Below are 115,343 nucleotides of genomic sequence, written 5' to 3' on the forward strand. Positions count from 1 at the left end.
TACAAGCAATTAGCGGCAGCTGCCCTGGTGCTCAATACGATCAATATTCCATTCGTAATCGGAATAGGCATGACCATATCAGTATCACAAATGGTATCCCTTGCCCACGGGCGACACGATGGCAAGCAGGTCTCCCATTATTTTTATAACGGATTCGTCCTGTGCCTGTTAACTGCATTAATCATCTCTGGCATCATCATTTACGGAGAAAATATTCTGCATCATTTGGGGCAAGATCCGGAAGTAGTAGCCTTAGCCATACCTTTCATGCGCATTATGGCCTATTCTATCATTCCGATGCTGCTTTTTATGACGCTTAAGCAGTTTAGTGACGGACTGGAGTATACCAAAACGGCGATGATTTTGTCGGTGGCGAGTATGCCACTAAACATTTTCCTCAACTGGCTGATGATATTTGGAAACTGGGGGCTGCCACGAATGGAGCTGGAAGGAGCCGGCTGGGCCACACTAATTACTCGTAGCATCATATTTGTCGCACTTGGCCTTATCATCCTTAACCACAAAACTTTTAACCGATATATCGCCGTCCGGGGGCAGCAATGGAAGTTAAACCTACAAACCTGGAGAGAATTGCTACATATAGGAATCCCCAGCAGTATGCAGATTGGTATGGAAGCTGGAGCCTTTGCCGTTTCAGGAATCATCATCGGAACACTTGGTGCGGTAGCCCAGGCCTCGCATCAGATCGCCCTGAGTTGCGCCTCCTTTACCTTTATGGTATCGATGGGCTTGGCACAGGCCGGATCCATACGGGTTTCCAATGCATTTGGCCGTCAGAATTGGCCTAAAATAGAACTGATTGGCAAGAGTACATTATGGACTGCCCTGGTGTATGGAACATTATGTGCTATTACTTTTGCAGCCCTTCGCATGCAACTCCCCAAGGCTTTTAACAAGAATGAAGAGGTACTTGAATTGGCATCTTATCTGCTTTTATTTGCGGCAATATTTCAGATTTCCGATAGCACGCAAGCCATTGGCGCTGGTTTATTAAGGGGGATAAAAGATGTTACGGCACCCACCATTTTTATAGGCATCTCCTATTGGATTTTAGGTATTCCTATTGGCTATCTTTTGGCTTTTCAGTTCGGTTTTGGTGCTTCCGGAATGTGGTTAGGGCTCATCATCGGACTTACCTTTGCATCCATTTTTCTAATCACCAGGTTTTTACGTAAAACCAGATTGAAGAACGTCTCCTAAAGTACTGTTCCTGAAATAAAGCTTCCGGGCTTAGTAATAATTACAAAAAGCCTTATTCAATCTTTTATAAGGCCATCCCGGCATTTAGAAAGGTCCTATCTCACCTCCTTTCTAACTCAGGTAGAAGGCCCGTACAGGATAATTTGGAAACTATTCCGTGAAAACCTGTTAAAATAGGTTTTCACATAGTAATTTTGCCCTCCTTTGATTCAGCTATTAAAGGGAAGATGTCCTTTGAATTGTAACAACATACATGAAGAAAATTCGTAATTTTTGTATCATTGCCCATATTGACCATGGGAAAAGTACGCTGGCCGATCGCCTGTTGGAATTTACCAAAACGGTTACTAACCGGGAAATGCAGGCCCAGTTACTCGACAACATGGATCTGGAAAGGGAACGTGGTATCACGATCAAGAGCCATGCCATCCAGATGAACTATATTCATCAGGGTGAGGAATATATTTTGAACCTGATCGATACTCCAGGTCATGTCGACTTTTCCTATGAAGTTTCCCGGTCCATTGCGGCTTGCGAAGGAGCTCTTCTACTGGTCGATGCCTCTCAGGGCACTGAGGCGCAAACCATTTCCAATCTTTATCTGGCCATCAATCATGACCTGGTCATTATCCCGGTTCTCAATAAAGTAGATCTTCCTGGAGCCATGCCCGAGGAGATTAAAGACGAGATGGTGGAGCTTCTGGATTGTAAACGGGACGAAATTATTCATGCCAGCGGAAAAGAAGGTATCGGTATTGAAGATATCCTGACAGCCATTGTGGAACGTGTCCCCCCGCCACAGGGTGATCCCAAAGCTCCGCTTCAGGCGCTTATTTTCGACTCCACTTTTAACAGTTATAGAGGAATCGAAGTTATTTTCCGGGTTAAAAATGGCCAGATACGCAAGGGAGACCGAGTGAAATTTATGGCTACCGGAAAAGAATATCACGCTGATGAAATCGGAACTCTGGGCCTAAACCAAATCCCCAAGCAACTGGTGGAGTGTGGAGACGTAGGTTATCTTATCTCCGGAATTAAAGTAGCTAAGGAAGTAAAAGTTGGAGATACGGTCACGCATACCGATCGGCCTGCCAAAGAAGCAATCCAAGGCTTTTCTGAAGTAAAACCTATGGTCTTTGCGGGAATTTACCCGGTTGACACCAGCGAATTTGAAGAACTCCGGGAAGCATTGGAAAAATTGCAACTTAATGATGCGGCCTTGGTATGGGAACCCGAAACGTCGGCAGCTTTGGGTTACGGTTTCCGCTGCGGCTTCTTAGGTATGCTGCATATGGAAATTGTTCAGGAGCGCTTGGAGCGGGAATTTGACATGACGGTCATTACCACGGTACCCTCTGTACAATTCAATGTGGTCGATTCCAAAGATGTGATGGTGAAGGTAAGCGCACCTTCTGAAATGCCGGAACCAAATTATATTAAATGGATAGAAGAACCCTTTATCAATGCCCAGATCATTACCAAGTCCGACTATATCGGCCCAATATTGAATCTGTGTATGGACAAAAGGGGTATCCTTAAGAACCAAGTCTACCTTACCGCCGAAAGAGTGGAACTCCAATTCTCCATGCCCTTAGCTGAAGTAGTTTTTGATTTCTTCGACAAGCTTAAAACAATTTCCAGAGGGTATGCATCCCTGGATTATGAATTGGCAGGGTACGAAGAATCGGACATGGTCAAGCTCGACGTAATGTTGAATGGCGAACGAATCGATGCCCTTTCCGCCATTGTTCACCGTTCCAAAGCATATGACTGGGGTAAAAAACTCTGTGAAAAACTACGGGAATTGATCCCCAAACAGATGTTTGAAATCGCTATTCAAGCCGCTATTGGTCAGAAAATCATAGCAAGGGAAACCGTAAAAGCCATGCGTAAGGATGTATTGGCGAAATGCTATGGAGGCGATATTTCCAGAAAGCGCAAGCTCCTGGAGAAACAGAAAAAAGGAAAGAAACGCATGCGTCAGGTAGGAAATGTAGAAATTCCACAGGAGGCGTTTATGGCAGTTCTTAAAATAAATTAACCGTAGCTTATCAAAATACCAGATTTAAACATTTCTTAAATCTGGTATTTTGATAACTAGCCCCTGTATAACTTCCGTTGTCCCAGTGTTGAACAGGAAAAAACTTATAAGTTGGCCTTGGCAAGGCGATTACTCATGAATTTTAGAGGGGAGGATAGCACAATTTATCGTCACTATAGTACCCTCATAATCAAGGGTGAATTAAGTCAATAAATACAAAAAAATGAAAGGCAGCCTGGACAAAGGGCAATTTTTGCTGCCGGTAAACCTTACCTATTCAGCTTTTATTGTAATTTTGACAGAATGATATTTTTTGAAAGAAACTAAAATACCTTTATAAGCGATATGGCAGAAGTAATCCGTATGCCCAAGATGAGCGACACCATGGAAGAAGGTGTTATCGCAGCGTGGCACAAAAAAGTTGGTGATAAGATCGAAACTGGTGAAATCATAGCGGAGGTGGAAACCGATAAGGCCACAATGGATCTTGAATCTTATTATGATGGTACACTGCTATATATCGGTGTAGAAAAAGGTGATGCCGTCCCCATTAACGGTATTATGGCCATAGTAGGCGAAGAAGGAGAAGACTACAAGTCCCTGCTTGAAGGTGATGGTGAGTCGGCCCCTGCTCCCGAAAAATCGGCAGAGAAGGAACCTGCTATTGAAACAGCCACTCCCTCCCCTGCCCCCGATGCTACTCCTAAAGCAGCACCGAGCTCAACCGAAAAGATCAATGCGGTTGTAGTTCGTATGCCCAAAATGAGTGATACCATGGAAGAAGGTACCCTTGTTTCGTGGCTCAAAAAAGTAGGAGATACAGTAAAATCAGGCGACATTCTGGCAGAGGTGGAGACCGACAAAGCCACTATGGAGCTGGAAGCCTATGAAGATGGCACCCTGCTACACCTGGGTATCGGTGAAGGAGAAGCCGTACCGGTAGATGGTATCATAGCGGTAATAGGAGAAGAAGGCGCAAATGTAGAAGCCCTTTTGGCCCGCGAAAATGGAGAAGCCAATAGTGAAGAAGCTACCCCTGCAGCACCTGTAGAAGCGGAAAAAGTGGATGCCGGTAAGCCATCCACAGCCCAGGATTCCAGTGAGCGAATCAAAGCATCTCCCCTTGCAAAAAGAATGGCGGATGAAAAAGGCATCGATCTTGCCCAGGTAGAAGGTAGTGGAGACAATGGACGAATCGTGAAGCGCGACGTAGACGAGTTTAAGGCTGCACCAAAATCGGCTCCGTCAGAGGCACCTAAAGCGGCCGCTCCCGCACCAGCGCCTGCTCCGGCACCGACTCCTGCAGGTGATTATACCGACCTGCCCATTTCTCAGATGCGCAAAACTATTGCCCGCCGCCTAAGCGACAGCTTGTTTACGGCTCCGCATTTCTATGTAACCATGGAAATCGTCATGGATAAGGCTATGGCCCTTCGCCCTACTTTGAACGAAGTGAGCCCTTCTAAAATATCCTTCAACGATATGGTGATCAAGGCCTGCGCCCTGGCTCTTAAAAAGCACCCGGAAGTGAACTCAGCTTGGTTAGGTGATAAGATTCGTCGTTACGACTACGTTAATATTGGCGTAGCAGTAGCCGTGGAAGAGGGCCTTCTGGTACCCGTCATCCGCGATGCCGACAAGAAAAATATGTCGACCATCTCCAGTGAAGTAAAAGACCTGGCCGGAAAAGCGAAGGACAAAAAACTTCAACCTAAAGATTGGGAAGGCAATACTTTCTCTGTATCCAACTTAGGCATGTTCGGAGTAGATGAATTTACAGCCATCATCAACCCGCCAGATTCCTGTATTCTGGCCATTGGTGGAATCAAAAAAGTGGCTGCCTTTAGAGAGGATGACAGCATCTATCCTACCAATATTATGAAGGTGACGCTTTCGGCCGACCACCGCGTCGTGGACGGTGCCCTGGCAGCTTCTTTCCTTCAGACTGTCAAAAAACTATTGGAAGAACCTATGAGTATGCTCGTATAAGGGCGATTCAGTCGTATAATAGTACAAAGTGTCAGGTCGTATGATCTGGCACTTTTCTTTTATAGCACATAGCAATCTTGAGCCGAACACAATTATTGCCCCCTATGATCAAACTAATTCCCTTCGAGAGTCAGTATCAGGAATCTCTGGTCACGATGATACTCGATATCCAACAAAAAGAATTTAATGTACCCATTACAAGAGAAGAGCAACCTGACCTATATCAGATTGATAGCTTTTACCGGGGAGGAGGTGGAGAGTTCTGGCTAGCGACCCAGTCAGGAGAGGTCATAGGCAGCATAGCGCTGATTCATATTGGCAATCAGCAGGGGGTAATTAGAAAAATGTTTGTCAAAAAGGATTTTAGAGGGAAGGAATTTGGCATCGCCAAAAGGCTGCTCGATGAATTGGTGGCCCGTGCCAGGCAAATGGGCCTGACCGATATTTATCTGGGAACCGTTCACCAACTTCAGGCCGCCATACGTTTCTATGAAAAGAATGGTTTTGAGCGTATTGAAAAAACGTCACTCCCACCCAAGTTTCCCCTGATCCCCATTGACGACGTGTTCTGCCATTTAAAAATTTCAAATTATTAAGCAATTAGAAACAAGACTTTATGATGGAGAAAATTCATGCTACTACCGTCCTAGGCGTTGTACATAATGGCCTGGTATCCCTGGGTGCCGACGGGCAGGCTACCATGGGAAATACGGTTGCCAAAAGTAATGTTAGAAAAATCCGTTCCCTCTCTGAGGGTAAAATCCTGGTAGGTTTTGCCGGATCCACTGCCGATGCTTTTACACTTTTGGAACGTTTCGAGGAAAAATTGAATGCCTATGGAGGCAATATGAAGAGAGCAGCCATCGAGCTTGCCAAAGACTGGCGCACCGATCGCTACCTCAAAAAACTGGAAGCCATGATGATTACAGCGAGTGCAGAGGAGATTTTGGTGATCTCTGGTACCGGTGACGTGTTAGAACCAGAAAATGGAATTGCGGCCATAGGGTCGGGTGGAAACTTTGCCCAATCGGCAGCCGTAGCGCTCAAGCGGCATGCCCAAGATCTGAGCGCCGAAGATATCGTAAGAGAAGGGCTAACGGTGGCAGCCGATCTCTGCATCTACACCAACCATAACTTTGTAATTCAAACGGTGAAGCAATAAGCGGATCATGTATTACATAAAAAATGGGGTAGCCAAAATTTTTGGCTACCCCATTTTTTATCAATCTGTTTCCAGCTTAATGTACCGCCGAAGGTACTTGCTTAGGCTTACGACTCTTCATCCAGAAGAATAAAATTCCAAAAGCAATAATCAGAATTCCAGGGAAAATCAACATGGTCTGAAGCGTTGCCTGTCCGGCAGCGAGCTCCATCTCATCGCCCACCTTACCGAGAGCCATTTGTTCGGCGGTAGCGTTATCGATCCAGCTACCAATAAATGGCTGGAAAATCGCAGTAGAGAACATCCCTATGCCACCTATTACCGACATACCCAAGGCGCCGCTCAATGGTACATGTGTGGCAATAAAACCGACCATATTGGGCCAGAATAGGGCTACACCCATGGCAAAGAAAATGGCAGCCAGATACGCTGCTGGCCCGGTTACCGTACTGAACATATAAATACCGATAAAGGCAAAGAAAGAAGAGCCCCAAAGCACACCGGTTTGCCCAAGTGCTTGCACGATGGGTCCCGCAAAGAAACGTGCTATGGCCATCAGTCCCGTTACCAGGGCCAGAATCAACATAGGACTAGCTCCACTTTTGCTCATGATTACACCCGTCCACTGCTGCGGACCAAACTCTGTAATGGCCGTAAGTGCCATACAGGCAAACATAAACAGGAACAAAGGAGACATCATGGCCTTGAAATTCTCTGCAATCGACTGCACGCCTTCCACCTTTGGCTTAGGGAATGTCTGACCATAAAATAAGAACGCATAAATTAAAGTAGGAACCATAATCAACCAAATTTGTGCCTGCCATCCTAAGTTAGCATCAGTCATAAACTTGGACATTAAACTACCTATCACAATACCCCCTGGGAACCACATATGGAAACGGTTCAACATTTTGTTCATCTTAGCACCGGAGTAAGCGTCGGCAATCATAGGGTTACAGGCAGCTTCGGTACATCCGTTCCCAATTCCTATAAAAAAGGTGGAAATAAGAAGACCCGTATAGCCTCCTGAATAGATGGTCATAATAATACCGATAGAATGACAGACGAAAGCGATCTGCATGATCGTTTTGGGGCCTACCGAGTGGTAAACGAGTCCGCCGATGATCATCGCCAAGGGGAAGCCCAAAAACCACATCGAGTTGATAAAACCGAGTTGCTCAGCCGAGAGGCTAAATTCCTGGCCCAGTTGGGAGAGAATTCCCGCCCGGATGCTGAATGAAAACGCCGTGGTGATTAGCGCAAAACAGCTGGCATTAAAAAGCCTGTTGCTATTGACAGATTGGGTCATGGATTGTATTGTTTTTATTTATTTGAGTTATAAAAATTGTTTATTCGATCGATTTTTAGTCCAAGATTACATCAAAAAAAACAAATAGTCGACAAATCTACTCTAGTTTTATCGCTGTAGCTATAATTTTATTCATAGAAAATTATCTTTGTAGAAAGTAAGAGTATTCAATACTACTCTTTTATATTCAAAATCTTTTCAAAACGCTAAACCAAAAATAATGTCAAGAAAATTAAGAATGGGGATGGTGGGTGGCTCCCTGGACGCCTTCATAGGCGGGGTTCACCGACGTGCGGCGATTATGGATGGAGAAATTGAATTGGTATGCGGCGCATTTAGCTCGAATCCTGAAAAGTCGAAGGAATCGGGAAAATCGCTTTACCTACCCGAAAATCGCGTATATGACAATTACGAACAGATGATCCTGGCAGAAAAGCAACTTCCTGAGGGTGAGAGAATGGATTTTGTTGTGATTGTTACACCCAATCATGTCCACTACGGCCCCACAAAGATGGCTCTGGAGAATGGCTTCCATGTGGTTTGCGATAAACCTATCACGCTCAATACTGCTGAAGCTGAGGAAATTGTTGCCTTGGTGGAGAAAACGGGGCTTATATTCTGCCTGACACATAATTATACGGGTTACCCCATGGTAAAGGAAGCCAAGCATATGATCGCCTCCGGAGCCATTGGAAAGGTTCGGAAGGTAATTGTAGAATACCCTCAGGGCTGGCTCGCTACCCTGGTAGAGGCTACTGGAAATAAGCAGGCAAGCTGGCGTACCGACCCCAACAAGTCCGGAGCTGCCGGTGGTTTGGGAGATATCGGCATCCATGCCGAGAACCTTGCCGAATATATTACCGGTCTTAAAATCACCGAACTTTGCGCCGACTTAACCATATTTGTGGAAGGCCGACTTCTGGATGACGACGCTAATATCTTGCTCCGGTTCAATAACGGTGCAAAAGGAATTTTACAAAATAGCCAGATTGCCAATGGAGAGGAAAATGACCTTAATATTCGCATCTATGGAGAAACGGGTGGATTGAAATGGAGACAAATGGAACCTAATACCCTGCTCCATACCACCAACCATGGCACCAGAATGATCCGTACTGGAGTGGGAACTCTGTCTCAGGCCGCTCAAGTCCACACGCGCATTCCAGCAGGACATCCAGAGGGATATTTTGAGGCATTTGCCAATCTATACCGTAATTTTGCCCTGCATCTAAGGGCAAGAATGGAAGGTGGGCATGTAGACCCTATCTTTGATTTCCCAACGGCTGCCGATGGATTACGGGGAATGAAATTTATTGATACCGTAATCGCCTCCAATGAGTCGGAGCAGAAATGGACAAGTTTTACCGGATAAAGCCATATGGCCAGATCGACCTACCCGCTACTACCAGCCTTAGACTTGCAGGGCCGGAAAGAGCGAGATAGGACTATTCATGTTTAAATTATTTTTCCCTAATACAGATTAACCTTTATGAAAAAAATTAAAGTAGGCGTTGTCGGAACTGGCTTTATAGGCCCAGCTCATATTGAAGCCCTTAGAAGATTGCCCAACGTCGAAGTGGCGGCCCTATGTGAAGTAACCGCCGAATTGGCAAGAGAAAAAGCAGATGTACTGGGCATCGAAAGAGCCTATACATTTGATGAGCTTTTGAAGCAAGATGACATCGAATCCATTCATATCTGCACCCCAAATTTCCTGCATTACAGCCAGTCGAAAGCGGCATTACTAGCAGGAAAACATGTCATCTGCGAAAAACCCCTTGCCAAAGATTTAGTAGAAGCCGAAGAACTAGTTAAAATTGCCCAGGAATCCGGTCTGGTAAATGCTGTTCATTTTAACCTACGCTACTACCCTCTCGCTCGCCAAATGAAATCAATGCGGGAAAAGGGCGAACTGGGGGAAATATATTCTTTCATCGGATCATATTTACAGGATTGGCTTTTCTACGAAACAGATTACAACTGGCGCCTTGAACCAGACAAATCGGGCGACTCCAGAGCCATTGCTGACATCGGCTCTCACCTCATGGATATCCTGGAATATATCACCGGCTTGAAGACGACAGCCGTTTTAGCTGACTTCAATACGGTTCATCCTACCCGTAAGAAGCCCCTTAAACCTGTTGAAACGTATTCGGGAAAAATGCTTCAACCAGAAGACTATGCCGACGTCCCCATTACCACCGAAGACCATGCGAACGTACTATTGCGCTTCGATAATGGCAGCAAAGGTGTCATCACGGTTTCTCAGGTTTCGGCAGGGCGCAAAAATCGGATGGTCTTGGAGATCTCAGGCTCAAAGAAAACCTTTAGCTGGTGCTCAGAGTCTCCAAACGAAATGTGGATTGGAAACCGCGACAGCAGCAATGAGCTGTTAATGCGCGACCCCTCATTGGTAAATAAGGACGTGACATCTGTAATAAGCTTCCCTGGCGGCCATAATGAAGGCTTCCCTGATACTTCTAAGCAAATGTTCAAAGAAGTATATGCTGCCATTGCTGAAGGACGCCAGCCTGAAAATCCGACTTTCCCTACCTTCGCTGATGGGTACCGGGAGCTTCTGATTTGTGAGAGAATATTGGAATCGAATAAAAAACAAGGATGGGTACAGGTATAATACCTCCCCACCGTTTGTACCACCATATCGCAACGAAGTAGTATGAAAACAATAAAAGGGCCAGGCATTTTTCTGGCACAATTTCTGGGCGACGAAGCCCCATTCAATACCCTTGACGGCATAGCCCAATACATGGCCGATCTAGGTTACAAAGGATTACAGCTGCCCACCTGGGATCCCCGGGTGATCGATATTAAGCAAGCAGCCGAATCTAAGACATACTGCGATGAGCTTAAAGGAAAACTAGCGGAAAAAGGCCTGGAGATTACCGAACTGGCTTCCCATATCATCGGACAACTCGTGGCTTCACATCCCGTGTATGACGAAATGTACGATGGTTTTGCCGCTCCAGAAGTTCGCAACAACCCAAAGGCTCGTGCCGCATGGGCTACCGAACACCTCAAGCAGGTGGCAGTTGCCAGCAAAAATCTTGGGCTGACAGCCAGCGCCACTTTCTCAGGTGCTCTGGCCTGGCCTTATCTTTATCCCTGGCCTCAGCGTCCTGCCGGACTCATCGAAACGGCATTTACAGAACTAGCCAATCGCTGGAAACCTATCTTGGATGTATATGATGAAAATGGCGTGGACGTAGCCTACGAACTTCATCCCGGAGAAGACCTTTTCGATGGAGCCACTTTCGAAATGTTTGTTGACTACTGCGGCGGACATACCAGGGCTAATATTAATTATGACCCTAGCCATTTCGTCTTACAACAATTAGATTACCTCCAGTTTATAGATCTGTATCACGACCGTATCAAGGCCTTCCATGTGAAGGATGCTGAGTTTAATCCTACTGGCAAACAAGGAGTGTACAGTGGCTTTGCCGGCTGGGCCGATCGTGCGGGTCGATTCCGTTCTTTGGGAGACGGTCAGGTCGACTTCTCTGCTATTTTCTCAAAACTGTCGCAGTACAACTATGGTAGCTGGGCAGTATTGGAATGGGAATGCTGTATAAAGTCACCAGAACAGGGGGCAGCAGAAGGAGCACCATTTATTAGCGATCATATCATCGAGGTTACTACTAAAGCCTTTGATGACTTCGCCGGCACTGGTGCCGATGAGGCATTTAATCGTAAAGTTTTAGGACTATAAATTAATTGTTACTTTTACAAGTAAAAGAAAAACCTATCGTTCTTATGAACGATAGGTTTTTAGCATAATATAACTTAATATTCTCCAAAATGAATCCCACTTCCCTTTTAAGGCAATCTACCAGGCAAAAGCTACTCGTGCTGCTATGGTGTTTGTCTACCTCCTTTCTTGCGATAGGGCAAGTAGTTAAAACTGAAAAGAAAATTTTGGTTTTCTCTAAAACTGCCGGTTTCCGCCATGCTTCGATCCCTGCGGGTCAGGTTGCCCTGATGAAACTTGGCAAGGAGATGAACCTCACGGTAGATACTACCGAGAATTCTGCCCGCTTCACCAACAAAAATTTACAAAAGTATGCCGCAGTTGTTTTTTTAAATACAACCGGAGATGTGCTTAACGATCAACAGCAAGAAGCCTTTGAACGATATATCCAGGCTGGCGGTGGCTATGTTGGCATTCACGCTGCCACAGATACTGAGTACGACTGGCCCTGGTACAACAAACTTGCGGGAGCCTATTTCGCCAGTCATCCAGGAAACCCAAACGTTCAGACCGGAGAGGCATACGTAGTCGACGACAAGCATATCTCTATGAAAGATTTTCCAAAAAAATGGTCAATCAAGGATGAGTTTTACGACTTCAAGAGTTTCAATCCCAAGGTTAACGTTTTGGTAAAAATAGACGAAAAGTCATATAAAGATGGTAAAATGGGGGATGATCACCCCATGTCCTGGTACCATGAATACGATGGTGGAAAGGCGTTCTACACGAACTTTGGACATGAAAACGCAACATTTGTCAATCCAGTCTTTCTTAGCCATTTAAGGGGAGGTCTGGAATATACCATGACCCCTACTCTGGATTTCGCCAAGGCCCGCCCGGAAGAAAACCGTTTTGTAAAGCAAGTATTGGCATCCAGACTCGATGAACCAACTGAACTAGTCGTATTAGACGATCAAAGGGTATTATTTACTGAAAGAAAAGGGAAGGTAAAGCTTTATAACCCTAAAACGGAATCAGTAAAAATTGTAGCGGAGGTACCGGTCTATACCCAGCAGGAATACGGACTTATGGGGATCAATATCGACCCTAATTTCAAAAACAATCAACTGGTATATCTGTATTATTCTCCTCCTTCGAGTGAGGCCGATACCGCTCAGCACCTTTCACGCTTTCGGTATGATGTCAATAAGGACACTTTACTTCTTTCTACTGAAGAGCTGATGCTTACCGTACCCGTTAAGCGTACCGACTGCTGCCATACGGGTGGTTCCATAGCCTGGGATGCCAAAGGCAATTTGTATTTATCGACAGGCGACGATGTAAATCCTTTCAAGTCCAATGGTTATGGCCCTATAGATGAGCGTCCGGGTCGTGAGGGCTGGGATGGGCAGCACTCCTCTGCCAATACCATGGACCTTAGGGGAAAAATCCTTCGGATCAAGCCACGCTATGGCGATCGCAGAGCAAATATGCCTGGAGGTACCCATCTATATGATATTCCAGAAGGTAACCTCTTCCCTCCTGGAACCGACAAGACCAGGCCCGAGATATATATCATGGGTAACCGTAACCCGTACCGGATTTCTGTGGATCAGCGTACCGGCTATTTATATTGGGGTGAAGTAGGTCCGGATGCATCTAAAGATGACCCAAAAAGGGGCCCTCGAGGCTATGATGAGGTAAATCAGGCGCGTAAGGCTGGAAACTTTGGTTATCCATTATTTATAGCCGACAACAAACCTTATGTAGATTATAATTTTGAAACCGAGGTATCGGGCAAGCCCTTCGATCCCGCAGCTCCCGTAAATGACTCCCCACATAATACCGGTATTAAAAATCTGCCACCCGCTCAGCCAGCCTTTATCTATTACCCCTATGCCGACTCTCCAGAGTTTGGCCCGGTGGTTGGAAAAGGAGGACGAAACGCCATGGCAGGCCCCGTTTACTATTACGATGATTATCAGGATAGCAAGGTTAAGTTTCCACGCTACTATGACGGAAAGTTCTTTGCTTACGAATGGATCAGAGACTATATCAATGCGGTGAGTATGAACGAAAAAGGTGATCTGGAGGCGATCGAGCGTTTTATGCCGACGGCCAAGTTCAGTCATCCTATGGATATGCAGTTCGCTGTCGACGGTTCTTTATACCTTTTGGAGTATGGCCCCAACTGGTTCGCTCAAAATGACGAAGCAGCCTTATCTCGTATTACCTATAACGCCGGAAACCGTGTTCCCGTGGCCATGGCTCAGGCAGACAAAACGGTAGGCGCCGTTCCTTTGAAGGTGAACTTCTCATCGAAAGGAACCCTGGACCACGATGGAGACGCCATCAAATATGAATGGAACTTCGGAAAAGGCCTCCCCAAGAGTAGCCTTGCCAATCCAAGTTTTACGTTTACAAAAGCTGGTGAACATATCGTGGAGCTAAAAGTAACGGATAGTGCAGGTAATAAAGCGACTACTCAACTCACCATTAAAGCTGGAAACGCGGCTCCCTCTGTGGATATCGCCATTAAGGGTAATCAGACCTTCTATTGGGAGAACAAACCCGTTTCCTATGAAGTAAAAGTGCAAGACAAGGAAGATGGTACTCTGGCTAGCAAGAAAATAGCCGAAGAGGATGTAACCCTTACCATTAATTACTTACAAGGATATGACAAAACACAGTTGGCACAAGGACATCAGGCCAATACTGGTTTCGCTACCGGAAAGAGACTGATCGAACTTAGCGATTGTAAAGCTTGTCATTCTGTGGACAAAAAATCTATCGGACCTGCCTATATCGAAGTAGCCAAGCGCTATGAAAAAGAGCGGAATGCCCTAAAAACACTGGCGAATAAGATCATTAATGGCGGTGGGGGTAATTGGGGAGAGCAGGCGATGGCTGCCCACCCACAGCATAAAATGGAAGAGGCCGAAGAAATGGTGAAATACATCTTATCCTTGGCTAAAGAAAAAGTAGTGGATAAAAAACCATTGAAAAGCACCTACATTACCGAAGCACAAAAAGAATCAGGCTCCTACCTTTTCACGGCTAGCTATACCGATAAGGGCAATGCAGGAATGGGGCCACTTACGGGCACTAAAACTATCGCTCTTCGCGACGCGGTGGTTATGGCTACCAGCTACGATAAAGCCAAGGATGCTTCGAAAGTAAAGCTTCCTACCGGCAATGAAGTGGTAGTAGGAACTAAAAATGGTGGTTATTTCATGCTGGAAAGCATTGATCTGGCTATGGTTAAAAGCCTGTCCGCTGCTGTTTCCAGTCAGTCGGATATGACCGCCGGAGGTACACTGGAGGTAAGACTGGGAAGTCCTTCTGGACTGAAAGTCGGAGAAGCTAAGGTTAGCGCTACCCAGACCATCGAGATTCCACTCAAAGTGGTGGCTAGCCCTAAACCTCAGGATTTGTATTTCGTATTTGTGAACCCCAACGCCAATAGTAAACCCCTATTTGCAGTAGATTCCATTCGATTTAACGACAAATAAAACCGTTCAGAAAAAGTAAAGAGCCAGTTGGCATCGAAGTTATGGATTTCGATGTTAGCTGGCTTTCTTTTGTACTTAGGGGTAAATAATAAGTAGCCTCCTCAAACCAGATTTCTTTTAATCGCATTATACTCATCCACAGTAATTTCTCCCTGAGCAAAGCGTTTTTTGAGGATTTTTTTTGAAAACCTTCCGGTTCTGTTTTCGCCAATGGTATTGGACTTTCTTAGCAATAGATATGCCGCAAGAAACAGCAGCATCCCCATCACCCAAACCGCCCAGATTACGGTCCAACCCATGTCCCAGTATTGTCCATGCATCATGATTTCCTAAGGTTTGTTCAAATAAATTTACAAATTTTACTTGAAAAATACTATACTGTCAAAAATAAAGGTATCAGACAGTGAACAGTTATAGGATAAGGCTCATCCACATCTATATTCAAATGAGGAGCCGATACTTTCTCAAACACAGGTTAATCCTAATTGTTTTTGGAGCAAACAGGATCAGGGAGTCGACTTCTTAGATGCGCTACGACAATTAGTGGAAATAGCCCCATTAAATTGGACGGGCACTACGCCATCCCCGAGCAAGTTGATCGGATAAATTCCTGACTACCCTATCCATCCCCGGATCTGAGGCGATATTAACCGTCTCATGAGGATCCTCGAGGGAATCATATAGTTCCGCACCTTTTTTCTCACCCCTATGCCCCTTTTGAGGGTCCCATGCATACCATTCGATATAATGGTATTTTCTTGTATTGATAGAATACCCCATATAGCGTTTCCCATCTGCTGACTCCTGGGGCCGACGGTGAAACTGACTAAAAGCTGCATTTTTCCAAGAACGCTTCGGGTCCTTGATAAGGGGCACAAAACTCGTCCCCTGCATATAATCAGGAACTTCTATTCCTGCAATTTCGCATAGAGAGGGGAACATGTCTACCAGTTCCGTTATTTCGAAGGTTTGAGCCCCTCTATTCATCTGATTGGGAAATCGTATAATCATGGGCACCTGCAGATCAACATTATAATTGGTCATTTTACCCCAACTATTATGATCCCCCAACTTCCACCCATGATCACCCCAAACAATGATGATCGTATTTTCGTAGATGCCTATCTTTTTCATATGGTCAATAAGGCTTCCTAATAACGCATCTACATAGCTAACACTAGCATAATACCCATGTTTTAAAATCCGAGAAGTGTCTTCCCGCATACGATAGCTAGACTGAGGATGACCTATCCCATTGAACCCATCATAATGACGCAACTCATACATAGAATTCATTGTGAAACCCGGTGCGTTTTCAGGCACTCTGGGATTGGGCGCCAGCGGTATTTCCGTGGGGTTGTATAAGTCCCAGTATTTTTTGGGAACTGCAAAAGGTAGGTGCGGCCTGAAATATCCCAGGCCCATAAAGAAAGGCATTTTATTTTTAGCCAACCGGGAGAGTGTATGTTTTGCCAACTCGTTTTGGGAACCGTCATAATACATGGTGTCGTGCACTTCGGCCATCTCCCAGGCTGGACCCGTATTCCACCCGTCTGCATATCTTTTAGGCACCAATTTTAATAATGAGTCTCTTTTGATAGCTTGAGAATGGCTGATTTCCTCGCTGATATAAAAAGTTTCACCATCCCTATTCAGCCAATCCTTACGCAAATACCGGGTTGGTCGTAGGTCTGGCTCATGCCAGGAAATAGAATCGGGCATATAATTATGAAAAATTTTACCAATGTTGACCGTATGGTATCCATGCTGAGCGAAATGCTGTGGCATGGTTACCGTATTAGGATTTATCACCCGAAATTTATCTCCCAAGTGCCACACGCGGGTGGAGTCCGGTCTAAGGCCGGTCATCAAACTAGCCCTTGACGGAGCACAGACAGCTAACTGAGCAAACGTCTTCCGGAAGGTCATCCCCTCTGAAGCCAAACGGTCAATATTCGGAGTAACGGCTACCGGGTCGCCATATGCACCCAGGGTTGGACGCAGGTCGTCAATAGAAATAAACAAAATATTAGGCTTCACCTTACCTTGTGCCGGTCTTTTACAGGCATTAAGGGAAAGCACCGAAAGTAAGGTGAATAAATAGGTGGTATAGCTCGTCTTCATTCGTGTTTAGGAATAGGTATCGGGAAAATTAGGTTCGGGGCAAAATATCAGTCAGAGCCGAAAGATCGAATTTAAGATAAAATTACTACGAAGAATCCCCGCCCCGGTCACGACAACCCCTGTTAGTAGTTTGGGCTATTTTCGGCCTTTTCGAATTTTAACAGTTCCATATAAGGGTCTCCTGTCAGACCCAGTGCTAATGCAAATGCTGGTTCTGTCTTATGGCCTTGCCGTTTGAGTTCAACAATTTTCTGTCGGAATTTCTCGCCGTATTTTTTAATTAAATTATGTTCTATTACCAAATGTCTATAGGCGTACTGCCGTTTCGTTGGAATACTCTGCCCGAAAATTTCAATTTCAAAATCATCCACAAAAAAGTTGGCTACGACCGCTGAAGTGGCTGTCTCTTGTAGTTCTCTTATATGATACAACCTCTCATTTCTAAAATTGTCAGCGATGGTATCTCTAAAGTCCTGTTGATTAGCAAAACAGCAGATGATGTCAAGGTCGCTGCTTTCGATATCAATGTTAATGGGTATGGTACCTACCAGAACAGGGTCGAAAGACTTGAGTTTTGACAAAATTTGATGGTTTGTCAGCGTAGCATACGCTTGTCGTTGTCGATGGTTGCCCTGTTGTAAATATTCAATATTGTCAAAAGTCATATTCAAAAAACGTATTTTTTCAATTTTGGTTGTGCCGTCATTTTGGTTAAAAGTATATTGTCAGCAACCGCCAAAACCCACCGTTACAATCAATTCATTAATTTAGAGCTGTGGCGCATGGAAAATATACAGATAAAAAACGAGAATTATTACCAGCATCCATACGTACATTAGAAAAATGTTCGTCCAAATTTTGACCCCTTGCATTAATTAAAAGATATGGTGGAATGTAAAACATTCAAGCAGCAAAAGTATGCTAAAAAAATGCAATAAATCCTCCGGAGCAATTACCATAATTTTTGGATAAAATAACTGGAAGCGATCCCTAAAAACGGAGTTAGCCTACGATGAAACGACGTAGTCTATAGGAGCAGGCCGCTGCCGCTGGAGTAGCTATCTGTTCGAAGGAAATAATGGATCGACAGTTAGATGGATTTCGGGAATGATAGTGATTTGATGAAACCATCAAATATTCAGGATGTTTTGCAAACGGTGAGCCCATTGGATTCTGGATCAGCTATTTAGCTAAGCCAGAGAGTCTAAATAGCATACATACTTTTCAAATGGAAAACTTTCACTATATTTAAAACATGTCTATTAGATACTGGACCATGAAGCCGTCAGTGACCACTCAGAACTATGTTCGGTTCTATTGGTTTTTGGAAGGTGATGAGCCTTACACCCATCACTCCATGGCCGATGTATGTCCGGAGCTGGTCTTCCATTATCATGGTCGTTTCAGTGAAGTGTTCGCAAATGGCCATCGGGAACACTCCTTTCTGGCTGGAATAAATGCCCCTTCCACTCAGACCAGACAGTTCTCCATCGATCAAGGTTTTGGCATGTTTGGCGTCTATCTCTATCCTCACGCCATCCCAATGCTTTTCGACATTCAGACAAAGGAACTCACCAATCAAACATTAGATCTAGACAGCTTTACCAAGCAATATGGATCTGACCTGGAAGAAAAAATAATGTTGAGCAAGACCAATGTAGAGCGGGTTAACCTTATGGAATCTTTTATCGTTCAGAGAATTCACCAGCAGAAAGAAACGCGTCTTCCGGTGTTCCAAGCGCTTCAGTTTATTATAAATGCAGAGGTGGCCCCTACGGTCAAAGCCCTTACCCAGAACTACTTTATATCTGAACGACAACTTGAACGGCAATTCCAACGGTTCACCGGCTTTACTCCCAAGCAGTTCATACGAATTGCCCGATTTCAACACACGATGCAGTTTTATGGAAGTCAGGAGCTACGCCTTACCGATGTCGCCCTGAATTGCGGATACTATGACCAGTCTCACTTTATCAATGACTTTAAACAATTCTCTGGCCTAAATCCAAAAGAATACTTCAAAGGCAAGACTATAGCCACCCTTTGGCGAGACGCTGAAACAGATTAATCCCTGGAAATGTCGGTTATTTCCACATACACTGACTATAAGATCGTTCAACAAGTTATTCAAACCCCAATTGACTATTCCCATGACTAAAACTCTCATTCAAACCCGTTCAAACAGACTGCAGGATAGTATTGACTATTATTTGCGTCTTGGTTTCGAAGTAATTGCCGATTCAAGTCCTACCATAGTTTCGGATGGGAAAGCATTTATTGAAATCAGTGAATCTCCATATGTTCGCCCTGGACTTATAATATATAAGTCTGATTTTATATCTATTGTCTCGGAACTTAATAAACTAACGAATGTTCAAAACCATACAGACGGCCACCTCATAACCGATGGCAGTGGAACATGGATATATTTAACAGAAAAGGAATTTGAATGTGATCTGCAAGCTAAAGCGGAATCTACTTCGCTGCTGGGAAACTATATGGGGATCTGTATAGAAACCATAGATTTGAGCAAATCAGCAAAAATATTTGAGATATTAGGATTTAAGCAGTCTACTCCAGAGTGGCCCTCCTTTTCAGATGAAAACGGCTTCACCATCACCCTTTTTGAACCGTATAATTGTCCACATCTTTTTTTCAATCCTTCCCTGACTTACTTTAATGGTAAAGAAAACTTGAAAGTCATTGAAAAAATCCGAACGCTGAATATCCCTATCACGGAAGAAATTACTCATTTCAATGAGCAGGGAATAGTAGATAATATTGTACTTCGCGATCCATCCGGCTTAGGATTTTTGGTGTTCAACGACTAATTATTCTGAATTACCATCATACTCAACCAGGATGGAGAAGGTCGGATTTTTCCAAGTTTAACCTTCTCTTATGAGCTTTCTTTGTCGAAAAAAAGAATATGCAGAGCGAAAACACATTTCAAAGGCCAGGTTATACCACAGTAAGCCCATATCTTATGGTAGATGATGTGGCCGTACAGTTAGAATTCATCAAAAATGTATTTCAGGTGAAGCCGACGGAGGATATAGGTCAGAATCCTGATGGCCACACAGAGATTAAGCTGGGAGATACAACCATTATGATTGGTCAGGGCAGACCTCAATGGCCTTCCAGACAGAGTATGAACTATATTTATGTGGAGAATGTGGACCAAATATACGAACGAGCCAAGGAATTTGGGGCGAATTTATTGCTGGAGCCTACAGAAAGGTATTACGGAGACCGGGAATGTGGTTTTGAAGATAGCCAGGGAAACCAGTGGTGGTGTGGCACTTTTCAGCAAATTTTATCCACGGTTGAAATGCGCCAACGTTTTGAGGAAAACAAGAGATAGGATGGGTGGATAAAATGAACGCTCTCTGGAGCTTATTTGAATTAGCCAAGACTTGATTTGTCGGACAGGTTGGAATTAGTCAACACCAAATCTTCCAAGTTGCCTCGAACATTTTTCTCGCATTCCCCTCTCAGTCAATTACGGAGGGGTTGTGAGAGAAAATGTGGATTTGCCAGACAACGGTTAGCTAGTTTTAGCCAAAGTGTCATAAGATGTCTCGGCTTTTACAGTTAAAATGATACTTTTCAATATTCGCCCTTGATAACAAAAAATGAACCACGAATTGTACCTGCCAATTTCGACTTTAGCCTGGCAAACTTGAACTTGGTTGCTAGTTCTATTGGAATTTCCATACCTTCAGCAAGTTTAAAACCAACAGCTCGCTTCTTAGGTTGATCAAATGGATACAATACATTTATAGCCAAACCATTTTGATAAAATACATACACCCATTTAGTGTTTTCAATCATTAAGTTTGCAGTTTCCAATGGTTCACTTATAATTTCAATATCTCTTTCAATTTTTAAAATATTATGAACCCATTGGATGATTTCAGGAGTATCTTTTGCAGGGTAGACTATAAAATCAAGCTTATATTTATTCATAAAATATCTGGCTTCGTGCGCTCTTAACCCTGCTAAAGTTTCTTTAAAGGGAGATGCTTCTAAACCGGACATTGAAACCTCTTTGAAATTTACTTTATTGGCCATATTAATTTTGATTAAGGATTGCAGGTAATTTCCTAGATACAGGTCTGAAATACCATGAAATAAGAATTAGTAGAGTAAAGATGATGGGAGCAATGTATTGTAGAACTTCGTCAGAGCTAGCAACGTGCGACACTATAGCACCAGTCATTGCAAAGAAAAAACCTGCATATGCCCATTCTTTAATTAGTTGAAATCGTGGTATTAATAAAATTATAACACCAAATATTTTCCAAGCACCTAAAATTTTTGGGAAATATGCTGGATACCCAAGGTGGGTTATTCCTCTTATAGTTTCCTCAACACCCATTAATTGAGATATACCACCAGATAACATACCTAAGGCTAAAAGAGAAGTGGCTGCCCAATATATTATTTTGTTTTTTTCCCCCATTTTAATATTGTTTATATTAATTGATTGGCATAGTGATTTTTCTGTCGGCTGGCCTAAAATACCATGAGGTAATAATTAGTATAACATAAATGACTGGCCCTATATACCCTGTAAGATTATCACCTGAAACAATGTGTGAGATGGCTGCACCACTTGCTACGAAAATGAAACCCGCATATGCCCATTCCTTAATCAAGGGATATTTCGGTAGAAGTAAGATAATTACCCCTAATATTTTCCAAGTACCTAATATATTCATTAAATATAAAGGATAACCCAAACGAATAACAGCCTCTGTAGTATGTTCCTCTTTAATTAGCTGGGCAATTGCACCTAGAAAAAATCCTAATGAAAGTATAACTGTAGATGACCAATAGATAATTTTATTTCTATTTTTCATTTTAATTTATTTTTTGATAGGATTGCTTTAAATATTTTTCAATGAATGTTTCAAATGTTTTTCGTGAAGGTTGAACAATACAGACCCAATTCATAGAACCATAAGTTGGATGGGGCATTAGCGTGTCCTCTTTGGTGAAGTCAATACCAAGATGCATATAAGCTTCAAGCTTTTTGCTTTTAGGAAGTTCTTTAAATAACGATTCAATAGTGTCTTTATCTACACAAAAATTAAGTCTAAAGAAGCCTTCTCTGTTAAGGTTGGATACTGCATCATATTCATTATCTTTTGTTATTATAGTTGCAAACGGAACTTTATCATTCTTTTTGTGCATAAAGAAAAGGTCATTTTCTACTTCGGCTAATTGTAACTTATCAAAGTTCTGAAGTAGATAGCTTTTAATTTCTTCAATTTCCATGTTATCAAATTATTGGTTTTAGTATTTCCTCTAATTTATCGTGAGCCATATTTAAGCCATAAGCAAATGGTAACTTTAATTGTTCTGCTCTATGTTTTTCTGATTTATAAATAATTTGAATGGTTAATTTGCTTTTGTCTTCTGTAATTTTTTCAAAATTTAAGAACTCTAATTGTACACCTATCGCCATGTTTTCCATTTCAAAAGTTCGTACAATTTCTTGGTTGGAAATGAGCTTGTGTATGGTTCCATTCGCCTTAAACATTACATTTCCTTCGTGTGAGGTTTCGAACTCATAACTTCCGTGACTTTTGTTTTCTAGCTTAAGGACGTTAGTCCCCATCCATTGTGTTATAAATTCTGCCTCAGTATAGGCTTTATAAACAAGTTCTACTGGTAGGTCAAAAGCTCTCGTAATGATGAGCTCTTGCTTACCTTCCTGTGCATTAATATTGGTTTTTTGTTCCATCGTTTATTTAGTATTTATCTTATTTTTTACTCACTCTTATGGATTTTATTTTTTGTGTTCATGTATCCTCGATTTCATTACGGCTTCTAGTCTATTAAAACGATCGTCCCACATTATCCTAAAAGGCTCAATAAAATCTGCTATTTCTTTCATTCCGATTGGATTTAAGTGGTAGTATATTTCTCTTCCTTTTTGCTCCTGTTCCAATATTTCACATTCCGTAAGAATTTGGATGTGCTTGGAAATGGTTTGTCGGGAATAATCAAAATTTTCAGCAATGGCTGTTGGTGTCAATGCCTGAAGTGCTACTAAAGATATAATTGCTCTTCTGGTTGGGTCGGATATGGCTTGAAAAACGTCTCTTCTTAATTTCATAATGCAGCTATTTGACTGCAAATATAAACGCAATCATTTAACTGCGCAATTATTTTTCGTTTTTTTTAAGTGAGGAAGTTTATGGTGTGTTCGTAAGCAACCGCCCCCCCCCACATTCTAAATTATTCTTTTAGAAAGCTGGCAGCAGCAGGCCTGCTTTTAATTCTTATCAATCATCAGAAATCTATAGTTCTGTTCAAAATACCTACGGTTTGGCTACCGGCTTGGCGGTTTTTTCCCCATTTAATCTAATGTATAGAATCGAATACATTTATAAACAAAAAATGCGTCAAACGAAGTCTGAAGCTCCGTCTGACGCAATACAACTGTTATGCACTCGTTTCCTTTTCTCCTTTAGTTGGGTGAGTTAAGAGCCATTTTGTTTCCTTCCGAGTCAAGGAAAACAGCAAAGTACCCACTTTCGTCGGCATGAGCTGTTTTAGACAATAATATTTGTCCGCCATTTTTCTCTACTCTGTCAAGGATTACCTGCAAATTATCTCCAGCGTCCAGGTACAGTGTTACACCATTCGCAGATGGCTTATACCCTTCGGCTTGAATAATGACGCCATGCACCGATTGACCTTCGTAAGGCAAAATCCCCATTTGCATACCTTCAATATCCACTTTTTCTATTTTGATGTCTAACAAGGATTGGTAAAAATTAATTGCTCGTGAAATATCCGCTGCCGGAATTTCAAACATTGAAATGTAACTTTTCATGTCTTTCTCTGTTGAATTCGTTAAAGTGTCACTTGAGTTTGGTTGAGAATCAGTCTTGCTTGAATTGTTGCACGATACAAAACACATAGCAAAAACCATCGAAGCTAAAATCTTTCCTTTGACTGTCATTGAGGTTTAAATTTATATTCGAGTGCAAAGCTATTCGTTTTAAAAAAGCCAAAATAGTAGAAATGCGACAGCACGAAGGTTACTTATAGAAAAGGGCAGTTAATGCCATATGTTCATTGTTCAAAAACTCCGTTGGTGTAACTCCAACTAGGTCTTTGAAATCTTTTATAAAGTGATTTTGGTCGAAATATTCTCGCTCGTAAGCAATATCAGTAAGAGTTTCTGATTTTTTATTGAGCAATAGATTTAATGTTGTTTGCAGCCGAAGGGCTTTTCCTAATTGCTTTGGGCTAATACCAATTTGTTTTTTAAAATGTCTTTCCAGCTGCCTGCGTTTTGAAATGTCATCTTTCAAAAGCACATTTATGGCTGTAGTTCCGTTAGTTTTGATAAGCGCATCAACGGTAGATTGAACGATATTACTAATGGTATTCTTTGCATTAAGTATTTTGAATAGGAAGGATTCAATCATTTCTATTCTCTGTTGTGTGCCCACAGCCTGAGCTATTTGTTGCTCTAATTCAATGGCTGCTGTTTGTCCGAAAAGCTCTGAAATAGGGATTTCCTTGTCAACCAAGTCTTCAAGGGATTTCTTCACGAAGTTGGCAAATCCAATAGGATAGAAACAGATTGCGAAAGTGTCAATATCTCCAACCGGCAATATGTCAAATGATTTCGTCCTCTGACCCATGACCATAGCATTGGGTTGAAGGATAAAGTTCGTTTCTGAAGTGTATTTTTTAATCTGTTCACCAAAATTGAAAGCCATTTCTATACAGCCGTCAGGTACGATTTTTTGTTTTTGATTTTCGGGGTCAAAAGGAACTTCCAGAGTCCAATAAAATTTGACAAGGGATTCTAAGTCTTTATGTGGTTTATAGGTCTGGTATTTCATTTGTGCAGGTGTTTCATAGTGTACTGCATAATCAAGTGGGTCAGGCGAGGCAAATTCAATCTCAACCATTTTTACAATTGGGCATTTACCTGATTCCATACATACCGCATACATACAGTTTCAAAATTACGATAGTAATTGATCAAAACTCAAATTCGGGAATATATCTCTTTGGTATTTATTTCCAGAAGATTGTGCCTTTTGTTATTCTGTCGACAATACTTAGCCCTTACGAATCCTGTTCATCGGAACACTTAGGTTCAACTCCTAAAATCTTATCTCCAGTAATCTAAGCAACCACCCATCCCCATCTTCCCACCCAACTCTTATATTTGGTGTTTTGTCGCTTGGAATATATGCAAATTAACATGCGATGGGGCAGAGCTCACTGGCTGGACTGAGACTGGCGACTGGGCGTACTACAAATACTCAACGATATCAATTATGACGGTAAGTTCTCCAATCTGCTTCCGAATAGATCGAAAACACCCTAAACCTTGTTAATTGAATAGCAATTGGGGGACGGCCGAATGCTTACGTAGATTGCCTGATTGAAATTCATTTTTTTTCAATATCATTGTATATAAACTTAAGGGGTAAAGCAAGGGAGACCTGACAGGTTTTGTAGTCGACCCTATTGGAATCAAATGTAACAGGCATCAGCACCAAACCATGAAAGACATCCTATTGGATTTTATATCAAAATATATTTCTCTGACAGAAGACGAGAAAAACGCCATTCTTTCATTGGACCTATTCCGCAGCGTAAAGAAAGGGACGGTCCTTCTCAAAGAAGGGCAAAATTCGAAAGATAGTTTCTTCGTTCTTAAGGGCTGTATCCGGATATACTATATCATTGAAGGGGAAGAAAAAACCACCGCTTTCTATACGGAAATGGATGCCTTAACTCCTCATAGTGTTATAAATAATGCGCCTTCGGACTATTTCATTGGTTGTGTCGAAGACAGTATTCTTTTAGTCTCAAATTCGGATATGGAAGCAGAAATTAACAGCAAGTTTCCAAAGTTTGAATTAATGTGCAGAAAACTGTCGGAGGAATTACTAGCCAAGCAACGTATAGACTTCGACAAGTTCAAGACCTCTTCTCCTGAACAGCGTTATCAGAACCTATTACAATCCCGACCGGATCTTATACAGAGAGTACCCCAACACCAATTAGCAAGCTTTCTTGGCATAAAACCGCAATCATTGAGCAGGTTAAGAGGAAGAATTCACGAGAAAAGGAGCTAACGTTTATTTGTTAACTTAAGTGAAGGAGTGATCGTTCCATGCCTATCTACTTTTGCATATCGCTTAATTATAATTTTTAAAGTTATGCAAAAGAAAATTTTATGGTTCGGATTGGCCATGGTGTTGGCAGTAGGTATTAGGGGATATGCACAAAGTGTTTATCAAGACAGTACTTTCAAAAGATTTTATGTAGGCAGCTCCTTTCTGATGCTGGGAAATTTTGCCAAAGTAAACAACCCTGAGTATGTTCAATTAAACGTTGGATACAGGATAACTCGTAAAGATGTTGTTTCGGTAGAATTCAAAAGGTCCATTTATTCCTGGCCCATAGGCATCCCTTTTGGTCCATCCTTTGAAGCACCAGGACTGAACTATCCTGGGCATGCACGCATACTGGCACCTACGATAGGATACCAGCGATTTTGGTGGAAAGGAATATACACCTCCGTTCATGCATTGAATGCATTTGAAAAATATTTAAATGAGAATAAACAAAAGATTGGAAATGGATATACCTTATATCTGAACTTCCATTTGGGTTACCAGTTTAGATTTTTTAAAAACCGTTTCTTTTTCGAGCCAGCTCTTGGATATAGCTATTGGCCGGTCCGAACGAATGTTCCAGAATCTTTTAAATCTGTAGAAGAAAAATGGCCCAACTACTTTATTCAACCGGGACTGCATTTTGGCTTTAACTTTTAAAGAGTATGCCGACCATTTATACATGGACGCAAGAGGTAAGCCTTTGGGGTATAAAATCTAGATCATTAAGCAGACTGAAATTAAAAGTTCTAAAGAAAAAAGACCTTAAGGCATTTCTTAACTAAAGTGAACGAGTTGTAGCAAGCCATTAATCTACTTTTGACATGTCATTTAACAATAAAAAAAGCTATGCAAAAGAAAATTTTATGGATCGGATTGGTGTTGACGTTGGGAGGCAGTTTACAGGTGCATGCACAATATGCCAAAGAAGACAGCACTTACAAACGCTGGTTTTTGGGCAGTACGATATTTCTATGGGGTAATCTTGATTCTACGAATCCCCCAAATTTCGCTCAAGTCAATATAGGCTATCGGATAACTGGAAAGGATGTAATTACCTTAGAACCAAAAACCTGGAAATATGCCTGGCCATTTTTCTGATTTAATTTTATGCATTATTAACGATAAATGATTAATACAATGAAAAAGATCGGTATTTACTTCGTGGTATTATGGGTAGTGACATTTCTAAATTCTTGTGGCTTCAGCACCGCCCTGGTTACGAACCATAATCAAAACGCAACCGAGGTACACTTAAGTGGGAATAACTTCAAAGTTATTGATCAGGTAAGCGGCAGTTCGGAGGATTCCTATGTACTGGCCATTGGAGGTATGAAGAAAAGGCAATTGTACCAAAATGCGTATTCAGAGATGATAAAGAAAGCCAACCTACTGAATGGTTCCAAGGCCATAATCAATTTTATGACCGAAGAGCACTTCAGTGGCTTCGCCCCTTTCTATGTCAGAAGAACGATCACTGTGAGCGCCCAAGTCGTTGAATTTACGAAGTAAATATATTGAACTGTCAGCCTGAGCCTGTCGAAGGCCGGAGAGGCAGACCTTGCTGCACTTCGACAGGCTCAGTGTGACACACAACAGGCGCTCTCACACGCTGCGTAACCCATGTAACACCTGCCATTTAACCTTTAACTTTTAAAGTTTAACCTTTAACTTAAAAAAACCACCTTCAACTCTGTCAGCCTGAGCCTGTCGAAGGCCAGAGAGGCAGACCTTGCTGCACTTCGACAGGCTCAGTGTGACACACAACAGGCGCTTTCACACTCTTTGTGATCAATGGGACATTTGCCATTCAACTTTTAACCTTTAACTTTTAACTTTTAACAAAACTACATCCAACTCTGTCAGCCTGAGCCTGTCGAAGACCGGAGAGGCTGACCTTGCTGCACTTCGACAGGCTCTGTGCGACACACAACAGGCGCTCTCACACGCTGCGTAACCCGTGTGACATAAAATGGGTTTTAATGTAATTACCTATGGATAAAATTGAAGGAAAATCCCTGCTAACTGGCAAAGCCCTCAATCCCCAATCCAAACAAGGCGAAATCGTATTTTACGGGATCGTCCGGACTGAATTCCCGAAGAGAAGCTGTTAACTCCAGAGCCGTTTGCCAGTCGGTTACCGGGCGTTTGATCAATCCCAGCAAACGCCCTACCCGATCCACATGGACGTCGCAGGGACATACCAACTGATGGGGGCGAATTCGCTTCCACAGGCCAAAATCTACTCCCTGCTCGTCCTGTCGCACCATCCAGCGCAGGAACATGTTCAGGCGCTTACACGACGATTTCCTGAGCGGGCTGGCAATATGTTTGCGGGTACGATCAGGGAAATATTCGGAATCGGTAAATACCCTTTGAAAGCCTATCAATCCCGACTCCACCGTCTGTGCACCTGTCTCCTGACCAATCAAAAAAGCATCTTCAAGACTATCGTATTGAAGGTAATGCTGCTGAAAGAAATGTATAAAATAGAGGGTGTCAGTTGCGTTGAAGGTGCGGTGTTTAAAGTTCAGAAAGCGTTTTAGATCACTCTCCTGATGGTGCAATATAAAGTCGTACGGAGCATGATCCATAAGCCCGAAGAGCTCCTGGCATTTGTTAATGATCGTTTTCCTTTGTCCCCAGGCCAATATGGCCGCCCAAAAACCGGCTATCTCTATATCCTGAGGCAGGCTGTACTGATGCGGTATAACGATCGGATCATGGGCTATAAAATCTGGACGATTGTACTGCAAGACTTTTTCTTCCAGCAAATCCAGCACATCATTTTTTTTATTTTTATCCACGAACCAACTTAAAGAGGTAGGCCAGACCTCTGGAAATTCCGGAAAAAATCATTACAATTCCCGAAAAAACAAAGGTAAATATGGCAATAAAAGGATAGAGCAACGTAAACAAAACGCTCCATAACTTGTATCCGAGAGTCTTTTTGGCTTCTGCACGCTCTTCTTCTCTCTTAGACCTATATTGGGGTGAATGCTTCATAATTATGCTATAAACAATTGACAAGTGTTGTATAAAAGCAGCAGTACAGAAACCCTGCTACTCTACATAACTGACAACTGCTCTAAATCGTTTGCTATTCGGTGAAACCTTTTCGAATGCTCGTGAGGAAAGCTTGATGACGATTTCATCGTTGATACTCGTATCGGGAATGCGACCAATTATCCGAACGATAATGCGCTCCTGATTATATTCATTCAGCACTTCTATCAGTGAACCGATGGGTGCCGAGCGGTGTAAGCCCAGAAATTTGCTGGTACTCTCATCGGTCTCAATCATTTCAGCCAGACCCGATTCTGTTTTTTTCTTTCCACTTACCACCTTAGCAGGCGCCACTGTTTCAACGGGTTTTACTGTTTTTTCCGGAACAACGGCCTTCGCTTTCACGGAGTCTTTAACTACCGTGGTTACGACTTTAGTAGCAGACGCTGTAGCAGCTGCGGGTTCCTTTGCTGCATTCGGGTCTTTTACAACCAACATTTGCCCTTCCTTCAGGTTGTCATCGGTAAGGTTATTCCATTTCCGGATATCGGCCATCAACACGCCGAATTTCACCGCTACCCGGTAGAGCGTCTGTCCTGCTTCCACGCGGTGTACTCCATTTGGAGCCTCCTCAACGGCTGCCGCAGCGCTAGGCGCTGAGGTGGTAGCAGGCTTGGCTTCCTCCTTGATTACTATGTTATCCCTTTTGTTTTGTTTTCCGCTAGGTGTATAGGGAACGCGCAGCATCTGCCCCGCCTGAATGTTGTCGGAGACCCCTGGATTGGCCTCACGGAGTAAATGTATGGTAGTACCATAACGCCGAACGACGGCAAACATAGTCTGGCCGGCGTCCACCTTATGCAGCACAAAATATCGACCACCTACTTTTTCTACGCCTACAGAATCGACCACAGCAGTGCTATTTGCATGTACGCTGGAACTTCCTAATCCTAAAAAACCACCCAGACAAAGGGCAAGAACGACAATATACTTCATTAACTAGATCAATGTTAGACTCGAAAATTCATTTTTATATCTGAGATAGACCAACTCCTTACCTTTCATCAACATGGTACCTTGTCCCAAAGCATCAGCAGGCTCACTTATTGGTTCATGTAACAGAATATCTTTATTTTTATTCACCACAAGCAGGAATTGTACTAACTTCTCCTGCTCGTAAATATAATAAGAAAACATCATAAACGGATTGCTATCCATATATTCAATACGGGTTGCCCGATGATTGGGGCTCATATGCAGAATAAAGTCAAACATTTGCTCAAAATACGCATCCCCCTTCTTCAGTATACGGGGCGTTTGCAACTGTTCTGATACCAATTTCGGAGAACCCTGTTCCTTAAACGGAGAAATAGCGCCTGTATTGGCTTGAACGTAAGAATATTTATGTTGACCAGTTTGCTTTCCGGAGACCAGAATCCAGTCATCATCCAATGGTTGCACCATAATATAGCCTGGCAATTCCCATAATGACCTCCCGTCTTCTATGGACAGGGAACGAAGGTCGGTAGGCTCAGGAATCTCCGGGTAGCGGTAGTCATGGCAATATACCTGCTCTCCCGCTACTGCCGTCAGCGATGTCCACCAATCGCTATTTGCCGGTGCCAACTCCCAACGTAGTTTTTGTAGCTTTGTATCTAAGACGGCAAATGAAACCGTTTTTGTAGCAGGGTCCCGCAATTCGAGTACCCATTCCCCACGTTGGGGATGGGGATGAGCTAGTACCCGCCATATTTGTTGTGAAAACCGATGATTAAAGTGTTTTTGCAAAATATTGAGATTAATTTCATGCAAATTTCTAAATATTATCATTCAAACACGCATACAGTGCAAATATTAGGTATAATTCCAGCCCGATACGCCTCCACACGATTCCCCGCTAAGGCATTGGTCGATATTGGAGGTAAGAGCATGATACAAAGGGTATATGAGCAGGCCATACAGGCCAGTAAGCTTACCAAGGTAATCGTGGCCACCGACGACCAACGGATACTTGACCATGTAAATGCCTTTGGAGGCCACGCCGTGATGACTTCTACCGAACATCAAAGCGGTACGGATCGATGCTATGAAGCTTTTAAGTCCCTGGGCACTCATTACGATTATGTCATTAATATTCAGGGCGATGAGCCCTTTATAAGTCCCGAACCTATTAACGAACTTGCAGAGGTGCTGGACCTTACGACTGAGCTGGCGACCTTGGTTAAGGTTATAGACTCAGAAGATCTGCTTTTCAACCAAAATGTTCCTAAAGCTGTGCTCAATGCCCGGGGGGATATCATGTATTTTAGCAGACAAACCATCCCATTTCTACGGAGTTATGAGCCCGGAGAATGGCTCCAACAGCATACCTATTACAAACATATTGGAATTTATGCCTACCGTGTCGACGTTCTCGGCAAGATAACCAACCTACCAGTTTCGAGCCTGGAAAAGGCGGAAGCCCTGGAGCAGCTGCGCTGGCTGGAGAACGGGTTTACCATCAGGGCCGTATGTACCAACGACGACTCTCATGGAGTAGACACCCCCGCCGATCTGGACCGGGTTACAAAAAAATTCCTTTCTTAAACGGCGGCATAATTGTTGCTATATCACTCAACAGGTATGTATGATTCCAAACCTTAAAGAAAGTTAAATTGACATCATTAAGCACCACAACTGGTCTAAACGTCGTTAACTCCTGTAAGCGATTTAATTTAAAATGAGATACATAATTTATGCAATATAACATCCTATGGGCCGACGACGAGATTGATCTGCTCAAACCACATATCATGTTTTTGACGGCCAAAGGCTATCACGTTACCCCGGTAAACAGTGGAGCCGATGCCTTAGACCAATTGGATAGCAAGCGTTTTGATATCGTTTTTCTGGATGAAATGATGCCCGGTATGACCGGCCTGGAAACTTTGGTACAAATCAAACAGCAACAGCCTAATCTTCCGGTGGTGATGATCACCAAGAGTGAAGAAGAGCATATTATGGAGGATGCCATTGGCTCCAAGATTGATGATTATTTGATAAAGCCCCTTAATCCGAATCAAATTTTGCTGTCGGTAAAGAAGATTCTGGATAATAAGCGCTTGGTTACGGAGAAAACGACCCTATCCTATCAACAAGAATTCCGAAATCTGGCCATGCAGTATCAGGATCGGATTGGCCATGAAGAATGGGCCGATATTTACAAAAAACTCATCTATTGGGAACTTGAACTGGAAAAATCTCAGGATCAGGGCATGGCCGAAGTCTTTAGCATGCAGAAGAGTGATGCCAATGCCAACTTCTGCAAATTTATAGAGGAGGAATATGAAGGATGGCTCAACGATCCCAAGTCAAACAAACCTATTCTTTCCCATCAATTAATGAAGCAGAAGGTGTTTCCTCATCTGAAGAATTCTACTGAGCCTGTCTTCTTTATATTGATAGATAATTTCCGTTACGACCAGTGGAAAATGATACAACCGATCCTTCAGGAATATTTTAATATAGAAGAAGAATCGTCGTATTACTCCATTCTGCCTACCACGACAGGCTATGCCCGTAATGCTATTTTCTCCGGCTTGATGCCTAGCGAGATGGAAAGGAAGCATCCGCAATGGTGGGTGAGTGATGAAAATACTCCCGACGGCGAGGAGGGGCTCAACAACCACGAACAGGACTTCCTGCTAAAACAGCTGGAGATGAATCACCTTAATATTAAAAGCTCTTATCATAAGATCTTAAATACGAATCAAGGGAAGTCCCTATTGGATAACTTCAATAACATGCTCAACAATCAGTTGAATGTGGTGGTATATAATTTTGTGGACATGCTCTCTCATGCACGTACAGACGTGCAAATGATTAAGGAACTAGCTCCCGATGAAGCCGCCTATCGCTCACTGACCAGATCGTGGTTCCAGCACTCTTCTCTATTGGATTTAATCAAAAAGATTGCCGAGAAAAAGGGTCGGTTAATACTGACTACAGACCATGGTATGATACGCGTTCAAAAGCCTGTAAAGATTATCGGGTATCGCGAAACAAATACCAATTTAAGATATAAGCATGGAAAAAATCTGGGATACGATGAAAACCATATTATGGTCTGTCGAAAGCCGGAAAACATCTTCCTTCCCAAACCTCATGTATCTACCTCATACGTATTTACCAAGGAGGATTATTTCTTTGCTTATCCTAATAATTATAACCAGTATGTCAACTTATATCGTGATACTTTCCAGCACGGAGGAGTGTCTCTGGAAGAGATGGTCATTCCGTTTATAGACCTAAAAGCGAAATAATAGAGTATTTTATAAAGGAAAAAACACCCTGCAAAAGTCGGATCTCCCGAATTGCAGGGTGTTTTTTTTTAGAAAAATGGATTGTTCTTATCCTTCTATTACGCTTCCATTTTCGCATTTGAGAACGCGGGCAGGGAATTTCCGGATAAAATCATGGTTATGAGTGGCCATCAAAATAGCGGTACCAGCATTATTAATCATCTTAAAAACTTGCATGATCTGGTCGCCCACCTCAGGGTCCAAATTACCTGTAGGCTCATCTGCTATCAGAATTTTAGGTTCGTTGAGCATGGCACGGGCAATCACGACCCGCTGTTGCTCCCCTCCCGATAACTGATGGGGCATGCGCTTCTGGGCTGTTCCCAAGCCCACTTGCATCAACACTTCGGCAATACGATTAGATATTTTAGCTGGATTGGTCCAGCCCGTAGCTTTCAGCACGAAGGCTAGATTGTCTTCTACCGACCGGTCAGACAATAGTTGAAAGTCTTGAAAGACGATGCCGATCTTACGCCGAAGCAAGGGAATATCTGCCCTACGTATTTTATGAAGCTCGTGGCCAGCAACCTTGGCCGAACCCGTTTGTAGCCACAGGTCAGCGTACAGGGTCTTTAACAGCGAGCTTTTCCCACTTCCCGTACGCCCAATCATAAAAACGAATTCTCCATTTTTTATTTCAAAATGTACGTCGTTTAGTACAGGTCGATCTCCCTGATAAATATCGGCCTTATCTAGGGTGATGATCGGTTCTGAATGGTCGGTCATAAAAGCAAATGGATAAGATGGTAAATCATGTAAGTATAAAAAACGAAACCCTTATCAAAAATATTTCAGACAGGAACATCAAGCCGAAGCCTGGGTCCTGTCTGAAATACCCGAAAAGGGCTTATTTATCTTTATAAATTAAGCGTTTCCCTTAGCATAATCAGCAAGGAATTTCTCCAGGCCACTATCGGTAAGCGGGTGCTTAAGAAGCGCCTCAATAGCACTTAAAGGTCCGGTCATTACATCAGCACCCAACTCAGCACACTGAAGAATGTGCATAGGATGACGAACGGAAGCCGCCAAAACCTGCGTTTCAAAACCGTAATTTCTGTAAATTGTTAATATCTGATCGATCAAGCCAATTCCATCTGTAGAAATATCGTCAAGACGGCCGATAAAAGGAGAAACATACGTAGCTCCAGCCTTAGCTGCCAAGAGTGCCTGACCAGCAGAGAAAATTAGGGTACAGTTGGTACGGATGCCTTTGTTAGAAAAGTATTTCAATGCCTTAACACCTTCCTTAATCATTGGAATTTTCACAACGATTTTATCATCAATTTCAACCAAAGCTTCTCCTTCACGAATCATTCCTTCCAGGTCGGTTGAAATCACCTCAGCACTTACGTCTCCGTCTACAATATCGCAGATTGCCTTATAATGACGCATGATATTGTCCTTACCAGTGATGCCCTCTTTAGCCATCAAAGATGGGTTTGTAGTAACACCATCTAGTACTCCAAGCGCTTGAGCTTCTTCAATCTCTTTAAGATTGGCCGTATCAATAAAAAATTTCATCGTCAAATGTATGGTTAAGTATTAATCACAAAAGTATGAAACGAAAGGGAAAAGCAAAAAGAAAGGCGAAGATGAAGTCGTATAAAAAAAATAGGCAAACCGAGAATCTCACTGCATCGACCACCTACCCTTGCTTCCGTCAGGACCTGGGGGATTCAGCAGGAGCTAGTAGTTCCGATTTGCCTGCTGCAAAGATAAAAACATTTTATTAGCAAAAGAAAACATTGTTTTAAACATTCCCCTTACTTTTGCAGCAACCAACTCGTAATGAATGAATATGAACCGAAATTTTTTTTTATTTTTTTTATTTTTATGTTATTCCTGCTCCCAATCCTCAGAGGCATTCTTAAAAAAAGGCAAGGAACTCATGCAATCGGGCCAAACGAAAGAGGCCATAGAGTTTATTAATAAAGCTATTGAAAAGAATACTTCCAATGCCGATGCCTTCAATTTGCGCGGTGTTGCCTACTACGAATTAAAGTCTTACCCCAACGCAGTCCTGGATTTCGATCAGGCCATTAAGCTCTCGCCTACCGCCTATAGGCCTTATTTTAATTTAGGCTTACTGTATACCGATCAGAACGAGCTTGATTCGGCCCTTAACAACTATAATCTGGCTGCGAAATACGCGCCCGATACCGCAGACGTATACCTCAATCGGGGACAGGTGCATACCCTGCTCGATAGCCCTGACTTAGCAATCGCCGATTTCAAAAAGGCTACCCAGCTCAATAGTAATCATGTGCTGGCCTGGTATAACCTCGGAAACACCTACTTCCGTCAAAAGGATTTCCAGAAGGCCTCCGATGCCTTTAGACAGACTGTCAAACTTGATGGTTCCAACGGTAAAGCCTTCTATGGTCTGGCCTTGGCACAGTATGAAATAGGTGAAAAGGAACTTGCCTGCACCTCGCTGAAACAAGCGGTAACCCTAGGTTATTCCGATGCTCAAATCGCTCTGAATCAATATTGTAAATAGACCAACAGCCCTATTTATTCAAGAATGGAAAAGCAGCAAATACTTGAGTACTTGCTGCTTTTCCATTTACGACCACACATATTTATCCTGCTCAATCTTTGGGGATACCCGCAAAATACAAATCGAACCCGCCTTTACCACCCGTTCGGTTCGAGGAGAATACCATCATATCTTGCGTCAAGGAAACGCCTTCGTCGATTAAGACGGGTCTGAACTCATCGTATTCAGAATTAATCTTCGCTCCAAAATTGACCGGTTCGCTCCATTTTCCATTCTTTAGAATACTATAATACAAATCGTAACCCCCAAACCCGCCGGCTCTGTTGGAAGCAAATACCATTTTGTCGCCAAAAATAAAGGGACATTTGTCATCGGAGTCACTGGACAAGGTGTTATCCCTAATAACTTGATGCACCGACTGATCTCCTAAAATGGTTTCCAGGTCCAAGCTGGAGTCGACATCAACATAATAAAAGTCGAAATACTCCCCTGCCCGATCGGAGCAGAAGTAAATCTTGGACTTAGCAGCATTGAAAGTGGGATACAAATCTTCATGTTCAGAATTCAAGAATACTACTTCTTTAGGCTCCGAAAACTGGCCGTTCACTCGATTAGAAATATAATTTATTTGCGAATTTCCCGTAACATCCGACGAATACATAAGGGTAAAGAATAAATCATTACCGCTATGGATCGGCATTAAATTGGGTCCAAACTCATTACCTGAAGTGCTAATTCTGTCTAGCGCAGGTCCGATAATCTCGTAATCATCCTGCCTAACCCTCCAGTTGCCATATTCGTTCTTGACTGTGAGTATTCCAGAATGCTTATCCAAGTTTACATTCATAGGCTGATAAATTATATTGAACTCCTTTCCCTGGCTATATCGGTTGGTGGAAAAGCAAAAAGGAATCAACTCTCCCAAGCTTGGTGCAGTCGAATTATAGTCGTCGAAGACAGTCTTAAACGCTGTCAGATTAACCGGTTGGTCCGGAAGTGTCCCTTGGTCGAATTGATACCCACCACGGTCCATCTGACATGAAGTGGCGGCTAACCCAAATAGACATAAGGCTAGAATTGTAGTGTTTTTCATAGGTTGTGTTACGGTGTAAGGAAGGGATTAACTAATCGGACTATAGTTTGCGGCTTGCCATGCTGGTTTGATTTCATCGTAGATTTCCTCCTACGGCGATTTTTATGGATTTTGACATCGCAATGATTAAAATTCAACTGGGCGTTTCCTTTCATAGTATATGCTTACGCAGCTTCAATATTAAAAATTACGGACTCAAGTTCCGCAGGTCGCAGATAAATGGAATTAATCCTAAATCACTTACTGTAAGATCTAAAGTCTATATAGCTTAGATGCTATTTTCGTTTGGGTTTGAAGAAACTAAAGTCGAGTCTGACTGGACTTACGACTACAGCAACCACCTAGAACCCTCCGCAGACAATAGTAGCCTAATGCGTAATAGCAATATTGTCACACTTTCTTATTCCCGATTCCATTCTTTAATTATTTCAAAAGTCTGTTGGCTCTTAACGATGTCCAAATGTTTTACACCTTCCAATATCCTTAAATGAACAAATTTTTTGGCGGTGGCAAAAGCAGCCGGGAATCGATCGGGATAAAAGCTCTCATCTTGTTTACCAACTAAAACTAGACAAGGAATATTAATATTTTTGATTTCATTCTTGTAATTCTTGGGATTAAAATTAATGGTCATATTGAACGAATAAGAAGGTACCTGGAGCGTATCATTCAAACTTTCCGGACGATTAAAAAATAATACGGGTAGATTATTGAAGACTTTTAGCCCCACGTTATTGAGCATCGAAATCCCGATAATTCTTTTCATGGCAACTTTGACCCACCCTCCGCTACTGGGTTTCACAGTAGGTGCGTCATGTCCTAGATAGGGTGCTAGCAAAATGGCCCTATCCACTTTACTATTTTCTGGATTGCCAATAAATCTTAAAACGAATCCCGCTCCAGAAGAATGTCCTGCTAATATGATCCTGTTGGCGCCAAGATTCACTTTGCTAAATTGGATCAAATCCTCTATATCGTTTTCAAGCTGACCTATAAAATCAATATCCCCTCTTTCTCCGCTGTTCCTTCCGTGGCCTCTCATGTCCGGTGTCAAGACTGTTGCAATATTCGCTTTGGCAATTGAGTCCGCCAAATTCGCTAAGTACCTACTCTCCGACCCGGAACCATGGATTAAAATTAACACGTCCTTATTATCACTCTCGTACAATCTATTAAAAATCTCGTAGCCGTCTCTAGTTTCAATCCACTTTTCTTTTCCCAAAACGGGAATTGAATTTTCCTTGATTGAACTATAATCGTAGTTTTTGACATTTTTCTCCAGGTTGATTGGCCAGAAAATAAGAACATGGCTTATAACCAGGTAAATAATAATACTAATAATTAATGACTTAGCAATCCGATTTCCAGTTTTACGCCACATTTTGTTTTTTCATTTAGTAATAAAGCCATACCCATTAATAATTGATACTCCCTGAGCTCCGGTTCTGCCATAGGTATATGAACCTTCGATTAAACAACTACAGAGAACAATAGCATTTCTCCAGATTTATTGGCAAAAAAATAAGTACATGGCTATTCCCCAGGCAAACAATAATACTAATAACCAAGGCGTTAGCATTCCTGCTTCCCATTTTACGCCTCAATTAGTTCCTTATTTCCGCAAACGAGTCGGGTCCGTATTGTACTGACGGCACAGACCAGGCTACCAAACTTGGTCTGTCTATCAGTGTAAGGAAATCCCAACTAACTGGGGAATAGTAGCTATTTAACCCAAAACGGCCCCAGAGGGAGATTGTCGCTGTTAAATAGTCTGAGGGCAGGTTGAGGAAATGCCGACCATCCATATCTGATATGTTCTGGATTCATGACTGAACTGTTCAGTAAAATGGTATGAGAGTCCAAAAATTTGGCATTGGCCCGATGGAAAATACTATCCCGTCCGGCCACTTCAAAACCAGGGATCTCACCCTCCACAGGAAGGAAACCTGTACCGCATTCTGTAAAGGAAAGGACTAATCCCTGCCCGTTATCCGTCCACTTTTGCAGCTCTGGAAAGCCTAAAAGTTCCTTAAAGCCATAGACTTCTTTTAAAGCAAGCCGAGTCGCTCGTTCTCCGATAGGCTGTTTGTCTTTGGGATGAATCTCCTTCTCTTCACCCAAATCGATGGTAACAACCATTTGAGTATTATTAAGTTCAGCCTGCGTGCGTCTCTGTAGCTCTCTGAAAGCGGGCCAGTTCTCATTATTGAACCTGGGTAATTGAATGAAGATAAATGGAAAGTCTCCAATCTCAAAATACTTACGCCACTCCTCGATCATGGAGGGGAAAAGTGTCGATGCGGATGAGACCAGAGCAGGACTGTCTGTATCCGACTCTCCCTGATACCAGAGAACCCCGCGAAACGGCATCGGTTTAAGCGGGGCAATACCAGCCTCAAAAAGAAAACCCGGCTCAGCCATCCAGCGGTATTTCATCTTACCTGGGAAATAAGGCTCACCAGGCTTAAGTACATGCTGAAATGCATCCCGTGCCCGCTCACGGTGGGCGAGCTTGACCGATTCGTTACCCAGCCAATCTTTTTGGAAAAGTGAAGCAGTAGCAGGATTGGCCATCAAGGCTACTGGAGGCATCCAGTTATTCATGGCCGAACCCCCTAAGGCTACCTGAATAATACCTATGGGCACATTTAATTTTTGAAACAATCGATCAGCAAAAAGCCAAGCTACCGCCGAAGACCTGGAAGCAGTAGCGACCGAACTAGGCTCCCACGCTGCGTGAAAGAACTCTTGTGGATTACATCTCTCCAATTCCTTTTCCGTGTAACCCTCCTTTGCAACCAGGCGAATGGCAGTTTGGGTGTATAAGCGCAGATTAGGGTTGGGAAGTTGATCCACAACAGTCTTGTAAGTCTGCATATTTTTCAATGGGAAATGCATATTAGACTGACCTGAGCATAACCACACTTCCCCAATCAAAATATCCTCCAGTCGAAGGTCGTTTACCGTTAATGAAAGAGGACTGAAAGATGCCTTGCGGGAAGGAAATTCTACCTTCCATTTACCCCGTCTATCTGTTTTGACCAATATCTTCTCCTGCCCTAGCTGAACATGAATTGGAGTGCCCGCCTCTGCTTCTCCCCAAATATTAATGGGCTTATCTTGCTGAAGAACCATATGCGACCCAAAAACAGGGGCTAATCTCACCAGCCCATTGGTGCTAACTGATTGGCTATTACCCTCAAAGGGGAGAATGAGCAACGGAATCAAAAAAAAGTATCTAAAAAATAAGTTCATCAAAAGGTTTATTGTTTACTAGTCGTTATCTCAATTGGATTTAGAAGTATATTTTCCTCCTACGTTTTTAAAAAGTCAGTCATTGGGTATATTTCGCTTTCCTACCTAAATCATTTAAAAAGAAGGACGACTTCCGATGGCAAAACTAATATAATTCAGGATAACGTCTATTATTAAAAGTAGTGGGTACAAAAACATGACTAAGGCTTTCCTCTTCCTTATCCAACACGATGATACCAACCCGGTTTGGAATGCCAAGTCATTTTAAACTCTGGTATATAAACCTCACATATTCCCCTGTAAAAGAACAGCAGATCGGGATTAAATCGACAAAGAATATTCAATTCTCAAACCATATGCCATGACTAAAATCATTTTTGACAGCGGAATATCACTAGACGGATTTTTCGCAGGAGACCATAGAAGTCCCCATAACCCGATGGGTGGTGTGTCGGGACTAATTCATTCCTGGATGTTTAATCAGAAAGCCTTTTGGGAATATTTAGGTTATGAGGGAGGCAAGGAAGATGGGCAGGACGGGAGACTGATTAGGGAGACAATCGACAGGACCGGTTCGTTTATAATGGGCAAACGCATGTTTGAGGAAGGCGAAGTAAGTTGGCCCAATGACCTGTATAAAGCAGATGTGTATGTTTTAACTCACGAAAAGCGAGACCCATGGGTTCAAGATGGCACCACTACTTTTTACTTTATAAATGACGGAATAGACAGCGCACTGGAAAAGGCAAAACAATCTGCAAAGGGAAAGGATGTTAGAGTTCAAGGGGGAGCAAATACCATTCAGCAATTTCTCAATGCAGGACTTGTTGATGAATTCTTTATCCATATAACGCCGGTATTTCTGGGTAGTGGAATCCGATTATTTGACGGAATAAATAAAGACCTGTACGATCTGACAATTGCAGAGGTGATACCATCCGAACTGACCACACATTTGAAATACAAATTGACTAGAAAGTATTGAGCTGAAAATATATCATTATCCGAAGAAGAATACCATCGGCTTAGGGGAAAAGTCGGCGCGAAACAACATTGCCTTTTATTCGTATTTGCATTCCCTTCAGTTCTCTAAAGGGCACGGTTGGCTGCATGCTCTGTATCCACGGTCCAGCTTCTAAGATGATGCTGATATACAATTAAAATTCATTAATATATCCTCCAACCCTAACTACCCATTTACGTAAAGTATATTTTACTACACATACAAGTCTTTTGAATTTTATAACATATATAATTTTGTGATATTAATTTTGAAGTTAGGAGCATTCACTATATATTTCGAAACATAACACATATCATTTCACAAACACATCGCTGCATGAGAAAGCCTTTAATAGGATTTTATGTATTGCTTTTAGGATTCATGACGCCTCAGCTAAGTTTGGCACAGGATCTAAGCAAGCAAAATATTCCCTTAGACCCTTCGGTCAAGATGGGAAAATTGAAAAATGGCCTGACTTATTATATCCGCCAGAATAAGGAACCAGAAAAAAGAGCCGAACTTCGCCTGGTGATCAAAGCTGGGTCGATTCTGGAAACGGAGGAGCAGCAAGGACTGGCTCATTTTATGGAGCATATGAACTTCAATGGAACCAAGAATTTCCCCAAGAATGAATTGGTTAACTTTTTGCAAAAAACAGGGGTACGCTTTGGTGCAGATTTGAATGCATATACGAGTTTCGATGAAACCGTTTATATGTTACCGATCCCTACCGATTCGGCAGGACTCCTTGAAAAGGGCCTCCAGGTTTTGGAAGACTGGTCACACGACGCGCTACTAGAGGATAGCGAGATAGAAAAAGAACGAGGTGTGGTCCTGGAGGAGTCGCGTTTAGGTCGTGGAGCGCAACAACGTATGCGCGATCAGTACCTGACACAAATTTTGAATAATTCCCGTTATGCAGAACGTCTACCTATTGGTAAAGATGAGATTTTAAAAAACTTCAAGCCGGCTACTCTTAAATCTTTCTACACCGACTGGTACCGTCCAGACCTAATGGCGGTGATTGCGGTAGGTGATTTTGATGCGGCAGAGGTAGAAAGAATCATAAAGGATAAATTCGGTTCGATTCCTGCGCCCAAGCAGGCAAAGGCTCGTACGAAATATGAGGTGAAGCTGGATGGAAAAAACAATGTGGCTGTTGTGACAGATCCAGAATTCCCCCAATATGTTGTGCAGATGATCTACAAGCTTCCCGGCCAGCAAGAGAAGACCCTTAAGGATGTGAAGGATCATATTGCTCAGGGCCTTTATAATGCGATGATCGGCCAACGTATTCAGGAACTTACTCAAAAACCCAATCCTCCCTTTCTATTTGCCAATAGTTCGTATGGCGACTTTTTGGGTGGCTTAGACGCCTACACCTCTGTGGCGCTAGCCAAAGATGCGGCTGGACTAGAGCCTGCTATGGTCGCGCTGGTTACCGAAAATATGCGTGCTCAGAAATTTGGGTTTACGGAAGCTGAATTCCAGAGAGCCAAAAGTGATTTTAGCACCAATGTGGAACGTCAGCTCAAGGAAAAGGATAAAACAAGATCCTCCAGTCATGTTCAGGAGTATATCAATCACTTCCTTCATGAGGACGCGTTTATGGGAGCGGAAGCTTATTCCGATTTTGTTCAAAAACATTTGGGCTCAGTGAGTTTGTCTGAAGTGAATGCTCTCGCTAAAAAGTATATCAGTAACACCAATCGGTCCATCGTAGTTATGGCCCCGGAGCAGGGCAAAGACAAACTTCCAAGCGCAGAGCAGATCGAGTCAATAGTTGCCACTGTGGGCAAAGATGTAGTGGCCTATGTGGACGATGCCCTGGACGCTCCCCTACTTCCTAATGAACCTACCCCCGGAAAAATTGTAAAAGAGTCGGTGATTTCTAAGGCTAAAATCACCCAACTCGTACTCTCCAATGGGGTTACGGTTCTATTGAAGCCAACAGAGTTTAAGAACGATGAGATCCTGATCAAAGCTACCGGCAAGGGAGGATACTCTCTTTTCCCAAAAGATAGAGAAACGGGTATGTTTACCAGCTATCTGGTACAGTCTGGTGGCGTAGGCCCCTATAACCAAACCCAACTGCAAAAATACCTGGCGGGAAAAACGGTAAATGCAGGACCCTATTTAAGCGAGCTCAGTGAAGGAATCAACAGCAACACGAACCCTAAAGACTTGGAGACCAGCCTAAAATTGATCCATGCTTATTTCACCGAACCCCGCAAAGATGCGGCCGTGGTAGAGGGAATTCTGAGCAATCAGAAGGCATATCTGGAAAACATGCAAAAGACTCTCACACCTGAGAAAATATTTTCAGATTCCTTAAACGCTGTAGTTACCAGCCATGACCCTCGACGTGAGCCCCTAAAGCCTAATGATATCGACAAGATAGATTTGGAGAAAGCATTGGGAATTTATAACGACCGTTTTTCCGATGCTTCCGATTTCGTGTTTACCATGGTTGGAGCTTTTAAAATCGATTCGATAAAACCACTGCTGGAAAAATATCTAGGTAGCCTTCCATCCACTGAACGTGATGATACATTTGACCATCCCAATATTTTTCCCCCAAGTGGCCGCATTATTAAAACAGTATATAAAGGTCTTGAGCCAAAAAGTAGGGTAGCAATGATTTTCAGCGGCACTTACGACTATAGCCCAGAAAATAACGTCCAGCTGGAGGCGTTACAGGAAGCCCTTCAAATCAAGCTGATTGAGTCTCTACGTGAAGAGGAGAGCGGTGTTTACGGGGTTGGTGTTTCTCAAAATACCGATAAACTTCCTTCCGGTCACTATCGTATTTCAGTACAATTTGGCTGCGGCCCCGAAAACGTTGATAAGCTAATCAAGAGAACCCTTGCGGAGATAGATAAAATCAAAGAGAAAGGAGCCGATCCCCAGGACATTGAGAAGTTTACGGCGGAAACCAAGCGAAAACTGGAAGTAGCCAGCAAAACCAATGGATTCTGGATCAACTATATCGATAAAAATGTGTTTATCGGTGATGATCTCGATGAGCTATATCGCCAGGATGAGTTACTGGGTTCAGTATCCGTTAAAAGCACTCAGGAAGCTGCCAAAAAATACTTTAACGATCAAAATTATATCCAGATGGTTTTGATGCCGGAAAAGAAATAAACAGAAAAGTCACATTATATAAGCATTAAAAGCCTCCTAATCAGGAGGCTTTTAATGCTTAATCTACCCTGGTGATATGCATTATCAAAGGTGTATAGGGAGGAATATTCTGATGTCCATTCCTTCCATATGCCAACTCAGAGGGAACGACAGCCCTTATTTCTCGACGGTCATGGAGATGTATAGCCACTCGTTCAAACCCACTCTTGGGCCGTAATTGACCACTGATTTTATAAGGCATATAGGCCAACCTTTGGTCATAAATGCCTTCTTTTCGTGCCAGGTCTTCTTTATTAGTTTCAAACAAACGTCCATCCAAAGAACTGATGGTATAGTAAACGGTATAAGCAACTTTCTCTTCCGTCTCTAACCGCTCTGCACTTCCGGCAGAAAAGTAAATCCCGGATTCTGACGATAGATACTCCTTTCCCTGGCTCTTTATATAAGCTTCAATTTTAGATTTTTCCGAACTTTTTGATTGTTCTATATCCTGATTCTTAAGGGACTCTATGGCAACATTCAGAAGACTATCACTTAGATCGCCTCGGGTGATTACCTGGTTCACTTTCAGATGGTAGGTCAACAGACTGCCTGGCTCTGCCTGATGTTCCGATAGCTTGCCATGCTTCACCAGGGAGTCCACGGGGATAACTATACGTGCGCTATCCCCTTCCCCTAAACGGCCCAATATCTCATTAATATCTCCCTTAAAATAGGGACGAACCCTGAAAAGTAAAACCGGCCGGGCGTCGAAACCATAGGTTGATGAAAGAACCCGCTCTGCCTCATCAGTCAATCGATAAGAAAGTGATAAGAAATCATACTCTTGAATCAAGGGCTTTCCTTCAGAGGTAAGAACCTCATAAGCTGTATTCCCTACCACCCCCTTCCGATCAGGAGAACAGCTAGAAAATAGCATGTGGAATAATATGAAACAAAGATAGACGGATTGAAATTTCATATCGCTTACTTAGTAATACAGGGAGGTTGAGAAATCACTGTCGGCATCTTCTTCCAATATGTTCTGTCCTGGTCTGGGAGCGAAGGTCCGGATGCTTAAAGTTTGCTGCGTTTTGTTGAACTTCATAAGCCTCATATAGCCGTTACCTCCATTTCTATCAACCGTGCCGCCATAAGGGGCATTTTGCCTGGACTGATAGTCGGCGAGATACGATTTGATAATATGACCATTATAATTGTCCCTTCTGAACCCTTCGCCTGAAATATGGCCACTCAGCATCAGGAAAACGTTATTATGATGCTTCATACGATCATAAATTACGTCACCCTGATTGGTGAAAGCACTGGCCACATTATTATTCCCCTGACCGGGAATAATATCACTATTACTTCCAGCTGGCTTATTCAATATACTATGACTCACAATGATCGCTTTTCTGCTGGAATAGGTATTCAGGATACCATCTGCCCAGTTCATCACGGACGATTCAATACTGGCACTATATTCTGCCGAACCCGGGGAGTTAAACTCTATATATAACACGATATAGTCTACCCCATTGGCGCTGAATAGATCGTAATGATTATCGCTGTTATTCGAACTTCCATACGCACCTCCATACCATGGATTTTTCGACATATGATCTCTTCCAAAATAAACACCGTACCCATTATTCGTACCGGGCGATCCAGGATTTCCATAAGGAGTCTGGTCATGATTTCCTACAGCAACTCCAAAAGGAATCTGGTCCTGCTCTAACTTATACAGTTCCGTTTTAGCACGGGTCCACTCAATAGAATTAGCATCGTCACCATGATCGACTACATCTCCTAAATGAACCACATAAGCAATTTTGGAACTAACCTTGTTGGCTCTTATCCAAGCGATCTGATCTTCGAACATGGCCATGGTCCCCCCGTGTTTCAATGCAGTGTAATACTGTGTATCGGGGATTACCACGATTTGGGCGAATTCATCAGCTGCGGCTGCATTAGACGCTTGCGCTTCGCTTTCCGCCCCCTGTCGCGACACAACAGATTGCTGGCAGCCCATATTGAGCATGGAGACGCATAATCCACAAGTCACAACGAGCCGAAGTTTTTTACTGCTCATATGTTGAAGCATAAATTGGTTGATTTTCATATCAGATAGATTTAATTAAGAGGCAGATGAAACACGACTCCACCGATGCAGCCGCGACGCTTCATAAAATAATACTGCTTTACCCTTTACTATTGAGTTTATGTAAGGACATGAGCCCTTCTGAGTCAAACGAAATTAAAGTGAGCGAGGAATTTTCCTGAACCAACTGGCGGTAATTGCGCAGGGGCATCCCTAATTTATGGGCGAGAAATAGCCGATTGACTCCATTATGAGCCACCACCATGATATTACCCTCCGAGTATTTACTTTGTATATCTTCAAAAAAATTACCTACTCTTTCCACTACCATCTGGGCAGTTTCACCGGTTCCACCTGCCTGGGTCACTGAAGGATCCTTATTCCATTGCTCCCAAAGCGAAGGAGACTCCGCCACAAATTCATCCCGGGTTTTGCCCTCCCAAAGCCCAAAATCCACTTCGATCAGTCTTTCGTCGGTCGTCACTTCCTTCCCACTCGCGGTTTGGGCGGTGATGTAGGCACGTTGCAGCGGAGATGAATATACAGCGTCGAAGGTAGTATCCCGAAGTTGAGCCTTTACCATCAACGCTTGCTGAAGTCCTTTCGGAGTCAAGGCAGCATCAGTACGTCCACAGTACCGGTTGCCATCGGCATTATAAGTCGTTTCTCCGTGACGGAGCAAATATATATTAAGCATTTACCTTTTCTTTTATATACCCCTTTTGGTGGAGTAACTGAATGAAATTTTTGTAGTTCTCTTCGTAGGACAGTCGTATACGCTCCTGAGGCCTCACTACCCTATCTACCTGTGTAAGGGCTTTGGTAGCGACCATCAGCGAATCAAAATAGGTGTAGGAAGCGGCTAGAATAGCGGCCCCTACGGCTCCGGACACGTGTTTCATCTTATACAGGGGAAGGTTAAGCACATTGCTCCTGATCATAAGCCAGGGTTCGCTGTTACTTCCTCCTCCAGCTGTAAACACGGCCTTGATTTTTTCTCCTGAAAGTTCCTCTATCATTTCATAGGCATATCGCTCCAAATAGGCCACACCTTCCATGTTTGCCAGAAACTTTTCTGCATTGCTGAGGCCATCCGGTTCGAAGCCACGGGCATGCGGAGCCACGAATGGAAAACGTTCTCCAGCCTGTCGTAGCGGATAGGCCAGGTGTCGGGAAGGTAATAGAGTAGCCGCCGCCTCGGTGAGAGCTGACAGATCGTTCCCAAAATCGTGGGTCACCCAGTCAGCGCCTGTATTACTGGCTCCTCCCGGCATCCAATAACCCATGGGATGCCGATGTGAATAGAGTCTTCCTTCAGGATCCTTTATCTGATTCTCCGTAACGCCCTTGACCACTAGTGTGGTGCCTATGGTTGTATTCCACTCCCCCAGATTAACTGCCCCCGAAGCTATTTGAGAGGCACAACCGTCTGTTATACCTGCCACGACTTTGATGGTCTCTGGCAGGCCAAAATCCTGAGCGAGTGCCCTATCGATGGTCCCTATTACCTTTCCGGAAGGAACTACTGCGGGCAACCAGTCCTTTTTAAGTGGCAGAATATCAAACAAGTATTCTGGCCAAAGGAGCTTTTCTACATCGAAGCCTGACTTTAAGGCATTGGTATAATCAGTAATCCCCCATCTGCCACATATTTTACCCGTTATAAAGTCGGCTGCATGCGCCCACAGATGGAGTTTGGCAGCCTTCTCCGGGTACTCTTCTACAAACCAAACCATTTTTGCCAAACCCGTAGAAACCCCGAAGTTATGATAATCCTGTCCAGCCTCCTTGGCCGCCAGACTGCATCTGCTCGCTTGCTCAGAGGGGCGTTTGTCACTATACATCAACGCTGCATGCAAGGGCTCATGATTCTCGTCCAGAGGTATGACCGTGCCGGAGGTAGACGTTACCGCCAAAGAAACAATCTGGCGCTTATCTACGGATGTATCTAACTTCTCCAGCATGCCGGAAAGTGCCCTAAGACAGGATTTCCACCACATTTGGGGAGACTGTTCCTCTCTTGCTGCCGTGGTGAGTTCAAAAACTTCCTGCTCCATTGCCACCAGAGTACCTCCTTCGTCGATCAGATTGATACGGGCCCCTTGTGTCCCCACATCGATACCGATAAAATATGCTTTTTCCATAGTAATTCTTTAAAATGCCATTCTAAGTTTCTCACGCACGGCTCGCCATATTTGAAACTGCAAGGCATATTCTTCTTGCCGTTGGGCTGTAATTTTGGTTACTTCCTGCGCATCACCCACTGTCTTTTTCAAGGCTTCGCTACAAATCAGTGCTCCTCCTACTACAGAAGCTTGAATATTATCTTTCCTGAATAAAATCGTTTTGTTAAGTAGTCCTGCTACATAACGCCGCAAAGTATCGCTCTGGAAACCTCCCCCGCAGGCCCATACATAATCCTTTTCATAAGGATTGACCCGACATAAGGTATCAAAATTAGCCTTAATGGCACAGGCAATATCCCAGAGAGCAGCCTGGGCAAAACTGGCCCTGGTGAGGTCATGTGCAACGGGAATGCTAAAAATAAAGCCTCCCCTTGTAGCACTCCCCTCTTCATCGGCGACTAGTGAACCCAGTGAAGCCATACAATTCTGTTGCTCCACCTGAGCAAGCTCCTGCTCAATAACTTGATAGGGTTCGTTGGGATAAAATATCTCCTTAAGTCTCTGGAAATTCAGTCCCGTTACACCCGCATTGGCTTCAAGTACAAACGCGCCTTCCTCCACATGGCTTCCCGTCCAAGTTTTTTGTTCCTGGTCAACCATATATTTGTCAACGATCATGACCACAGGGGTGGTAGTTCCCGATACCAGCACCACATCACCCGTATCGGGTTGGGTACTTTTAATAGCCAGTTGTGTATCCGCTCCGCCTACTATTACCAATGCTTCTTCGGATATGCCTAATGCCTGGGCTATCTCTGCGGATATGCCCCCCAGCACGGAGCCAGCGGGATATAAGGGTGGTAAAATAGAAGGGTCCAGACCAAAAACAGCACATAATTCTGCGGACCAGCTCCGGTTTTCTACGTCATACAGCTGTGTCTCTGACGCTTGAGCATGTTCGTATACCATCTTTCCGCATAGAGCATATTGGGCCCAGTCAGAAATACTCATTACCTTTTCTATTCTATCGAAAACGTCGGACTGCTGCTCTCTAAGGCCTACCAGCTTCATGGCAGAGAATAATGAGCCAGGATAACGACCCGTACGCTCATAAACTTGACCTGGGTCTTTTACCATACGCTCCCATGCTCTACCTCTATGGTCATGATTGGGCATACCCATGATGGCTTTTCCCGCTTCATCTACCAGCACAATACCTTCACGTTGGCTGGAAGCCGTAAGGGCGATAATATCGACCTGAGGCAAGGCGGCCAGGGCCTTCTTAGCCAAGGCCATAATCTGCCCCCACAACCGATCGGGACAAAAGCTTAGGGCATCTTCGTAGGGTTGGTCTTTCCGATAATGTACATCGTCGCGCTCCACACCCAAGAGAACCCCGTCCAAACCAGTTATAGCCACGCGCACATTACCGGTACCAATATCAATCACCAGATAAGCTTGTTGTTTTTCCATAAGGCTATTTCGTTTCATTGCTATAGTCCAGGGCAACAGTCTTCTTCTGTTGCCATTCTTTGAGCTGGGTATTCAAAATCTGAACATGGTGACTTTCTACCTCGAAGGTGGCTCCGGCAGTATGTGGGGTAGCGAGTACCTTGGGAGAATGTATCAGCCGGTAATCCTGGGCATCTGGAGGTTCATGATCGAACACGTCCAATACAGCTCCTCTTATCTGATTATTTTCAATAGCAGTTAATAAAGCCTCCCTTTTCACTACAGAAGCTCGGGCCGTATTTACAAAAATGGCATCAGGCTTCATCAGTGAAATAAGTTTTTCATCGATCATACCGATCGTGGTATCATTGACAGGTAAGTGAATGGAAACAATATCACTGGTCTTAAATATCTCTTCAATTGAAGTCTTGACATAGGCCTGATCAAATTCTGCCAGATAAGGATCGTAGAATTGGATCGGACAGGGAAAATGCCGTAACATGCCAGCAATACGCTGCCCTACTGCACCGAAACCTACCATTCCTACGGTTTTTCCGGCCAGCTCATTTCCCTTAAATTCCAGATAAGAGGTATGCGCCCCTTCTTCCCAGTTTTCTCCAGTCAGCCATTGCCAGCTTCCGATAGTTTTCCTCAGCACACAGATCACATTTGACACAAACATTTCGGCTACCGCTTGAGCATTTCTGGCCGGCGTGTAAAAAACAGGGATGTTTAATTTTCGGGCTGTAGAAAGACTCACATTCGAGGGAGTTCCTCTGCATACTCCTATAAATTCCAGATCAGGATAGGCCAGTAAGACTTCTTCCGTAACGTGATCATGCTCGGTTATCAGTGCATTCGCATTGGTTTCCGCTAAAAGTTCAATCAGCTCCTCAGCATAATATGCTCTTCCATTTTCTTTCCAGGAACGGTAAATTACCTCTCCAAACATCTTTTCTAAAGCCTCTATACCTTCCTGATGGTAAGGCGCTGTAACAAGAATTTTCATATCGTTTATAATTGGTGTATGTTAAATTAAGGTATCCTGATATCGGCCATCATGAAATAATGATCGCTGGGATACAGTTGATTGTTATGGCCTCTGATAATTTGAGAGGCTTCGGTTTTCACTTCACCCTTGGAAAATATAAAGTCTATGCGCCCCGTGTTCGCATTTCCCTTATAGTCCGATCCTTTGAAGCTGTGCATGGTAAACCCAGCTTCCTGGTCCCCATGAAGGATGCTATGGGTATCGACCCACCCCGCGGCCTTTATTTTCTGATAAACCGGATTCCTCATCGTAGCATTAAAATCACCGGTGAGAATCTGAGGATAGCCTTCTGAATATTGTCCGGCCTCCGACATTACCAGTTCAATTTGCTTTTCCTTGGCCCCCTGCGCCTTATGATCCAGATGTATGTTTATAACCCTAAAATCCTTTCCCGTTTTTTTATCTTTCAGTCGTATCCAGCTGGCATTTCTCGCTCGTGCCGATTCCCAGGAAATGCTGCCGGCTATTAAGGGTGTTTCCGAAAGCCAGTAGCTCCCTGCACTGAGCAATTCGTATCTTTTCTTCGAAAAAAAAATGGGATTCTTGGCAATGCCATGATAGTCGTTATCTCCGGTGTCCATTTCTGGGCCTTCGAAGCCAAAAGAGAAGAAATCCGGCAGGGCCTTTTTCAAATCTTCATTTTGCACTCTGAGCACTTCCTGCAGACCAATCAGATCGGGCGACTGACCTTTAATAACCTGAATGCACAATGACTTTCGTTGCGACCACCCTACCCCTTTCTCTTCATCTTCGGCCAGGGCCACTCGTATATTACAGCTCATGATGCGATGCATTGCCGGACCCTGCACAGGTACAGCTCCCGGACCACCCATGTGTGCACCCAGCGCCGGGGCCACAGCAAGGAAGCCACATTTTTTGATAAAAGATCTACGGTTACCAGCTATCATAGGGCAGCAGGCTCTGGTGACTCTACAGGATTCAGGAAGGCACCCGTTGCCAGGAGTTCGGCCCGAAGTGCTTGCACATCTACTTCCGAGGGCTTAATTCCCTGACGAACTGCCATTTTTGCGGCTCTTCCCGCTGCCTCTCCCATGGCCATACAAGGGGCCATTACGCGGATTGCTGACATGGCCTCATGAGTCGTAGAGATACACCTCCCGGCCACGATCAGATTTTCGATACGCTCAGGAATGAGGGAACGATAGGGAATATCATAACAGTCGCCACACCACTCAAGGGTACATCCGCCACCTTCCGGGTGGTGCAGATCCAAGGGGTAACTCGCTACTGCAATTGCATCATCAAAACGTTGACACCCTAAAACATCCTGAGCCGTCATCACATATTTACCAACAATACGGCGGGTTTCACGGATGCCTAAAAAGGGAGCCATTTTTGTAAAACGAGCATTTTCGAAACCCGGAACATAGGCTATCAAGTACTTCTGTATGAGTTCAACCTGTTTCCTTCCCTCCAGCTCTCCATAAGAAAGGCTGGCCGGATTGGTACCATCCACGCCATTCACCCTTGTCATGTTTACCCATACCTCCCCTTCACGTAGACCAGTAATCAGGATGGTTCTTTCAACAGGAAGGTCGAAGCCATCTTCACGGGCCTTCTGCATCAGGCTCCTTAGTCCTACTACGATGAACTGATTATTCTGGCCAAAATACTCTGAGGGTATAAAGTCGGTCAAATAGGTTCTGGGCTCTTCTGCTATGCTCATACGCAAGGCTTCGGTATCGACACCGGACAGACAGAACATTAATGTAGGAGGTTGAACGCCACCCTTTTCATTGCCTTGCTCGCAAGCAACGCCAGCTTTATAAGCCACATCGGCGTCACCGGTACAATCGATCACGGTTTTGGCTAATATGACCTCCCGACCCGATTTGCTTTCAATGATTACTCCCTTTACCCTATTATCTTCCTTAATCACTCCCGCAAAAAAGGCGTAGAGCAATACATCTACACCGCTTTCATGCAGCATTTTCAGACCTACATTTTTAACTGCTTCGGGCTCTACCAAGGTTAGACTCATATGCAAGGGGCAAGGGCGATGCTCACTGGCCGCATCCTGCTCTTTGAGTCTATCGATAAACTTCTGAGGTAAACCTTTGATAATCTGGTTGCCTTTTTGTCCTAAAAAACCTAAAATGGGAAGACCAATAGTCATATTCCCCCCAACAAAACTTCGACTATCGATAAGCGTTACAGACAGGCCATCTTCCGCGGCCGCCTGAGCCGCTATGATCCCCGATGGCCCACCTCCTACCACCAATACATCGACTTCCTTCCTTACAGGCAGCTCCCTTGCTGGCTCTAAAACTGATTGGATACTATTCATAAACTTGTTTTTTTACCCCTATAATGGGCATTCGTTGGTTAATAGACTGGAATTATAAAACTGTTAGATGGAGCATTGATATCTCCTATGCCAATAGAATATTGGGGTGAAAGCGTGTAGAGCCAACCAAAACTTTCTTTGGCTCTACACGCTTAAGACTTAATAATTTGGATTCTGAATAAGGTTTTTATTAATCAGCGTTTCTTTCGATGGAATAGGCCATAGGTACTGCTTGGACTTATCAAACTCCCGCTCGTTAAGCTGTTTAATTACTCCAGCAGCGTATAGGGCTGAGAAATCGGGCAACCCATCTTCATCAATCTGAGGAATCCCCCCATAGAACCAAAGTCCTTTATCTACGACTTTTTTCTTTAAATCATTAGGATCAAGCACCCCATAAATAGGCTTTGTGAGGGCTTTTTCTGCCAGCTTCCACCTGATCAGGTCGTCCAGCCTTCTGTTTTCCCATGCCAATTCTACCCTTCTTTCATTTCTCAGAATCATCCTTAATTCCTGTTGATTGAGTGTGGTAACGGCAGGGTATTTTTTGATATCTTCTACTGCGACGCCATAGGCCCTTGCCCGCACCTGGTTAATGGCCTTGAGCGTTGCATCGTCAATCTCCCCTAACTCAATTTTAGCTTCGGCGAACATTAGTAAAACATCAGCATAACGCATAACGATGATATCGAAATCCGTTTCGTTATTATCACTCCAGTCCTCATCTACCCATTTGCGTAGAGACAGACCATTATAGGAGGCGTAGGTATCTACACTTCGCGTATCCTTATTGGCCACCATCGCTCCACTGGAAGTATTTTCAACCTTAGTGGCGTATGGATTCGGATCATAGATATATCCAAGGTGTTCTTTCCCAAATTCTACAATGCTCATTGTACATCTTGGATCCCTGTTTTGGAAGGGATTTCTGGGATCGAACAGGGGTGATTCATCAATAGGAAGTCCATCCGTACAAGTATAAGAGCAAAACAAATCCCATGAGGGCTGTGCTACAGAGCTCCCTCCTGCCGTACGCGTATAAAAGTTTTTGGCCCCCCAGGATACACCAAGTTCGAAAGATCGGGGAATGGCAAAAATGGTTTCATCCGCATTCTTCGTCTTCGACAGAAAATATTCTCTGTAATTGGGAAATAAGGAATAAGCTTTTAGATCCATACAGGCCTTGGCCGCATCGCGGGCCACAGACCAGTCACCCATATACAGGGCGGCTCTCGACTTAAACGCCAAGGCTGCTCCTTTTGTAACACGCTTTAACTCCGCACTTCCATAATTAACGGGTAAATTCTGAGCAGCATAATCGAAATCTACATAAACCTGCTTGAGAATCTCCGACTTATCGGTTCTGCCCAACTTGAAAGCCTCTTCAATATTCAGGTACTCTGTATAATAAGGCACATCTCCATAATAAAAAATAAGTCGCGCATATAAGGCGGCTCTAAAAAACCGAGCTTCCCCTTCAAATTGTTTTAGCTTGCTGGCTGTAATGACGCCTTGGGCTCTCTCCAGGTTATTCAAAATGGTATTGGCCCGAGTAATTCCTTTATAGGTATTCAGCCAGACATCTTCGGCCGTCGACCAGTCGCTAGCGATGGAGCCGGCGATATAGCTGTGAACCGACTGCCGCTGCGTCCAGTTGTCTGTCATTCGTTCTGTGGCAAAATTGTCGTCTAAAAGCCATAAATAGGAACGATACAAATCGTTAAGGGCCATGCTGATTTCTGTTTCGTCGGAATACCAGTTTTCTGAAGACCCCTCAGAAAGCGGATTGAGATCGAGCTTGGCACATCCCAGTAACATGGGAAGGAAACAGATTACGGTTAATAACTTCTTCATCCTTTTATAGATTAAAATTTGATGGACAATCCAAAATTATATGTCTTGCTGATATAGGTATTATAGGAAACCTCAGGATCCCATCCGGTAGGATATTTGTCGATAGAAAAAAGATCGTTACCGGAAACGAAAAGGCGCACCTGACTTAGTTTAAGTCTTTCGATGATTGCTTGTGGAATGGTATAACCTACCACAATGCTTTTAAGTCTAAAATAACCGCCCCCAAAGAGCCAGTAGTTAGACATAGCATAGTTATTATTTTCGGCTCCCGTATAGGACAGGCGTGGATATTGAGCATTCAAATTTTGCTCCGTCGTGTTATAATTACTCCAGTATTTCCCGTCGATAAGCGCTGGCGGATTGGTCCATGCTGAAAAGAATGGTTTAACCATTTGTTCGGACATACGACTGTTTTGCTTCCCAACTCCCTGGAAACTGAGAGATAGATCGAAGCCACTGTAATTTAAGTTGACATTTCCTCCGTAAATATATCGGGGAAGCGATCCACCTAGCAAGACGCGGTCGTAATCGGGACTGATCTTTCCATCTGGCGTGCCGTCGGGCCCACTAATATCCTTGTATTTCACGTCGCCAGGCTTTACCGAGGCATACAGTTTCGGAGATTGTGCTACCTCATCTTCAGTTTGGAATAGACCGTCAGACAGATAACCATACCATTCATTAAATTCACTATCTTTTCGGATGATTTGCGAACCATCGAAGACGATACCGCCCAGCTCTCCCATTTTTGTTTTAGAGTCCGATAAGTTCACGGAAGCCGAATAAGTTAACTTTCCAACCTTATCTCTCCACCCCAGCTGCATATCCCAACCTTTGGTGTTCATTACGCCGGTATTTTGATTAGGATTCTCGAAACCCATATAATCCGGAATTTCGAGCTCCAAAAGCATATCCTTCGTGTTTTTCTCATAAATATCCGCAGTCAGCGTTAACTTATTCTGAAAGAAATAGGCATCGAGTCCTAAGTTCGTACTGGTTGTAGTCTCCCAACTGATATTATTGATTGCATAAGCATATTGGGCCGCGGTGGTGGTGGACAACACTGTATTTCCTTGATAGAACAGGGCATTGGAATAGCCAATTGATGACTGATAGGGATAATTACCAATTCTTTCATTACCAAGCTGGCCCCATGATGCCCGGAGTTTCAGATAGCTCAGAGCAGTGGATTTAGGCATAAATGACTCTTCTGAGATGACCCAGCCTGCTGAAATAGATGGGAAAGAACCCCAACGATAAGCGGGTCCAAGTCGGGAAGAACCATCATATCGTATATTGGCCTGTAAGAGATACTTGTCCTTATAATCGTAAATAATACGGCCAAAATAGGATCTATATGCCGATTCCGTAGCATTTCCCGCATTCCGCATATAGTCCAAAGGAGCCAAATCTAGGTAAGGAAATTTATTGAGTACATAATTCTCTGCCCTCGCCGACAGGCTTTCATTGAAGGTGTAATAGTCCTCGTAACCGGCTAAAATGTTGAAATTATGTTCCTTAAAGCTTTTGGTATAATTGGCAAGGAATTGCTTGGTAAAGGCTTTCCCGTCATTCCTGCTCTCATGGAGGGAGGTGGCATTATAGCCTGAAATATAGCCTGCTGCCACCGTAGGGTCTTCTGCCGCTGTATATGGAATTTTCTTTTTAAACTCTTTTCCTTTGGTATTATACAAATAGGGCGATACGACTCCAGTCAAGGTCAGCCCGTCTACTGGCTTATACTGCAAGGATATTCTACCGTTCAACTTCTGATTGATACTATTGTCAAACCCACCGTTATGTAGGGCGGCATATACATTACTACCGTTTTGCCCTTGTCCAATTCTACCATCGGCCCACTGGGCAGCAAAAACGGCAGGATATCTCTGAGCATCCCATATTGGGTTTAAGGTAGGAGCCTTTGAGGTAGTATGATTAAATGAAAAGTCGATATTGGCCGAAAGCTTTTCTGTAATATCTATACTGGTATTGACCCTTGACATGATTCTTTCGAAAGATTTGTGATCATATAAGGCCGACACATTTTCATAGTTTAATGATGCGTTGGATTTGACCTTATCATTGCCTGCCGAAAAATTTAAATAATGACTATTTCGTGGAGCAGAGTCTTTCACGATGAGCCCTACCCAATCGGTCATTGGATAGCGGTCGGGATTTTGCTGATGGTAGGCTGCATAATTATCCACCTCGTCCTTGGAGTATAGGCTATACTCCCCTCCAGGCTTGTTCCCTGAGTCATTCCAGGTAAATTCATTAATCATTTGCAGATACCGTTGCGCTGAGACTGTTTTAGGAAATGCGGTGGGCTTATCGATTCCAAAGTTGAATCGATATTCTAAACTTGTCTTGTTAGTTTTAGCCTTTTTCGTAGTAATCAGAATGACCCCTGCCGCTGCTCTGGCCCCATAAATTGATGCAGAGGCCGCATCCTTCAGTACGGATATATCCTCGATATCATTAGCATTAACATCGTTCAGGCTGGCCACGGGCACCCCGTCCACGATGACCAATGGATTACTATCTCCTATGGTAGTAATCCCTCTTATACGTACGCTGGCCGTTGCACCCGGTTCGCTGTTAGACCTGGTAACCATAAGCCCGGGCACACTACCCTGCAGGGACTGAGAAAGCTGGGTAGTATTTCGCTCTGCCAGCCTTTCGCCATTTACTGCCGAGATGGCACCGGTGATGTCTTTCTTCTTGGCTACCCCGTATCCTATTGTTACGAGTTCATCCAGACCAATAGCCTCCGATTCCAGGACAACGTCTATCTGGGTCTGGTTCTCTACTTTTATCTCTTGCGTTTTCATTCCAAAAAAGGAAAATACCAGGGTCGCATTCTGAGGAACCGCAGCTATGCTGTAGCGACCTGTGTCGTCTGTAATCAGGGCATTTTCGGTGCCCTTGACCCGGACCACAGCACCAGGGAGTACATTGCCTCCCTCGTCCGTTACTTTTCCTGTTAAGTTTGCCGTGTTCTGAGCAAACGCGCACAAGGAAAAATTCAGTAGAACGAATAGAAAATAAAGTTTTTGAGCCATAAGGTTAAGTTTAGAATTGAACAATTTCTGAGTAGATGAGAGAAAAAAGCACTGCGTTTAATTTTGTTTTAATTTCTTTTGTTTTATTTACTTTATAGCTCCAAAATTAAAACTAATAAACATTCTTAAATCAAAATGAATTATTAATAACAATTTTTTAACATTCCAAAATCAACATCTAAGCCCTTAACCATCCTGCTTTCAGTGGTAACTCACCGGGGGATTCAGGACGCAACCACCTTAGGTGATTCCTTTTTGACCATGACCCATAGTACCAGAACTGCAACAGGATGCAGGAAAGCCATGGCCACAAACAAGCCTTGCGAACCGACTGTACCTATATACTGTCCCACGAAGTAGTTAAAAAAAACTGCCCCCGCGGCACCAAATCCGCCGGCAATCCCAAGCACACTGGAAACATTCTGGACAGGAAAAGCCTCAGCAATGACGACACTGATCGTAAAAAGCCAGCTTAAACAGGCCACCGCAACCAAACTAAAGACAAACAGGGTTTCAAAAGGGCCGGGCAAGTAGGGAGTCAGCGCACAGAGGGGAGCTACTACCGCCACAGAGGTCAGCATTATTTTACGGGCACGAAGAGGCTCCTTACCATTTTTAACCATCCTATCAGACCACGCAGAGGTAGCAATAGCACCCAAATCGGCCACGAGAAAGGGGATCCATCCAAACAACCCCATCTGTACAAGGGACAACCCAGACTCTTCCTGTAAATAGCCCGGAAGCCAAAAAAGACAAAAGTACCAAACCGGATCGCTTACAAACCTGATCAGCAAAATACCCCATAGACTTTTCCTGGTCCACAACTGCCCCCAGCTAAAGGCTTTACTGCCCTGAAGAGCCCCCGAAGGATTGGAAGAGGCTGCCAGTATGGATGCTGGAGGATCTTTATAAACCGTGATCCACATCAGTGCGATAAGCAACCCAATGACTCCAGCAATAATGAAAACCATATGCCAGCTATAAGAAATGGTGATCCATGCCACTAAGGGAGGAGCAATAATTGCTCCTATAGAACTACCCGCCACGCAGAGACTATTGGCAGTCGCCCGTAACTTCCCAGGAAACCATTCGGTAATTACTTTTAGCTGTGCAGGAAAATTGGTAGGCTCAGCCATGCCCAACAATGCTCTAAAAAAGGCAAACTGGGCTATCGTCCGGGAGATACCGCCTCCCAAACAGGCCACAGACCAACCTACAACACCCCAAAACATGACTTTTTTAGCCCCAAATTTATCAACCAACCAGCCAGAAACAGGATACATGACCGCATAACACACCGTGAATATATTTACTACAAATGCATAGCCATCGTCACCCAGATCAAACTCTTCCTTGATAACCGGCTTTAAAATCGATAGGATCTGCCGATCAAAATAATTGAATACGATCGCTATAAAAATTATAAAAATAATCAGCCAGCGCCTTTTGTCTGGGTTTGCAAATGTGGATATCATTAAACGCCTCTATTATTAAATGGTGGGTATATAATCGCTGGGAACAAAACCAAGCCTCCTTCTTCAACTACAAGTTTAAGACTATAATTTCTTATGATTATTTTATTCAAAGTAAAGAACTTAAACATTATGAAACAATAAAAAAGTAGAATTAAATATTTTGAAAGTACATTTATCTGGCCAAACACATGAAATTTATAGGTTATTTTATATAAAAAACAAAATAATACAAGGATTATCCGCTCCTAGAGAGATCCCTTCATGGAGCCACAACATATTTTACGATTTCAAATACTTGGAAATATTTAAAGCATATCAATATTTAAGATTTTCATTTTGTTATTTTGTTATTATTTAAATTTGAGGTGTCAGATTTAAAGTTTTTAGATACATTTACGATATCGAGCCAAAATTTTAAGATTTCAATGAAAAACATTGTAGACAGACATCAACTCATTCTTAAAAAACTTAAGGAAGATGGGAGGGTAAGCATTAATGAATTAAGCGAAATCATGGAGGTTTCTGGCGTGACCATCAGGAAGGATTTAAAACTACTCGAGGATAAGAATTTATTATTCCGAACCAGAGGAGGAGGTTCGCTGGACAATCCTTATGCGAATGACAGACCTATAGTAGAAAAAGAATTTATCAATTCGGGGGAGAAACAGCGTATAGCGAAAGCCGCGTTGCATCTGATAGAGAACACAGATTCCATTATGATCGGGTCGGGAACCACGGTTTATGAATTAGCAAAATGCCTGTACCCGGCCAAATCGTTGACGGTGATCACTCCAGCCCTCAAGGTTGCCCTGGAGCTCTGTAACCGACCTAATGTCGAAGTATTGCAGCTCGGTGGGCTGATTCGCGCAAATTCCTCATCGGTAGCAGGAAACCATGCATTAAGGGTTTTGGAAGAGATATCCTGTGGCGTCCTATTTATAGGTGTGGATGGAATCGATGCCGATTTCGGATTATCCATTAGCAACTTATCCGAATCCACTTTGAATCAGAAAATGATCGAAACGGTTCAGAAAGTTGTCGTGCTGGCCGACAGCTCCAAGTTTGGCAAACGAGGATTGGGGAAAATATGTAATCTTGATCAGGTCACCTATATCATTACGGATCAGAAATTATCGGCAAGTTATATAAAAGCCATCGAAGAGCATGGCGTAAAGGTAATTATCGCAAAGTGACAGAAACTTCTACTTCTCCCCTACCTGGACTACTTTATTGACCAGATCTGCTCCTTGCCTGAATCGGACACTCCTAAGGAGGAAAGCTATCATTACGAAAAAAGCGGCCCCTATTAATTTAGAGGCCGCTTTTGGTATTGTAACTGATAAAATTATTATTCTAAGGATGGGTTAAAAGTCCCTCCCCAGTTGCTATTCTGCTCTAAGTTTGGATTCCGATCCAGTACATCCCTTTGGATAGGAAAAAAATAATAGGTTTCGGGCACAACATTGATCTGAACACCAGAACGGGGTACCTGCAGAATGCTGTATTTAAAATTATTTTCTGTCAAGGTATAGGCGTCTGCTTTGGAACGCGCTTCACTCATGGGCATCGCCTGTCCACCCGGCAAGGTAGCGATCGCCTCCAGACCGTGCTTGGTAGTTCCATCAAGCCGGTTCAACATTCTGAGCCGACGCAGATCCCAGAACCGATGCCCTTCAAAACAGAATTCGATATTACGTTCGGCCAAAATGGCCTCCCGCATGGCTTCCTTACTCCGGGCCGATATACCATACCGACCATCGCTGCCTGGCTCAATACCGGCACGAGCTCTAATCTGCTTCAAAATCATCAAGGCCTCGTCAATCTTACCCACTTCATTTGCTGTTTCCGCATAATTAAGCATTACTTCAGCAAACCGCATCAATACATAATCTACATCATACTGCTGCACCTCAGCCTGTGTAAGGTTCAACAGGCTGTTTTTAAGAATAAAAAAACCGGTATACCGATCAATATTTGTTGAATTCACCCCTGCATTAGGGTTAATTCCAAAATCGTCGAGCTCATGAGCAATGCCCAGGGCGGTATATTGTCGTTTATTCACCTTGCCTGATACTGGGTAATGTTTTCCGTTCCACACAATCGACTTATCAAAGCGTGGATCCCGGTTTAACCAATATCCCTGTAGAAATTCTTCTTCGGTCATATAATAGGATCCATCTGGATCATTATAGGGGCGACCGTCTTTCATGGGAAACTCTTTAACAAACTCCCAGGTAGGAACCGCATACGCGGGGCCCCGACTTTCTGATCCGGGACGTACGCCATTATCCCAGGAGGCCGTTTTGTTTGGATAGGAATTAATAACGGTAAAAATCGTTTCAGGCCCCTTCTCTGTCAGAGCGATCTGACTGTAGTCGTCTACCAAGCGATATCCCCGGGCTTTCAGGGTCTCGTAGGCAATTTTGTTGGCATCATAGGCCGCCGCCCAATAGGTATTATTCCAGGGATTACCCGGGTTAAACTGTGGCGAGGCCATATTTAGCATCACTTTAGCTTTGAAAGCCAAAGCAAAACTGGCATCGATTTTTCCATAATTTGCTGAACTGGCAAGAATACGCTCCGGGAGCAGTTTTATAGACTCGTCCAGGTCCTTTAAAATCAGGTCGAAACATTCTTTGGTCGTATTGCGTTTTACAAACAAATCGTCCTCATACCGATCCTGCGGAACGGTAATATAAGGCACGCCGCCATGGTATTGCACCATTTCGAAGTAGCTGTAAGCCCGCATAAACAAGGCCTGACCCGTAATTTCCTTTTTAGCAGACTCAGACAACCTGCCCTTTTCCACTTCTACTAGGGCCTGGTTGATCAGCCGAATGCGACTGTAATTCCAAGATTTAAACTCCGAGTTGGTAATGGTCACCCGGTCCGAATAAAATGGGATGCCGGCCAACTGTTGACTAAAGGCATCTGCTGCCGGCGACCAATTCCCAAACATGGGATACAAATTGGCCATATAGGCATTGGCCAGATTTTCATCGTTCCATACCAACTCGGGATTATAATTATTTATATCTTCTATCTCAAGGATGTCCTGACAGGAGAAAAAGCTCCCGCAAAACAGTGCCATTGTAAAAATAATTTTTTTCATTTTTGTCAGGATTAAAATTTAAAATCGACTCCAACGGTAAAGGTCTTCATGACCGGAAATGAGTCATAATTCTTTTGTTCGGGATCATGAAACTCCTTCATTGCTGAAATAGAAAACAGATTGGTACCATTTACATATAATTGAGCACTGGCCAATTTTAAGCCAGACAACCAGTCCTTCGGCAGATTGTAAGCGAGGTTCAGGTTCTTTAAGCGCATATAAGCCCCATTTCTGATCCAGAAAGAAGTTGCTCCCGTGCCGGATTCATACCAGTTTTGACCCACAGGTCTAGGATAGGCGGCATTAGGATTTTCGGGAGTCCATACATCATCGGCCCAAATGGGATAATATGGCCTCACTGCTCCTCCGTGCTGTCGCATTCCAGCGCCTTCCTGATTACTTATAATGCGATCATATGCGCCTACACCTTGAAAATGCGCCATGATTGATATTCCTTTATAAGCCACATTCAGGCCCATCCCATAATTAATGCGTGGCGCACCTTTCTTGGAGAGTACCTGTATATCGTTTCCATCTATCTTACCATCGGGCCCGGGAGAATACCCATCCCCTCTTACATCTTCAAAATACAGACCTCCCAAATACGGGGTACGACCATATTGTTTCAGTCCGCTTTCCAAGATGGCATCGAGCTGTTCCTGAGTACGAATCATTCCCAGGGCTTTCAAGCCAATAATACGGTCGGCAGGATTCCCGACAGCACTCTGAAAATGGCGGTTTCCACCTTCGGCAAAGGCAGGCCCCTCGTCTATGATATCCCAGCGGTCTACTGCATAACCCAGGTTAGCAGAAACCGAGTAGTTCACCTTATTGTCCAGGGCTTTATCTCGCCATTCCACGAAAAATTCGCCCCCTCTCCATGACCGAGCGGCATAGTTTTCGGGTGCAAGGCCCTGCCCATAATTATCTGGAAGGGTCACCAATCGGGAACCCAGAATATTCCTTTCCTTTTTCAAAAACATGTCCAAGGTTCCATACAGCCTGTTTTTGAGCAAACCAAAATCCAGACCAATATTATAAGATGTTGAGGTGGCCCAGGTAAGATTGCGGTTGGGCGTAGCTCCTGGAGCAATGCTCTGGTAAAGTCTATCACCAAACATATAGCTGCCGGAGTTACTATATACATCGTTATAAGCAAAAGACCTGATTTTCTCGTTATATACGTCCAGGTCATTTCCGGTGGTACCGTAGGAGGCTCTTAACTTAAGATCGTCAAAGAAAGAGGTAGCATTTTTGAGAAATGCCTCTTCCGAAATTCTCCAGGCTCCCGAAAACGAGGGGAAAAAGCCCCATCTCTTGTGCTGAGGAAATAGCGTGTTGCCATCATACCGAAAGGAGAATTCTGCAATGTAGCGGCTATCAAAATTATAGTTGAAGCGTCCAATCCACGACTGCCGGGCACCGATCTCCTGCCATAGCGATCCATTTCGTCTCTCCGTATCGTTCGAATAGACAAAGGACTGATCGTAAGAGGTTAAAGGCGCCTCCAATTTGGCATAGGTCCCATAGCCTCCATTTTCTGCCTGCTCGTATACCATCAGAGCCTCGACACCGTGCTTATTAAAGGTTCGTGAGTAGTTGGCGAACCAGTTGAATTGGTAACTCCAACTCGTACGAATGTCCTGGGAGAGGAAGGGCTGGTTATTACTAAAAGTAAATATATTAGTTTTATTTTCGTCGGGGGGAGCAGGTATGAATCGGTTGCCATTCGGATCAGCCTGGTTAAATACGTAGTTCTTTTGGAAGGTCAGGTATTTTTTGCGCATATAGTCCCCTGCCAAATAATTCCCTACAATTTTGGTAGAAAGTCCGGGTATCAGTTTATCCAATTTGATATCCACCGATAGAATGGAATTCATATTACGACGACGGGTTTTGATATAACGCTCACCCACCACCTGATCAATCACACTCCAGGCTTGCCAGCTACCCATCGGGGTTTGCACTGGAAATTCAGTTATATGATTTACCGGTGTCCCATCCGCTTCAGTATAAAATGGATATGTTTTTGGCCAGTTAAAAGTTACTCTATAAAGATCGGAAACGTCGAAGTCATCCTCTCCCGTAAAAGGCCAATAGAAACGGTCGTGGTTTTGCTGTGTAGCGGACACATTCAGATTTACTTTAATCGCGTCGGTAATTTCGGCCGTTACATTGGTACGCATATTAAACTTATTATGCTCCAAGCTTTTGTATGACCCTTCCTCGCCGCGATAGCTCAGAAGGGAATAATAGGTGAGTTTTTTATCTCCGCCCGACACACTGAGCGATTGCCGGTGACTGTAAGGGTTTTGCCATATAAAATCGTTTACATTGTATTTTTTATCTCTAAAATATTCAAACTCCTCCGGTCCGTTAGGAATGGTTGTCCCCTTAAATTCGGCTACTCTGTTCTGATACAGGAGCTCATCTTCCGCAGTAGTAAGGTCCGATAGTAGGGTCTGGGTAGGACGCCCAGTAGTGAAATTGGACTGGAAGTTAAAGGTTGGCTTTTGCTTTTGCCCCGATTTAGTTGTTACCATTACCACACCATTTCCGGCGCGGGAGCCATAAATGGAAGCAGTAGCGGCATCTTTTAAGAAACTTAGCTGATCTACCTCCGAAGCTTCCAACATATCAAAGGCCTCTTTATCCCTGACAATGCCATCAATTACAAATAATGGATCGCCAAAACTCCCACGCATCCGGATAGAGGAGGAAGCGCCAGCAAGCCCCGATGTATTGGTAACATTCACCCCCGGGGCCCTACCAGCTATCGTATTGGAAAGATTAGATGCAGATTGTGTATTGAGATCTGAACTATTTACCGTGGAAATGGCTCCCGTTAAATTCACTTTCTTCTGTGTTCCATAGCCTACTACCACTAGCTCTTCCAATCCTTTGACGTCGGCAGTCATTTGAATTTCCAAGGTAGTTCTGTTGCCTATAACCACCTCCTGGGAATTGAACCCGACGAAGCTAAACACCAGTACAGCCTCGCTATTAGGGACTTCTAACTGCCATTTACCTTCAACATCTGTTGAGGTCCCCTGGCTCGATCCTTTTAGCAGAACACTCACTCCGGGAAGTCCCACCCCAGAATCATCCACCACTCTACCACTTACCACCAATTTTTGTGCCTCAACAAGAATGGTTTCAGCTTTTTGCAAATTCATTTGTTTGGGCTTTGCAGTTGGACCATTTATCTTTCGAATGACAACGTTTTTGTCGACAATTTTGTAATGCAATGGCAATCCTTCAAAACTAGCCTTAAGCACCTCTTCCACCGAGGCATTGCTCAAACTGACACTGGCTTTAAAACCCCTCAGATCGTCGGGGCTATAGAAGAATACATATTGACTCTGACGCTCCACATGCTCCAGAATCTTTACTATGCTGGCATTATGTTCCTTTACAGTAATTTTCTGAGCAAAACCGGTAGCCTCAACCCTGACTAAAATGGCTGTCAGAAAAAAAGTGACTAATTTGAGTTGCATAAATATTCTCTTTTTGAGTGGAGCCGACGAGCCATATCCCATAAAAAAGGGGTATAACCAGGCTTTCAAAAGCCAGCTTCTGTGCTCCCTGGCTTTTCCGAGTAGATGAAAATTCATTATATTTACAGGGGTTAAGTTATAACTATTCGATACATCGTAGATGGTGTTGAACACCGGTAGCGGAAAGTGAAAGCAAAAATCTAGGCCGGAGCGGTGCTGAGAACACTACTTCGGCTGCCTTTTTCCCTACCCTTTCATTCAGGGAGGCCTAATCTCGGTTTTCATATGATACAATTAAGGGTTAGGAATAGTTAATACATTTTTTCTTTTATTGGGTTACGAGAATTTTCCCTTTTACTCCCTCCCTGTTAGAAGGCAGCATTTTAAAGTTCACTCCCGCAAATGTTATAATCTCTAGTATCTGCGAAGCGTTGACATTCCGATGTATCTTCCCTGAAAATGTTTTTTGAGGAATGTTACCAGCATATTCCACCTCCACATTATACCAGCGGGCAATTTGATTCATCACTACCTCGATACGATCGTTATGAAATTGAAATAACCCTTCTTTCCAGGCTGTAGTCTGTGATAGGTCGACTTTCCTTAACTCATAATGACCCTTTTCATTCAAGCTAGCCTGGTCTCCAGGCTTTAAGCTGACCTGGCTGGGCCTCCCCAGAGGCCCCAGCTGAATAGACCCTTCCACCAAGGTGGTCTGTATTTCCGAATCATCTAAATAGGCGCTGATATTGAAGGCAGTACCGGTCACGACTACTTCCTCCCGATCCTGTATATTCACGATAAAGGGCAAATCGGCATTCGTGGCAACATCGAAGAAGCACTCTCCTGTGACGCGGACCTTCCGAGAATTACCCGCAAAAAATGTGGGGAATTCGATAGAAGACTTAGCATTGAGCCAGACCTGCGTACCATCGGGAAGCACTATACGATACTGCCCGCCAGCAGGTGTACTTATAGTATTCAAAATAGGTTTCTGGCTGCCTTTCCCTGCCTGACCTTTCCTATCATATTCCAAAAGTCCATCTTCTCGTTTGAGAATGGCTACATCTCCTTGCTGGGCTATAGGTCCGTTGTGCTGCCCGTCCAGCTGCAGCTTACTACCATCCGACAAGGTTAGTGTTGCAACATTGGAGCCAGGCTCGAAGTCAGAAAGAATCGGGACCTGTGCAAGGGATGTTTTCTCCTTACTACTGCTCATCCAGTATAAACTTCCGACCAGAGTTAGAATGATGAGAATAGATGCAGCTGCACTAAACCAGGCCTTTTTCCATAATGGCAAAACCTTACTCTTGTCACTGATATTTTCTGAAATATGATCGGCCATAGCCCAGCCTAATGCATTTTGCTGTTCGGGGTGCAGGGAGTCAAGGATGTCGGGATGATCTTCAAAATAGGTATAATATCGGTCCACAAACTGCCGTTCAGCTTCTGTAGCTGTCCCTTCGACATAACGTCTGATTAATTCTTTTAAATGTTGCTTATTCTGAAGGTCCATTCTCAGGATACGGTCAAGAAAAATAATAGGACGCATCATTCCATAAAGAAAGGTCCTATCTAGTTGTACCGAGAATGTGTAAAACTCCCAAATAAATTTGAAAAAAATTTCACAAACATTAAAAGGATTAAGGAATCCTTCGGCAAATAGACCTATCTACTGAGACAATCACCCAGAAATGGAAGAAAAAGCAGAACTTTCCCCAACTGCCCTTTCAGGCTATGGGAGGCAGTTGTTAGCTGATTCTGGACGGTCTTTTGGGATATATCAAGCATGAGGGCTATATCAGAAGTATTATGCCCTTCCATATAATGCAGTAAAAAAATTTCACGTCGCTTTTCAGGTAAGGTTGCCACCCAGCACTCGAATAAAGCTCTGGCTTCTGCTTCTCTGATGGAGTCGTCGGCATAAGAGCTGCAGGCAAGGGAAACGGGTAGCTGATCGACAAAATAGGAACGTTCCTGACTTCTGCTGACCATTTTTATAACCTGAAAACGCACGGCGGTATGAAGATAGGCTTGAAGATTCTCAATTTCGAGGCTGCGTTTACGTTCCCACAAATCGGTAAAAATATTCTGAACAATATCCTGTGCCTGCTCTAGGTCCTGTAAGCGTTTAAACGCAGCATTTAAAAGGGCCTTCCAGTAGCGTTGGTAGATTTCGCTAAAGGCGCTCGCATCACCCTCTCTCAAGAGTAAAATTAGCTCCTTATCATGATGTATACCTTCATAGGACATAATAACAGGGATAAGTAGGAGACAAGAAACCTGAATAAGAATTACTATATGCGGCAACCCAAATTTTATAAAAAAATTTCAAAATGCCACATTCATTTTAAAATTAATATAGAATAGCCTTCATAAAATTTCCGAAGAATTTTGTAACCTTAGGGTAAGAAACTATCCAATCATCACTACTCAAGCCATATTTAAACTATGGTTCGTTTACCCGTCACAGAAGACCGGCCAAACTAGCTACTGCCGTTGCTGAAGCCCCTTGATCAGATACATAAGGTCATTAAGTCGAATGATATACATGGTTTGCAGCAGGTTCCCGAGTTTACCATCCGGAAAGCCCTTTCTTTCAAACCACTCCAGATAACTGACCGGTAAATCCATTATCAACCAGTCCTTATATTTGCCAAATGGCATTCGATAATGGAGTAATGCTCTTAAAATCTCGGGGTCGGGTAATGAAGGATCTGTCATATAGGTTTAGCGACCTGACCAGAAGGCTGGCCTCCTGCACGTGAAGCGAAAATGAGTTCGGTTTTGATGTCAAAAAGCCTCTTTTCCAGGCCCACAGGATAGGTATGCGGATTTACAAATCGCTTGATACCCTGGTGAAAATTCCTCAACTGATCCTGTACTCTCCTCTTACTATCTTCTATAGAAGGTTGATCATAAATCAGATTACCATTACTAAAAACGGGTTGTAGCAGGTCCTCGTATTCAAGTTCATTCTCAAAACTCCTGTTTTTGGTGAAGTCGTAGGGATCTACCATAAGGGCATTCCCGCCTTTATATTGATCTATATCGTAAATCATATCGGCCAAAAATCCCTTAGCATCTCTGTATCGACGAACCTGCTGGACTCCGGGGGTGGAAACTTTAATGGCTTGCTCCGAAAGTTTTATTTTATATTCCCACGGCCCACGAGGATCTCGTATGGCAGCTAACTTATATACACCACCCAAGGCGGGTTGATCGAAAGCCGTGACCAGCTTCGTACCAATCCCCCATACATCAATCTTGGCTCCCTGTATTTTCAGGCTGTCCATAATGTATTCGTCCAGATCGTTGCTGGCAACGATGGATGTAGACCCAAATCCTGCTTCGTCCAATAACTTGCGGGCTTCAATACTCAGGTAAGCAAGATCCCCGGAGTCCAAACGAATTCCCGCCAGGTCATACCCTCTTTCCTTTAGTTGCCTTCCTACCATAATGGCATTTTTCACACCTTGCAAGGTATCATAGGTATCAACGAGCAAGTTGGTATTATTGGGCAGATAACGGGCATAGGTTTCAAAGGCCTCCAATTCCGAATCGAAGGTCATGACCCAGCTATGGGCATGAGTACCTTTTACCGGAATACCATATAATTTTCCCGCCAATACATTGGAAGTGGCATCTACCCCACCGATATAAGCTGCCCGACTGGCAGTCATCCCTCCGTCGGGCCCCTGCGCCCGACGGAGGCCAAATTCCATCAGGGTATCCTTCTGGGCTACCAGCCGCATCCGCGCTGCTTTGGTGGCTATCAAGGTCTGGAAATTGATTAAATTCAACAAGGGTGTTTCCAGGAGCTGACATAACATGATAGGTCCCTGGATGCGTAGTAAAGGCTCATTGGGGAACACAACCGTACCTTCTGGTACGGCATCAATATGGCAGTCTAGCTTTAGCTCTCCAAGATATTTCAGAAATGCAGGCTCAAACAAGGCCTCACCATCGCTACCTGTAAGTGACCCCAAATATTCTAAGTCCGATTGATCGAAACCAAAGGCGGATATATACTCTATCACACTACCTAAGCCGCAGGCTATGGTGAATCCCCCCTGAAAAGGATGCTTTCTGAAATACAGGTTAAAGACGGCCTCTTTTCCCGCCATACCAGATTTCCAATAACCATAAGCCATTGTCAGCTGATATAGATCAGTGAGCAGGCCCAAAGAGGTGTCGTATAATTTATTAATCATCTTATCGTATTCATTGCAAACCAATTTATCCCCTATTTACTAAAATATTATCGCTATAGCCAGCGAAAGCTTATTTTACCTCCTGCTCAGACTCATTTTTCTCGCTTACCTCGGCCCTGAGGGTTAATATTTCGGAGTTTATATGCATTTCTGAACCAGTTATCGACCCAGAAATACCGCTTACACATCAAAAATTGATTTTTTTAACCCATCGTGCAACCTTTGTAACACAGCGGCCATCCTTACCCCGGAGTATATTTCACAACATCATAATGATTAACCATTCATCCAAAATCAGAACCATTTGTGTATTAAAAGGTTCTATGTTATACAAAGTACCTACTTTTACAATGTAAACAAAAAGAACGCCGGCCAGCGCAAAGTAAGAGGAAAGCAAAAACAAAGATATACCATCTATTAGCCATGAAAAATTATCCATTAATACTGATAGCCCTGCTATTCGGTACCCTAACTACTTTTGCCCAAACCTCCCAAGGGGAGATAACTGGCCAACTATTTGATGAGAAGGGAGCACCCTTCCCATTTGTCAACATGCTCCTGCTCCACGGCAGCGATTCCACACTTATAAAGGGGGTAATTACCGATGAGAAAGGTCAATACCGCTTTGAAAGCATTAAAAATGGAGAATACATTGCTCAGGCTTCTATGGTTGGTTACCAAAAAGAATTTACAAATAAATTCAAGGTCGAATCAGCCTCTGTTAAACTGCCCGACATTAATATGCATCCGGAGTCACAAGCCCTTGGAGAAGTTACGGTGGTGGCCAAAAAGCCATTTATTGAACAACAGATAGACCGGACCGTTCTCAACGTGGAGAATAGTATTGTATCGGCGGGAGCCACTGCTTTAGAGGTGCTCGAAAGGGCTCCTGGCGTAACGGTCGATCAACAAAACGAGCAACTTAAACTCCGTGGAAAGGGAGGTGTTATTGTACAGATCGATGGCAAACAGACATTTTTATCTCAACAGGAGCTAATTGCTTTACTTCGAAACACGCCGAGTGACAATATTGAAAAAATCGAACTTATTACCAATCCAAGTTCCAAATACGACGCTGCCGGCAATTCTGGCATCATCAATATTAAGATGAAAAGGAACAAAAATTTTGGTACCAATGGAAATATCAGTTTAGGGCTCACTCATTCCAGGTTTCCAAGAACGAATGTTACCGCGGCATTGAATCATCGGGTCGGCAAAATAAGCAGCTTTATAAGCCTGGGTACTTTCTACAATAAGGGATTTAATAATAACGACATTTACAGGAAAATCCCTTATGAAGACAAGGTTACCATTTTCGATCAGCGTACTGAGCGTGTAATGGAATCTAAATACCATAATATCAGGGCCGGTTTCGATTATTATGCTACAGAAAAAACTACCATTGGCGTGCTCGTCTCCGGGTTTCTTAACGACTGGGGAACGGTAAGCGGCCAAACGAACACGAAAATATTAAACCAGGATCTTCAACTGGACCGGACCTTTAACACGCAAATCGACAATGCAGGTAAGCTCAATAATGTAACGGCAAATCTCAATCTAAAGCATCAGTTCGACAGCAACGGTAAGGAACTTACAATGGATGCGGATTATGTAAAATACGGAGGTAAAAAGTATAGCAACCTTAACACCAGGTACTTTAGTGTGGGGGGCGAGCAAATCGGGGCATCCGAAGAGGTTAGAAACAACATGCCTTCAGACATACAGATTGGGACTTTTAAATTAGATTATACACAACCTCTGGGTAAAGGAAAATTTGAAACCGGCTTAAAAACCAGCTATGTTACTTCAGACAATGATATGATTTTTGAGATCAAGAATGACACATGGGAAATAGACCCATCCCGTTCCAATCAATTTATCTATACTGAAAATATTAACGCAGCCTATTTGAATTACAGCGGTTCCTTAACCAAACGGATAAAGTATCAACTGGGTCTGCGGGGAGAGCATACGCATTCCCTTGGAAATTCGGTGACCTTAAACAGTAAAACGGATCGGAACTACCTAAATATATTCCCGAGCGTGTTTATCTCGAACCAACTGGACACCAATAATGTAATAAATCTATCGTATAGTCGCCGCATCGACCGGCCAAACTATCAATCGCTTAACCCCTTTGAATTCTATTTGGACCCATATACTTTTTCTAAAGGAAACCCAAATCTTAGACCTCAGTATACCAATTCGTTTCAATTGATTCATGTATTCAAGAATGCCGTAAATACCACCCTGGCGTACAGCCGTATCAAGGATGTAATTTCAAATGAGCTTCCTCAGCAGATCGCCTCGGAGAATAAGACATTTGTAACTTCACAAAATCTGGATACACAGGACAATTTTAGCGTCACCGTTTCCATGCCCATACCGGTTAAAAAATGGTGGAACATACAAACGAATCTTACGGGTACATATGACCATTATGATTCTTATTATCTGCAGGAGAAGCTCGAAATCAAGCAATATTCCTGGAATATTTACGCCAATAATCAATTTACCTTACCCAACGACTGGTCCTTCGAGCTCTCGGGATGGTATAATAGTAAAAGTTTTTACGGGTTGTATAGAGCAATGCCCATGGGGATGATCAATGCGGGGGTACAGAAAAAAGTCTTCAATAAGAAAGGCAGTGTTCGGTTCAATGTCAATGATATTTTTTGGACGAACCAGTTTAGGGGACATGCACAATATAAAGACATAGACTTCACTGTAAAATCGCAATGGCCGAGTAGGCAATTTCGGGTAACATTTACCTATAATTTTGGAAATCAAAATGTAAAGGGTGCCCGGCAGCGTCAAACCGGCTCAGACGATATGCAAAAGCGTGCAGGAGGAGGTAATTAAGGTTTTGGAAGTAAAAATTAGTTAGGTTTGTTATGAAGTAAAGCCATCTCGCGGTGCGGGATGGCTTTCTCGTATTTCCAAAAAATCAGTTGCGATTACCCCCGTAATGCGGCCACACCAGGAAGCTCTTTTCCTTCCATATATTCAAGGAGAGCGCCTCCACCAGTAGATACATAGCTCACGCGATCACCGTAACCAGCATTATTGATTGCTGATGCGGAGTCCCCTCCACCGATAAGAGAAAAGGCATCATTCTCTTCGGTAGCTTTCACTACAGTCTCGGCAATAGCATTGGTACCTTCAGCAAAGCTAGGGAATTCAAAAACTCCCATAGGCCCATTCCACAAGACAGTCTTAGATTTGGCGATAATTTCTGAGAACAACTTAATCGTCTCAGGACCAATATCCAGGCCTTCCCAGCCATCAGGTATTTTGCCTACACCCACCACTTGTTTGTTGGCATCGTTGCTAAAATCATCGGCTACCAGATTGTCTACAGGAAGCACCAGGTTCACGCCTTTTTCAGCCGCCTTCTTAATCAATTCCAGCGTCAAATCCATCTTATCGGCTTCCAATAAGGAATTTCCGATATTGCCTCCCCGAGCCTTGGAAAAAGTATAAGACATTCCTCCTCCAATAATCAGGTTGTCAACTTTATCTAACAGGCGCTCGATAATCAATATTTTATCCGATATTTTTGCTCCGCCCATAATAGCGGTAAAGGGGCGCTCAGAGTGTTCGAGCAACCTTTCGGCATTGTCTAGCTCGGCCTGCATGACATAGCCGCATACTTTATCTGTGAAGAACTTACCAATAACCGCTGTTGAGGCATGAGCACGATGGGCAGTACCAAATGCATCCATTACCCATACATCTCCAAGTTTTGATAGCTTTTCAGCAAAAGATTCGTCTCCTTTTTCCTCTTCTTTATAGAACCTCAGGTTTTCCAAAAGCAAAACTTCTCCAGCGGCCAGATTAGCAGCTAGTTCAGAGGCTTGGTCACCTATGCAATCCTCAGCAAACTTAACAGTCTTACCCAAAATCAATGAAAGAGGGTTAACCAAATGCTTTAATGAAAATTTCTCAGTAGGCCCATCCTTCGGTCGCCCCAAATGGGACATGAGAATAACAGATCCACCGTCGTTTAATATTTTTGTGATAGTAGGGATAGTTGCCCGGATTCTGGTGTCGTCGGTGATCTCAAATTTGTCATTCAAGGGAACGTTGAAGTCTACCCGAACCAAAGCCTTTTTTCCGGAAAAATTGTAGGAATCTAATGTAATCATATGATTGTAAAGTTGTTTTCCATTCAAAACAAATGTAATTTAATTCTGAATAATATGCTACGTTATGTTGAAAAGGAGCCATCAAGACTTATAAAAATACAATTATTACAAAATATTATTCCAGAAACCTGCAGTTTTTACAAATTTTTAAGAAGTTTAGGCATCCCATAGCTGGCCTAGGATATGATAATTGAAGCCAGCCACCCCATTGACCTTTGGAGAAGCTCCCCGATGAATAGGACTTGCTAATGCTGGGAGCTTCCATTATTTTTATCTAAATTTATAAAGACAAATTAAGTGTTTCCGAGCCGTGCAGCAAGACGAATATCCCAAAGACCTCCCACCTAAATACTATCTCCACTACTTCAAGGAACTACTAAGTTTCGTAGAGAAGCATTATTCCTCGCTCTTAATTCAGGAAGAGGTTGACTTTCTTAACCGATTTGCAGCCCTGTCAGAAGATGCTCAGTGTTTATTCATTCGGTTTAGCAATCGAAGCAAATCCTGCTTCCGGGTGGGAAAACTTCAATATAGTGAGATTTCGGATCTTCCCGCTTGTTTGCAGGAACTATTGTCTGCCGGTCTTATTAAGGAGGTCGAGGAATGTACCCAGGATAATGTTTCCGAGGATAATGTTTCCGAAATCCTAGGCCTTTATACCAAAGACGAACTGCTGCATACCACCCGGGCCCTAGAACCGGAGGTTATGCCCTTGAAAAGTATTAAAAAACAGGATTTAGTACGATGGTTAAGACATGAATATGGTGATAAATCGCTGTACGAGGCATTATCGCAGACGGATCCTATCGTAGCGGTACAATACGAGATGGAAGTAATGATTATGAAATTCCTTTTTTTCGGAAATCGTTACTCCGGTATGACAGAATTCGTTATTCGGGACTTAGGGCATGTGAAATATCAACATTTCGAAGAAGAGCAGTTGTCGGTCCGTTTTGCAAATCGAAAAGAAATGGAGGACAGCCTGATGATAGCCCTTACCAAGGAAACCTTTTATGCTATTCAAAACCAGTTACCACCGGAAGAAATTTACGACTGGTTTATGAACTGGCAGACCGGTGTGCGTGAAAATATAAGTACGCCATCTATACCGGCCATGGATCAGCTGGTAGTAAAAATCGGAACCTGGCTTGAAAAAAAGAAGATGCCTCAACAAGCCTTAATAGTATTTCAGCTCACCGAAGCTGCCCCCTCCAGGGAGCGGAGGGTGAGGCTCCTTGCTAAAATGGAAGAGCACGAAGAGGCCCTGGCTCTTTGTGAAGAAATTGCTTTATCTCCGCAGAATGCTGACGAACGATTCTTTGCTGCAGATTTTACCGCTCGCATGATCAAGAAAAAGAAACGAATAGTCAAAAGCACTACCCAGGCCTTAAAAATGGCTGAACCCATCCTTTTACCCATTAGTAGGCGGTTTAGGGTAGAACAGGGGATAATGGACCATTACCAAGCCTGTGGATATGAAACTTTTTTTAGTGAAAATCAACCTTGGCGCAATCTGTTTGGGCTCCTGTTCTGGGACATCATCCACGATACCAACGTAAAGGCCATTCACAATCCGCTGCAACGTGTACCCTCTGATTTCTTTTTACCAGACTTTTACTTCAAACGTTCGGAAAACCTAAATAAAAGGAAGCAGCAGATGCAAGACAAATCGACTCTTTCCGCCTATTTGAAAGATCAATTCGAAGTATTATATGGCACGACCAATGTACTGGTATCGTGGTATCCGGAGGCACTTAACCGGGTCCTGAAAATTATTGAATTCCTTAATATTGACCAGATATTTGCTGTGCTGTTTGAGATGGCCATTAACTTGCGAGAAAATACACGGGGGTTCCCGGATTTATTTATCTGGAAAAATGATGAATGTGCATTTCTGGAAGTCAAATCCCCGACAGACCACCTGTCCGCTCAGCAATTGCACTGGCAACATTTTTTCGAAAAACAGGGTATCCCCTGCCGCATTATACGCATCAAATGGGAGCCCAGCGACGTATCCATTCAATCCTGAATTTTTTACACCATGCAATCTAAGGAAAAAACGGTAGAGGCTTATCTGGAAGCACTTCCTGAGGACAGGCAAGCAGTAATGCGAGCGATACGAAAGATTCTATTGGAAAATCTGCCAACAGGCTTCGTTGAAACGATGAGCTATGGGATGATAGGTTATGTAGTTCCGCATGAATTATACCCCACTGGCTACCATGTAGATCCTTCACTACCCCTTCCATTCATCAACTTGGCCTCGCAGAAAAACTATATAGCCCTCTACCACATGGGCCTATACGCAGACCCTGATATGCTGGAGTGGTTTAGGCAGGAATTCCCAAATCATACCAAACAGAAGCTAAACATGGGAAAAAGTTGTATCAGGCTAAAGCCAAACCAGCCAATTCCCTTAAAACTTATCGCCGAGCTAAGCCGGCAGATTTCTCCGGCAGAGTGGATACTACGATATGAATCGATCCAAAAGAAATTAACCTAATAAAAAAATCCCCTGGTTTTTCTGACCAGGGGATTTTTACGCTATTGCTTCGGCTTATTTCGCCTTAACAAATTTACCTACTTTACCATTCCGGATGGTAGCTTTATAATTGGTTTTGGTAATTCCTTGTTTACCATCACAATCCTCTCCCGCCACAATCGATTCTACCGATACATAGATCGTTCTTAACCATGATGGATGCTTAATACCATTATTAGGGTCTGAGAAAATGGCTTCAAGATCAAGATTGTCTACATCGCAATCCTTCTGAGTTATCTTGCCTAATGCATTGTATTCCGAATAAGTTTTTACACCGTCGACAGGACATAGACATCCCTCGCAGGTATCAGATGGTACATACTTCTTGCCGGTCTTCTTACGTAGTCGGTACCCATAGAACTGAAGATTGCACTCCTTGAAGCAAGCTTCTTTCTCAACAATTTTTTCTTGTGGAACCACAGAAGAGAAACCTGTTGTGCTTGCCTCGCTCACGCAGGAGGCACAGGAAGATATACGGCTGCTTTGTACGGTCGCATAATATTGACCCTCCAATGGCCGGCCAAATCGGTTCAGATATGCTTCAGGAAAAGTCAGTTCATTACCTTCCTGACAGATTATTTTTGCAATTACCTCATCGGATCCATTATTAATTCTATGAATTTTTGCGGTAAAAGTCTCTGTCACTGACGTATCGGCCGGGGACGAGCTGGTCCAGGTAAGCTTAATAGGTCCGGCCATCGTAGTGTCCAGTTGGGTGTTATACAACATACCCTTCATAGACTCTTCTCCCATATTCAGCTGAAGCTCGGGTGCGGAACAGATGAGTGCCGGGGTAGGATCTTTGGCAACCGGAACATCTCTGATAAACTTTCGGCGCATGGCCAGGCCTACCGAAAAACCGCCATGCTTACGTTCGAAAGGATAAATGGTTTCACCTGGAAAAACATAATTTACTTTGGTACGGAAGCCCATAGCCTCTACTCCCCAGGCCCAAAGACCATTTTTGCTGGGGTAAAAAGCACCTAGAGTCGCCAACAGTCCTGCATGATAACGCTTATCTGAAGCTGTTACCGAGTAAATATTCTGGCCAGTATTTTTTTCGAATACGAAAATCGCCGCTGGCGTTGTACGGAAAATCCCTCCCCGCACAGAAGCTTCCAGGAAGGGCGATCGTGGTTTCTTGGTAAAATTAAAATTCAGTACCGGGCCTACAGCAAGATAATGATCTTCAGAAGCGCCCTTTTGAATTTCTGCCTGGCTTACACCTGAGGCGGTAATAATCTGATCTAAGAAAGTATCCAAATCGCTACGCAGGAAGAACTGCTGAATTCCCGCCATGGCTCCCAGACCAAATTGCAGTCGACTTGTTGGATTTCTTTTGTTGGTAAAAAAATAGTCAGCATTCAAAGCTGCATTATATCCCGTTCCATTGAATAAGGATTTGTCACGGTATTTATCGGAGTTGAAGGTATTCTCCCAACTACCACAAAAGGCTACAGCCGGCCCGAGAAAACCACCCACTCGCCAAGGGCTGATTTTCTTTTCTACGGCAATAGTATCGCAGCCTCCATTAGGGGAAGAACAACCGGATGTTTCCTGGGCGAAAGACACAAAGGATAAACATCCAAACAACATCAGTAATACCAGTTTAGGTAGAGATCGATTTTTCATAAATCGGAAATTAATGTTTAGTGAATGGATAGTATTCTGCAATATTAATTTTTTATATGCAAACTCGGACGTTTTTAGACGATATAAGTAACATACTTTTCAAGAAAAAATCCAAAATACCCTAATTTCCGGGTTAATTCATATTAATTCTATATCCAACTACGTTTTCAAACCAGTACTACAGAGAGGTTACTACAAGTTACCTATCATTTCAAATAGAGTGAATACTGGCAAATGGTCGGATGCATATTGCTCATCAATAGTATAAGTTTCCAGAATATTAAAGGCATTTACGGGACTATGTAATATATAATCGATTTTGCGATTAGGCCTTTGCACAGGAATGGTAAAATCACAATTCTCCCGGCATGAAGGACTGAAAAATGGGTAAAGCATTTTCATCTCTTCACTGTCGGGTGTCGCATTAAAATCAGCAGCCAAAATCACTTCTTTATCGAAGGGTTTGAAATGGCTAAGAATGTTTTCTACCTGTAAACGACGATTAGCCGCTTTGAGACCAAGATGGGTGCTAGCGAAGATGACCTGTCGCCCAGGGGCCACCGAAACCGTTACCGCTGCCAGAGTACGCGTTTCCTCGGGCAGGTTGGCATGGATCGGAAGATCGAGCCGCATCGAATCTTGTATCGAATACCGGGAAAGTATGGCTACGCCATAATCTCCCCCTTCATAATCGATAGCCTTAGAAAAGTAATAATTCATTCCTGTTTTCTCGGCCAAAAGTCTGGCCTGATTATTCCCCTTTCCCGAGCGAATGGTATTGACATCGACCTCCTGTAAGGCCACTAGGTCGGCCCCACTTTTACGTATTACCTCCGCAATGGCTTCAATATCGATAAGAGCCCCCTTGGAGGGTGGGTTGCAATGATGAATGTTATAACTAAGCACTTTGAGTTGAATTCTTTCTGTGGACAAGGGCTGTCCCTTTACGGCAGTTACCAGACAGAGAAAGATTGGCAAGCATACGTACCAAAAGCGGATTTTTTTCATAAATTTAGGATTTAGGTGTTTATAGGAAATAAAGGTAATGCATTCATGCGGAAATATGGGCAGGCGGGCGTCTGTTGTCGCTCCGATATATGCTTTTGATGATGAATTGTCTTTTAACCGCTTACGATCGCTTTACCATAATCCGCTGAAACTGTAATTCCCCGCATATGAACCGAAAATCTCTCTACACAACCTTACTAGCCTGCCTGATTCCGCTAATATCCCTGTCTCAGTCAGGGCCAGCAGGAATTCATAGTTTTCATTTGGAAAATGGAATGCATTTTATAGTTCAGGAGGACCGGTCCATACCCAATGCTAATATGTACCTCTTTTGGAAGGTAGGTTCGCGCAACGAAGTACATGGAATTACCGGACTTTCTCATTTCTTTGAACATATGATGTTCAATGGTTCCAAAAATTACGGTCCAAAGCAATTTGACCGGGTGATGGAGGCCAACGGTGGGTCTAATAATGCTTATACCAGCGAGAACGTAACGGTATATACTGATTGGTTTCAGAAGGATGCCTTGGAGACAATTTTTAAATTAGAGTCCGATCGCATACAGTATTTAAGCATAGATTCCGCCATGGTAGAAAGCGAACGGGGAGTCGTTCTCTCGGAACGAAGCACCGGTTTAGAAAACAGCAATTACCGGACTTTGGGAGAACTTGTACAATCTGTGGCCTTTAAGGAGCACCCCTATATGTTTCCGGTTATAGGCTTTGAGTCAGACATTAAAAGCTGGACTCAGGCCGACCTAGAGCAGTATTTTAAAACCTATTATTCACCTAATAATGCTACGGTGGTCATTGTAGGCGACGTATCCATCGATCAGGTAAAGAAATTGGCTCAGCAGTATATGGCTCCCATTCCTAAGCGAGCCTTACCCCCGGTTATCCGTACTATTGAACCGGCGCAGAACGGGACCCGACGTGTCGAAACCTTCAAGGACATTGCCACAGCAAACGTACTAATGGCCTACCATGTACCGGCTTCTAATCACGAAGACTATTACGCTCTGGAACTGTTGAGCAGCATACTTACCTCTGGCAATTCATCACGGCTCATCAAAAATCTCGTGCTCGACACAACCCTTGCCTCTCAGGTGTATAGTTTCACAGAAAACAGCTTTGACCCCAGTCTCTTCAGTATTTATGCCATCGCTGGTAAATCTACTTCGGCTCCTGACCTAGAGAAAGCTATTGAAAAACAAATTGAGATGATCATTGAGAAGGTCAATGAAAACGAACTTCAAAAGGTTAAAAACCAAAAACTGATGGAGCTTTACAAGTCTCTGGAAACCATCAATGGAAAAGCCAATAGCCTGGGGACTTATGCTGTATTTTTCGGTGATTACAGGAAAATGTTTGAAGCCCCCGACCATTTTGAAAAGGTTACCACAGGAGATATTCAGCGTGTTGCTCGGCAATATCTGACCATTAGAAATAAAACCACCGGCTATTTACTACCTCATCAACCGTAGCCATTCTCTAACACCGAACTCCTAAGCGCTAACAATATGAAACATATATTCTTAAGTTTATTTACTCTTTTTAGCCTTGTGGCTCACGCCCAACATCATTTCAAACTTCCATCCTACGAAACGGTAGTACTCAAAAATGGTCTGACCATATTTCTAATGGAACAGCATGAAGTTCCTGTGATTCATGCAAGCTTTACCTTCGATGCCGGTAGCATGCACGATGGAAGTAATTCGGGGCTGGCTAATTTGACAGCGGATGCGTTGTTGCTGGGAACCAAGAAATTCAGTAAAACAGAATTAGATGATCAGGTGGATTACGTAGGCGCCACACTTCGAAGCACCGCAGGAAAAGAGAGTGCTGGAATTACGGCAACATTTGCAAAAAAAGATCAGGACCTCATGTTGGAGATTTTAAAAGAGGTTTCCATGTTTCCTACCTTCGACTCCATTGAGTTTAACAAAAACAAGGAACGTACCTTACTGAATCTTCAGCAGCTCAGAGAAAGTCCGCGATCGGTCATTGCTAACTATTATAACGCCTTACTCTTCCCTAACTTCCCATATGGAGCGCCTAGGGAGGGAACGCCATTATCGGTAGCACCGCTAAGCAGTGAGATGGCTCAAACCTTCTATAAGCAATTTTATACCACCGATCGGGCTGCCCTTGCATTGGTCGGAGATTTTGACAGTGCCCTGATGAAACGTAAGTTAACGGCGATATTTGGCGTATGGAAAACTAACGCTGCAGCATTAGTTAAACGAAAAGCTCCCGAGTTAGATTTTAAGGAGAGTCGGGTACTCCTGATCAATAAGGAAGATGCCAGAGAGACCACTTTCTTGATTGGAGGCAAGGGAATAGATTATAACTCCCCCGACTATGTGCCTGTTATGGTTATCAATACTATCCTGGGAGGCCGGTTCACGTCTTGGCTTAATGATGCCCTACGGGTAAATTCAGGACTCACCTATGGCGCTCGAAGTGGATTCAGTCGTTATAAATATGCAGGCACCTTCCAGATCAGCACCTTCACCAAAAATGAGACCACAGTCCCTGCCATCGATTTGGCACTCCAGGTGCTTGATAGTTTGCACCAGCACGGTATAACAACGGAAATTTTAGAATCGGCTAAAGCATATGTAAAAGGAGATTTTCCACCAAACTATGAATCGTCAGGGAGTTTGGCTCAGTTACTTACTGATATGTATCGTTATGGCTTTGATGAAAATTACATCAACACATTCCAGCAAAAGGTAGAAAATATCGATCTGAAACAGGCCAAGGAAATTATAGCCAGATACTTCCCTAAAGATAATCTCCAATTTGTTTTGATTGGAAAGGCTGATGAAATAAGAGAGCAGGTCAAAAAATATGGAAACCTCTTAGAGAAAGAGATAAAAGACGATCATTATTAATGAATTTTCATTCAAGTTTATGACATATATACACAAATTGAGCAGTCTGCTTACGGCCATCCTGTTAACACTTATATCCTATGTTCATTGCTGGTCCCAGAATGAAGCAGTGTATAACAAACCTTTGGGTGTACAAGCATATACTTTCAGAGCAAGCTGGCCCAAAGGAATACAGGCTACTCTAGATACTATTCAACAACTAGGGATAACGGAAATGGAAGGGGGGCCAATCAAGGGAATAAGCACCACAGCACTCCGGGCCGAATTGGATAAACGGGGAATCGCCATGCCTTCTATTGGAACAGGCTATGTCGAACTTATGAAAGACCCTGAGAATACTATTCGCAACGCCAAAATACTGGGCGCAAAATATGTAATGGTGGCCTGGATCCCGCATCCAGAAACGGGGTTTGATCTGTCTACAGCTCAAAAGGCGGTTGAAGACTTCAACCGGATAGGTAAAATATTATATGATAACGGACTCACTTTTTGTTATCATAATCATGGCTATGAATTCGTTCCCCATGAAAATGGAACGTTATTCGATTATATTGTAGATAAAACGGACCCAAAATATGTATCGTTTGAAATGGACCTTTTATGGACCAAGTTTCCAGGTCAAGACCCGGCAGCGCTCTTACTTAAATATGGAAGTCGCTGGAAATTAATGCACCTAAAAGATCTGAAAAAAGGGGTGAAGGGAGACCTATCCGGTGGCACACCCACGACCAACGATGTAGCCTTGGGAACTGGCCAGATCGATATTAAGGCAGCCCTGATAGCCGCTAAAAAAATTGGAATAGAACATTATTTTATTGAGGACGAAAGCCCATATTATATAAAACAAATCCCGGTGACAATAGATTATATTCGATCACTTCAGCATTAAAATTTTCTGAAAAAAAACCAAGGACCTCTCAAAACAGGTCCTTTTCTTTTGTTCCCCTTAAAATCATTCGCAGTAACCTGACACTGCAACCTCCCCTCCCAACTTTATATGGCTGATTATCAGCTCACTTATCAAATATCGAAGTTTTTTATAGAAAAATTTTCAACTAATATGTGACTTCAGCGGCGCTATGGGGTCTTAATAGCACATTAGGACACACTATCATAATACATTTCATCAATAAAAAAGTAAGTTACATTTCATCAACTAAATACATTTCATCAACAATTAAAAGCCTTACTTCATCAACAACTAAAATTTTTAAGCTACACACACACTTCATTGACAAACGAAACAGTAGAGCAAAGAGTACCATCTTAAAATCTATTGCAGAGTTGCACACTATACACCCCCGCCAGACGAAAGTTTGGCGGTTTTTTTTCGTTATTCTACCAAAAAAAACACCAGCCCTGATGGATCCAAGGCTGGTGTTTTACAGAAGAATACTAAATGTTTAAATAACTACATTCACGATTCTCTTTGGAACGACGATTATCTTTTTGGCAGGCTTACCCTCCATCCATTTCTGTACAGTCTCATTGGCCAGAACCTCACTTTGTATGTCAGCAACTGATGTTTCAAGGGCGAAAGGCATGGTAATCCGAACTTTCCCGTTGATTTGAACAGGATATTCAAAAACAGCGTCTACTACATATTTCTGCTCCCATACGGGGAATTGCGCCTGAGAAACGCTACCCGGCTCATGCCCTAATATTACCCATAACTCCTCAGCAATATGAGGTGCATAAGAAGAAATTAGTATCACGAGTTGCTCCAGCAAATCCTTGTTATGACATTTCAGACTCCCTAGCTCATTCACACACATCATAAAGGCACTTACAGCCGTATTGAAGGAGAAATTTTCAATATCCGTTTCTACCTTTTTAATGGTCTTATGAAGTACTTTTAGCGCAGCTTCCGAAGCTGGCTCGTCCACTACAAGATATTTACCATGTTCACTATAAAATAGTCTCCATAACTTCTTAATAAATCGGTAGGTCCCGTCTATGCCATTGGTGTTCCAAGGTTTGGCTTGCTCTAAAGGGCCAAGAAACATTTCATATAAACGCAGCGTATCCGCGCCATAGCGGGTAACGATATCGTCCGGATTTACTACGTTAAACTTGGACTTGGACATCTTCTCTACCTCCACTCCACAAATATATTTACCCTCTTCGAGTATAAAGTCTGCGTTATCGGCAAAAAGGTCGCGACGTGAAGCTTTAAAGCGCTCTAAGTCCAGGATTTCATTTTCAACAATGTTGACATCGACATGAAGGGCAGTTACCTCATACTGATCTTTTAATCCTGCACTTACAAATACCGGCTTGGTTTGATCAGCATTTTTAATACGATATACAAAATTGCTTCGTCCCTGGATCATCCCTTGGTTGATCAACTTTTTGAAGGGCTCTTCCTCAAGTACATAGCCACGGTCTTTCAGAAATTTGTTCCAAAAACGGCTATATAGCAAATGTCCTGTAGCATGTTCTGTACCACCTATATACAAATCTACCGCTTTCCAATAGCCTATGGCCTCTTTGGAAGCAAAGGCATCCTCATTTTTAGGATCCATATACCTATACCAGTACCAGCTACTGCCAGCCCATCCAGGCATGGTGCTCAACTCGTAAGGGCTACCAGATTCGTGTGCCCAATCCTGAGCGCGACCTAATGGAGGCTCTCCCGACTCTGTAGGCAGATATTTGTCAACAGAAGGCAGGTTAAGTGGCAGACTATCTTCGTCAATAAGATATGGTAAGGCTTGGCCCTGACTATCGTTTTTGTAATATACAGGAACTGGCTCCCCCCAATAGCGTTGGCGGCCAAATACAGCGTCCCGGATGCGATAGTTAATTTTGCCTTTACCCATATTATTTTCTTCCAGGTAGGCGATCAGCTTTTCATTAGCTTCCGCAAAGGTTAGTCCATCAATCATTCCCGAATTGATATACCTCCCTTCCTTGGTATTATCTGCTTCTTTCTCGATATTTTTCTGGGCATCCAGAATGGGTATAATCGGAAGGTCAAAATGTTTGGCAAAATTCCAATCCCGCTGATCCCCCGACGGTACGGCCATAACGGCCCCTGTTCCATAACCTGCAAGAACATAATCCGCAATATAGACCGGAATCTGTGTTCCATTGAATGGATTGATAACATATGCACCCGTAAAGGCCCCAGATACGGTTTTGACATCCGACATGCGATCTCGTTCCGACCGTTTTTTGGTCATTTCGATATAGGCCGATATTTCAGCTTGCTGCTCAGAAGTCGTAATCTTACTCACCAATTCGTGTTCGGGAGCGATTACCATAAAAGAAACTCCATAGATGGTATCGACACGGGTAGTAAAGACCTCTATTTTTTCTTCATGTCCTTCCAGCTGAAACTTTACCAGAGCACCCACCGAACGACCAATCCAGTTGCGTTGCTGCTCTTTCAATGATTCAGACCAGTCGACGGTATCCAAGCCGTCCAGAAGGCGCTGGGCATAAGAAGATATTCGCATCATCCACTGGCGCATTTGCTTCTGCTCCACCGGGAACCCTCCCCTTTCCGAAAGTCCATCCTTTACCTCGTCGTTAGACAGTACCGAGCCTAATCCAGCGCACCAGTTAACTGTCGCATCCGCTACATAGGTTAGACGATATTTGAGTGTGATGCGGTATTTGGTTTCCTCATCCCACCCGCTCCAAGTAGCCGCATCGAAGGAAGGGGTATCCTCATCACACACGGCCTGCACAGTAAGATTACCATTTTTTTCGAAAGCCGAAATCAGGGAAGTAATCTCTTCCGCTCTATCTTCAGCCAGGTTGTACCAGCTATTAAATAGCTCCATAAAGATCCACTGAGTCCAGCGGTAATAAGAGGGTTCAGAAGTACGAACCTCTCTGCTCCAGTCATAGCTGAAGCCCAGATTCTTCAGCTGTTCTATATAGCGAGCAATATTGTCGCGAGTCGTAACGGCCGGGTGCTGCCCTGTTTGAATAGCATATTGCTCTGCTGGCAAACCAAAACTGTCAAATCCCATAGGATGCAACACGTTAAACCCTTTTTGGCGCTTGTAGCGTGCATATATATCCGAAGCGATGTAGCCCAGAGGATGCCCTACATGTAGGCCGGCACCCGATGGATAGGGAAACATATCCAGAACGTAGTATTTGGGCCGGTCGGAGTCATTATTGACTCTAAATACTTGATTTTGGTCCCAGTACTGCTGCCATTTTTTCTCTATCTCCTTATGACTATACTCACTCATATTGCTGATTTTTCTTTATTTATTTGGTTATAATCCTCGCTTATGAAAACCCTTATCATGACATTTGGCCTGGCCATCAATGGACAGGCTAGCAAAATTTCCCGCAAAAATAAGGTTTTTTAATTGCAGTTCGTAACCTCGCCGCCGATTCTGAGCGAATATACCCTTTAGGGCTACAGAAAAAGGAAAAATAAAACATCCGGGCAATACGGGCACAGTTTTTGTGTTATTAAACTTAAAGAATTCGAGAATACCCCAAACAAACATTTATTAGTCATGAAAAAATTATTGCTCGCAGTTTTTGCCATAACCCTTAGCCTTAGTGCCTCGGCACAATACGACCCCGGATTCCGATTCGGTGTAAAAGCAGGGGCAAACTTATCCAATATCAATGGCAGCAACGACCTTTCCCTCAATGGTAACGGGAGTGCTTTCGATTTTAAAGATAATGAAAACCGTTCCTTAGGATTTGTAGGGGGTGTCTTCTTTCGTTTTGGAAAGCAATTTTATGTACAACCCGAGCTTTTGCTGTCTCAAAAAGGTGGTGAATTCAATGTATACCGAGATGGCCTTACCAATTCAGAAGGAAAAGTAGATGTAGGATTCACCAATCTGGATGTGCCAGTATTACTCGGTGTTAAAATTGGAAAAATATTCCGGGTAAATGTGGGCCCTATGGCCTCTCTAAGACTATCCTCCAATGGTAAGTTAGGCGATTCATTTGATGATTTTACCGGAGACAATAGTGACGCGCAATTCAAAGACAAACTGGCTTATGGATATCAGGCCGGTGTGGGAGTCGACTTTGGAAGGGTAAGTATTGATGTTCGCTATGAAGGAAACTTCACTGAGGTGGCCAAAGTGAACTTTAATAACAGCAATACCGAAGCAAAATTTGGAAGAAAAAGTAATCTATTCCAAGCGACTTTAGGATATGCTATTTTCTAATAACCCCATTTAATTTTCGCAAAGGAGCTATCGTATCGGTAGCTCCTTTTTTCTTTTACCCCATTATTATAATCTGTATTGCCTACTTTTGTAGACTTAATCAGAGGAAAATTTCCGTTAAACCCCTGAGTCAATTCCCTAACATAACTATAGCATTTACCTACCGTGGCATTAAATACAGACCATATCAAACTCGTTTTCGGACTGAAATTGAAACAATTACGGCTAGACCGTGGCCTTTCTTTAAACGAGCTGTCCCAGAAGTCTGGATTGTCACTATCCTATATTAATGAAATAGAAAAGGGGAAAAAGTACCCAAAATCTGATAAAATTATTGCCCTTGCTAAGGCCATGGACGTGGAATATGATAGCCTCGTTTCCATGAAGCTCAATAAAAGACTGGAACCCATTTCAGAGTTGCTGGACTCTAATGTTCTTACTGAATTACCCCTGGAGCTATTTGGTATCGATCCTGCCAGTTTGCTACATATTCTGTCGGATGCCCCAACGAAGATTAGCGCATTTGTTGGCACCCTGATAGAAATTGCTAGAAATTACAATATGTCCATCGAAAAGTTTCACTTTTCCGCTCTTCGAACCTACCAGGAGATGCATGACAATTACTTCGAGGATATTGAAGAAGCGGCTGAACTCTTTTTAGACCAACAGCAAATCCCTTCTTCCGAACAGGTAGATGAGCAACTCCTCTCATCAATTCTGAAAGAACAGTATCAGTATGAAATGGAACATATTAACGAGCGAACGAATCCAGAATTCTCCAGTGTTCGGTCTCTTACTATTCCCTGTATCAAATCGGCTCGTTTACTCATCAATGACCAGCTATCTGACATTCAGCGCACCTTTATTCTGGCAAGAGAAATAGGATATCTTCATCTTAATCTGAAGAATAGGCTCTACACCACTGCGTTGGTGGAAGATGAAACATTCGAACAGCTTCTAAATAATTTTAGAGCCTCCTATTTTGCTAGCGCCATCATTATTCAGCGGAAACTACTGGTCCCTCGGCTGGCCACCTTATTTGAATCGGCCCGGTGGCAACCGGAGATGCTGCTGGCGATGATTCAGGACTTCCACACTACTCCGGAGTCCTTCTGTTACCGACTGAGTAATGTACTCCCCAAATATTTTGGACTGAAGGAAATATTTTTCGCCAGGTTTAACAATTTCACTGGTCATAATCAGTTTGACATGACCAAAGAGCTCCATATTTCGAAAAAGCACTATCCCCATACCGTAAGAGACGAGCACTATTGCCGTCGTTGGATCGCATTGAATATTCTGAATGAACTGGCAGAGAATAACAATCCATCGGGTACTACCCTCTGCAAGGCCCAGCGCTCTACCTATCTCGACACCAAGGACGAATACCTGGTAATTAGTCTGGCTCAAAAATCGGCCACCAATCCAAACCTCAATGTCAGTGTTTCGATGGGAATCTATCTGGACGATCACGCCCAGAAATCTTTGACCTTCTTAACAGATGCAAACCTCCCGCATCGAGTTGTCAATCAAACCTGTGAACGTTGTGCAATGTTCGATTGTAAAGAACGAATTGCAGCTCCTATTATCCTCCAGAAGCGTCATAAAAATGAAGAGCTTCGAAAAGCATTAAGTAAGGTTCTCAAATAATTCGCTATTCACTGAAAAGCAGGTATACCCGTAATTTCTGCTCCGAGTATCAATAAATGAATATCATGGGTACCTTCATAGGTGATCACAGACTCTAAGTTCATCATATGTCGCATAATCGGATATGATCCTGAGATACCCATAGCGCCTAGAATCTGACGGGCCTCTCTGGCTACCCTCAATGCCATGGCAACATTATTTCGTTTGGCCATTGATATCTGAGCAGTACTGGCCTTCTCTTCGTTCATGAGTACTCCTAGTCGCCAAGCCAGCAATTGGGCCTGGGTAATCTCGGTCAGCATTTCTGCTAATTTTTTCTGCGTGAGTTGAAATCCGGCCAGTGGTTTCCCAAACTGGATTCGTTCCTGTGCATAACTTAGGGCCACCTCATAACAGTCGGTAGCGGCTCCCACTGCACCCCAAGAAATTCCATATCGCGCCTTGTCCAGACACTTCAATGCTGCTTGTAAACCCACCGCCGCAGGCAGCACATGCGTGTCGGGAATAAAGACATCGTCGAATACCAGCTCACCAGTAATACTGGTACGCAGTGACCATTTATGGTGAATTTCTGGAGCCGTGAAACCGGCCATTCCTTTCTCTACGAGTACGCCCTGGACCCTCCCCTCATCGGTACGCGCCCATACTACTGCAACCTGGGCCAATGGAGCATTGGATATCCATAATTTACTTCCAGTGAGCCGATAGCCTCCATCAACTCGTACCAGCCGGGACTGCATCCCCCCAGGATTAGAGCCATGATCGGGCTCTGTCAGTCCAAAACACCCCAGCCATTCGCCGGATGCCAGAGGAGGAAGGTATTTTCTTTTTTGTGCCTCCGTCCCGTAGGCGAAGATAGGCCACATCACCAGAGAGCTCTGAACGGAAATGGTGGACCTCATTCCAGAATCACCTTTTTCAACTTCATAACACATGAGTCCATAGCTGATATAGTCCAGCCCTCCGCCACCATATTGCTGTGGGATAGTAGTCCCGAAAAGACCCAGTTCTCCAAACTTTGCCAATAAATGTTCGGGAAAAATTGCATTCTGGGCACTTTCTTCCATAATTGGTTTGATCTCTTTTTCCGTAAAACTTCGAACAGAATCGGCTACCAATAACTGGTCTGGAGTAAGTAAATCTCTGATTTGAAAAAAATCGGTAGGAGTCATAAGTAAATGATATTTTGGTCTTTGCCCTGTTGATAAGGAAAAGATAATCAATTAGGATCATAATTGCCTAGAAGACACAGGAACTTCTGGGTAAATTTCTGTTTAGTTGTATTATAATCTGCCGCTGAAATATATAGATCAGCTAGAGAAGATTACTTAACTTTGCAGCCTTTGAAGGATAACTCCCTTTCTACAACTCATGATCAAGAACCTACAACTTTCCCTTCCTCCGGAGGTGGCATTGAATGAGCCCGCGCTTCAGGCTTATGTTTTCCGTAAGCTTCATATCGACAGCAATGCCGAAGTAATATTGAGAAAAGCAAAGCAGTCTATTGATGCCCGCAGCAAGCGCATCAAGGTAAATTTGCAGGTTACGGTCTATGTTAACGAACCGGCCCCGGCTCTGCTACAGATTGACAGCTCCTATCCCGATGTTAGCAAAAGCCCTCAAGCCCTGGTGATAGGCTGTGGGCCTGCAGGCATGTTTGCCGCCTTACGGCTCATAGAATTAGGGCTCAAACCCATAATTTTTGAGAGAGGTAATGATGTCCGGGCAAGACGTAGAGATCTGGCTGACATTAACAAAAAACATTTGGTAAACCCAGAATCTAACTATTGCTTTGGTGAGGGGGGAGCGGGCACTTATTCTGATGGCAAGCTATATACCCGTTCCAATAAAAGAGGCGATATCCGTCGGGTACTCGAAATTTTTGTGAGTCATGGTGCCAGCGAACAGATATTGGTGGACAGCCATCCACATATAGGCACCAACAAATTACCTCAGGTGGTTTCCAATATGCGTGAGAGCATTCTTAAAGCAGGAGGTGAAATTCACTTTAACACAAAGGTGGTAGACCTGATTATCGATAAATCGAGGATCAATGGCCTCCGTACCGAGTCCGGACAGGAATACCTTGGTGAAGGTGTGATCCTAGCCACTGGTCACTCCGCTAGGGACATCTATGAGTTGCTAGACAAGAAAAATATTCTGTTAGAAGATAAATCCTTTGCAATGGGGGTTCGTATCGAACATCCGCAACCTATTATAGATCAGATTCAATACCATTGTGAGGCGGATAGAGGTCCGTATTTACCCGCAGCCTCTTATAGTCTCGTAACACAGACCTATTTCGGAGGAGTGCAACGAGGCGTATTTTCATTTTGTATGTGTCCGGGAGGCTTCATCGTCCCAGCGGCTACCGCACCCGGAGAGGTAGTAGTCAACGGAATGTCGCCCTCACGCCGCGACTCCCCCTATGCGAATTCAGGACTGGTGGTGGCCATTACAAAGGAAGATCTGGCTCCATACTCCCAGCATGGCGCCTTGGCTGGCCTCGCATTCCAGAAAGAACTAGAAGCATTGTCATGGGAATTAGGAGGGCGGACTCAAACGGCTCCAGCCCAAAGAGTCTCCGATTTCATACAAAATAGAACCAGCCCTGCTCTGAACCCTACCTCCTACCAGCCTGGACTGAATGCAGTTAACTTGCTTCAAGCCCTTCCTCAAAATATTGCAAATCCGCTGCGGGAGGGACTTCTGCAATTTGGAAAAAAGATGAAGGGTTATGTATCCAATGAGGCCCAGCTAGTAGGTGTAGAGAGCCGTACCTCTTCGCCGGTGCGCATTCCAAGAGATCGTGAAACCTGTGAGCACCCTCAGATCCGTGGGCTTTATCCTTGCGGAGAAGGGGCTGGTTTCGCAGGAGGGATTATGTCAGCAGCCATGGATGGAGAGCGTTGTGCCGAACAGCTCCGGCGACATGTCATAGGCTAGTCGTATAATTTTCTTATTAATTCCGGAACCGATTATACCGAAAGAAATACAAGATCCCAGGTTCCAGGCACTGCCCCTAATAAATGACCGCATTTCGAATTTTTAAGGTCCGGAAAAGGTTATGATTATAGTTACGTTACAAGGGCCACCATTTTAAGGGTTCCTACTGCTTACTGGTAAATAGAACCTTGTGGATTTCAGTTGTAAATTGCTTCAGCCCGGCATATGATATCAACTGATTCCATTACACAGTAAGCCAAGGGTGATAACTTGTTTCCAAAGGAGCGTGAGGATTTGTTATCCATCCTTCATCATTTAAACAAGCTTTGACATTCTTTATGGCCAACAATTCTTTTGATATTTTTGTAAAACAATTTTCTGAAAAACTTAAATTACCACTTCCGGGTGAACTGTCGCATCAACGTATGCAGGCAAGCAGCCGGAACAAATTAAATTTTAAGCCCAATGAACGAACCAGAAGGAGTGCGATTCTGATACTATTCTATCCTTATCAGAATGATATATACTTTCCTGTGATACTCCGGCCGCCTTATGATGGTGTCCATTCCGGTCAGATAGCCTTTCCAGGTGGCCGACAAGAACCCACAGATCGCGACCTTGTACAAACGGCGCTTAGAGAGGCGCAGGAAGAGATTGGGCTAAGGCTCAATGAAGTTAAGGTTTTAGGTCAGCTTTCGCAATTGTTTATACCACCTAGTAACTTCAATGTGCTACCGGTAGTGGCATGTACCCCTTCCCGCCCTAGCTTCTACCCTGACCCTAGGGAGGTAGCCGATATTTATGAGATTCCATTTTCGGAGATCATCAAACAGGAAATCATAGGAAGTAGTCAGATTATTATTCGGGGGGAGCCTGTTACCGCCCCTTATTACAAGATTGACAATAAAGAAATCTGGGGAGCCACAGCTATGATGATCAGTGAACTCCTCGACGTATATCAGACCTTTCAAGCAGAAGAAGAATGAAGGAAATAATAGGTTTATTTGCTATCTTAGCGGGATTTATGTCCCGCCTAGGTTTACCTACCGATATGCCTCCATGGCCTAACCGGATATGTATTGCAAAGGCAGAGGCCTAATACCAGTATTGTTTAGTACCATACCTTTTAAATATAGTTTCCTCCGAAGTATATGGATGAAAACGAAGCGTTAAACCACTCAGAAGACAGCGAATTACACGACAAACTACCCATCTCGGGTTTATATGAAAGTTGGTTCCTTGATTATGCCTCCTATGTAATTCTAGAACGTGCCGTTCCGGCCATTGAAGACGGGTTGAAGCCTGTCCAAAGAAGGATTATGCACGCCCTCAATGAAATGGACGATGGGCGATTCAATAAGGTGGCCAATGTAGTTGGCTCTGCCATGCAGTATCATCCTCATGGAGATGCTTCTATCTACGATGCCATCGTAAATCTCGGGCAGAAAGAACTCCTTTTCGACATGCAGGGAAACTGGGGCGACATCCGAACTGGTGATGGAGCTGCAGCGGCTCGTTATATCGAAGTACGACTCTCCCGGTTTGCCAAGGAAATTGTCTTTAATAATGACACTACCGAGTGGCAGCTTTCCTATGATGGGCGTAAGAAAGAGCCAGTGACCCTACCGGTAAAGTTCCCCTTATTGCTCACCCAGGGCGTTGAGGGTATAGCCGTAGGCCTTTCTACGAAGATTATGCCCCATAATTTTTGTGAACTCGTAGAGGGATCAATTGCTATACTGCAAAATAAGCCCTTCACGCTTTACCCTGACTTTTTGACTGGGGGGCAAATCGATGTGTCTAATTATAATGACGGAATACGGGGAGGAAAAATTAGAGTCAGGGCCCGAATAGAAGAAGAGGACAAAAAAATGTTGACCATCCGAGACATCCCCTTTGGCACCACTACAAGCTCCCTGATAGACTCCATTGTAAAAGCTAACGATGCCGGTAAAATAAAAATTAAAAAGGTGGTAGATAATACCGCCGCAGAGGTAGAGGTTCAGGTTCATCTCGCTACCGGTGTTTCTCCCGATATCACCATGGACGCCTTGTATGCTTTCACAGAGTGCGAGGTCTCAATATCGCCTAACGCTTGTGTAATCATTGAAGACAAACCTCATTTTGTCGGAGTCAGTGAGATACTCAAATACAATACTCAGCAAACGGTAGACTTGCTACGGCAGGAGCTGGAACTAAAAAAGGCCGCTTTACTGGAAAAAATCCTCTATGGTTCTTTAGAGAAAATTTTTATCGAAAATCGCATCTACCGTGATATTGAAGAATGCGAAACTTTTGAGGCAGTAATAAGAACCATCGACAAAGGGCTTGAACCATTTAAAGCTGATTTTTACAGATCTATCACCGACGAGGATATTGTGCAGCTTACGGAAATTCGAATCAAGAGAATTTCTAAATACGATGGATTCAAAGCCGATGAGCTGATGCGGAAATGGTCGGAAGAGCTTGCCCAGACCGAAGACAACCTGGCTAATATTATCCGTTTCTCCATCGAGTATTATAAGGACTTACTAAAAAAATACGGTAAGGGTCGAGAGAGAAAAACGGAGATTAGTGCCTTTAACCAGATATCTGCGAATATTGTTGCTGCCAACAACCAGAAATTATATGTCAACCGGGCCGAAGGCTTTATTGGCTACGGACTTAAAAAGGATGAGTATGTCATGGACTGCTCAGACATCGACGATGTTATCGTTTTCAGGGCCGATGGAAAATGCCTGGTAACCAAAATACAGGATAAAGTATTTGTCGGAAAAAACATTATCCACTGCGCCGTATTCGTCAAAAATGATGAAAGGAAGGTATATAACCTGACCTACCTGGAAGGGAAGACGGGCATAAGCTATATCAAAAGATTCCAGGTGACGGCTGTCACCAGAGATAGGGAGTATGACCTGACGCAAGGGCACCCCAAATCTAAAATCACCTATTTCACGGCCAATGACAATGGAGAAGCGGAGATCATTAGCGTTAGTCTAACGGCTCAAAGCAAGGCTAAGGTCAAGCAGTTTGATTATAATTTCGCCGATTTATTAATAAAGAACCGCAGCGCCATGGGGAACATTCTTACCAAATATCCGGTACGTAAGATCACCTTAAAGCAAGCGGGCAGATCTACCCTTGGTGGGGTAGATATCTGGTATAATCCGACCCTAGGCCGACTCAATAGGGATGAAAGAGGCGATTACCTGGGAAATTTCGGCCCTTCCGATCATGTGATGGTAATTTATAAAGACGGTACTTATGAGCTTACCAGCTTCGACATTAGCAATCATTATGTTCCAGCTGATGTGATTTTACTCCGCAAATTCGATGCAAAAACACCCATCACAGCCATTTACTACGATGGGGGTAGTAAGCAGCATTTTATCAAACGTTTTAATATTGAAACTTCATCCATCGATAAGAAATTCCTTTTTATCAGTGATGCTAAAAACAGTAAACTGATATTGGCTAGCACCGATTTGCGTCCCCGCTTCGAAGTAGTTCCCGCAAAGGTTAACGAAAAAGGGCAGCAGACAGAATATATCGTCGAGGAACTCATCGATTTGAGAGGGTGGAGAGCCATAGGCAATAAGCTCCCCATCGATAAGTTTAAGGAACTCCATTGGATCGAACCACTGGCCCCTGAGCAAACCGAACAGGAAAACGAGCCTCCTCATCAGGAATCCTCAGAAGAAGCCGTCGATGTAGGCAGCCTGAATTCTTCAGAGGAAGAAGAACCGAAAGCATCAAAAGAAAGTCCTCAAACCCAGGGTGAGGATAAAGAGGCTTCGCTTGCTCCCAAGCAAAAGCCTGAACCTACCCCTGAAGAAGAGACGGACCTTGAAATTACCAATCCCGAAAAGTTAGCGAATGATGCCGACAAGGGTAAAAGAAAGAAAAAGGAGCCGAAGCCCAAAAAAGATGACGACTCCAAGTCGCAGTTAGGATTATTCGAATAATCATAACAGGAAATTTCCGTTTGTCCTGGCGCCTATTGTGCCAGGACAAATTCAAATCAGTACATGCAGGCAACAAAAAGGAAATGGGGTGCGTACAGTAAATCAGTGCTCCGGTTCCATATATGCAGCCAGCTTCTAATCAGGCTTATTTGTAGAGCGAAGTGAGAAAATTTTTCAGATTCACCAGTATACTATTATTTGCAAGTGTGGTTTTCATCCTGCTGTGTAACTTCTGGGTGGTATACAAGACACGGGATCTCAATTATTTTTCGATTGATGACTTGCCTTCTAATGATGTGGCCCTGGTACTGGGAACCAGTAAATATACTGAAGCGGGCAAACAAAACTTATTTTTTAAATTCCGCATGGAAGCTACAGCCCGTCTCTTTAACGAGGGTAAGATTAAGTACCTCATCCTAAGCGGAAACAACGATTCTGAATATTATAATGAACCCTTAGACATGAAGAGAGCATTACTGAATTTGGGGATCCCTGAAGATGTTATGACCTTAGACTATTCCGGCTATCGTACCTTCGATTCAGTGATGCGTTGCAGGGAGGTGTTCAATCAAGAAAACTTTACGATCATCTCGCAGAATTTCCATAACGCCAGGGCCCTTTATATCGCGCAACAAGAAGGCATGCATGCCATCGCCTTTGCAGCTCAGGATGTACCGGGAGGCTATTCCTGGCGCACCCTGCTGCGGGAATATTTTGCCCGCCCGAAGGCCGTTCTGGATGTACATATCCTCCGCCCCAGCCTGGACTTAACCACCAATATTGAGATAAAACGCAAATGAGGAACTAGGTTACTAAAAAAAACATTTTAACCACAATGCCATGAAATTTGAAGATGAAAAAAATATTATTATTCCTTTTTATTGCTGAAGTACTACTCTCAATAAATTTACACGCACAATCCACGCATACGATCAAAGGGCGTATTATCGATGCCACGACCGGCGATCCTGTGCCTTTCGCAAATCTGGGCATTAAGAATTCCTTAGCTGGAGCCATTACAGATTTCGACGGATTTTATACCATATCTTACTCTCCTCCCGCAGACTCTCTCACCGTGACATACGTGGGCTACACGACTAAAAGCAAGGCTATCGTCCCGGATGTTACCGAACAGGTAATTGATTTTCAGATAAGTCCGGGGGCACTGCAGCTTAGGGAAGTAAAAATATATGCGGGCGAGAATCCGGCATATGCCATCATGCGAAAAATCGTAAGCAATAAAATCCGAAATAATGTAGACAATATTGCTGCCTATGAATATAGCAGCTATAATAAAATTCAGATTGATATCGATAACCTTTCGGAGAAATTCAGAAACCGCAAGGCCGTAAAGAAAATGACTCATATTGTCGAACAATATGACGAAGTAAAGGGAGAAGACGGGGAAACGATCATTCCGATCTTTATTTCTGAATCGGTATCCAATGTTTTCAGTCAGAACAACCCTAAGAAGAAAAAGGAGATAATCCATAAAACCAAAGTTTCGGGTGTGGGACTTACCGATGGAAGCTTCGTTTCACAGGTAGTGGGCTCCTCCTTTCAGCAGTATAATTTTTATGGAAATTGGCTGAATATTCTCGAAAAGGACTTTGTCTCCCCCATTGCAGACAGCTGGAAATTATACTATGAATATTATCTGGCCGATAGTGTTAAAAATGGAAACTCGGCCGACTATCTAATAGAGTTTGAGCCCCGGCAAAAACAGGACTTAGCCTTTAGGGGGGCGTTTTGGGTAGACGGAACCAGCTTTGCCCTTACCCAAATGGATGCTACAGTAGGAAAGGATGCTAATTTGAACTTCATAGAGAAAATTAAAATTCAGCAATCCTACGAACAATTGGAGGAGAATGATGCCTGGGTACCCGCCAAAACGAGGGTATTGATAGATGTAGACGAACCTACTCGACAAACGGCGGGCATGTTGCTCAAATTCTATTCTTCCAATTCGGACTATATCGTTGGAAAACCCCGGCCTAGTAGCTTTTTTGACAGTGCGATAGAGCTCAAAGAAGACTATATGCAACACGATTCTGCCTATTGGCAACGAAGCAGGCCCGAGTCTCTCACCCTGCCCGAACAGCTGAGCTTCCAGCTGATTGATTCTCTAAAGGTATTGCCTGTAGTAAAGACCTATACTGAAATCCTGAATATCTTCGTAAACGGATATAAGAAAATAGACAAATGGAATATTGATGTTGGTCCATACTTATTCTTATATGCTAATAATAATATAGAAGGAAACCGATTTCGTCTCGGCTTTCGCACGGATCCGGGATTTAGCCGAAAATGGATACTCCACGGATATGGAGCTTACGGTACCCGAGACCAAAAGTTCAAATACGGGGCTGGCGTGGATTATATCTTTTCCCGGAAACCATGGACAATCGGAGGCTTCTCCTATTCTAAAGATCTGGAGCGACTGGGGCTTTCCAGTGAGACCATAGGATCCAACACCTTGTTTGGTGCCTTCTCCAGGTTCGGCACGCTACGCAGGGCTTATTGGCAAGAAGATTATTCCCTCTACATGAAGCGAGAACTCGTAAAGGGCATCAGTGGGAGCGTTCAATTCCGTCACCGCAATTTCAATCCCTTATTCCCCTTCGTTTTCCGCACTCAGCCAGAGCTTGGAGAAAGTTCTCCATTGCAAAGCCGCTATGACATCACAGAGCTAAATTTTGAAACCCGTATAGCAAGGAACGAAACCTTTCTACAAAACGATAATGAAAGAATCAGCATGGGCAATGGAAATAAGCCTGTGTTTACTCTTCGGTATACCTTGGGGCTTAATAACCTCCTAAATAGTGACTTTCGTTACCATAAATTCGCTTTCAATGCCAAACAAAGTTTTCGGGTAGGTGCATTAGGACGGACCGACTATAACCTGACTGTGGGTTATATCCCCTCTACTTTGCCCTATTTGCTGTTATATACACCTCTGGGAAATGAATCACTATTTTATGTAGAGAATGCCTTTAATCTCATGAACTATTTTGAGTTTATCTCAGACCGTTATGCGACTTTATCGGTGGAGCATAATTTCCAGGGTTTTATACTTAACAGAATCCCGGCCATTAGAAGGCTCAAGTGGAGAATGCTGGCCACCGGAAAGGTCTATTATGGGAGTGTGAGTCAGAATAATAAAGATATCATTCCGCCTACCGATAATCAGGGTAACGCTTTGCCAACTTTTAACTACCTGGGCAATACACCCTATATGGAGCTTGGCTATGGTATTGATAATATTTTCAAGGTAGGACGTGTAGATTTCGTACATAGATTAACCTATCTGAACAATCCTAACGTTACCCCTTTTGCAGTAAAAATTTCCTTCTGGTTTAATTTGTAAAGCCTATATATTTCTTATTTACTATCTCCTAGCTACGATCCGATTGAATTGAAGCGTTTGGGTTACGATTTTTTAGAGGTTTCCTATATTCAACTGGACACGGCTATCAAGTTATCTTCCGAGTAAGTAAGTGCTATATTCTGACCGGGATATAGGTCTGGGCTCGGATGATAAAAGGAAATAGCGCCCTGTTCATTCTGGCAGCGGATTAGCCAATGGGCGCCGAGGAAGCGCACAGAGGCTACCTGTCCCTTCCATAATTCCGGCTGTTGCTTAACCGCGATTCTTACCCACTCCGGCCTAATAAATATTCTCTGTTCTCCGTCTACTCTTATCCAGTTTACGGGCCCCGTCAGTTCTGCTACGTAGGCCGAAACAGGATTTTGATACACTTCTTGTGGAGTCCCCAGTTGTACAATCTCCCCTGCTTTGAGTACCGCAATCCGATCGGACCATGCCAATGCGTCCGTGGCCTCATGCGTCACAAAAACACAGCCCATTTCGGTAGAAACACGCATAGACTCTATAGCATTGGCCAGTATCCGTTTGTTGGGACTATCCAGATGGGCGAATGGTTCGTCAAGCAGTAGTATAGTAGGCTCTTCGGCCAAGGCTCGGGCTATGGCAGTACGTTGTTTTTCTCCTCCCGACAACCGTTTAGACTTCTTGTTCTGAACTTGCTGTAGCCCCGAAAGCTGGAGGAGTTCCTCCACCCTTTGCGCCCTATATTCAGGCTCATAAAAACGCAACGAATAACCTATATTCTCTGTCACAGTCTGATTCGGAAACAAGGCATACTCCTGATGAATGAGTTTGATGGCTGGATGACCCGGAATCAGTTCATTCTTAACCGGAGTAAGCACTTCTCCCTCAAATCGGACCTCACCTTGATCGGCATCTATAAGTCGGGCCATCAGGCGAAGGAGCGTACTCTTTCCCGAACCACTCTCCCCCAGTATCCCCAGCCATTCCCCTGTATTCAGGGTAAGCGACAGGTCAACCAAAACCGGGCGGTTATCTAAGGATAAGTGGATATTCTCCACTTGCATCAATGATTTATTCTCGGCCATTAGAGGATCCAGGTAACCTTATCATCAATAGAGGAACGACGAGCTTCGGTATGGCTCTGCTCGTGATAGCCCATATAAAATAAACCCAGGCATCTGTGATTCTCTGGCAGCTTAAGAAAACCGGCTATTTCATCTAAAAAGGCTGGAGAGCTCCAATAGGCGCCTATACCATAGGCATGAGCACTAAGCCACATATTTTGAACAGCACAAGCCACTGATGCAATCTCCTCCCATTCAGGCACCTGATCTGGATGAGGCTCCATATGGATGGCCACAACACAGTTTGACTGTAAAACTTTCTGGCCAGCTGCATCGTAACGAGCCTGGGAGAAGTTTTCTTCTGGTGTAACCCTTTTATATCGGTCGGAGAAGAATACGGCCAATTGCTTCAGGCCCTCTCCTTTCATAACCGTGAAACGCCAGGGTTCAGTACGGCGGTGCGTGGGGGCGCAATTGGCATTCTCTAGCAAATCCTTTATAATTTCGACTGGTATATCCTGACTCGTATAACTGGGTGGAAATATGCTTCTTCTGTTGCGAATTATGTCGTTTATATGATCGGCAGGCATCAATAATATATATTATATGTTTGAGGAATGCTCAAAGTTACTAAAGATATCCTCCCCCACCATCCGATCCTTTATGGGCGAAACATAAATTTATGTAAAATGCCAATGCGGTCTGGAATTATGGGAAACACGATTTTTTACCTTTGATGGCAGTTTCAGAACCACTTGCAAAATAATTACCCTTATATTTCACAAAATTAACCTACATTTCTACCCGAAAAAGTATTAATCAATTAAAATAAACATATGCTTGTAACGACTACTCATCATATTGAGGGAAAAGAAATCGTTCAATACATCGGCTTGGTAAACGGAGAAGCCATTATTGGAGCCAATTTTGTAAAAGACATATTTGCAGGCATCCGGGATGTGGTAGGCGGACGTTCAGGGGCCTATGAACAAAGTCTGCGGGAGGCCAAAAGTATTGCCATTCGAGAAATGATGGAACAGGCTCAGCGTTTAGGAGCCTCCGCAATTGTAGGCGTGGACCTGGACTTTCAGACAATAGGAAGCAACGGTTCCATGCTCATGGTAAGTGCGAATGGAACCGCTGTGGTGACCAAATAGAAAAAAGTATTAAAACATTGCTTTGGCTATCTGCGCTACGTTGTCGGACTTACCCATGGTATAAAAGTGTAAGACCGGCACGCCGTAGGCCATTAATTCCTTGCATTGCTGAATTCCCCACTCTACTCCGACCTGACGTACATCAATATCTGACTTAGCAGAAGTAACGGCCTTGGTGAGGTCTTCAGGCATTTCCAAATGGAAAATTTTTGGCAAAATCTCGAGCTGTCTTCGCGTCGACAAGGGTTTCAACCCTGGTATTATCGGTACGGTAATACCATGGGCGCGGCAGCGCTCAACAAATTGGAAATATTTTTGATTGTCGAAAAACATCTGTGTAACGATATAGTCAGCCCCCAGCTCGATTTTCTTTTTCAAATAATCAAAATCACTGTCGAAACTCACGGCATCCATATGCTTCTCAGGATAACCAGCTACCCCAATACAAAAATTCGTTGGATGACTGATCGTTTCCTGATTCAGTAAAGCTCCGGTGTTCATCTGAACCACCTGTTCAATTAGCTCCGATGCGTAGCTATGTCCTCCTGGTTTCGTTAAAAATACGCCTGCTGATTTCTCTGCATCACCTCTAAGAACCAAAACATTATCAATTCCTAAATAATACAAATCAATGAGTACGTCTTCGGTCTCCTCTTTGGTAAATCCTCCGCATATTACGTGCGGGACTGCGTCGACTTTGAAGCGCTCCATTAAACGTGCACAAATCCCTACAGTTCCAGGACGTTTGCGAATAGGCACCCGAACGATTTGACCATTAGGGCCAGTTCGATCGATAAGCTCCTCACGATGATACGTGACATCAACAAAAGGGGGCTTAAACTCCATCAATGGGGCAATAGAAGAGAACAGCTCGTCAATATTCTGTCCCTTTAGTGGCGGGATAATTTCAATGGAGAAAAGTGTGCGGCCAGCAGCCTGGCTGATATAATCGGTTACCTTTGTCATTTATGCGTAAAATCTGTTCTTTTAAACCGCACAAATCAACGGCTTTTATGCCTGCATTCCAATACCTATAACAAAAAAATGGCCTACCGCATTACAGTAGGCCATTCCACGTAAACCCTCCTCTATCAGTGTTCGTCAAAATTAAGGCTAAATAATGGCCTGAGCCAGAATCTAAACCTCAATCTGCTTGACTGAAAACTAATAACTAAAATTCTGTGCCAAAGTATATAAGAAGTTTTAAGAAAGCAAATAATCTGACAACTTTCGTTCTTATTTCACTAGTCACAACGTAATAGTACTTCTATAGATTGTAATAGGAATTCCTTTGAAAAAGCTATTTTCTACGGAATATAAAACGCTCAATTTCTAAAGAATTACTGTCTAAAAACCTACAATACGCTCGAATTCGGGCACTTTCTGTGCATTTTTATATGTACAATCCCATCTTCAAGATATGGTTCCCCAATCTGTTTAAAACCAAAAGACTCATAAAATATTTTCAGGTATAGCTGAGCCCCTATACTGATACCTTCCGGGTTGTAGCGTTTCTCTACAGTTTGTATAGATTTAAGGACTAATGCAACACCTAAGCCCTGCCCTCGTGCCGATCGAGCTACAGCGATCCGACCGATGGAAGGAAAGGAATAGGTAATACCCGCAGGAATTATGCGCGATACGGCCACCAATTTCCCTTTATCATAGGCCGTTAGGTGATGACATCTGAAATCTACGCTGTCCATATCTTGAAAGGCACATTGTTGTTCAACCACAAAAACCTCGGATCGCAGCTGCAATAAATGATAAAGATTGGTAGTACTCAGTTCTTCAAAGGACTGGAGCTTCCAGGTAAAATGGTCTAACATCGTTTGAAAGTGAATCTATTATTCTAAATATACTGCGGGATTTGAAGTGTGTTTTATAAATTTGCAACAAATTTAAACCTTAAAACCGGTTCCTTTCCTTTACTATAGGCACAAAAACAAGAGTTTGAGCCGGATAGAAAAGCAGGAATTCAACATATTTTAAAAAACGCATGGGAAGAGCATACGAATATAGGAAAGCGCGCATGTTTAAGCGCTGGGACAAGATGGCCAAAACATTTACACGTATTGGAAAGGATATCGTACTGGCCGTAAAGAACGGCACTGCCGACCCGGCTACCAATTCGCGGCTGCGGGCTCTGCTACAGAATGCCAAGGCGGTAAATATGCCAAAAGAAACCGTGGACAGAGCCATCAAAAGGGCTTCATCCAAGGATCAGGACGATTATAAAGAGATGGTATATGAAGGTTACGGACCTCACGGAATCGCCATCCTGGTAGAAAGCACCACAGACAACCCTACCCGTACTGTAGCCAACGTAAGGAGTTATTTCAATAAGTTGGGTGGAAGTTTAGGAACCACAGGAATGCTTGATTTCATTTTTGAAAGAAAATGCTTATTTAAAGTAGCCAATGATGGGAATCATGACGTAGAAGAATTAGAACTGGAATTAATTGATTACGGAGCAGACGAGGTGTTCTTAGATGAGGAGGCCAATCAAATCAATATTTACGGTGAGTTTACTTCTTTCGGCACCTTACAATCATATTTGGAAGATAATAATTTCGAAATTATTGAATCTGATTTTGAGCGTATCCCGAATGATACCAAAACTTTAAGTGAAGAAGAAGTCGCAGATATAGAAAAGCTTATCGAAAAGATAGAAGAAGACGACGATGTTCAGAGAGTATACCATAATATGGGATAATCTCTTTCGAAGGGGTGGGGCGACCTATCCACCCCTTCCCTCCCCTCCTTGATTCCCAACCTATCGACTCCGGAGGCTACCAAAGAACTTCAAGACTGCAGAAATTCTCAGCCCGGCGCAATGATGTCAACATAATACCAGTTTTTGCCAAGCTTGCCATTGATTTAGGGAGACCTTCTTACTTATTTTACGATTAAATAAAAGTACATCCAAGTATTTTAATATTTCTTGGTGCATGTATGATTATTTAAGTCATAATGATAATACAAAGTTAGTATTATTCATATTTGATTGAAGGAGTGCTAATAAGCAAGAAGTTTTAATCCAACTTCCTTAAACGATAACCAATACTTTGAAAACCATCATTTTAAATAAGCCGGGTGAGTTTGAGTTTCTCACTCAAAGTATGCCGTCTTCTCCAGGCCCGGATGAAGCCCTCATTCAGATCAAAAAAATTGGCATTTGCGGTACGGACTACCATGCCTTTAAAGGGAATCAACCCTTTTTCCAGTATCCTAGAGTATTGGGACATGAAATAGGCGCCCAAATTGTTGAAATCGGGCCGGAAAGTAATGTCTCACAACTAGAAGTAGGTGACCGGGTTTCATTAGAACCCTATGTAAATTGTCAACAATGCCAGGCGTGCCGTAGTGGATATATCAACTGCTGCGAAAATATTCAGGTACTAGGGGTACATGCCGACGGCGGAATGTCTGAATTCATGAAAGTTCCACTGAGAAAACTTCATAAATCCGATCATCTTTCCTTTGAGCAACTAGCCTTGGTAGAAACCTTAGCCATTGGACTTCATGCTGTTAACCGTGGCAACATCAAGGTTCAAGATCTTGTTCTGATAATTGGAGCCGGCCCCATTGGTCTGTCGGTAGCTCAGTTTGCCAAAGAATCCGGAGCCTTTGTGATAGTGGCCGATCAGTCTCAGAGTCGCCTGGATTTTATCGCTGAACATGGGCTTTCCGATAGTCAAATCCTGGTAGATGAACCGCTCACGGCCGAACGCCTGCGTGCCTCATTTTCGGGACACTTACCTGATATCGTTTTAGACGCTACGGGCAACAAAGCTTCTATGCTCAATTGTTTCAACCTTCCCGCTCACGGCGGTCGACTCGTTTTTGTAGGGTTGTTTCAAGGAGAAGTATTATTTAATGACCCCAATTTCCATAAGAGAGAACTTACCCTTATGGCTAGTAGAAATGCCCTTCCTTCAGATTTTAAGAAAATTATAAAGCTTATCGAAGAGGGCGTGGTGGACACCAATCCATGGATCTCTCACCGTACAGAATTCCAGGATCTTCCCACTATTTTCCCAACCCTTTTACAGCCTGGCCAGGCTGTCATCAAAGCAATTATTAATGTATAGTCCGATTCCGGACGAGGCCATTGAGCCTTATAACAGGCAACAGCAGGTCCAGTAAACCGACATACAGGGATAAATTGTTCTTAAACTGGTCATGATATGAGGCGAGACAAAGCCACCCGAGTTGGAACTATATTGGGTAAAATAAATTTATGATCCACAATAATTCTCTATATCCGGCATTCAAGTCCCCCGCCCCTCGGCGAACAGCAAAGCAATGGTCGGGGAGAATAAAATTTCAATTCAAATAAATTTAGAATAACCACAGAAAGCTCTATACTTAAAAAAAATAGGTTAGCGACATGCTGAATAAAGGTATTCAGCATGTCGCCAAGACTATAACTTTCCTTCTAATAACTTCTGAATGTCAGGCGCAATTTTGGCAGGTTTCGTGGTTGGAGCATAGCGCTTAAAAGGGATCCCATCGCGACCCACCAGGAATTTAGTAAAATTCCATTTAATACTATTTCCTAAGGTCCCTTTTAACTCGTCTTTTAAAAACTTAAAAACCGGGTGGGCTTCCGCACCATTCACGTCTACTTTACGGGTAAGCTGAAAAGTAACTCCATGATTGATTCGACAAACCTCTTCCAGTTTTGCATCGGATTCAGGCTCCTGATTCATAAACTGATTGGAAGGAAACCCTAGTACTACCAGCCCTTGAGGTGCAAACCGTTGATGTAATGCTTCCATCTCATCGAATTGGGGAGCCAATCCACATCTGGTAGCCGTGTTGACAACTAAAACAACCTTCCCCTGAAGATCCCGCATGGGAAGCATCGTTCCGTCGGGCTTAGTAGCCTGGAGATCATAAAATTTCATATTTGTAAAAGTTTAAGGAGGATTTCAACCTTCCTTTAGCGTGGTTACTGACGAAGAAAATCTAGCATGGCCGTATTTACTTCGTCCCGGTGGGTTATATTCAACCCATGCGACCCACCTTTAATCACGACATACCTATTATTTTTAATCCCGGTTGCTGCTTGGTCTCCACTGGTAGCAATAGGAACTATGGCATCGGCATCTCCATGAATAATCAAAGTGGGAACCGTAACATTCATAAGCTCAGATCGAAAATCGGTATGTGCCCATGCTTCGGCACATTGAATGGTAGCGATGGGAGAAGCGTGAGCAGCTATGGAGAAATTATAGTCTAGTAGCGCCTCCGGTACTGTACCTTTGTGGCTGTCATAGTTCAGGAATCCCTTCCCAAACTCCTTAAGAAATGGAATACGGTTATTTTTCAATGAGTCAATGATTCCTGCCAGATCTTCCTCTGCTACACCAGCAGGATTATCGGGTTTACGTTTGACCAATGGAATAATCGATCCCATCAGAATAACCTTATCAATTCGTTCTGCGCCGTAACGAGTAAGGTAGCGGACAACCTCTCCCCCTCCCATGGAAAAACCACAAAGAATAACATTTTTCAAATCGAGGGTGACCAATATCTGATGTAGATCTTCTGCGAGTAGCGTGTAGTCGTAACCTTCTTTAGGGGCTTCAGAGTCCCCAAAGCCACGGCGGTCATAGGCAATACTACGGAAACCATGGTCTGCAAAAAATTGAAGCTGAGGCTCCCACATTTTATGACTAAGGGGCCAGCCGTGTATAAATACGATAGGCTGTCCTACGCCTAGCTCCACATAATGAAGTTTTATCTTTCCTTGGTCGGTCTTGATTTTTATTTTCATCGTGCTTCTTTTTTAAAGTCAATATTTGTATCAGTTCAGCATAATTAAACTGCTAATCTTTCTTAAATAATCAGACCAGATCGAGTCTTCTAAAGCTACAAAATACGAACTCCTGAATGGTATTAAATGGAGTTCCGTGTTGAACCTCAAAGCATTTGATCTTCTCAAAATATTTTTTAAACCTTCTGGTCAGAGAAGATTGGGAATATTGTTTAATTTCAATCCCGCTGCATTTTCTGGGTCCATTCTCAGAAAAAGTCCCTACAATAAGGCTACCTGACGGCTTAATCCCATCCCTCATCACGCTGAGGTATTTCCGTATATCTGCTGTATCGGTAAAGAAATGGAACGCTGCGCGGTCATGCCACAAATCATATTGTCTTTCAGGCCTAAATGTACTGGCATCTGCTACAATCCATTGAACCAGCTTGGCCCTGGTACCCAGTCTTTCTTGAGCTTTCTGAAGTGACTTCTCCGATATATCCAGTACCGTAACATCCCTATAGCCTAAATCCAGCAAATGATCAACCAACAAACTATCTCCCCCGCCTATATCGATGATGCTGGACGCCAAGGAAACCCCTAACTGTCCGATAAGTTCTAACGAGGTGGTAGGCACTGGTTGGTACCAGCTAACGTCGGGTAATGATTTATTTTCGTAAATCGTTTGCCAATGTTCTGTCCGATCCATAATGCTTCAGATTTAAGTATGCTCAAAGTATAGATAATATTTGTTGCGATTTGCCCATAAACATAAAACTGTTGCCTACTTGCTTACCCAGAAGCAAACCTCCTATGGGAGAAACAGAAGAAACTACCAAAATCGTTTCCTTTTCAAATAAGGTTTTACCCAGACTTACCGATAGGAAAAACCAGCCTGAACTGGTATTCACCAAGGATCCTAGCGTTACCTGATGGTGTTTTTCATGAGGATTGATCCGATTTAAAATTTCACGTTCTTGCCTGGCCGACTCAAATTGCCGGGCAAACATATCCCGGTCCAGCTGCCCCATGGAACGAGCCGTCTCATACTTGTCTCCTACAGAGCTTTTTCCTTGCTCATTGGCCGACTCCTGAGCCGCATCCATGGCTAACTTAGCATGGTGCATCCGCTCGTCCAGTATTTGAGCCAACTGCCGTATCAATTCAACTTTATTCATTAGATCATTATGATATACGCTTATTCTGAATATTTCTCTATCACCTTTGGCAGGTAATCATTCCCTACTTCTATCTCAAAACTGCGAAGCTGAATATCTTTGGTCAGGGAGTTAAATTCTCCGATCTGATAGCGGCTCGGAAGTAGCTGATCCATATTCATCAGTCCAAAATAACCCTCTTTAAACCAATTACCTGTCAACAGAAGATCTTTTTTGGCATTGGGCCTGGAAGCCATCGGAAAAAGGTAGATTTTCTGAGGAGAAGCCAGAAATACAAATTGACCATGATCTACTCCCGCACTTGCAGCCTGCTCATTTCCTACCATGAGGCGCTTACCCGTTATTTCGTAGATTTTCAAACCAGATTGTACAGGAGCTGTGGCAATGGCCTCCATTGAAAGCGCCTGAAATGGACTTGGAATATGGTAGGGACTTTGAGGCTTGTCCATCAATTTAGAAAAATGTTCTGATGTTTTTTCATAGTATGCCGTTTCTCTGTATACCAGCCATTGCTTGCTGGCATGCCAGTTATAGGCTCCCGCCTCGAAAGTATCCCTCAATTCCTTAATTTTGTATGTATACTGATAATATGATACGATAAAGAAGACTCCACTCAAACCTATCGCCAACCAGGGAAAGACACGGGCCACAACCCAATCTTTATAATACAACATTGCGGTACTGTAAACTAAAACGGTAAGTATGGCAGGATATATTTTATAACGACTCGAAAATATATAGATCATCTCGGACTGCCCTCGTAATAGAGCCATACTGGCCGTACCTCCCATGATGATAAGTGCAAAACCTACAAGAGTCCAGTAGGCACTGGACTGTTTTTTTCTACCCTGCAAAATCCATATAAATCGGAGCAATAACAGCGTAGCCAGGCTAACAAACAAGAAAAATCCATAGGTGATAATATGCCGCACCTCTGAAGGCATGCGATTGGCTTCCGCAAAATCTATGGTCATCCCCATAAAGGCAAAGAAGTAATTGAATACGTAGCCCGGATTATTAAATAAACTTTCAAAAATAGGAGGTCTGCTGGATTCAGGATAAACGTAAAAGTACAAGAACACAAAAAGTATTACAGCAGACCAGACAGCCCATTTTAAAGCTTTTATATAATCGGTTTTCAATAAAAGCACCAAGAGAATAACGGGAATTACCATTATGCCCGCACCGAAAGTATACAGAGCCATGGTTCCGGCCAGCATGGCAAAATATAGATTATACCGGCCTTCTCTACAGGCTAGATAAACGGCTAAAAATGAATAAAAAATTACGGACATATAGGCAGCAGTAGCGGCAGGCCAGTACAATCCCTCAAAACTTTGAGGCTGAAAGAGGAGAAGGGCCACAGGAACTAGAAAAGTTACTGGGAATTTCATGCGTCGGAACAGCAGGGCAAACAGGCTGAAAATACCCAGTAAGCTGAGGTTGCCTGAAAAGATATAAGCCTTAAAATTAAGTTCCCCCAGAAGTGATTCATTTATTACTGCCAATAACTTCGTGTAAGCGATAGTATGTTCCAGCCAAGGAGTGATAACCAGTAATATTTTCTCTTTCAGGCTCTCCGTTGCGTTATACTGAATCAAAAAATCATAGATGCAATAAAAATCATCTCCATTTGGAATATTTAATGAAAATCTATATAAATAGGCGAAGTGCAGCCCGATAACCAAGATGATAATAAGCGTAGATAATAAGTAAAACAGTCTGCTTTTAAATTCCATATTCCCGGCTAATTGTAGAATGTCAGGTGATAAATTTCGGACAAAATTAAGACCTTTTGCCTAGTAAACTCTGAAAAGGCGGACGTAAACTTAAAAAACTGAGTTTTACCCAGAATTGGAATGATCGCACCATTCCATAACATTTCACGATATGCCCCCCTAAATTCAGCAGACTCTCCAATACGGTTCGGGAGTACCACCCTCTTAAAACAGGGAAAAGCCTGTTCATTTGTCAGAAAAAGCAAATTGTATTTTCCATATCTATCCTTCCTTCTTATCTTTGCCAAACTTTTTTAAGAATAAGCATAATGACAAAACTTTCTGTTCGGCACTTACTTGGAATAAAGAACCTAAACGAGAGCGACATCCATACGATTTTGGAAACAGCTACTCAATTCAAAGAAGTCATTAATCGGCCGATCAAGAAAGTTCCTTCGCTCCGTGACATTACTATTGCCAATGTTTTTTTCGAAAACTCTACACGTACCCGGTTGTCTTTCGAACTTGCCGAGAAGAGGCTATCAGCCGATGTAGTGAATTTCAGTTCCTCGGGAAGCTCTGTTAAAAAAGGTGAGACGCTTCTCGACACTGTCAACAACATTCTGGCAATGAAGGTAGACATGATTGTTATGCGCCATAGTAGCCCGGGAGCGCCACATTATTTAGCGAATCATATTTCAGCCAACGTTGTTAATGCCGGGGACGGCACCCATGAGCACCCTACCCAAGCTTTATTGGACGCTTTCTCCATGCAAGAGAAATTAGGAGACCTTGCCGGAAAAAAGATTGCTATAATAGGAGATATTACCCACTCCAGAGTGGCCCTATCTAATATATTTTGCCTTCAAAAACTGGGTGCGGAAGTGATGGTTTGCGGCCCCTCTACCCTTATTCCCAAACACTTGGGAGAATTAGGGGTTAAGATAAGCCACGATGTACGCGCGGCCCTGCAATGGTGCGATGTAGCCAATGTATTGCGGATCCAACTGGAACGTCAGCAAATAAAATATTTCCCGTCACTTCGTGAATACGCCCAATTTTACGGTATTAACAAGCAAATGTTGGACGAGGTAGACAAAGATATCGTTCTGATGCACCCCGGCCCAATCAATCGAGGGGTTGAATTATCCTCAGATGCTGCCGATTCACATCACTCCATTATTCTCAACCAGGTGGAAAATGGGGTTGCTATAAGAATGGCAGTATTGTACCTTCTGGCCCAACAACCCTAAATCTATTTATTCTGCACGAATAAAAAAACCAGAATTCTATTCAATAATACCTCAAAAACTTTATATTTACCCGATAGGTTGCCTGCTTCCTATCGAGCCTGTTCCAGTTTACCGTCCCGAGGGAATGCATGCAATATTATCTTAATAATTAGTCTACATTCTTCCGATAACACATGACACATACTCAGGGAATGCTCCGCGAAGGGAGTTTAAAAGATAAAACAATTATTGTAACAGGAGGCGGAACAGGACTCGGTAAATCTATGTCAAGGTATTTTCTGCAGCTGGGAGCTAATATCGTTATTTGTAGCAGAAGGTTAGAGGTTCTATCGGCAACTGCCGACGAACTGAAGGCAGAAACAGGAGGACGGGTACTTCCCCTGGCTTGTGACGTGCGGGATCCTGAACAAATTGAAAACGTAATCGCCGCTGCTGTGGTGGAATTTGGCCAGGTTGATGGACTAGTCAATAATTCGGCAGGCAACTTTATCAGTCCTACCGAGCAGTTGTCTTATAAAGCGGTAGATGTTGTGGTAGACATTGTGCTTCGCGGAAGCTATTATTTTACCCTTGCCATAGGTAAATATTGGATCGACAAAAAAATTAAAGGAACGGTGCTCAATATATCGACAACCTATGCCTGGACCGGATCTGGCTGGGTGGTTCCTTCGGCTATGGCCAAGGCGGGGGTTTTAGCCATGACAAAATCACTGGCTTTTGAATGGGGGAAATATGGAATCCGCCTCAATGCCATAGCTCCTGGTCCCTTTCCTACCAAAGGGGCTTGGGATCGCTTGTTCCCGGAAGAGCTCGCCAAAAAATTCTCTTTTGAAAATCGAATTCCATTGGAACGAACCGGCGACCACCAGGAATTGGCTAACCTGGCTGCCTATTTATTGTCCGATTACTCCGCTTATATGACGGGAGAGGTTGTCACTCTTGACGGTGGGGAAGTTCTGAATGGTGGGCAATTTAATTTCTTAAAGGAAGTCACCGATGAACAATGGATGGCCATTGGCCAACAAATAAAAAATGCAAGTCGCCCTGCGAAGAATGAAGGAGAATAATTTTTTACCGGTTTAATTGGGTATTTTTGTCCAATCCTTCGTTAATAAGAAAAATGAAGCGGATTAAGCATATGAAAAACAGTATAGGTATATTTTTATTCTCAGCAATGTTAATGGCCGGATGTTCTTCCTCGAATACTCCCTCCAAGCGCATTCCCGAAGCTCAGGTAAGATCCATGGGGCAGCAAGCAGCGGATGTCCCTGATGAAATGTCTGTTTTGGCCATCAAAAGCAAATATCTCCTGAAAGATAGTACTCAGACGAAGGTATTTCTATATGTAGATGCATATAAAGGTAAGAACCGAATGTCGGTAGAAACTTTTCTTGCCTCATATAACTTAAATTATGTGATCTATTCCGACTATGGTACACGCGATCGCCTGGGATATGGAAATGTGAAATTGTCGGCCGAGAATGTACAGTTAAAAGATGAGAAGATCGTGGTTACCTACGAATTTGACAGTCCGAAAAAGGATCAGGGCGTACTGTTAAGTGAATTGAGTCAGATTGGCACCTTAAAAAAGGTTCTGAATGACCTTACCATTCCCTTTGGTCAACAGCAAACCAATGATGTTTACGCAATTTTTGACCTTCAAAGTAATATACCTTTACAAAGGCATTACGTTCGGACCAGCGAAACGATATTGATTAATAGCCTACAGCAAAAAACTACGCCCCTGCAGGTATTCTACTATTCACATGATTTCGACCCTGCGGGATCACCCATGAATACTTCCGCAAAGTCGGGAGCCCCTACCCTAAATATTGATAGTAGCTTCACCATCCTTTCGGGCAAGGCTATCCGTTTCGAAAAAGAAGGTCTGTACAATATTTTTGCGGATACTACCCAGCAGGAAGGGATGGGGATTTTGGTGGTAAACGATCGATTTCCTAAAACAACGCAGCCAGAGCTTCTTTTGGAACCATTACTGTACATGAGTACCAACACCGAAATTAAGGAAATACAGACTTCAGAAAACTATAAAAAATCTTTAGATAAATATTGGCTAAGCCTGATGAATGGGAATGCACCCTTGGCCCAGCAGACCATTCAGAATTTCTATGCCCGAGTGGAAGATGCAAATAATCTTTTCACCACGTACAAAGAAGGCTGGAAGACAGACAAAGGAATGATATTTATTGTATTGGGCCCACCAGACAAGGTTCAACGCAGCAAGGACAAAGAAGTATGGACGTATACCCAACGAGGTAACGCTCAGAACGTAAATTTTACATTTAATCGCAGAAACAATCAATTTGTAGACGACCATTATGAACTGGTTCGGTATGCCGAATACCAGCCCATATGGTACCCCGCAGTAGAAGCATGGAGAAACGGAATTATTCGCTGAGACAGCCCGCCCCCCGACCCCCTCAAGCCGATATGGTTTTTGGAACACAGTCGGTATTAGAAACCCTTCGTTCGGGCAAGGAAATAGAACGCTTATTTATACAGCGAGAGTTAGGCCTCTCCGAGATTGAAAAGGCAGCTAAGGAGGCTGGCATCCCTTATCAGCGGGTGCCAGTAGAAAAACTTAACCGCCTCACAAGAAAAAATCATCAGGGTGTGGTTTGTTTCGTCTCCCCGATTCGATATGTCCCCCTACATAATGTGCTGACACAGGTATATGAAGAAGGGAAAACCCCGCTTTTTCTTTTACTGGATCGCATCACAGATGTCCGGAATTTTGGTGCCATAGCTCGTACTGCTGAATGTGCCGGAGTGAATGCCCTGATCGTTCCGCAAAAAGGTGGTGCCCAAGTGAACGGCGATGCCATGAAAACTTCTTCAGGTGCCCTTAACTTTCTACCGGTGTGCAGAGAGATTAGTCTGGTGGAAACCATTCGGTATTTGCGCGACAGTGGCCTACAGGTGGTAGCATGCTCTGAGAAAACCGAGCACTCCCCTTACGAGATAGATTTTAAAGTGCCCACACTTATTATCATGGGCTCGGAAGAAGACGGGATATCTAAAGAGTTACTCGATCTTGCTGACATGGGTTGTCGTATCCCATTATTGGGCAAGGT

The 115,343-nt window shown here is 43.4% G+C and carries 94 protein-coding genes (2 of these 94 cut by a window edge); 42 read left to right on the forward strand and 52 right to left on the reverse strand.

Features of this window, described 5'->3' with window-relative positions; all coding sequences use genetic code 11:
* The 5 genes from X939_RS0112170 to hslV all read left to right on the forward strand — a co-directional run.
* Nucleotides 1-1,221, forward strand: the 3' portion of a protein-coding gene (locus tag X939_RS0112170; RefSeq protein WP_025763551.1) for an MATE family efflux transporter. Its footprint begins 111 nt before the window's first position; only the last 1,221 of its 1,332 coding nucleotides appear in the window; the start codon falls outside the window, past its left edge; the stop codon is at nt 1,219-1,221.
* Nucleotides 1,222-1,474: 253 nt separating this feature from the next.
* A complete protein-coding gene (gene lepA / locus X939_RS0112175; RefSeq protein ID WP_025763552.1) occupies nt 1,475-3,262 on the forward strand; it encodes a translation elongation factor 4 in 1,788 nt (595 codons plus the stop codon).
* 345 nt (nt 3,263-3,607) lie between these two features.
* Nucleotides 3,608-5,251 carry a pyruvate dehydrogenase complex dihydrolipoamide acetyltransferase gene (locus X939_RS0112185; RefSeq protein WP_025763553.1) on the forward strand — a complete coding sequence of 548 codons (1,644 nt, stop codon included), beginning with the start codon at nt 3,608-3,610 and terminating at the stop codon, nt 5,249-5,251.
* Between the two features lie 104 nt (nt 5,252-5,355).
* The gene (locus X939_RS0112190; protein ID WP_044199338.1) at nt 5,356-5,847 is read left to right on the forward strand and encodes a GNAT family N-acetyltransferase; all 492 of its coding nucleotides are present in this window, start codon (nt 5,356-5,358) and stop codon (nt 5,845-5,847) included.
* Nucleotides 5,848-5,867: 20 nt separating this feature from the next.
* Complete coding sequence (gene hslV / locus X939_RS0112195) at nt 5,868-6,413, forward strand: ATP-dependent protease subunit HslV (protein WP_025763555.1); 546 nt, start codon at nt 5,868-5,870, stop codon at nt 6,411-6,413.
* 76 nt (nt 6,414-6,489) lie between these two features.
* Here the strand turns inward: hslV and X939_RS0112200 are convergent, their stop codons facing one another.
* On the reverse strand, nt 6,490-7,722 hold the full coding sequence (locus tag X939_RS0112200) for an MFS transporter (RefSeq protein WP_025763556.1): 1,233 nt from the start codon (nt 7,720-7,722) through the stop codon (nt 6,490-6,492).
* Nucleotides 7,723-7,960: 238 nt separating this feature from the next.
* Between X939_RS0112200 and X939_RS0112205 the strand changes: the two genes are divergently transcribed.
* The 4 genes from X939_RS0112205 (at nt 7,961) to X939_RS0112220 (ending at nt 14,943) form a co-directional block, all read left to right on the forward strand.
* Nucleotides 7,961-9,094, forward strand: coding sequence for a Gfo/Idh/MocA family protein (locus X939_RS0112205; protein ID WP_025763557.1), 1,134 nt, complete (start codon nt 7,961-7,963; stop codon nt 9,092-9,094).
* A gap of 117 nt (nt 9,095-9,211) precedes the next feature.
* On the forward strand, nt 9,212-10,357 hold the full coding sequence (locus X939_RS0112210) for a Gfo/Idh/MocA family protein (protein ID WP_025763558.1): 1,146 nt from the start codon (nt 9,212-9,214) through the stop codon (nt 10,355-10,357).
* Nucleotides 10,358-10,399: 42 nt separating this feature from the next.
* Nucleotides 10,400-11,452: a sugar phosphate isomerase/epimerase family protein gene (locus X939_RS0112215; RefSeq protein ID WP_025763559.1), complete on the forward strand. Its 1,053-nt coding sequence runs from the start codon at nt 10,400-10,402 to the stop codon at nt 11,450-11,452.
* 89 nt (nt 11,453-11,541) lie between these two features.
* Nucleotides 11,542-14,943, forward strand: coding sequence for a ThuA domain-containing protein (locus X939_RS0112220; protein WP_025763560.1), 3,402 nt, complete (start codon nt 11,542-11,544; stop codon nt 14,941-14,943).
* 101 nt (nt 14,944-15,044) lie between these two features.
* Here X939_RS0112220 and X939_RS0112225 read toward each other — a convergent pair whose 3' ends face one another.
* The 3 genes from X939_RS0112225 to X939_RS0112235 all read right to left on the reverse strand — a co-directional run bounded on the left by X939_RS0112225 (nt 15,045) and on the right by X939_RS0112235 (nt 17,732).
* On the reverse strand, nt 15,045-15,266 hold the full coding sequence (locus X939_RS0112225) for an SHOCT domain-containing protein (RefSeq protein ID WP_025763561.1): 222 nt from the start codon (nt 15,264-15,266) through the stop codon (nt 15,045-15,047).
* 235 nt (nt 15,267-15,501) lie between these two features.
* Nucleotides 15,502-17,067, reverse strand: a complete 1,566-nt coding sequence (locus X939_RS0112230; protein WP_025763562.1) for a sulfatase — start codon at nt 17,065-17,067, stop codon at nt 15,502-15,504.
* A 122-nt stretch (nt 17,068-17,189) separates the two neighbouring features.
* Nucleotides 17,190-17,732: a DUF4269 domain-containing protein gene (locus X939_RS0112235; protein ID WP_025763563.1), complete on the reverse strand. Its 543-nt coding sequence runs from the start codon at nt 17,730-17,732 to the stop codon at nt 17,190-17,192.
* Between the two features lie 590 nt (nt 17,733-18,322).
* Between X939_RS0112235 and X939_RS0112240 the strand changes: the two genes are divergently transcribed.
* From X939_RS0112240 to X939_RS0112250, 3 genes are all read left to right on the forward strand, one after another.
* Entirely contained in the window at nt 18,323-19,135 is an 813-nt protein-coding gene (locus tag X939_RS0112240) for a helix-turn-helix domain-containing protein (RefSeq protein WP_025763564.1), read from the forward strand.
* Between the two features lie 82 nt (nt 19,136-19,217).
* Nucleotides 19,218-19,898: a hypothetical protein gene (locus X939_RS0112245; RefSeq protein ID WP_025763565.1), complete on the forward strand. Its 681-nt coding sequence runs from the start codon at nt 19,218-19,220 to the stop codon at nt 19,896-19,898.
* Nucleotides 19,899-19,996: 98 nt separating this feature from the next.
* A complete protein-coding gene (locus X939_RS0112250) occupies nt 19,997-20,431 on the forward strand; it encodes a VOC family protein (protein WP_025763566.1) in 435 nt (144 codons plus the stop codon).
* A gap of 245 nt (nt 20,432-20,676) precedes the next feature.
* On the opposite strand, the gene X939_RS0112255 is transcribed toward X939_RS0112250, so the two are convergent.
* The 8 genes from X939_RS0112255 to X939_RS0112290 all read right to left on the reverse strand — a co-directional run bounded on the left by X939_RS0112255 (nt 20,677) and on the right by X939_RS0112290 (nt 25,040).
* A complete protein-coding gene (locus tag X939_RS0112255; RefSeq protein ID WP_044199342.1) occupies nt 20,677-21,141 on the reverse strand; it encodes a DUF8821 family protein in 465 nt (154 codons plus the stop codon).
* Between the two features lies 1 nt (nt 21,142).
* Nucleotides 21,143-21,532, reverse strand: a complete 390-nt coding sequence (locus X939_RS0112260; protein ID WP_025763568.1) for a DoxX family protein — start codon at nt 21,530-21,532, stop codon at nt 21,143-21,145.
* Between the two features lie 16 nt (nt 21,533-21,548).
* The gene (locus X939_RS0112265; protein WP_025763569.1) at nt 21,549-21,932 is read right to left on the reverse strand and encodes a DoxX family protein; all 384 of its coding nucleotides are present in this window, start codon (nt 21,930-21,932) and stop codon (nt 21,549-21,551) included.
* A 1-nt stretch (nt 21,933) separates the two neighbouring features.
* Nucleotides 21,934-22,350 carry a DUF6194 family protein gene (locus X939_RS0112270; RefSeq protein WP_025763570.1) on the reverse strand — a complete coding sequence of 139 codons (417 nt, stop codon included), beginning with the start codon at nt 22,348-22,350 and terminating at the stop codon, nt 21,934-21,936.
* A gap of 4 nt (nt 22,351-22,354) precedes the next feature.
* A complete protein-coding gene (locus tag X939_RS0112275) occupies nt 22,355-22,819 on the reverse strand; it encodes an SRPBCC domain-containing protein (protein ID WP_025763571.1) in 465 nt (154 codons plus the stop codon).
* 45 nt (nt 22,820-22,864) lie between these two features.
* Complete coding sequence (locus X939_RS0112280; RefSeq protein ID WP_025763572.1) at nt 22,865-23,194, reverse strand: ArsR/SmtB family transcription factor; 330 nt, start codon at nt 23,192-23,194, stop codon at nt 22,865-22,867.
* Nucleotides 23,195-23,548: 354 nt separating this feature from the next.
* Nucleotides 23,549-23,917: a VOC family protein gene (locus tag X939_RS0112285; RefSeq protein WP_025763573.1), complete on the reverse strand. Its 369-nt coding sequence runs from the start codon at nt 23,915-23,917 to the stop codon at nt 23,549-23,551.
* A 208-nt stretch (nt 23,918-24,125) separates the two neighbouring features.
* Nucleotides 24,126-25,040 (reverse strand): helix-turn-helix domain-containing protein, encoded by a 915-nt coding sequence (locus tag X939_RS0112290; RefSeq protein WP_229236052.1) that lies wholly within the window; start codon nt 25,038-25,040, stop codon nt 24,126-24,128.
* Between the two features lie 573 nt (nt 25,041-25,613).
* Here X939_RS0112290 and X939_RS0112295 point away from each other — a divergent pair.
* The 4 genes from X939_RS0112295 (at nt 25,614) to X939_RS0112310 (ending at nt 27,746) form a co-directional block, all read left to right on the forward strand.
* The gene (locus X939_RS0112295; RefSeq protein WP_025763575.1) at nt 25,614-26,192 is read left to right on the forward strand and encodes a Crp/Fnr family transcriptional regulator; all 579 of its coding nucleotides are present in this window, start codon (nt 25,614-25,616) and stop codon (nt 26,190-26,192) included.
* A gap of 84 nt (nt 26,193-26,276) precedes the next feature.
* Nucleotides 26,277-26,894: a hypothetical protein gene (locus tag X939_RS0112300; protein WP_025763576.1), complete on the forward strand. Its 618-nt coding sequence runs from the start codon at nt 26,277-26,279 to the stop codon at nt 26,892-26,894.
* A 189-nt stretch (nt 26,895-27,083) separates the two neighbouring features.
* Entirely contained in the window at nt 27,084-27,335 is a 252-nt protein-coding gene (locus X939_RS0112305; protein ID WP_025763577.1) for a hypothetical protein, read from the forward strand.
* A 39-nt stretch (nt 27,336-27,374) separates the two neighbouring features.
* Complete coding sequence (locus tag X939_RS0112310) at nt 27,375-27,746, forward strand: DUF6567 family protein (RefSeq protein WP_025763578.1); 372 nt, start codon at nt 27,375-27,377, stop codon at nt 27,744-27,746.
* 509 nt (nt 27,747-28,255) lie between these two features.
* On the opposite strand, the gene X939_RS0112315 is transcribed toward X939_RS0112310, so the two are convergent.
* From X939_RS0112315 to X939_RS0112330, 4 genes are read right to left on the reverse strand one after another with little or no spacing between them, the layout of a single operon-like run.
* Complete coding sequence (locus tag X939_RS0112315; protein ID WP_025763579.1) at nt 28,256-29,041, reverse strand: TIGR02757 family protein; 786 nt, start codon at nt 29,039-29,041, stop codon at nt 28,256-28,258.
* A complete protein-coding gene (locus tag X939_RS0112320; RefSeq protein ID WP_025763580.1) occupies nt 29,034-29,240 on the reverse strand; it encodes a hypothetical protein in 207 nt (68 codons plus the stop codon). The genes X939_RS0112315 and X939_RS0112320 overlap by 8 nt, the downstream gene beginning before the upstream one ends.
* A gap of 57 nt (nt 29,241-29,297) precedes the next feature.
* Nucleotides 29,298-30,236 carry a LysM peptidoglycan-binding domain-containing protein gene (locus X939_RS0112325; RefSeq protein ID WP_025763581.1) on the reverse strand — a complete coding sequence of 313 codons (939 nt, stop codon included), beginning with the start codon at nt 30,234-30,236 and terminating at the stop codon, nt 29,298-29,300.
* A 3-nt stretch (nt 30,237-30,239) separates the two neighbouring features.
* Nucleotides 30,240-31,028: a DUF4905 domain-containing protein gene (locus tag X939_RS0112330; protein ID WP_198034409.1), complete on the reverse strand. Its 789-nt coding sequence runs from the start codon at nt 31,026-31,028 to the stop codon at nt 30,240-30,242.
* Nucleotides 31,029-31,046: 18 nt separating this feature from the next.
* Between X939_RS0112330 and kdsB the strand changes: the two genes are divergently transcribed.
* Together kdsB and porX are read left to right on the forward strand one after the other, a co-directional pair.
* Complete coding sequence (kdsB, locus tag X939_RS0112335) at nt 31,047-31,826, forward strand: 3-deoxy-manno-octulosonate cytidylyltransferase (protein ID WP_198034410.1); 780 nt, start codon at nt 31,047-31,049, stop codon at nt 31,824-31,826.
* 149 nt (nt 31,827-31,975) lie between these two features.
* A complete protein-coding gene (gene porX, locus X939_RS0112340) occupies nt 31,976-33,541 on the forward strand; it encodes a T9SS response regulator signal transducer PorX (RefSeq protein ID WP_025763584.1) in 1,566 nt (521 codons plus the stop codon).
* Nucleotides 33,542-33,628: 87 nt separating this feature from the next.
* Here porX and X939_RS0112345 read toward each other — a convergent pair whose 3' ends face one another.
* Nucleotides 33,629-34,306 (reverse strand): cell division ATP-binding protein FtsE, encoded by a 678-nt coding sequence (locus X939_RS0112345; protein ID WP_025763585.1) that lies wholly within the window; start codon nt 34,304-34,306, stop codon nt 33,629-33,631.
* 138 nt (nt 34,307-34,444) lie between these two features.
* Complete coding sequence (gene fsa, locus X939_RS0112350; RefSeq protein WP_025763586.1) at nt 34,445-35,101, reverse strand: fructose-6-phosphate aldolase; 657 nt, start codon at nt 35,099-35,101, stop codon at nt 34,445-34,447.
* 277 nt (nt 35,102-35,378) lie between these two features.
* Between fsa and X939_RS0112360 the strand changes: the two genes are divergently transcribed.
* Nucleotides 35,379-36,080, forward strand: a complete 702-nt coding sequence (locus X939_RS0112360) for a tetratricopeptide repeat protein (RefSeq protein WP_025763587.1) — start codon at nt 35,379-35,381, stop codon at nt 36,078-36,080.
* Nucleotides 36,081-36,171: 91 nt separating this feature from the next.
* Here X939_RS0112360 and X939_RS0112365 read toward each other — a convergent pair whose 3' ends face one another.
* The 3 genes from X939_RS0112365 to X939_RS0112375 form a co-directional block, all read right to left on the reverse strand.
* Nucleotides 36,172-37,173 carry a TolB family protein gene (locus tag X939_RS0112365; RefSeq protein WP_131694737.1) on the reverse strand — a complete coding sequence of 334 codons (1,002 nt, stop codon included), beginning with the start codon at nt 37,171-37,173 and terminating at the stop codon, nt 36,172-36,174.
* A gap of 400 nt (nt 37,174-37,573) precedes the next feature.
* A complete protein-coding gene (locus X939_RS0112370; RefSeq protein ID WP_025763590.1) occupies nt 37,574-38,554 on the reverse strand; it encodes an alpha/beta hydrolase in 981 nt (326 codons plus the stop codon).
* A 341-nt stretch (nt 38,555-38,895) separates the two neighbouring features.
* The gene (locus X939_RS0112375) at nt 38,896-40,428 is read right to left on the reverse strand and encodes a sialate O-acetylesterase (protein WP_025763591.1); all 1,533 of its coding nucleotides are present in this window, start codon (nt 40,426-40,428) and stop codon (nt 38,896-38,898) included.
* Nucleotides 40,429-40,789: 361 nt separating this feature from the next.
* Here X939_RS0112375 and X939_RS0112380 point away from each other — a divergent pair, with 361 nt between their 5' ends.
* On the forward strand, nt 40,790-41,413 hold the full coding sequence (locus tag X939_RS0112380) for a dihydrofolate reductase family protein (protein WP_025763592.1): 624 nt from the start codon (nt 40,790-40,792) through the stop codon (nt 41,411-41,413).
* A 354-nt stretch (nt 41,414-41,767) separates the two neighbouring features.
* The gene (locus X939_RS0112385; protein WP_025763593.1) at nt 41,768-44,578 is read left to right on the forward strand and encodes a M16 family metallopeptidase; all 2,811 of its coding nucleotides are present in this window, start codon (nt 41,768-41,770) and stop codon (nt 44,576-44,578) included.
* Nucleotides 44,579-44,636: 58 nt separating this feature from the next.
* Here X939_RS0112385 and X939_RS0112390 read toward each other — a convergent pair whose 3' ends face one another.
* From X939_RS0112390 to X939_RS0112440, 11 genes are all read right to left on the reverse strand, one after another.
* Complete coding sequence (locus tag X939_RS0112390; protein ID WP_025763594.1) at nt 44,637-45,497, reverse strand: FKBP-type peptidyl-prolyl cis-trans isomerase; 861 nt, start codon at nt 45,495-45,497, stop codon at nt 44,637-44,639.
* A 51-nt stretch (nt 45,498-45,548) separates the two neighbouring features.
* Nucleotides 45,549-46,682: a metallophosphoesterase gene (locus X939_RS0112395; protein WP_025763595.1), complete on the reverse strand. Its 1,134-nt coding sequence runs from the start codon at nt 46,680-46,682 to the stop codon at nt 45,549-45,551.
* A 79-nt stretch (nt 46,683-46,761) separates the two neighbouring features.
* The gene (locus X939_RS0112400) at nt 46,762-47,358 is read right to left on the reverse strand and encodes a histidine phosphatase family protein (protein ID WP_025763596.1); all 597 of its coding nucleotides are present in this window, start codon (nt 47,356-47,358) and stop codon (nt 46,762-46,764) included.
* On the reverse strand, nt 47,351-48,805 hold the full coding sequence (locus X939_RS0112405; RefSeq protein WP_025763597.1) for an FGGY-family carbohydrate kinase: 1,455 nt from the start codon (nt 48,803-48,805) through the stop codon (nt 47,351-47,353). The genes X939_RS0112400 and X939_RS0112405 overlap by 8 nt, the downstream gene beginning before the upstream one ends.
* A gap of 9 nt (nt 48,806-48,814) precedes the next feature.
* Entirely contained in the window at nt 48,815-50,260 is a 1,446-nt protein-coding gene (locus tag X939_RS0112410) for an FGGY-family carbohydrate kinase (protein WP_025763598.1), read from the reverse strand.
* Between the two features lie 4 nt (nt 50,261-50,264).
* Nucleotides 50,265-51,248, reverse strand: coding sequence for an NAD(P)-dependent oxidoreductase (locus tag X939_RS0112415; protein ID WP_025763599.1), 984 nt, complete (start codon nt 51,246-51,248; stop codon nt 50,265-50,267).
* A 26-nt stretch (nt 51,249-51,274) separates the two neighbouring features.
* Entirely contained in the window at nt 51,275-52,198 is a 924-nt protein-coding gene (locus X939_RS0112420) for an endonuclease/exonuclease/phosphatase family protein (protein WP_025763600.1), read from the reverse strand.
* Nucleotides 52,195-53,598: an FAD-dependent oxidoreductase gene (locus X939_RS0112425; RefSeq protein WP_025763601.1), complete on the reverse strand. Its 1,404-nt coding sequence runs from the start codon at nt 53,596-53,598 to the stop codon at nt 52,195-52,197. Before X939_RS0112425 ends, X939_RS0112420 begins: the two co-directional genes overlap by 4 nt.
* Nucleotides 53,599-53,757: 159 nt before the next feature.
* Nucleotides 53,758-55,452, reverse strand: coding sequence for a RagB/SusD family nutrient uptake outer membrane protein (locus tag X939_RS0112430; protein WP_025763602.1), 1,695 nt, complete (start codon nt 55,450-55,452; stop codon nt 53,758-53,760).
* An 11-nt stretch (nt 55,453-55,463) separates the two neighbouring features.
* Entirely contained in the window at nt 55,464-58,514 is a 3,051-nt protein-coding gene (locus tag X939_RS0112435) for a SusC/RagA family TonB-linked outer membrane protein (protein WP_025763603.1), read from the reverse strand.
* Nucleotides 58,515-58,738: 224 nt separating this feature from the next.
* Nucleotides 58,739-59,989: an MFS transporter gene (locus X939_RS0112440; RefSeq protein ID WP_084299465.1), complete on the reverse strand. Its 1,251-nt coding sequence runs from the start codon at nt 59,987-59,989 to the stop codon at nt 58,739-58,741.
* Nucleotides 59,990-60,414: 425 nt separating this feature from the next.
* Here X939_RS0112440 and X939_RS0112450 point away from each other — a divergent pair, with 425 nt between their 5' ends.
* Nucleotides 60,415-61,182 carry a DeoR/GlpR family DNA-binding transcription regulator gene (locus tag X939_RS0112450; protein ID WP_025763605.1) on the forward strand — a complete coding sequence of 256 codons (768 nt, stop codon included), beginning with the start codon at nt 60,415-60,417 and terminating at the stop codon, nt 61,180-61,182.
* 155 nt (nt 61,183-61,337) lie between these two features.
* On the opposite strand, the gene X939_RS0112455 is transcribed toward X939_RS0112450, so the two are convergent.
* The 6 genes from X939_RS0112455 to X939_RS0112480 all read right to left on the reverse strand — a co-directional run bounded on the left by X939_RS0112455 (nt 61,338) and on the right by X939_RS0112480 (nt 70,812).
* Nucleotides 61,338-63,101 (reverse strand): RagB/SusD family nutrient uptake outer membrane protein, encoded by a 1,764-nt coding sequence (locus X939_RS0112455; RefSeq protein WP_025763606.1) that lies wholly within the window; start codon nt 63,099-63,101, stop codon nt 61,338-61,340.
* Between the two features lie 11 nt (nt 63,102-63,112).
* Entirely contained in the window at nt 63,113-66,715 is a 3,603-nt protein-coding gene (locus X939_RS0112460) for a TonB-dependent receptor (RefSeq protein ID WP_229236054.1), read from the reverse strand.
* Nucleotides 66,716-66,926: 211 nt separating this feature from the next.
* Nucleotides 66,927-68,153 carry a FecR family protein gene (locus tag X939_RS0112465; RefSeq protein ID WP_044199346.1) on the reverse strand — a complete coding sequence of 409 codons (1,227 nt, stop codon included), beginning with the start codon at nt 68,151-68,153 and terminating at the stop codon, nt 66,927-66,929.
* Nucleotides 68,154-68,266: 113 nt separating this feature from the next.
* Nucleotides 68,267-68,851 (reverse strand): RNA polymerase sigma factor, encoded by a 585-nt coding sequence (locus tag X939_RS0112470; RefSeq protein ID WP_025763609.1) that lies wholly within the window; start codon nt 68,849-68,851, stop codon nt 68,267-68,269.
* 237 nt (nt 68,852-69,088) lie between these two features.
* Nucleotides 69,089-69,322, reverse strand: coding sequence for a DUF3820 family protein (locus X939_RS0112475; protein WP_025763610.1), 234 nt, complete (start codon nt 69,320-69,322; stop codon nt 69,089-69,091).
* Complete coding sequence (locus X939_RS0112480; protein ID WP_025763611.1) at nt 69,319-70,812, reverse strand: nicotinate phosphoribosyltransferase; 1,494 nt, start codon at nt 70,810-70,812, stop codon at nt 69,319-69,321. Before X939_RS0112480 ends, X939_RS0112475 begins: the two co-directional genes overlap by 4 nt.
* Nucleotides 70,813-71,235: 423 nt before the next feature.
* Between X939_RS0112480 and X939_RS0112490 the strand changes: the two genes are divergently transcribed.
* Nucleotides 71,236-73,674, forward strand: a complete 2,439-nt coding sequence (locus tag X939_RS0112490; RefSeq protein WP_025763613.1) for a TonB-dependent receptor — start codon at nt 71,236-71,238, stop codon at nt 73,672-73,674.
* Nucleotides 73,675-73,769: 95 nt separating this feature from the next.
* Here the strand turns inward: X939_RS0112490 and X939_RS0112495 are convergent, their stop codons facing one another.
* Nucleotides 73,770-74,960, reverse strand: coding sequence for a phosphoglycerate kinase (locus X939_RS0112495; protein ID WP_025763614.1), 1,191 nt, complete (start codon nt 74,958-74,960; stop codon nt 73,770-73,772).
* 310 nt (nt 74,961-75,270) lie between these two features.
* On the opposite strand from X939_RS0112495, the gene X939_RS0112505 reads away from it, so the two are divergent.
* Nucleotides 75,271-76,989, forward strand: coding sequence for a VRR-NUC domain-containing protein (locus X939_RS0112505; RefSeq protein ID WP_025763615.1), 1,719 nt, complete (start codon nt 75,271-75,273; stop codon nt 76,987-76,989).
* 12 nt (nt 76,990-77,001) lie between these two features.
* Complete coding sequence (locus tag X939_RS0112510) at nt 77,002-77,463, forward strand: DUF1801 domain-containing protein (protein WP_025763616.1); 462 nt, start codon at nt 77,002-77,004, stop codon at nt 77,461-77,463.
* A gap of 54 nt (nt 77,464-77,517) precedes the next feature.
* Here X939_RS0112510 and X939_RS0112515 read toward each other — a convergent pair whose 3' ends face one another.
* Nucleotides 77,518-79,134: a hypothetical protein gene (locus X939_RS0112515; RefSeq protein WP_025763617.1), complete on the reverse strand. Its 1,617-nt coding sequence runs from the start codon at nt 79,132-79,134 to the stop codon at nt 77,518-77,520.
* Nucleotides 79,135-79,326: 192 nt separating this feature from the next.
* Nucleotides 79,327-80,142 carry an endonuclease/exonuclease/phosphatase family protein gene (locus X939_RS0112520; protein WP_025763618.1) on the reverse strand — a complete coding sequence of 272 codons (816 nt, stop codon included), beginning with the start codon at nt 80,140-80,142 and terminating at the stop codon, nt 79,327-79,329.
* A gap of 167 nt (nt 80,143-80,309) precedes the next feature.
* Here X939_RS0112520 and X939_RS0112525 point away from each other — a divergent pair, with 167 nt between their 5' ends.
* From X939_RS0112525 to X939_RS0112535, 3 genes are read left to right on the forward strand one after another with little or no spacing between them, the layout of a single operon-like run.
* A complete protein-coding gene (locus tag X939_RS0112525; protein WP_025763619.1) occupies nt 80,310-81,626 on the forward strand; it encodes a M16 family metallopeptidase in 1,317 nt (438 codons plus the stop codon).
* A 36-nt stretch (nt 81,627-81,662) separates the two neighbouring features.
* Nucleotides 81,663-83,039, forward strand: a complete 1,377-nt coding sequence (locus X939_RS0112530) for a M16 family metallopeptidase (protein ID WP_025763620.1) — start codon at nt 81,663-81,665, stop codon at nt 83,037-83,039.
* 19 nt (nt 83,040-83,058) lie between these two features.
* A complete protein-coding gene (locus X939_RS0112535) occupies nt 83,059-83,928 on the forward strand; it encodes a sugar phosphate isomerase/epimerase family protein (RefSeq protein WP_025763621.1) in 870 nt (289 codons plus the stop codon).
* A 514-nt stretch (nt 83,929-84,442) separates the two neighbouring features.
* On the opposite strand, the gene leuS is transcribed toward X939_RS0112535, so the two are convergent.
* The gene (leuS, locus tag X939_RS0112540) at nt 84,443-87,250 is read right to left on the reverse strand and encodes a leucine--tRNA ligase (protein ID WP_025763622.1); all 2,808 of its coding nucleotides are present in this window, start codon (nt 87,248-87,250) and stop codon (nt 84,443-84,445) included.
* Nucleotides 87,251-87,526: 276 nt separating this feature from the next.
* On the opposite strand from leuS, the gene X939_RS0112550 reads away from it, so the two are divergent.
* Together X939_RS0112550 and X939_RS0112560 are read left to right on the forward strand one after the other, a co-directional pair.
* Entirely contained in the window at nt 87,527-88,198 is a 672-nt protein-coding gene (locus X939_RS0112550) for a porin family protein (RefSeq protein ID WP_025763624.1), read from the forward strand.
* A gap of 165 nt (nt 88,199-88,363) precedes the next feature.
* Entirely contained in the window at nt 88,364-89,848 is a 1,485-nt protein-coding gene (locus tag X939_RS0112560; RefSeq protein ID WP_025763626.1) for a helix-turn-helix domain-containing protein, read from the forward strand.
* Nucleotides 89,849-89,856: 8 nt separating this feature from the next.
* On the opposite strand, the gene X939_RS0112565 is transcribed toward X939_RS0112560, so the two are convergent.
* A complete protein-coding gene (locus tag X939_RS0112565) occupies nt 89,857-91,020 on the reverse strand; it encodes an acyl-CoA dehydrogenase family protein (RefSeq protein ID WP_025763627.1) in 1,164 nt (387 codons plus the stop codon).
* Between the two features lie 199 nt (nt 91,021-91,219).
* On the opposite strand from X939_RS0112565, the gene X939_RS0112570 reads away from it, so the two are divergent.
* The 5 genes from X939_RS0112570 to X939_RS0112595 all read left to right on the forward strand — a co-directional run bounded on the left by X939_RS0112570 (nt 91,220) and on the right by X939_RS0112595 (nt 100,126).
* The gene (locus tag X939_RS0112570; RefSeq protein WP_025763628.1) at nt 91,220-92,794 is read left to right on the forward strand and encodes an NAD(P)/FAD-dependent oxidoreductase; all 1,575 of its coding nucleotides are present in this window, start codon (nt 91,220-91,222) and stop codon (nt 92,792-92,794) included.
* A 338-nt stretch (nt 92,795-93,132) separates the two neighbouring features.
* A complete protein-coding gene (locus tag X939_RS0112575; RefSeq protein ID WP_025763629.1) occupies nt 93,133-93,780 on the forward strand; it encodes an NUDIX hydrolase in 648 nt (215 codons plus the stop codon).
* A gap of 165 nt (nt 93,781-93,945) precedes the next feature.
* The gene (locus tag X939_RS0112585) at nt 93,946-96,759 is read left to right on the forward strand and encodes a DNA gyrase/topoisomerase IV subunit A (protein WP_025763630.1); all 2,814 of its coding nucleotides are present in this window, start codon (nt 93,946-93,948) and stop codon (nt 96,757-96,759) included.
* A 161-nt stretch (nt 96,760-96,920) separates the two neighbouring features.
* Complete coding sequence (locus tag X939_RS0112590; RefSeq protein ID WP_229236055.1) at nt 96,921-97,559, forward strand: SanA/YdcF family protein; 639 nt, start codon at nt 96,921-96,923, stop codon at nt 97,557-97,559.
* A 53-nt stretch (nt 97,560-97,612) separates the two neighbouring features.
* Nucleotides 97,613-100,126 carry a DUF5686 and carboxypeptidase-like regulatory domain-containing protein gene (locus tag X939_RS0112595; protein WP_025763632.1) on the forward strand — a complete coding sequence of 838 codons (2,514 nt, stop codon included), beginning with the start codon at nt 97,613-97,615 and terminating at the stop codon, nt 100,124-100,126.
* A gap of 89 nt (nt 100,127-100,215) precedes the next feature.
* Here X939_RS0112595 and X939_RS0112600 read toward each other — a convergent pair whose 3' ends face one another.
* Nucleotides 100,216-101,196: an ABC transporter ATP-binding protein gene (locus tag X939_RS0112600; protein ID WP_044199351.1), complete on the reverse strand. Its 981-nt coding sequence runs from the start codon at nt 101,194-101,196 to the stop codon at nt 100,216-100,218.
* Entirely contained in the window at nt 101,196-101,765 is a 570-nt protein-coding gene (locus tag X939_RS0112605) for a nitroreductase family protein (protein WP_025763634.1), read from the reverse strand. The genes X939_RS0112600 and X939_RS0112605 overlap by 1 nt, the downstream gene beginning before the upstream one ends.
* A 246-nt stretch (nt 101,766-102,011) precedes the next feature.
* Here X939_RS0112605 and X939_RS0112610 point away from each other — a divergent pair, with 246 nt between their 5' ends.
* A complete protein-coding gene (locus X939_RS0112610) occupies nt 102,012-102,332 on the forward strand; it encodes a heavy metal-binding domain-containing protein (RefSeq protein WP_025763636.1) in 321 nt (106 codons plus the stop codon).
* Between the two features lie 9 nt (nt 102,333-102,341).
* Here the strand turns inward: X939_RS0112610 and X939_RS0112615 are convergent, their stop codons facing one another.
* On the reverse strand, nt 102,342-103,298 hold the full coding sequence (locus tag X939_RS0112615) for a methylenetetrahydrofolate reductase (protein WP_025763637.1): 957 nt from the start codon (nt 103,296-103,298) through the stop codon (nt 102,342-102,344).
* Nucleotides 103,299-103,687: 389 nt separating this feature from the next.
* Entirely contained in the window at nt 103,688-104,161 is a 474-nt protein-coding gene (locus tag X939_RS0112620; RefSeq protein WP_025763638.1) for a GNAT family N-acetyltransferase, read from the reverse strand.
* Between the two features lie 170 nt (nt 104,162-104,331).
* Between X939_RS0112620 and X939_RS0112625 the strand changes: the two genes are divergently transcribed.
* Both X939_RS0112625 and X939_RS0112630 read left to right on the forward strand, forming a co-directional pair.
* Nucleotides 104,332-105,048 carry a YebC/PmpR family DNA-binding transcriptional regulator gene (locus tag X939_RS0112625; RefSeq protein ID WP_025763640.1) on the forward strand — a complete coding sequence of 239 codons (717 nt, stop codon included), beginning with the start codon at nt 104,332-104,334 and terminating at the stop codon, nt 105,046-105,048.
* 352 nt (nt 105,049-105,400) lie between these two features.
* A complete protein-coding gene (locus tag X939_RS0112630; protein ID WP_025763641.1) occupies nt 105,401-106,426 on the forward strand; it encodes a zinc-binding alcohol dehydrogenase family protein in 1,026 nt (341 codons plus the stop codon).
* A 333-nt stretch (nt 106,427-106,759) separates the two neighbouring features.
* Here the strand turns inward: X939_RS0112630 and X939_RS0112635 are convergent, their stop codons facing one another.
* The 5 genes from X939_RS0112635 to X939_RS0112655 form a co-directional block, all read right to left on the reverse strand.
* The gene (locus X939_RS0112635) at nt 106,760-107,245 is read right to left on the reverse strand and encodes a glutathione peroxidase (protein WP_025763642.1); all 486 of its coding nucleotides are present in this window, start codon (nt 107,243-107,245) and stop codon (nt 106,760-106,762) included.
* 44 nt (nt 107,246-107,289) lie between these two features.
* Complete coding sequence (locus X939_RS0112640) at nt 107,290-108,117, reverse strand: alpha/beta fold hydrolase (RefSeq protein ID WP_025763643.1); 828 nt, start codon at nt 108,115-108,117, stop codon at nt 107,290-107,292.
* A 70-nt stretch (nt 108,118-108,187) separates the two neighbouring features.
* On the reverse strand, nt 108,188-108,808 hold the full coding sequence (locus X939_RS0112645; protein ID WP_025763644.1) for a class I SAM-dependent methyltransferase: 621 nt from the start codon (nt 108,806-108,808) through the stop codon (nt 108,188-108,190).
* Between the two features lie 22 nt (nt 108,809-108,830).
* Entirely contained in the window at nt 108,831-109,277 is a 447-nt protein-coding gene (locus tag X939_RS0112650; protein WP_025763645.1) for a transcription elongation factor, read from the reverse strand.
* 20 nt (nt 109,278-109,297) lie between these two features.
* Nucleotides 109,298-111,016 (reverse strand): hypothetical protein, encoded by a 1,719-nt coding sequence (locus tag X939_RS0112655; protein WP_025763646.1) that lies wholly within the window; start codon nt 111,014-111,016, stop codon nt 109,298-109,300.
* Between the two features lie 308 nt (nt 111,017-111,324).
* Here X939_RS0112655 and X939_RS0112665 point away from each other — a divergent pair, with 308 nt between their 5' ends.
* The 4 genes from X939_RS0112665 to rlmB form a co-directional block, all read left to right on the forward strand.
* Nucleotides 111,325-112,248 carry an aspartate carbamoyltransferase catalytic subunit gene (locus X939_RS0112665; RefSeq protein WP_025763648.1) on the forward strand — a complete coding sequence of 308 codons (924 nt, stop codon included), beginning with the start codon at nt 111,325-111,327 and terminating at the stop codon, nt 112,246-112,248.
* A 173-nt stretch (nt 112,249-112,421) separates the two neighbouring features.
* Nucleotides 112,422-113,315, forward strand: a complete 894-nt coding sequence (locus X939_RS0112670) for an SDR family oxidoreductase (RefSeq protein WP_025763649.1) — start codon at nt 112,422-112,424, stop codon at nt 113,313-113,315.
* Nucleotides 113,316-113,428: 113 nt separating this feature from the next.
* Nucleotides 113,429-114,667 carry a GWxTD domain-containing protein gene (locus tag X939_RS0112675; protein ID WP_044199469.1) on the forward strand — a complete coding sequence of 413 codons (1,239 nt, stop codon included), beginning with the start codon at nt 113,429-113,431 and terminating at the stop codon, nt 114,665-114,667.
* On the forward strand, nt 114,643-115,343 hold the 5' portion of the coding sequence (rlmB, locus tag X939_RS0112680; RefSeq protein WP_025763651.1) for a 23S rRNA (guanosine(2251)-2'-O)-methyltransferase RlmB. 70 nt of this gene lie beyond the right edge of the window; only the first 701 of its 771 coding nucleotides appear in the window; the start codon lies at nt 114,643-114,645; the stop codon falls past the right edge of the window. The genes X939_RS0112675 and rlmB overlap by 25 nt, the downstream gene beginning before the upstream one ends.

Origin of the sequence: Dyadobacter tibetensis Y620-1 (genome assembly GCF_000566685.1) — a bacterium.
Lineage (GTDB): Bacteria > Bacteroidota > Bacteroidia > Cytophagales > Spirosomataceae > Dyadobacter > Dyadobacter tibetensis.

Bases quoted from the DNA above. Each gene is read 5' to 3' on its own strand.
- lepA (WP_025763552.1), top strand. From the start codon at position 1,475: ATGAAGAAAATTCGTAATTTTTGTATCATTGCCCATATTGACCATGGG.
- X939_RS0112185 (WP_025763553.1), top strand. From the start codon at position 3,608: ATGGCAGAAGTAATCCGTATGCCCAAGATGAGCGACACCATGGAAGAA.
- X939_RS0112190 (WP_044199338.1), top strand. From the start codon at position 5,356: ATGATCAAACTAATTCCCTTCGAGAGTCAGTATCAGGAATCTCTGGTC.
- hslV (WP_025763555.1), top strand. From the start codon at position 5,868: ATGATGGAGAAAATTCATGCTACTACCGTCCTAGGCGTTGTACATAAT.
- X939_RS0112200 (WP_025763556.1), bottom strand. From the start codon at position 7,722: ATGACCCAATCTGTCAATAGCAACAGGCTTTTTAATGCCAGCTGTTTT.
- X939_RS0112205 (WP_025763557.1), top strand. From the start codon at position 7,961: ATGGGGATGGTGGGTGGCTCCCTGGACGCCTTCATAGGCGGGGTTCAC.
- X939_RS0112210 (WP_025763558.1), top strand. From the start codon at position 9,212: ATGAAAAAAATTAAAGTAGGCGTTGTCGGAACTGGCTTTATAGGCCCA.
- X939_RS0112215 (WP_025763559.1), top strand. From the start codon at position 10,400: ATGAAAACAATAAAAGGGCCAGGCATTTTTCTGGCACAATTTCTGGGC.
- X939_RS0112220 (WP_025763560.1), top strand. From the start codon at position 11,542: ATGAATCCCACTTCCCTTTTAAGGCAATCTACCAGGCAAAAGCTACTC.
- X939_RS0112225 (WP_025763561.1), bottom strand. From the start codon at position 15,266: ATGATGCATGGACAATACTGGGACATGGGTTGGACCGTAATCTGGGCG.
- X939_RS0112230 (WP_025763562.1), bottom strand. From the start codon at position 17,067: ATGAAGACGAGCTATACCACCTATTTATTCACCTTACTTTCGGTGCTT.
- X939_RS0112235 (WP_025763563.1), bottom strand. From the start codon at position 17,732: ATGACTTTTGACAATATTGAATATTTACAACAGGGCAACCATCGACAA.
- X939_RS0112240 (WP_025763564.1), top strand. From the start codon at position 18,323: ATGTCTATTAGATACTGGACCATGAAGCCGTCAGTGACCACTCAGAAC.
- X939_RS0112245 (WP_025763565.1), top strand. From the start codon at position 19,218: ATGACTAAAACTCTCATTCAAACCCGTTCAAACAGACTGCAGGATAGT.
- X939_RS0112250 (WP_025763566.1), top strand. From the start codon at position 19,997: ATGCAGAGCGAAAACACATTTCAAAGGCCAGGTTATACCACAGTAAGC.
- X939_RS0112255 (WP_044199342.1), bottom strand. From the start codon at position 21,141: ATGGCCAATAAAGTAAATTTCAAAGAGGTTTCAATGTCCGGTTTAGAA.
- X939_RS0112260 (WP_025763568.1), bottom strand. From the start codon at position 21,532: ATGGGGGAAAAAAACAAAATAATATATTGGGCAGCCACTTCTCTTTTA.
- X939_RS0112265 (WP_025763569.1), bottom strand. From the start codon at position 21,932: ATGAAAAATAGAAATAAAATTATCTATTGGTCATCTACAGTTATACTT.
- X939_RS0112270 (WP_025763570.1), bottom strand. From the start codon at position 22,350: ATGGAAATTGAAGAAATTAAAAGCTATCTACTTCAGAACTTTGATAAG.
- X939_RS0112275 (WP_025763571.1), bottom strand. From the start codon at position 22,819: ATGGAACAAAAAACCAATATTAATGCACAGGAAGGTAAGCAAGAGCTC.
- X939_RS0112280 (WP_025763572.1), bottom strand. From the start codon at position 23,194: ATGAAATTAAGAAGAGACGTTTTTCAAGCCATATCCGACCCAACCAGA.
- X939_RS0112285 (WP_025763573.1), bottom strand. From the start codon at position 23,917: ATGAAAAGTTACATTTCAATGTTTGAAATTCCGGCAGCGGATATTTCA.
- X939_RS0112290 (WP_229236052.1), bottom strand. From the start codon at position 25,040: ATGGAATCAGGTAAATGCCCAATTGTAAAAATGGTTGAGATTGAATTT.
- X939_RS0112295 (WP_025763575.1), top strand. From the start codon at position 25,614: ATGAAAGACATCCTATTGGATTTTATATCAAAATATATTTCTCTGACA.
- X939_RS0112300 (WP_025763576.1), top strand. From the start codon at position 26,277: ATGCAAAAGAAAATTTTATGGTTCGGATTGGCCATGGTGTTGGCAGTA.
- X939_RS0112305 (WP_025763577.1), top strand. From the start codon at position 27,084: ATGCAAAAGAAAATTTTATGGATCGGATTGGTGTTGACGTTGGGAGGC.
- X939_RS0112310 (WP_025763578.1), top strand. From the start codon at position 27,375: ATGAAAAAGATCGGTATTTACTTCGTGGTATTATGGGTAGTGACATTT.
- X939_RS0112320 (WP_025763580.1), bottom strand. From the start codon at position 29,240: ATGAAGCATTCACCCCAATATAGGTCTAAGAGAGAAGAAGAGCGTGCA.
- X939_RS0112325 (WP_025763581.1), bottom strand. From the start codon at position 30,236: ATGAAGTATATTGTCGTTCTTGCCCTTTGTCTGGGTGGTTTTTTAGGA.
- kdsB (WP_198034410.1), top strand. From the start codon at position 31,047: ATGCAAATTTCTAAATATTATCATTCAAACACGCATACAGTGCAAATA.
- porX (WP_025763584.1), top strand. From the start codon at position 31,976: ATGCAATATAACATCCTATGGGCCGACGACGAGATTGATCTGCTCAAA.
- X939_RS0112345 (WP_025763585.1), bottom strand. From the start codon at position 34,306: ATGACCGACCATTCAGAACCGATCATCACCCTAGATAAGGCCGATATT.
- fsa (WP_025763586.1), bottom strand. From the start codon at position 35,101: ATGAAATTTTTTATTGATACGGCCAATCTTAAAGAGATTGAAGAAGCT.
- X939_RS0112360 (WP_025763587.1), top strand. From the start codon at position 35,379: ATGAACCGAAATTTTTTTTTATTTTTTTTATTTTTATGTTATTCCTGC.
- X939_RS0112365 (WP_131694737.1), bottom strand. From the start codon at position 37,173: ATGAAAAACACTACAATTCTAGCCTTATGTCTATTTGGGTTAGCCGCC.
- X939_RS0112370 (WP_025763590.1), bottom strand. From the start codon at position 38,554: ATGTGGCGTAAAACTGGAAATCGGATTGCTAAGTCATTAATTATTAGT.
- X939_RS0112375 (WP_025763591.1), bottom strand. From the start codon at position 40,428: ATGAACTTATTTTTTAGATACTTTTTTTTGATTCCGTTGCTCATTCTC.
- X939_RS0112380 (WP_025763592.1), top strand. From the start codon at position 40,790: ATGACTAAAATCATTTTTGACAGCGGAATATCACTAGACGGATTTTTC.
- X939_RS0112385 (WP_025763593.1), top strand. From the start codon at position 41,768: ATGAGAAAGCCTTTAATAGGATTTTATGTATTGCTTTTAGGATTCATG.
- X939_RS0112390 (WP_025763594.1), bottom strand. From the start codon at position 45,497: ATGCTATTTTCTAGCTGTTCTCCTGATCGGAAGGGGGTGGTAGGGAAT.
- X939_RS0112395 (WP_025763595.1), bottom strand. From the start codon at position 46,682: ATGAAAATCAACCAATTTATGCTTCAACATATGAGCAGTAAAAAACTT.
- X939_RS0112400 (WP_025763596.1), bottom strand. From the start codon at position 47,358: ATGCTTAATATATATTTGCTCCGTCACGGAGAAACGACTTATAATGCC.
- X939_RS0112405 (WP_025763597.1), bottom strand. From the start codon at position 48,805: ATGGAAAAAGCATATTTTATCGGTATCGATGTGGGGACACAAGGGGCC.
- X939_RS0112410 (WP_025763598.1), bottom strand. From the start codon at position 50,260: ATGGAAAAACAACAAGCTTATCTGGTGATTGATATTGGTACCGGTAAT.
- X939_RS0112415 (WP_025763599.1), bottom strand. From the start codon at position 51,248: ATGAAAATTCTTGTTACAGCGCCTTACCATCAGGAAGGTATAGAGGCT.
- X939_RS0112420 (WP_025763600.1), bottom strand. From the start codon at position 52,198: ATGATAGCTGGTAACCGTAGATCTTTTATCAAAAAATGTGGCTTCCTT.
- X939_RS0112425 (WP_025763601.1), bottom strand. From the start codon at position 53,598: ATGAATAGTATCCAATCAGTTTTAGAGCCAGCAAGGGAGCTGCCTGTA.
- X939_RS0112430 (WP_025763602.1), bottom strand. From the start codon at position 55,452: ATGAAGAAGTTATTAACCGTAATCTGTTTCCTTCCCATGTTACTGGGA.
- X939_RS0112435 (WP_025763603.1), bottom strand. From the start codon at position 58,514: ATGGCTCAAAAACTTTATTTTCTATTCGTTCTACTGAATTTTTCCTTG.
- X939_RS0112440 (WP_084299465.1), bottom strand. From the start codon at position 59,989: ATGATATCCACATTTGCAAACCCAGACAAAAGGCGCTGGCTGATTATT.
- X939_RS0112450 (WP_025763605.1), top strand. From the start codon at position 60,415: ATGAAAAACATTGTAGACAGACATCAACTCATTCTTAAAAAACTTAAG.
- X939_RS0112455 (WP_025763606.1), bottom strand. From the start codon at position 63,101: ATGAAAAAAATTATTTTTACAATGGCACTGTTTTGCGGGAGCTTTTTC.
- X939_RS0112460 (WP_229236054.1), bottom strand. From the start codon at position 66,715: ATGAATTTTCATCTACTCGGAAAAGCCAGGGAGCACAGAAGCTGGCTT.
- X939_RS0112465 (WP_044199346.1), bottom strand. From the start codon at position 68,153: ATGATGCGTCCTATTATTTTTCTTGACCGTATCCTGAGAATGGACCTT.
- X939_RS0112470 (WP_025763609.1), bottom strand. From the start codon at position 68,851: ATGTCCTATGAAGGTATACATCATGATAAGGAGCTAATTTTACTCTTG.
- X939_RS0112475 (WP_025763610.1), bottom strand. From the start codon at position 69,322: ATGACAGATCCTTCATTACCCGACCCCGAGATTTTAAGAGCATTACTC.
- X939_RS0112480 (WP_025763611.1), bottom strand. From the start codon at position 70,812: ATGATTAATAAATTATACGACACCTCTTTGGGCCTGCTCACTGATCTA.
- X939_RS0112490 (WP_025763613.1), top strand. From the start codon at position 71,236: ATGAAAAATTATCCATTAATACTGATAGCCCTGCTATTCGGTACCCTA.
- X939_RS0112495 (WP_025763614.1), bottom strand. From the start codon at position 74,960: ATGATTACATTAGATTCCTACAATTTTTCCGGAAAAAAGGCTTTGGTT.
- X939_RS0112510 (WP_025763616.1), top strand. From the start codon at position 77,002: ATGCAATCTAAGGAAAAAACGGTAGAGGCTTATCTGGAAGCACTTCCT.
- X939_RS0112515 (WP_025763617.1), bottom strand. From the start codon at position 79,134: ATGAAAAATCGATCTCTACCTAAACTGGTATTACTGATGTTGTTTGGA.
- X939_RS0112520 (WP_025763618.1), bottom strand. From the start codon at position 80,142: ATGAAAAAAATCCGCTTTTGGTACGTATGCTTGCCAATCTTTCTCTGT.
- X939_RS0112525 (WP_025763619.1), top strand. From the start codon at position 80,310: ATGAACCGAAAATCTCTCTACACAACCTTACTAGCCTGCCTGATTCCG.
- X939_RS0112530 (WP_025763620.1), top strand. From the start codon at position 81,663: ATGAAACATATATTCTTAAGTTTATTTACTCTTTTTAGCCTTGTGGCT.
- X939_RS0112535 (WP_025763621.1), top strand. From the start codon at position 83,059: ATGACATATATACACAAATTGAGCAGTCTGCTTACGGCCATCCTGTTA.
- leuS (WP_025763622.1), bottom strand. From the start codon at position 87,250: ATGAGTGAGTATAGTCATAAGGAGATAGAGAAAAAATGGCAGCAGTAC.
- X939_RS0112550 (WP_025763624.1), top strand. From the start codon at position 87,527: ATGAAAAAATTATTGCTCGCAGTTTTTGCCATAACCCTTAGCCTTAGT.
- X939_RS0112565 (WP_025763627.1), bottom strand. From the start codon at position 91,020: ATGACTCCTACCGATTTTTTTCAAATCAGAGATTTACTTACTCCAGAC.
- X939_RS0112570 (WP_025763628.1), top strand. From the start codon at position 91,220: ATGATCAAGAACCTACAACTTTCCCTTCCTCCGGAGGTGGCATTGAAT.
- X939_RS0112575 (WP_025763629.1), top strand. From the start codon at position 93,133: ATGGCCAACAATTCTTTTGATATTTTTGTAAAACAATTTTCTGAAAAA.
- X939_RS0112585 (WP_025763630.1), top strand. From the start codon at position 93,946: ATGGATGAAAACGAAGCGTTAAACCACTCAGAAGACAGCGAATTACAC.
- X939_RS0112595 (WP_025763632.1), top strand. From the start codon at position 97,613: ATGAAAAAAATATTATTATTCCTTTTTATTGCTGAAGTACTACTCTCA.
- X939_RS0112600 (WP_044199351.1), bottom strand. From the start codon at position 101,196: ATGGCCGAGAATAAATCATTGATGCAAGTGGAGAATATCCACTTATCC.
- X939_RS0112605 (WP_025763634.1), bottom strand. From the start codon at position 101,765: ATGCCTGCCGATCATATAAACGACATAATTCGCAACAGAAGAAGCATA.
- X939_RS0112610 (WP_025763636.1), top strand. From the start codon at position 102,012: ATGCTTGTAACGACTACTCATCATATTGAGGGAAAAGAAATCGTTCAA.
- X939_RS0112615 (WP_025763637.1), bottom strand. From the start codon at position 103,298: ATGACAAAGGTAACCGATTATATCAGCCAGGCTGCTGGCCGCACACTT.
- X939_RS0112620 (WP_025763638.1), bottom strand. From the start codon at position 104,161: ATGTTAGACCATTTTACCTGGAAGCTCCAGTCCTTTGAAGAACTGAGT.
- X939_RS0112625 (WP_025763640.1), top strand. From the start codon at position 104,332: ATGGGAAGAGCATACGAATATAGGAAAGCGCGCATGTTTAAGCGCTGG.
- X939_RS0112635 (WP_025763642.1), bottom strand. From the start codon at position 107,245: ATGAAATTTTATGATCTCCAGGCTACTAAGCCCGACGGAACGATGCTT.
- X939_RS0112640 (WP_025763643.1), bottom strand. From the start codon at position 108,117: ATGAAAATAAAAATCAAGACCGACCAAGGAAAGATAAAACTTCATTAT.
- X939_RS0112645 (WP_025763644.1), bottom strand. From the start codon at position 108,808: ATGGATCGGACAGAACATTGGCAAACGATTTACGAAAATAAATCATTA.
- X939_RS0112650 (WP_025763645.1), bottom strand. From the start codon at position 109,277: ATGAATAAAGTTGAATTGATACGGCAGTTGGCTCAAATACTGGACGAG.
- X939_RS0112655 (WP_025763646.1), bottom strand. From the start codon at position 111,016: ATGGAATTTAAAAGCAGACTGTTTTACTTATTATCTACGCTTATTATC.
- X939_RS0112665 (WP_025763648.1), top strand. From the start codon at position 111,325: ATGACAAAACTTTCTGTTCGGCACTTACTTGGAATAAAGAACCTAAAC.
- X939_RS0112670 (WP_025763649.1), top strand. From the start codon at position 112,422: ATGACACATACTCAGGGAATGCTCCGCGAAGGGAGTTTAAAAGATAAA.
- X939_RS0112675 (WP_044199469.1), top strand. From the start codon at position 113,429: ATGGCCGGATGTTCTTCCTCGAATACTCCCTCCAAGCGCATTCCCGAA.